The sequence below is a fragment of the Streptomyces hamibioticus genome, assembly GCF_047946815.1.
Classification (GTDB): Bacteria; Actinomycetota; Actinomycetes; order Streptomycetales; family Streptomycetaceae; genus Streptomyces.
The window spans coordinates 7,303,672-7,413,488 of sequence record NZ_JBKKQY010000001.1; the positions used below are offsets into that span (position 1 = coordinate 7,303,672).

Sequence of the window (109,817 nt, forward strand, 5' to 3'; positions counted from 1 at the left end):
ACAAGGGGTTCGGTCTGGGTCTCGCCGTCGAACTGCTGGCAGCCGTGCTGCCCGGAGCGGCCGTCGGACCGGCCCCCGCCGCGTTGGGCGGCGACGGCCTGCCGCACGGCCGCGACGACGACATCGGTTTCCTCGCCCTCGCCATCGCCCCGCAGACCCTGCGCCCGGAGGGGGACTTTCGCGGTGCGGTCCGCTCGCTCTTCGGCACTCTGGCGAGCTGCCCACCCGTCGACGAGAGCCACCCCGTTCGGTACCCGGGCTGGTGGGAGGCCGAGCGCGCGCAGGCACGGCGGCGCGACGGCATCCCCCTCCCGACCGCCCTTCACGAGGAGCTCACCGGTCTCGGACTCGTCCTCCCCGTGAAGGGAGCTTCCTAATGCTGTTGTCAAGCGGCAAGCGTGACGGGTGGTGTGACTTCGTAGCACCGTCGGTCACGGATGAGGGCCCACAGAACGTTGACGCGTCGGCGGGCGAGCGCGAGGACGGCCTGGACGTGGCTCTTGCCCTCGGCTCTCTTGCGGTCGTAGAACCGCTTGGAGTTGGGATCGCTCCAGGAGCTGACCAGCGCGGACGTGTAGAAGACGCGTTGGAGGCGCCGGTGGTAGCGCTGCGGGCGCCGCAGGTTGCCGCTGGTCTTGCCGTCGGCGTCCATGGCGACGCAGTGGTGATGGGTCTTACCGCAGTCGATCCCGGCCCATATCCGGCTCATCGTGCTCCCGAAGTCGTTCCTGCCTTGCGTACCACGGACGACCTCGCCGGCATTGCCCTACACAGCGATCTTGTCGCACTTCCTAATCGGCGGCCGAGTCGTCGTGGGGAGCAGGGCGGCCAAGCCTCCGGAGCCACGAACAACGGCAGCCAGTCTGAGGGCCGCACCCCGCCCCCCTGGGTGCCACAACCTTACGAATGGCTGCGGTTCACCCGTGAGTTGAAAGGTAGGGCCGTCTGATGTCGCACCGCCGCGTGGGCGTCGTAGGGCTCGGCGTCATCTCGAAGTACTACCTGGCCGCGATCGGCCGGCTTCCGCACTGGGACCTGGCGGCCGTGTGCGACGTACGGGCGGCGGCGCTCGACCCGTACCGCGGCCGTGTCCCCTGCTACGGCGACCACCGTTCGATGCTGGCGGATGCGGAGCTCGACGCCGTCGTCGTCACCGTGCCGAACGACGCCCACGCCGAGGTGTGCCGGGACGCCCTGCTGGCCCGCGTGCCGGTCTGCGTCGAGAAGCCGCTCGCCCTCTCCCCGGCCCGAGCGCGCGGCCTCGGCCTACTCGCCGACGAGCGGGGGACCGTGCTCTTCACCGCGTTCCACCGCCGCTACAACGACGACGTGCTCGCCCTGCGACGGCGGCTGCCCGCCGGGGTCCGGATCGCGTCGGTACGGGTCCGCTACCTCGAACGGATCGAGGAGCACGTCGGATCGGACGCCTGGTACCTCAATCCCCGTCGCTGCGGCGGCGGATGCGTGGCCGACAACGGCCCCAACGCCTTCGACCTCGTACGGCGGTTCCTCGGGGACGTCGAGGTGACCGACTCACTGATCCACCGTGATGGCGAAGGTGTCGACCGGCAGGCGGTGATTACGCTGAGGGCCGCGGGAGAGGGCAGTGCCCGGGTCGAACTCGACTGGTCGTACCCCGGCGAGGTCAAGGACATCGAGGTGCGGCTGGAGGACGGCACGGTGCTGTACGCGGACATGCTGGCGCGCCACCCGGGGTTCAAGTCGTCGCTGTGGCACGAGTATGCGGGCATCCTCGATGCCTTCGCAGACTCCCTGAGGGACGGGACGCACGAGGACGGCGGCCTCGCCGCAGCGGAGTTGGTGGCGGCGAGCTACCGCGGGGAACGGGCCGCGACGACCGTTGGGGAGGCGCCGTGACCGGCCAGGACGAGGACGGCGCCAAGCGATCCGTGCGTGGCGTCCTGGTGAAGACGCTGCTCCACCGCAGGACCGACCGCGGTATGTCCCTCGAACCGTACGCGAGCCGATGTGTGCGGCGCGGTGAGGTGCACGAGCTGGTCACCACCGATCACCGGGAGACTGCTCCCGGCTTCCGTATCGACCGCGTGGGATTCCTCGGCTTCGCCGAGATGAGCTGCGCTGGGGTGATCGACCGCGGTGACGGGTTCTGGATCGGCGACACGCGTGTCGGTACGGTGCTGGGGTTCGACGCCTGCCACTTTCCCAACCACTACAACATCCTCATCAGCACCGGCCGGCTCCTCACCGGATGCGATCTGCGACTGCGGCCGGAGCTCCCGGTCCGCTTCACCCCGGCCTCGGCGCCACATCCCCCGAACGGCTCCGGCCTTCGAGAGGCGCCGGCCTGTTGAAAAGACCCCGGGTCCCGAAGAAGGCCCGGAGTCCGGAAGAGAGCTCCAAGGCCCCGGAGAGGACTCCGGGGCCTTGGAGAGGTTCACGTCCCGGCGAAAGTCCGGCCCGGCCACGCGGCCGGAGCAGCGGAGCACGGTACGGCCGGTGGTCTCCGCGGGGCGGGTACCACCGGCCGTGACGCTTTACCGCGTCAACCGGGTCTTCAGCCCAGCAGTTCGACGTCCAGACGACCGAAGTGGTAGTCCCTGACCGCGGCGAGCAGTTCGTTGAGCGACAGTTCACCGTCGCCGTTGGTGTCCACCTGGGTGAACGCCTCCCGGGCCTCCGAGCGGTTCACGCCGATCCCGGCCATCCAGGCCTCGAACTCCTCCGCGTTGATCTTGCCGTCGGCGTTCTTGTCGCAGATGCCGATGATGGCCTTCACCACGGGGCCGAGAGCGCGGTTGAAGTTCGCCTCGCCCCCCTGGTAGATCAGGTTCCCGGTGACGCGCAGGAAGGCGTCCTGGGAGATGGCGCCTCCGCTGGGGACTCCGGCCTCCCGGGCCAGGTAGTTGTACAGGGAGTCGAAGGCGTCCCGCAGTGCCTGCACCTCCCGTGCGTCGGGTGCCTTGCCGAAGGCGTGGGCGATCTTTGCCGCCTCCTCCGTGAAGTCCTCCCGTTCGAGTTGTCCGTCGGCGTCCGCGTCCCACTTCTGGAAACGCTTCAGCAGTCGGTCGTTCGCGAGGGCAGTAGTCATGCGTCTGCACTCCTTTCTTTTCCGATTCACCGGCAGACTCACGACGCCGAATCCCGTTTCGGCGCCGTCTCGCGCGGGCTTCCAGGGACACGGAAGTCCGACGCAAGCTTGTGAGGCCCCGACGCGTCACGGGAAAGCGGGGCCGGAATTGTTTTCAGAGCAGGGTCACGCGGGTCCCCGCCGTTTTTCCCCGTGTGTCCAGCAGGGCACATCCGGAGCGGGCCAGCATGGCCGGGTCATAGGGGGAATGGTCCTGGAGGAGGATGGCCAGATCAGCGTCGGCCAGGGCGTCGGGCAGACAGGTCACCCGCCGCAGAGCCACACCGTCCACGACGAATTCCGGTACGTACGGGTCGTGGTAGACAACCTCCGCCCCCCGGTCCCGCAGGCGCCGTGTGACGGGTGCCGCCGGTGACTCCCTCGTGTCGGCGACATCCGGCTTGTACGCCACCCCGAGCAGCAGGACGCGCGCCTCGCGGCCCGGCGTTCGAAGTCCGTCGAGCAGAGCGGCCGCCCGGTCCGCCACGTGCACGGGCATCCGCGTGTTGACGTGTTGGGCTGCGGACACCATCCGGAGCGGGAAGCCCTCGCTCTCGGCCTTGGCCGCCAGGTAGTGGGGATCGACCGGAATGCAGTGCCCGCCCACCCCGGCGCCCGGGCTGAACGACGCGAATCCGAAGGGTTTGGTCGCGGCGCAGTGCAACACGTCCCAGACGTCGATGCCGACGCGGTCGCAGAACAGCGCAATCTCGTTGACGAGCGCGATGTTCACATACCGGTATGTGTTCTCCAGCAGTTTGGCCATCTCGGCCTCGCGGGTGCCTCGCGAGACCACCAGCGTGTCCACGAACCGGCTGTAGAAGGCGATGGCGTGTTTGGTGCACAGCGCGGTGCAACCACTCACGATCTTCGGGGTGTTGCCAATGCCGTACACCGGGTTCGCCGGGTCGACCCGCTCCGGCGAGTACGAGAGGTGGAAGTCCGCACCGGCCCGCAGGCCGCTGTCCCGCTCCAGGATCGGCCGTACGACCTCCTCGGTCGTACCAGGATGGCTCGTGGATTCCAGGACGACCAGTGTTCCCGGACGCAGCCGGGCCGCGACGCTGCGCGATGCTGCCCGTACGGCGGCGAGGTCGGGCTTGCGGTCCTCAGAGAAGCCGGTGGGCACGCAGATCACGACCGTGCCGGCGTGGCCGATCACCGACGGATCGGTCGTGGCGCGGAACCCTGCCGCCAGCATGTCGGCGACGTCCGAGTCGCGGACGTCGCCGACATGCGAACGCCCTGCGGTCAGCCCAGCCACCACGGATGCGGAGACGTCGTATCCGACGGTCGACAGACCCGCCGCGCACGCCTGCCGCGCCAGCGGCAGCCCAACGTACCCGAGGCCCACCACCACGAGTTCGATGTCCATGCCGGTCGGTGGCTGGGGCATCAGACGGAGAAGCTGCCGCTGCCGGGGGCGACGTGCGACCCGTGTCCCGGCTCCACCGTCAGGCCCGGCGTCAGACAGAACGGATCCGCGTGGATGCGGACGGGCGCGTCGGTGCGGTTGGTGAGCACGTGGGCTGCGACCGGCAGCTTGTAGCAGCCGGGAGCGGGGTCCGGGTACACCGTGAGCGGGACGGTCTCCAACTCGAAGACGACGACTTCACCTGTGGCAGCCTGTGCGGGAACGGCGGTGGCACCCAGGGCGAGAACTGCCGCCGCCAGGGCGATTACCGTTGAACAGATTCGACGCAACTGATTTCCCCTCCCGAGAAATTGCTTCTCTCGTAGCGTCTCCACTCATCGACTCGTCTAATGTCCGCGCCGCGTGAATACACTCGAATCAGCGATTCGCAAGCAGCTAATCGTACAAATAAAATCCCTTTTCGATCACCACTTCCGTTTCCGGCGATTCTCAATTCTCGCCAGCATCACCGGCAACATTCATTTTCCGTCCACACGCCGAGTTTTTCTCGTACTTCATGATCGTCAGCGCTCTCGAGGGCGATGGCGAACTGACAGGGCTTACGCGGACGCCTACCGGGTGGGTTGAGCGTGGGCCAGGAGGAACACGTTCGCCTGTGCGATGGCCTCCGCGGAGATGTTGTGGACGGCCTCGGACTCCACTTCCTGATGGTCCGCGGCGGTGGCGGTGTACCCCCAGGCGCCGGCGTCCGGGGCATCGGGACAACCCTGTTGGGTCCCTGTTCGGAACCTTCGGAGGCACCTAGATCTCACGTGTCCCCGAGGCATACGCCCTCGTCAGCTTTACGTCGAGTTGGATCACGTGATCCCGGTCGCGGAATTCGGGGATAGGTTGCCGAAAATCTGCGTGACCTCTTTCCAACCTGGCTGACAGTGAACGCTTCTCATCCTGAGCGCCAGATGATCTCGATGGCGTGAATGGCAGCGACCGTGCGACCGATGCGGTTGGTGCTGCACCGGGCCTTGCGGAGGATCCGCCATTGCTTGAGGCGGGCGAAGGCGCGTACGCCCGGTGCTCGCAGCCGGGCGTGGTCCCGGTTGTACTGCCGGTAGTGCTCGGGAAGCTCGTGGTGGCGGTAATAGGGAGTGCGGACGGTGGCGCCGGCCCCCTGGTAGGCGCGGTCGGCCAGGACGAGGAGCTGACGGGACAGACAGGCGTGGATCACACCGTGTGCACGGGCGGCTGTCAGGTCGTGGGTGCGGCCGGGCAGAGCACGGGAGAACCACAGGGGTGTTCCGTCCGGAGCGGCCACGGCCTGCACGTTCATTCCGTGGCGGCGGTGCTTCATCGAGTAGTACGGCTGGTCCGCCGCGATGCGGTCGGTGGTGATCAGGGTGCCGTCGAGGATGACGAACCCCTCCGGAGGCGGCTCGCGCAGGGCCTCGTGCAGGCTTGGGGCGCGCTCGGCGAGGAGGTCGATCGTCTCGCTCACGTACCGGCCGGCGGTGGCGGTGGAGACGCCGAACCCCGCGGCGACCTGGGCCAGAGTCTCGTTCTTGCGCAGGTGCACCAGGACGAGCAGGGCCTGCCGGAAGCAGCTCAGCCTGCGCCAGCGGGAGTTCAGCTCACACCTTCGGGCGTAGATCAGCCAGGAAACATGCTCAACGACCTTGAGTGGGACGTCGAGCATGGCACGATACGGGACCAACAGGGCTCCTGCGTCGAGACGTTGGCGAGTGAGATCACCAGCCGAAACGACCAGGAGCCCTGCCACGTCACGGGCCCTGACCGCCAGCCGTCGTCACCCGCGAACCACAGGATGAGAAGCGTTCAGTAGCGGAGACGGGTAAGGGCTGTCCCGTAACTGCTGGTCACGGGTGAGATGATCTTGCTGTGTCTGGTGTGATCAAGGCGTCGGAGCCTTCTTGGATAGCCCCGTTCACCGGGTTGAGCCCGCGTCAGTTCGGCAAGCTGATCACCGCTCTGCGGCGTGAGGGAGCGGACCCGGTGCGCAAGGGCCGGCCCTGGAGCCTGCCGCTGGAGGACCGCGTGCTCCTGGTCGCCGCGTACTGGCGGACGAACCTGACCTTGCGCCAACTGGCACCGCTGTTCGGGGTGTCCAAGTCTGCCGCCGACCGCATCATCGGCCACCTCGGGCCCTCGCTCGCGCTGCAGCAGCGCAAGCGGTTCCGCAAGGACACCGTGCTGATCGTCGACGGAACCCCGGTCCCCACCGCGACCACACCATCGCCGAGCAGTCCAAGAACTACCGGTACTCCACCAACCACCAGGTCGTCATCGACGCCGACACCCGCCTCGTCGTCGCCGTCGGTCGACCGGTCGCCGGCAACCGGAACGACTGCAAGGCGTGGGAGCTGTCCGGCGCGAAAGACGCCGTCGGTAAGACTACGGTCATCGCGGACGGCGGCTACCGGGGTACCGGCCTGGTCATCCCGCACCGCCGCGAGAAAGGCCAGGCCGAGCTCCCGGACTGGAAGGAGGCGCACAACGCCTCCCACCGCAGAGTGCGTGCCCGCGTGGAGCACGTCTTCGCCCGGATGAAGGGCGGCCTGGGTGATCGACGACGTGTCGGTGCCCAAGGACGGAAGAATGTCGGTCGCCGTGGCCCCGCAGTACTGCGGCGCTTTGGGCAAGCAGGCCAACTGCCAGGTCGCGGTCAGCGTGCACGCGGTCTCCGACGCGGCCTCGTGCCCGCTGAACTGGCGGCTGTTCCTGCCCAAGGAGTGGGCCAGAGACACCGTCCGGCGGCGGCGGACCGGCGTTCCGGAAGACGTCGGGCACCGGGAGAAGTTGCGGCTGGCCCTGGACGCCCTGGATGAACTGACCACATGGCATCTGGTGCCGCCGGTCGTGGTGGCGGATGCCGGCTACGGCCAGAACACCGACTTCCGTGCCGCCCTGGCCGAACGGGAGATCCCGTACGTGGTCGGCATCCGCGGCGATCTGACCGTCCAGCCTCATGAAGCGGTCCCCACTTCTCCCGCCTGGTCCGGCACCGGCCGACGGCCGGTTCCCCGTTACCGGCAGCCATCGGTGCCGGTGGCGGAACTGGCAGCAGCCGCCGGACGGGAAGCCTTCACGGAGGCGACCTGGCGGGAAGGCTCACGCGGTCCGATGACCTCGCGCTTCCTCACCATGCAGGTCCGTCCCGCAGGGACACGCCCGCGCCGGCTGGCCCAGGCGGCGGCGGTGGCCGAGCACGGTCGGTGGGACGGCGTGCTGCCCCAGGCACGGCTGCTGGCCGAATGGCCCGACGGCCAGGACGAACCGACCCGGTTCTGGCTGTCCGACCTACCCGACGACACCCCGATCGCCGACCTGGTCCGGCTGGCAAAGATCCGCTGGCGCATCGAGCACGACTACCGCGAACTCAAACACGGCCTGGGCCTGGACCACTTCGAAGGCCGTTCCTGGCCGGGCTGGCACCACCACACCACCCTGGTCACCGCCGCCCGCGCGTTCCTCACCGAGCAGCGGCTGGCCCCAAAAGCCGACACACCGGGCTCACCCTCTACCAGATCCTCGACACCCTCCAGGACCTGCTGAACTGCTGGACCGGCACCTGCACCACCTGCCACCAACCCCTGCCCAGCAGGACCACACCAAGATCAAGACAGACCTAACGGAGTCCTACTAGGGAGCGTCTCCGGTTGTGATCAAGAGCCCTGCGTGACCTGTGAGGGGGCGCAGGGCCGAGGCGAGAAGCACAATCAATCGGAAAAGATCATGTTTTACACTTTTCCGGATTCTGATTGAGTTCTACCCTCATGTACAGATGGCGGGCGATGGCCGGCCAGCCGACCACCGCTGCCAGTAACGAGCGGAGGCGGAGATGAAAGCGTCGATACGGCGGTCCGCGATCTTCGCAAGCGCGGCTGCTCTCGTGATAGCCGTCTGCGGTACGACGGGCACTGCCCAGGCCGAGCCGGGCGATGGTGAGCTCCAGTTCGGCTACGTCCTGCCGGAGACGGGACAGCTGGCCTACCTCGGCCCACCCCAGATCGAGTCGCTGAAGTTCGCGATACAGAAGATCAACGACGCCGGCGGAGTTCTGGGGAAGCCGGTGCCGAATGTGGTCTCCAGTGACGAGGCGGGTCAGGAGGCCGTTGCCGCCCAGTCGGCGGGCCGGGTCCTCGCGGCAGGCGTGGACGCGATCATCGGCGCCGCGGCTTCCGGGATGTCGCTGGCGTTCATCGACCGGGTGACCGGAGCGGGCGTCGTGCAGTGTTCGGGGTCGAACACCGCTCCCACCTTCACCGACTACGAGGACGACGGCTTCTACTTCCGTACCGTCCCGAGTGACGCGTTGCAGGGGCCCATCCTGGCGGACGTCGTTCGCGACGACGGCCACAACCGGGTCGCCCTGGTCGCACGGGCGGACGACTACGGGCGCGGCCTGATGGATGCCACCCGGAAGTCGCTGGAGGACCGCGGCGCGACGGTGACGCTCGCCGAGACCTACGACCCGAAGGCGACCAACTTCGACCAGGTCGTCCAGCAGATAGATAACTCCAGGCCGGACGCCGCCGTGGTCATCGCCTTCGAGGAAGGCACCCAAATCCTCCAGGGCATGCTCGAGTCCGGACTCGGACCCGACCGGATCGGCGTCTACGGCGCCGACGGACTGCGCAGCGAGGAACTGCCGTCGCTGGTGTCCCCGGGCCAGCCGGAGAGGCTCTCCGGGATGAAGGGGACCGCGCCGGCATCGGCGGAGAACGAGCAGTACGTGAAGGATCTCAAGGAATTCGCGCCGGACCTGAAGGAGCTCCAGTTCGCACCGCAGGTGTTCGACTGCGTGACGACGATCGCGCTCGCCGCCGAGAAGGCGCAGTCCGACGATCCTCGCGAGTACGTGAAGGAGATGAACGGGATCACCAGGGACGGCGAGAAGTGCAACTCGTTCGCCGCCTGCAAGGAGCTGCTCGCCGACGGCAGGGACATCGACTACGACGGTGTGAGCGGTCCGCTCGAGTTCACCGACAAGGGCGAACCCCGACAGGCGACGATCGAGGTCTACGGCTACAACGACGAGGCACAGCTGGAGACCCTGCGTACCGAGACCAGCAGGGGCGTGGAGTGACCGGGAGGACCGACAGCGGAAGTCAACGGACGCGGGCGAGCGTGCCGAGGTAGAGCTCGATCACCTTCTCGTCGTGCAGCAGGGCCGTACCCGTACCGGTGTACGCGTTGCGGCCCTGGTCGAGGACGTAGCCGCGGTCGCAGAGCTGAAGGCACCTGCGGGCGTTCTGCTCGACCATGAGCATGGCGACGCCCGCGCTGTTGATCACCTTGCACCGGTCGAAGACGTGGTCCTGATGGACCGGTGACAGGCCGGCCGACGGCTCGTCGAGCAGCAGCAGTTGCGGCTCCATCATCAGCGCGCGGGCCATCGCTAGCATCTGGCGTTCGCCGCCGGACATCGCACCGGCCTTCTGCCTGCGGCGGTCGGCCAGCACGGGGAAGAGCTCCTCGACCGCCGCGACCCGCCGCGCGTGGTCCTTGGGCCGCAGATACACGCCCATCCGCAGGTTCTCCTCGACGGTCAGCGTGGGGAACACGTTCTGCAGCTGCGGTACGTAGCCCACCCCCCGCCGGACCACTTCGTGCGCGGGCCGGCCGGTCACGTCCTCGCCGCGCAGCCGCACCGTCCCGCCGCGCACGCGCAGCAGCCCGAAGACGGCCTTGACCAGCGTCGACTTTCCGGCGCCGTTGGGGCCGATCACGCCGACCACCTCGCCCGGCCGCACCTCGACGCTGCATCCGCGCAGCACGTCGACACCGGGGACGTAACCGGCGACGATGTCGTCGGCCGCCAGCACCGGTGCCTGTTCCTCGGCTGACATCGCTACTCCTCCTTCTCCTCGGTCGCCTCCGGCTCGTCGTGCCGTTTGCCCAGGTACGCGTCCACGACGGCGGCGTTCCGGCCGACCGTGTGCGGTGGGCCCTCGGCCACCAGGCGGCCGTCGGCCATGACGGCCACCCAGTCGCTGATGCCCATCACCACGTCCATGTCGTGCTCGACGAAGCACACCGTGAGCCCCTCGTCGCGCAGCTGCGTGATGTGTCCGAGCAGCGACTGGGTCAGCGCGGGGTTCACCCCGGCCATCGGCTCGTCGAGCAGGAGCATGACGGGCCGGGCCATCAGCGCCCGGGCCAGTTCCAGCAGTTTGCGCTGACCACCGGAGAGCGTGCCGGCATGGTCGTCGCGCAGGGGCCCGAGCCGGAACCGGTCCAGCAGTTCATCGGCCCGGCGCTCGGACTCCCGCTCCTGCCCGCGCCACAGGGGGCGCAGCAGCGCGGGCAGCGCCCGCTCGCCGCGTTGCCCGGGCGCGGCGAGCAGCATGTTCTCCAGCACGGTGAGCCGGGCGAGCGTCCTGGTGAGCTGGAACGTACGGACCATTCCGCGCCGCGCCACCCGGTGCGCCGGGGATCCGGTGAGCGGCTGTCCGTCGAACGACCACCGGCCGCCGTCGGCCCGGTCGAACCCGCTCACCACGTTGAACAACGTGGTTTTGCCCGCGCCATTGGGCCCGATGAGCGCCGTGATGGCCCCGCGCTGCACCTCCAGGTGCTCGACCCGCACGGCGACGAGGCCGCCGAAGGTACGGGTCACCTGGTCCAGGACCAGCAGGGGGTCGGGCTTGCGCACCCCCGGCTCGGGATCGACCGCGGAGAGCCGGCCCGGGTGGGATTCGACAGGTTCAGCGGCCACTGAGCAGCATCTCCTTCCTGCTGCCGAGGATCCCCTGCGGCCTGAACGCGACCAGCAGGATCAGGGTGATCCCGACCAGGGCGAAGCGCACCGCGCCGACCTCCGACGTGCTGATGAGGTCCGGAGAGATGTACTCGGCTTCGATGGCCTGGCGGAGCGCGCTGTCGAGGAAGCTGAGGACGAACCAGAACAGGATCGCGCCGACGACCGGCCCGAGGATCCGTCCGGCACCTCCGAGGACGAGCAGCGTGTACAGGAAGAACGTGACGCCCGGGTCGTAGTTGTCCGGATTCACGGACTGCACCTGAATCGCCTGCACCATGCCCGCGACCGCCCCGATGACGCCGCCGAGCACGAGGCTCTGCATCTTGTACGCGTAGACGTTCTTGCCGAGGCTGCGCGCGGCGACCTCGTCCTCACGGATCGACCGGATGACACGGCCCCAGGGGCTGTGGATCAGCAGGGCCAGCAGACCGCCGATCACCAGCACCAGCGCCCATCCGACGATCATCACCCAGAGGTCGCGGGAGCTGAACCGCACGAGCCACACACCGTAGGTGCCGGGCTCGATGGGGTTGAGCGCGTAGAAGTCGTTCGCGAACCTCTGGAGCCCGAACACCCCACCGGTGACCGGCTCGGCCCAGTTGGAGCGGTAGAACAGCCGTAGTGTCTCCCCCGCCGCGATCGTGGTGATGGCGAGGTAGTCGGCGCGCAGCCGCAGGGTGGGCAGGCCGAGGAGCAGTGCCAGCACGATCGCGCAGGCCATTCCGCCGAGGACGCCGAGCCACATCGGGCCGTCGTACGTCGACACCGTGATGGCGAGCCCGTAGCCGCCGACCAGCATGAAACCGACCTGGCCGAAGTTGAGGAGCCCCGTGTAGCCGAAATGCAGGTTCAGCCCCATCGCGGCGAGCGCGTAGACGGCGGCGATGGGGCCGATTCCCGAGCGCAGGGCGTCGGTGACGATGGCGGAGAAGTCCATGGCGCACCCCCTCACCCGACGCGTTCGGCCCGGCCGAGGATGCCCTGCGGCCGGACGAGGAGGACGAGGATGAGGACGATCAGCGCCCAGGCGTACTGCAGGTCGACCGGGAACCACAGGGTGGACGTCTGGGCGACGATGCCGATGACGAGGCTGCCGACCATGGCACCGTAGGCGGTGCCGAGCCCTCCCAGGATGACCCCGGCGAACATGAGCAGCAGGAGCTTGAAGCCCATGTCCCAGGTGACGATCTCGACCAGGCCGAAGAAGACCCCGCCGAGCGCGGCCAGACCACCGCCGAGCATCCACACGAACAGCACCACCCGCTGTACGTCGATGCCCGACGCCTCCGCGAGGTCACGGTTGGCGGAGACGGCCCGGACAGCCGTGCCGATCCGCGTCTTCTGCAGGAGCGCGGCGACGCCGAGCAGCACCAGCACGGCGAGCAGGGTGACGGTGAGGTCCCGTGGGGTGATGCCGGCCGGCCCCAGGTCGATCGTGCTCTGGATGTCGTACTGCGCGTAGGAGGCGGGCCGGGTTCCGTACAGCACGAGGACGACGTGGCGCAGCACGAGAGAGAGCCCGATGGTGACGATGAACATGTTGATCAGCCCGGTGCCCCGAGCACGCAGCGGGCGCCAGATGCCCCGATCGACGGCCCCGCCCAGCAGGGCTCCGAAGACCACCGCGGCGAGGGCGGCGGGGATCAGGTGCCAGCCCGGGCCGGCCGGGGAGACGTTGAGGAAGAACGCGAAGGTGGCGCCGATCGTCACGAACTCACCGTGCGCGAAGTTGATCAGGTGGATGGTGCCGAAGATCAGCGAGAGCCCGACCGATGTGATCGCGATGATCACCCCGAACTGGATACCGTCGATCAGCGCCTGAAGAGCGCGGGCGGCGAAGGTGGGGCCGCGCGGAACTTCCCCACCCTGTGCCCGGGCGGAGATCGCGGGCACCGTCACGAGGACCAGGGCGAGGGCCGGTACGAGCAGCCGCTGATAGCGCACGACAGTTCCGGTACGTCACGAACGTCCCTTATGGGCTCAGTGTAAGCGCAGGTCCGGGCGGTGACACGGGCGGTGCGCCCAGTCTGTGCCCAAGGAAGCGGAGGATGCGGGATAGACGACAGCGGGGACCTCGCCAGTGCGTACAGCGACGACAGTGTGCTCTTCCGAGTGCTGCGGCACCTCGGCTGGGACAGCCTGGCCAACATCGGCTACTTCACGCCGCCCACCCTGCCGTTCGCGGCCCTGACCGGACCGGTGCCCTTTCAGCGCCGTCTGGTCCGCCGGTCGCTTGCGCTGCTGGTCGCCCGGCCCGGACAGCTCGTCCTGGACGCCGGATGCGGTCGCGGCGACACGACGGCGCGGTTGGGTGCCGCGGGGTGCCGGGCGCTGGGGGTGGACATCCAGGCCGCGCAGATCGACCAGGCACGTCGCCGCTTCGGCGGCCTTTCCGGCGTACGTTTCGCCGTCGCCGACGCCACGGCTCTGCCGCGGCGGGCGGCGGAGATCCCGCTGACGGATGGTTCGTTCGACCGAGTGCACTGCCTGGAGGCCGCCTTCCACTTCGGCCATGGGGTCTTTCCCGAGGTGCTCTGGCCGGACTTCCGGGCCCCCGACTTCCTCGCCTGCCTGCACACCTACGGGCGCCGCGACCGCCGCTTCGGCGGCGTGCCGCCCCGGACGGACGGAGACGCATCATGACCACCGAAACCACGACCACAGCCGCCGAGACGCCTCTGTTCGGCCCGGAGTCCCAGTTCAGCGCCTTCTTCGACGACCCGCGCTGGGCGCTGGCCATGATCCGCGCCACGGTGCTGGAGGCCGCTCATCCGCAGATCGGCGCCGCCCTCGTCGACAACTCCACCTTCATCGCTCACCCCTGGCGCCGGCTGCGCAACACCTTCCTCAGCATGCGGCGCATGTTCGGCACCGACCCCGCGGTACGCGAACGGGAGGCCGCCCGGCTCAACCGGCTGCACGCCCGCATGAGCGGCTCCGACTCCCGCGGCCGCGCCTACGACGCGATGGACCGGGCGACCCGGGCCTGGGTGGTCGTCACCCTCTTCGAGAGCGCGGTCACCATGTGCCGGCTGAGCGGCCAGCCGCTCGACCAGGACACGATGGAGCGGATGTACGCCGAGTACCGCGTGTTCCTCGCCGCGCTCGACCGCGATGCCGCAAAACTTCCCGAGGACCTGAACGACTTCTGGCGGTACTTCGACCGGGTCGTCGAGGACGAGCTGGAGAACACCGAGGCGGCCCGTGTCATCCTCTACCGGCTCTTCGACCACCTGCCCGCCCCGGCGCTGCTCAACGGGGCACCGACACTGTGGGCGGCCGGCCGCGCCGTCGCCGGTCCGCTGCTGGGCGCGATCACCGTCGCCTCGCTCCCCGAGGCGTACCGGCGCCGGGCCGGCCTGCCCGAGATGCCCGGCGCCCCGACCCTCATGCAGGGCGCCTACCTCGCCGCCGGGCTCGCCCGCTTCCTGCCCGAGGGCTGGATCAACGCCGAAAGCATCATCGAGGTCCTCTCCCTCTCGCCCGACAGCGACGACCCCCGCGCCCGGACCGTGGCCGCCCTGAGCTCCCGTATGAAGCGGGCATCGGCCCTGCTCCGCCTCCTCACGCCACTGGGCGGCGACAACACCGACCCGGAGCCGGCACCTTCGCCGGGCGCGGCGGAGGGCCGACGCTCGGCGGGAGATTTCTTCCGCCGAGTACTGGACCAGACCGGCGACGGCCACCTCGACTGGCCCGACCTCGCCGCGATGGCCCGCGAACTCTCCACCTGCCTGGACCTGGACGAACCCGAGGAGACCCGGCTCTATGACGCCTTTGCGGCCTGGTGGCGCGAGCTCCAGGCCGCCCTCGACACCGACGGCGACGGCCGCGTCAGCGCCGACGAATACGCCGCCGCCGTCCCCTCCCTCGCCGGACCCGCGCTCATCCGCGTCGCCGAGGTCCTCTTCGACGCCACCGACAAGGACGGCAGCGGAACCATCGACGCGGACGAGTACCGGGCCCTCTTCCGCACCGCCTTCCACCGCGACCTCACCACCACCGACGGCACCTACGGCAAAAGCGCCTTCGTGGGCGACTTCCTCTCCTTCATGGCGGGACGCCGCACGAGCACCCCTTACGACCCTCTCCTCGCCGACGCCTAAGACCGTGTCCTACGTGGTGAGGCGGATGAGTCGCTTGTAGCAGCAGAGGGCGGCGGCAAGACCGAGGAAGCCCAGGTAGTTGTGGGGATCGCATTCGTAGCGGGGCTGAGGCGGCGGTAGCCGGACAGCCAGGACATCGTCCGCTCGATGACCCATCGACGGCGCCCCAATCTCTCGCCGGACTCGATGCCTTTGCGGGCGATCCGTACGCCGATCCGCTTGCCTCGCAGCCATGTGCGCAGGTCGGCCCGGTCGTAGGCTTTGTCGGCGTGGAGGCGCTGGGGCTTGAAGTGGCGGCCGCGGTGGGGGTCGTGTCTCGTTTGGTGACCCTCCACCATCGGCTTGAGCCCTTCGCTGTCGTGGACGTTGCCGGCGGAGACGCCGACAAGGCGGGGCAGGCCGTTCGCGTCCGACAGGATGTGCATCTTGGAACCCGGCTTGCCCCGGCCCACGGGGCTCGGACCTGTGTGTTCGCCTCCTTTTTGGCCCTGACGTGGGCGGTGTCGAGGATGAGGTGGAACCACCCGCTGGAACAGCTCCCACAACTCATCTGGCACCAGACGTTCAACGATCCCCACAAGGCCAGACTACCCAACAGCCCAAATGAGATGAGGTCTTAGTACTCCAGCAGCGGATCGTGCCCTGAGCTGCGTTTTCGGTAGTGGCAGCTGCGGGCGACGGCCTGGCGGCGTCTTCTCCAGGCCGACCATTTCAGTGGGTGGGTGATGGGATCGTGGTCGGCCCGTGGGCGGGGCAGGAGAGCGTCCAGGAGTCGCCGTATCTCTGCCACGGTGAGCGGGATGAGGGCTGATCCGTTTCTGCAGCCCCCTTTGCGGCCTCGCCGGCCTGGGCGGCGAGTGCGGTCAGGACGGTATGGGTGAGCATCGCCAGGGTGATGTGCCGATACCAGCCGGGATAGCGGCGGACCTCGTACTCGTCCAGGCCGCACTCGTTCTTCGCGGCCTGGAAACACTCCTCGATCGCCCAGCGGGAGCCGGCGATGCGGGCCGGCTCGGCGATCTCGACACCCACGGGCGCGTAGGCCAGATAGTAGGCGAGTTCGCCGGGGTCGGACAGGCTCCGGCGGGCCATGACCCACCGGTGATGGATTGGCGGGTCGGGGTCGAAGACGATGTTGGGGGGCAGCTTGGCCCCGGCCCAGTCGTAGATCCGCGGGCCCTTGGCGCCGTCACCGCAGGACAGCCGCTGCCAGGCAACACCGGGTGCCTCCTCGATGAGCTCATCGATGCGCCAGATGCCTGCCAGGGACTTGATCTGCTGCGACTTGGGCACCGCCACCACATAGCCGACGTCGAGTTGTTCGAGCAGGCGGCGGAAGTGCCAGTCCTGCCCATAGGCCTCGTCCGCGGTGACCCAGGCGGCGGGCAGGCCGGCGGCCAGGCAGCGGCGGACGATGTCCCGGGCCGGCTCTCCCTTGGTCGCGAAGCCGCGTTCGTCGGGGATCTTCGCCGCCCGGCACCGCTGCCGGTCGGACGTCCAGGCTTTGGGCAGGTAGAGCTCCCGGTCCACCAGGGCCCGGCCCGCACTGGTGGCGTAGGCGGCGAACACCCCGATCTGGCAGTTGTCGATCTTTCCCGAGGTGCCGGTGTACTGCCGGCCGACCCCGGCCGAAGTGGTGCCCTTCTTGACGAACCCGGTGTCGTCAATGATCAGCACCCCGCCCGTTCCGAGCCGTTCGGCGACGTAGGCACGGACGTCGTCACGCAGGGCATCCGCGTCCCAGACGCTGCTGTTCAGCAGCCGTTGAAAGCCGTCGGGGGTGCGGTGGCCTGCCCATTCCGCGAGCTGCCAGCCGTTCTTGCGTGTCGCCCGCCCCAGCAGACCGCGGACGTAGTCCCGCATCCGCCACCGCAGATCTGCCCGAGCGAACCGGCCCGCCACCCTGGCAAACACCGACTCCGACTCGTCAGCCCAGCAACCGACTTCAGTCATGCCCTCCATGCCAGGACAGCGACAACCGCCGGCTCAGGGCACGATCCGCTGCTGGAGTACTAAACCAATGCCACCCAGGCCTAGTTGACACACGATACCCTCACGAATGTCACGTCCCGCTCACCTATAGAAGCCCCCTTTCCTCTACGCTTCCCCTCCGTGCCGCGCGCAGAACCCGGCCGTCCGGCACGGAGCACCCGCGCGGCCAGAGCCTGTGGGGGTTATCGGTCATGAGCCGTGTGAAGAGAGCGTTACAGCATGCCACCGTCGTCCTGGCAACGGTCCTCGGCCTGCTGGCCATGCCGTTCGGGCCGGGCGCGTCGCAGGAGGCGCAGGCCGCGACGAGCTCGGGGAAGATCTACGTCGACGACGAGCTCTTCGGCATCGCCAACTTCAACTCCGGCCTGCACTACTTCCATCACCACGCGGACTCCGATCCCGACCGGCACAACTTCTTCCAGATCATGGACATGTGCAACGACGGGGCGAGCCTCTCCCTCAGCTGGTCCGGTGATGACGTGGGGGATGGTGAGTGGCGCCAGGACGACTGCACCGGCTTCCTGCCCTTCCGTACGTATGTCGTCGAGACCGACTACAAGTGGCGGTCGGAAATGGCCGCCATGGCCTGGAGCATGAATGCCTACGCCGCCGACGGTGACCGCCTGGGCGGCACCGGTGTGCAGAGCGACTGGGCCGGCTCCTTCTCACGGGACGGCGACGATCTGTACTGGTACTCCAGCGTCTACGAGGAGGCGTACTCGTCGACCAGGGACTCCGTGGTCCTCACGGTGATCCCGACGGACAAGGCTCTGGGCGTCCACCTCCCCGGCACCGTCGACGCGTACACCGAGCAGATCTGGAACCGCGCCACGGAGAGGACCCCGCTCCCCGCCTCCGTCTCCGCGGACGAGCGGGAGTCGATGTACAAGCAGCTGTGGTGCCACGTGCAGTTCAACGCCAACGGTCTCGCGGGCGGCCACACCTGGGACCTGGAGGCGGCGCACCCGAACGTCAGCTGGGAACGGGTGAGCAACGACATCGTGGACCACGGGTGCAACTGGGGCACCCGAGGTGACGGCGGCTGGTGGAGCATCCCGCCCACCGACCCTGGTGCCCCGGAGGACATGGAGCCCATGGTGGACGCCGGCATCGACGTGTCCGTCGACGAGGGGTCGCCGGTCACCCTCAAGGGCACGGCGGCCGACGACAACGGCACCCCCGCCACCACCTGGAAGTTCGCCCCCGGGGACGACGTGGACGAGGGCGCGACCTGCACCTTCGGCGACGCGTCCGCCCCTCGCACCACCCTCACCTGCACCGACGACGGCACGTACACCGCGACCCTCACTGCCGACGACGGCGTCAACTCCCCTGTCTCCGACTCCGCCACCGTCACGGTCCGCAACGTCGCCCCGACCCTGAAGGTGGCTGCTCCCGCCGACTGGGACGTCCACCGCGTGAACTCCGACGTCGAGGTGAAGGCGTCGTTCACCGACCCCGGCAGCAACGACAGCCACACCTGCAAGGTGACGTGGGACGACGGCACCACCTCCGCCTTCCCCGCCAAGGACGGCGCCTGCGACACCACCCACGTCTACGACCACGCCGGAATGGACACGCTCACCGTCGAGGTGACCGACGACGACGGCGGCAAGGACGACAGCGAGCACATGGTCGTGGTCTACGACCCCCGGGCCGGCCTGGTCAGCGGAATCGGAACGCTCGCCGACGGCGCCGGCTACGGCATCGTCGCGAAGTACCCGACGACCCGCTCCACCGTGCCGGCCGGGACGGTGACCCTGGCCGTCCCCACAGAGGACGGGAAGCGGGCCCTGGTATCCACCCACCTCGACTGGCTGGTGATCACCCCCGAGGGCAAGGTCGCCGTCAAGGGCCGCTCGGCCACCCACGGCTTCGTCGGATACCTGGAGAAGGACGCCTTCCGGGGCGTCGTCTGGCCGCTGTCCGAGGGGCCGAACCCGCCCGGGAAGCCGCTCTACGACAGCACTCCGGGAGCGGACTGGGACGTGGACAAGGCAGCTCCGCAGCCGCTGCGTACCGGCCTCACGGTGATCGACACCGGCTGGATCCCGGGCCTGCCGGTCCTCTCCGGCGGCCTCCTCGGGGGCCTCGGCTCCACGCTCGCCTCAGTCATCGACGGCCTGCCCACGCTCGGGGCGGACGTGTCAACGACGGGCGGCGGCACGGTCTGACCCGTTCCAGACCGGCGACGGGACGGTGTGTCGGTCGGGCTCCGTGCCCCACCGACACACCTCGGCGCCCCTGCTCCGAGTTCGGCGATCCGCATCGTCAAGACGAGAGGAACACCAGCTGCGCCGTCTTCGTCACACAGCCCCGAAAGCGGTGACCTCTCCCCAAATCCGGCACCATGGGGCATGATTCCGCGGCACCCCTCAAGATCTCGTTGCGCGTGGGTGTCCGGCCGGGTGGCCTGCCCCCCCCCGCGTGCGGCCCCAGGGGTACGCGGTTCGGGCGCGAGGCAGGGAACCTGGAGCGGGTTACAGGCCGCGGGCGTCGGCGAGGTGGGCGGCCTGGTCGAGCATGCGGATCGGGACGCGTCCGCTGCCGTGTGCGTCATTGAACGCTTCTCATCCTGTGGTTCGCGGGTGACGACGGCTGGCGGTCAGGGCCCGTGACGTGGCAGGGCTCCTGGTCGTTTCGGCTGGTGATCTCACTCGCCAACGTCTCGACGCAGGAGCCCTGTTGGTCCCGTATCGTGCCATGCTCGACGTCCCACTCAAGGTCGTTGAGCATGTTTCCTGGCTGATCTACGCCCGAAGGTGTGAGCTGAACTCCCGCTGGCGCAGGCTGAGCTGCTTCCGGCAGGCCCTGCTCGTCCTGGTGCACCTGCGCAAGAACGAGACTCTGGCCCAGGTCGCCGCGGGGTTCGGCGTCTCCACCGCCACCGCCGGCCGGTACGTGAGCGAGACGATCGACCTCCTCGCCGAGCGCGCCCCAAGCCTGCACGAGGCCCTGCGCGAGCCGCCTCCGGAGGGGTTCGTCATCCTCGACGGCACCCTGATCACCACCGACCGCATCGCGGCGGACCAGCCGTACTACTCGATGAAGCACCGCCGCCACGGAATGAACGTGCAGGCCGTGGCCGCTCCGGACGGAACACCCCTGTGGTTCTCCCGTGCTCTGCCCGGCCGCACCCACGACCTGACAGCCGCCCGTGCACACGGTGTGATCCACGCCTGTCTGTCCCGTCAGCTCCTCGTCCTGGCCGACCGCGCCTACCAGGGGGCCGGCGCCACCGTCCGCACTCCCTATTACCGCCACCACGAGCTTCCCGAGCACTACCGGCAGTACAACCAGGACCACGCCCGGCTGCGAGCACCGGGCGAACGCGCCTTCGCCCGCCTCAAGCAATGGCGGATCCTCCGCAAGGCCCGGTGCAGCACCAACCGCATCGGTCGCACGGTCGCTGCCATTCACGCCATCGAGATCATCTGGCGCTCAGGATGAGAAGCGTTCATTGAAGGACGGCACGGAGCCCACGTGGTCGCCGAACTTGCGGCGGGTCGCGTCCAGGAGCACGGAGGCGGCGCTGGTCTCCAGGCCGCTGTCGCCGCGGGCCTCGGCTCGGATGGCTCCGAGCATGCAGCGCGCGCCGTCCTCGTCGACCAGGGCGCCGGAGCACCAGCCGCCGGTGAGCAGCCGGTGGTGGGCGCGCTGCAGAAGGGCGGCGACCGGGGTTGGGTAGGAGGCCAGCGGCGGCTGGAGTGTCGGGGTCAGCGGAACGGTGACGACGTCGGCCAGGTTCACCGGCTCGTGGGGATGTGCGCGGTGTTGACCTCGTAAGCGACGGCCGCTTCGTCCAGGCGCGCGGTCATCTCCGCTTTCACGAGGGTGAGGCGTTCCTCGAGGGTCAGTTCCGCCGGCGGCGCGGCGGCCGGGACGGACGGGGTGGGCTGCGTGGTCGGGGCGGGGGGGGGCTATGACGGGGAAGGGCGAGGTCTGGGACATCGGGGCTCCAGGCAGGGGACGCCGAAGGGCGCCGCCAGGATCGTTCTCCGGCGGCGCCCTTCGGCGTCGTGCAGCGGGGGAGGGGAGCGGGCGCTAGTAGTGCTTCGTTGAGTTCTGGGGGCTGGCAGGGGGTAGCCGCAGGTGGTGCAGGTGCCGCTCCAGCACCTCAGCAGGTCTTGGAGGCCGTCGAGGACCTGGTAGAGGGTCAGGCCGGTATGCGGACTTTTGGGTCGAGCCGCCTGAGGGTGAGGAACGCCTGGGCGGCGGCGACGAGGGTGACGTGGCGGTGCCCGGACATGACCTGTGGCCTCTGGCCCCTGAAACGTGAAACGAGGACACTTTCTTCGGTCCGATCGAGGTCTTCCACGACCTGGAAAGCCGGCCCCGCACCCGCCGGTTCCACCGCTGGAACAGCTGCGGGTGGCACCACTCGGAGTTCCACAACGGGCCCGCCCGCATCCTGTACCGGGGCAAGGTCAACGAGCTGCTGCGCGAGGCCGGCATCGAGTACGAGCTGGCTGCCGAAGGCGAGGACCTCGGGCGCCTGGTCGCCGTCACCGACGACGCCCGCAGCGCCCTGGTGCACCGGGCGCTCAACGACAGTGCCGCGGACATCACCACACGGGTCCGCCACGCGATCGCCCTGTTCTGCGGCCGGACGCGACGGTGGGGAGTAAGCGGTCGGCGATCGTCGCCCTCGCGGCCGTCCTCGAGGAACGCCGCGCCCTGCTCAAAGACAAGCTCGGCAAGGACGAGGGGGCACTGTTCGAGATCGCCAATCGCTACGACCTGAGCCACCGCAAGGCAGACCAGCGCGGCGACTACGACGAAGCGTTCCTGGACTGGATCTTCTGGTGGTACCTCGGAACGGTGGAGCTGACCAACCGGCTCCTTGCGTCGCGGACCGCTGGCTGACCCTCGCGCACTATCACCCGAATCCGTGGTCGAAGCCTTTCAAGACCGGGTCAAGCTCGGCGGCGCCGCCGCGCAGCGAGCACAGCCGGACACCCGGCTGCTCGGCTGCGTCCCAGCGCCCGGTCCAGCGGAAGCCCCGGCGCCCCGGCCAGCGCCTCTTCGCAGTCGACGGCGTGCACGACTCCGCCCCGGCCGGCCCCGCGGCCGCCGGCCTTCGCCAGCACTCAGCCGGACGGCCGCCGCGGCCCCGGCGCCTCCTGTACGGGCGAGGGCGGTTTCAGGTACTCGGTGGGCACGGCGTCGTAACACCGTCCCCGGGCCGCACGTGGTTCGGAGCGCGCCCAGACCCGGTACTCGGCAGGCTTCACGGAGTCCCCAAACTGGTGGAGAAGCAGTATTCCGATGGTGCGCTATGCATCGGGTGGGCTCTGACAGGGTCATAGGGAGCCGAATTGACGCCGGGTCTTCGTTCACTTCAAGCAGCAGCGATTATCTGCCCGTGTGGGCAGCAGTCGGCCATCTTGACACTCGTAAATGTTCATGAGAAGTGACATCAAGTCCCCACATTGCCGGGTGCCGGAAATCAGCGCGCAGGCCGACTGCCGTGTCCGGCAGAGGAGGGGGCGCGCTCGGACGGTCATGATGCTGTATGGGGCGCTCCTGGCATCCGGGGCTGCGGGAAATGAAATAGCGAGGCGGGGGACAGTGATCGATGTGTTCGGCAGGGCCGTGGACGTGTTCATGGTGGCCGTGGGGCTGGGGTGCGTGGGGCTGGGATGCTGGGCTGTGCTCCGGCCGCGCCGGCCACCGGAGCCGATCCAGGGGCCTGTGTGGGTGGTCCTTACCTGGGGGCTCGGCTTTGTCCTGCTGGGAATCTCCATCGCCGTTGAGACGGTGACCCTCATGGCAGGCGGGGAGCCGGGCCGGGTGGCGGACGTGACCCGCTGGGTCGCCGGGCCGCTCGTAGTCGGCTCGATCCTGGCTGCCTTCGTCGCCCGGCGGCGGGAGCGGTGCCGGGACCGGGCCGTTCATGAGCGGCGGCCGCAGTGAACCGGTCCGCTTCCTGGAGCGAGGCGACGCTTGTGGCCGCAGCTTGCTGGGCGGTCAGCGGCCTGGGATACGGTGTGCTCGCCGCCCTCGACGAGCCTCACCTGTCCGTTGCGCCATTCATTGGAATGGGGCTCGTCCAGTGGTTCTGGGCGCGCCATCGCTTCTGATCAACAGCGGTCGCAGCCGGCCTCGCAGGGGATGTCGTGCTGTTCGCGCTCGCTGACGTTCTGCGGCCGGAGCTGGGCCGGTATGTCGCGGACGCGCTGGCTACGGGGACCGCGGCGACCGTCTCCGTAGTGCTGTGACCGCATAGGTTCGCGGGGTTGGCGGTCGGAGCGGTTGGATGTGGCGCTGGGCGAGATGGACCACGGTGCGCAGCAAGGAAGTCTCGACCAGGAGGGCGCCGGCTTCATCGACACGGTCGCCGTACACCACACCTGGGGCTCGATGAGCCAGGGCCACGCCGCCTCGGTCTCGAACCCCTGTGCCGCCATGCCGTCGATGCACATCGGCTGGTCCACCTGGTGCGGCACGATGATCGCGGTCTTCGCGGGGCACCGCTGGGCCAAGGTCCTGGGCATCCTCTATCCGGTCGCCACCCTGCTCGTGATCATCTCCACCGCCAACCACTTCTGGACCGACGCGCTCGGTGGTCTGATCTGCCTCGGCTTCGGGTTCGCGTTCAGCTACGTCTGGTTCGGAGCCTTCCCCTGGCAGCTGCCGCAGTACGTCATCCCTGTCCCGAAAGGCCTACGACGTAGCGGAGGCTGTCCGCAGTGACGTGGCCGTGAACTGGCTTCTTGGCGCCGGCCAGGAACACCACGGACGCGAGGAGAAGCGCGCGTACGCCGGCGTCCAGTCCCAGCCGGCGTGGAGCAGCACCGGAACGGCGATGGCCCCGTTGTTGCGGGTGGACGAGGGCGACACCGGACACTTCAGGGTCTTCGTCGGCATGGCGGGCGCTGACCATGCCGTCGAGACGTCAGCTGCCCGTCGTGACAGTCCGCTCCGTCGAGAATGCTCCCCAGGTGCCGTCCGGCCGCCGCGGTCTGATCCTCACGTCATACGTCTTGCCTTCTTCCGTGCCCAGGTTGACGGTGTGCCTCGCCCGTCCCCCGCGCGCGTCGTCACCCCCGGCCAAGGTCGTCACGAACACCTCGTCGAGGTAGACCTCGTACTCGGCCACGAGTCCGTCCGACCTGGGCGGTGTCCACGACAGATCCAGGTAGTACGCCTTGTCCTTCGTGTCCTTGCGCACCGAGACCTGGAAGTCCTCGGGCTCCGCCCCGCCGCCTCCGCCCTGAGCGGTGGTCAGTCGCAGTGGTGCACTGGCAGGGGAGAGGTTGTCCGCCGCGTCCCGGGCGCGCACCGTGAAGACGTAGCCGGTGCCCGGTCGGAGACCGGTGAGGACGGCCCTCGTCTCCGCACCGTCGACCGTGTGAATTTTCGCGTCGCCCTGATAGATGTCGTACGAGACGACTCGCTGGTCGTCCGTCGAGGCAGTCCAGCGCAGGTCGGCGGCTCGCGATCCGTTGGTCTTCCCGCGAAGCCGACCGGGGCGGGTCGGCGGTTGGCCGTCCTCGGCGGGCGCGGCGAGGGTGGTGACGGCGACCTTGCGGCTAGGGGCGGAGTAGTTGCCGACGGTGTCTCGGGTGCGGACGGTGAACACGTAGTCGGCGGACGGTTTCAGGCCGACGATGTCGACCATGGTGCGGTCCGCGTCGACCTCCTTGACCTTCTTCCCGGCCTGCAGGACCTCGTACGCCTGCACAGCCTGGCCGTCCTTGGCGGCCTTCACCCGCTTCCACATGACGTGGACGGTGGTCGCACTGCTGGACTGCGCGGTGACCCCGGTCGGGGGCGCAGGCGGCCGCTCTTCACCGCTGCTGCACGCCGTGAGCGCCAGCAGGGCGACGGACAAGAGAAGGGCAGGCCGACGCCCGGGTGTGCGGGACTCGGGCATGACTTTCCTCCGACGCCGGATTGAGGATGAGATCATGTCAACCTTCGGGACCATGCGATCTGCGGAGATGTCGGAAGAAGGAGCGAAGAGGGCGGATGGGCCCGCCGTTGACGGCACGGCGGGCCCCGGTGCGGACCGTTCAGCGGCCGATTGCGCAGGCGTCCCCGTTGAGCGTGAACCGCGGCGGCGGCGAGGAGTCACCGGTGTGGCCGGCGAGGTAGCCAAGGGTGACGTGTGCGCCGGGTGCGATCGTGGCGTTGTGCGAGGCGTTGCCGGCCGTGATCGTGTTGCTTCCCTGCGTCAGGTCGGTGTTCCAGTCGGAGGTGACGGTCTGGCCGAGAGCCAAAGGGAACTTCAACGTCCAGCCGTTCACCGGGGTGCTGCCGGTGTTGGTGATCGTCAGGTCGACGGTCGTGCCGGTCCCCCAGGTCCGCACGGTGCGATCCACCCGGCAGGTGGGTTCCTCCCGCGCGAACGACACGCGGTGCAGGCCGCCGGGCAGGTCGTTGACGACGTAGAACTCTCCGTCGACGGTCACGCCGATCGACGTCACCTGGGTGGGCATCTCCCCGATCTCTGCCTGCTCGTAGCCGCCTTCACCGTCGGGGCGCAGCGCCCAGACCGTGGACGAGCAGTAGTCGGTGGCGATGTACGTGCCGCCGACGAGGCCGGCGTACTTCTGGCCCCGGTAGACGTGACCGCCGATGATCGAGCAGCCGCCGGTGTACGGGGAGTAGGTGAAGACTGGTTCGGTGTGCTGCTCGCCGGGTACGCAGTGGCCTCCTCGGAACTTCTCCAGACCCTCGTAGCAGGACCAGCCGAGGTTCAGCCCACCCTGACCGGCCGGGAGGTGGTTGACCTCTTCCCATCGGCCCTGTCCGACGTCCCCGATCCACATCGAGCCGTCGGCGTCGTCGAAGGAGAACTTCCACGCGTTGCGCAGCCCGTACAGCCAGATCTCGTCACGGGCGCCGGGGGTGTCCACGAAGGGATTGGCACTGGGCACGCAGTAGCCGAGTTGACCGCAGCTGCGGCTGACGTCGATGCGCATGATCTTGCCGAGGAGGGTGTCCAGGCGCTGCCCGGCGCGCAACGGGTCGGCGGAGCCGCCTCCGTCGCCGATGCTCCAGTACAGGTTGCCGTCGGGGCCGAACGCGATCTGGCCGCCGTTGTGGTTGCTGTACTCGGCGTGTGGCTGGGAGAGCAGGGGTTCCAAGCGGGAGTCGTCGAGCCGGTATCGGGCGAGCGTGACCGCGCCGTCGGGCAGCGCCGTGTACACCAGGTACAGGTGGCGGCTGTCGGCGAAGTCCGGCGGGACGGCTATGCCGAGCAGGCCGCGTTCGTTGCCCGATTCGTCCACGGCGGACCTGATGTCGATGAGCGGGTCCCGGGCCAGACCGGTGCCCGGGTGGTAGACGCGAACGGTGCCCGACTTCTCGGCGATGAGCAACCGGTCCGTGCCGTCGTCGGGGGCGACGAGGGCGATGGGCCGCCGCAGGCCGGAGGCGACCTGGGTGGTGGTCGCCTTCAGCGACGGCAGGGGGACGGCCGAGGGGTCCGCCGCCGTGCGGGCACGCACGGTGTCCGCCGACGCGGGCGGGGCCGACGCGGGCGGGGCCGACGCGGCGGCGGACAGCGGGGTGAGGGTGGTGAACAGGAGGGCCAGCAGGAGCGGTCCGGTCCAGCGGCGTCTTGGCATGTCGGCTCCAGGTATCAAAACGCTCGTCAGGTGGTGGTGTTCGCATACGGGGGACGCGGCCCGGTGGCGTATCCCGTAAGACGCGCACATGGCGGCGAACGCCACCCCTCGGGGCCGGTCAGGCGGCCCTGATGTTCGGGCGGCGCGTGGGTGTGTCCGAGCACCGTGGTAGGGCGGAGAGCGGTGTCCCGCCGGACGCGGGCTCGTCCGGCGGGACAGCTCATGGGCGCCGGCTCAGCGGAAGTTCACGTCGCTGCACAGGAAGTACGTCTGGTCCATGTGCGACGCCTGCCAGATCGTGTAGACGATGTGGCGACCGCTGTACCCGGACGTACTGACCGGGATCGAGTAGTTCTGACTGGGCCCGTAACTGCCGGTGCGGGCCACCAGCTGGAGGTCGCTCCAGCGCAGCGGCTGGGTGGTCGGGTCGAAGCCCTGCCGGCTGACGTAGACCAGGAAATAGTCCGCGCCGTGGCTGGCCTGGTCGTACAGCTTCACGGTGAAGTTGCTGGCGATATCCGTGGTCTTCCAAGCACCCACGGCGTCCAGGGAGTTGTAGCGCCCCCCCTCGGTGCGGCCGCCGCTGCACAGCTGGCCGTCGGGGACTGCTGCCTGGAAGTTGCCGCCGGATCCGTTGCGGTACAGACCGTTCCAGTTCCACATGGCGTTGGGGTTGGCCTGCCACGCCTGCCAGCACATGGGGTCTTGCTGGGCCATGGACGGATCCATGTGGTTGCTGCCCCATCGTTGCCAGCAGCTGTAGTTACGGGTCGCGGGGTCGACGACCGAGCCGTGGGCCACGGCGGTGCCGCTCCAGGGGAGCAGGCTGAGGAGCATCGCCGCGAGGAGGCTCAGAACGAGCGTCGAACGGCGCCGCACCAGACTGCTGTGATCATGACAAGTCACGGTCTCCTTCTTTCCCATGGGGGGATGCCGGGTCTCGGCGTGGGGATGAAGCGATTGGGAGCGCTCCCATAAACTCCAGATTGAGTGTCATGAGACGAAGCGGCAACGTTCATTTGCGCCACTTCCGCGCCAGGTGGCGCGAACCTTCCCCTGCAGAGCGGGAGTCGACGCCCGTCGCGATGCCCTGCGGCAGGAGCGGCGGTCCTGGTCCACTGCGCGCGCCCTCGCGATCCACCGTGCCCGGCCGGCCCTCCCATCCCGACGGCCGTCCCTCCCATCCCGACGGGGTGCCTGGCGTCCCGGACGTGCGCCAGGTGCGTATCAGCAGGCCGGAGCCGGTCGATCACGGACGGCCATGGCCCTAATATTGGGCTTCTTGTGGGTGGGGGGAGAAGTTCATGGGCAAGCAGCGCCCCGGCGCGGGGCCGACCTTGGAGGAGGTGGCCGCGCTCGCCGGTGTGGGGCGGGGCACTGTCTCCCGCGTGATCAACAACGTGGCAGGAGTGAAGGAGTCGACGCGCCGCGTCGTGCAGCATGCCATCGCCGAGCTGGGGTACGTACCCAACCTGGCGGCCCGGTCGCTGGCCGGGCGCCGTACGGACGCGATCGCTCTGGTGATGACGGAGCCCGACTGGCGGAAATTCGCGGAGCCGTTCTTCTCGGAGACCATTCGTTCCGTCGGGGAAGCGTTGACCGACACCACGATGCAACTGCTGCTCACCCAGGTGCGCATGGACCAGGAGCGAAAGCGTTTCGTCGAGTACGCGCGTGGCGGCCGGGTGGACGGCGTGCTGTTGATGTCCGTGCACGCCAACGACCCACTGCCCGACATGCTCGCGGACGCGGGCGTGCCCACCGTGATGCTGGGCCGTCGCTCGGCCGACGAGAGCATCACCTACGTGGACGCGGACAACGCCGGGGGCGCCCGAAGCGCGGTCACCCATCTGCTGAACAGCGGCCGCAGCGCGGTCGCGACCATCACCGGGCCGCTCGACATGTACGTCGCCCAGTGCCGGTTGCGCGGCTACCGCGAGGCGCTGGGGCGCGCGGGCCTCGACGCGAAACCGTCCTGGGTCGCCGAAGGAGACTTCACCGAGGAGAGCGGCCGCGCGGCGATGGCGGAGCTCATCGCGCGGGACCCGGGGATCGACGCCGTGTTCGCCGCATCGGACAGCATGGCCGCCGGAGCGCTGAACGCCCTGCGCGCGGCGGATCGCCGAGTACCGCAGGACGTCGCCGTGGTCGGATTCGACGACTTCCTCCTGGCGCAGCGTACGGAGCCCACATTGACGACAGTGCGCCAACCGCTCCAGGAGATCGGCCGGACCATGGTGCGGCTGCTTCTAGAGGAGATGGAGGATTCGGGGGTGGCCTGGCGGCATGTCAGCCTGCGCACAGAATTGGTGCTCCGCGGCTCCGCCTGACCCGCTCGCCCCACTTCACCACACGTGGCGCCTGTCGGCCCCGGCCCGCCGGGCCGGTCTCCGCGCCCGCCGTGACGCTGTGCGTCGACTTGCCGTCCCATTCCTCGGGTTGGCCCCTCACCGACGCCGTCCGGGAGCGCTCCCAGCGCCCCGGGCGTGGAGCCCCTGACTGCGGCGATGACGAGCAGGCGTTGCGTTCGACCGCCTTGCCGTGGCCGTACTTGAACGTGACGTGTTTCGTCACGTCGGCCGTGTCGTGCAGGAGTGATCCGCCGGTTGACTCGTCCGGGAGCGTCCGCGACCGAGCCCGAGGGTGGAGCGGTCCCTGCGATGGCCCCGTATCGCGCGCGCCGTTCCCAGTCCAGCGTGACCGACGGCGGCCTGCCGGTGGGCGTGTAGGTGGACCTGATCCAGACCGGCAGCGCAACCGCGGCCACGCGTCGGCGTGGGGAAACCGGGCGAGCGCGTCCGCACCTCGGTCTCCGCACAGCAGGGCTTACCTCGCAGAGCATGGCGTTCTCCCCCTGCAGTAAGCGGGGGCTCCAGCACAAGGCTGGAGCCCCCGAGGGAGTCAGCTGGTGGGGAAGGCGTCGGGGGTACTGATGCGGCTCTTGAGCAGCGCCCCCGATTCCGTGAGCACACCGGCGCTGCTGTAGTCGGTGCCATTGCAGGTGCCGGGTTTGAACGCGGCGCTGCCCTCATTGGCGTCGGAGTAGGTCCAGTTGGCGTAGCCGATCTTCAACTGGTCCAGTAGGTCCAGCCAGGCCACGGAGCTGGCGCGGTCGACCGCGCCCCCGCCGGTGTAGGTAACCGTCCCGAACTCGGTGACGAACAACGGCAGTTTCGTGGCCGCACGGCTCACCGTGGCACGGTAGTTGTCCTTGTGGCTGGCGGCGTAGAAGTGAAACGCGTACATGATGTTGGTGGCGTTGACCGGGTTGTTGATGATCTCCGTCTCGTTGGAGCCGTCCGAGACGCCCAGCGAGGACCAGCCGCGGGTGCCGACGATGATGACGGCGTCCGGGTCGGCAGCGCGGATGACCGGGATGACCTGCTCGGCGTAGCTCTTGATGGTCGCCCAGCTCACGCCGTTGGGCTCGTTGGCGATCTCGTAGATCACGTTCTTCTTGTCGGCGTTGCGGGCGGCGACGGACGCGAAGAACGTCTTGGCCCGCTCGAGGTTGAAGTTCGGGTCGCCCGGCGTCAGGGTGTGGAAGTCGATCATGGCGTACATGCCGCGTGCCTCGGCCATGTCGACGAGGCTGTTCACCCGGCTGGTGAAGCCCGCCGGGTCGGTCTCGTAGCCGCCCTCCTGCACGTACATGGCGATGCGGAACAGGTCCGACTTCCAGTCCTTGGCCAGCGCGTCCAGGGAGGCGTTGTTGTAGCACTTGCTGAACCACTGAATGCCGTGCGTGCTCATGCCGCGCAGCTGGATGGGGCGGTTGTACTGGTTGCACAGGTACACGCCGCACACCTTGAGCTGCCCGTTGATGCCGACCGGGGTGCCGGTGGGCGGCTCGGGGTCCGGGTCCGGCGGGGGCTCCTCGCCGCCGATGGTGCCGGTGCAGGCCACGCCGTTGAGCGTGAAGGCGGCGGGCTTCGGATTGGCGCCCGTGAACGTACCCGTGAAGCCCAGGTCGGCGGAGCCGCCGGTGGCCAGGGTGCGGTTCCAGTCGGCGTTGGTGACGCTGACCGCGGAGCCGGACTGCGACCAGGTGCCGTTCCAGCCCTGGTTCACCTTCTGCCCGCCGTCGGCCCAGGTCCACTTCAGGGTCCAGCCACTGACGGGGTCACCCAGGTTGGTGACCTTCACCCCGGCCTGGAAACCACCCGACCACTGGTTCGTGATCGTGTAATCGACCTTGCAGCCCGTGGCGGCCGCCGCCGGTGGGCTGACGAGAACGGTGAGGCCCAGGACCATCGCGCAGGTCGCCAGTAAGGCCAGTAGACGTTTCACAGCTCTTTCTCCTTGTCTGCCGATAGAGCTTGAATTGGGAGCGCTCCCAAAACAGGGCGGGGATATGTTCCGCCCTGTTCGATGTGTGGCGGGTCAGGCCGGGGGCGTGCCCCAGGCCAGGGTCGTGCCGGTGTATGCGGGAACGGCCGGTGCATCGGTGTACGTCGTCGAGGTCGTACGGCTGTAGTCGTTCGCTTCGTTGAAGTTCGACCAGTCCGCCTTGCTCATCCTCAACTGGATGTCACCGCTGTTGGCGCCGGCGGCCAGCGAGCCGCCCGTGAAGCTCACCTCCAGATAGGCGTCCGCGCCCGAGACGGGTGTCGCCAGCGGCACGACCCGCAGCTTGACCTGCGCGCAGCCCACGGCCGCGTAGTCGCACCAGGCGCTCACGGAGGCCGATCCGTCGCGGGTGAAGTAGTAGCGCAGCGCGATGGCGTCGAGTTTCACGGTGGAGCTGCCGGTGTTCACGACCTGGAGCGAGGGCCGGATGGCGTTGTCCGTCGCGGAGCCGTCGTTGTTCTTGTACCGCACCTTCACGGCCCCGGACGAGGTGTCAGAGGACTGCGTGGTCACGTTCAGCGCCGCCGAGGGAGCGGAGACGTTACCTGCCGCGTCCCGGGCCCGCACGGTGTAGCTGTACGCCGTGGAGGGCGAGAGCCCCGTGTCGGTGTAGGTCGTGCCGGTCACCGGCGCCGCGTTCACCTTGGTCGTTCCCCGATAGACGTCATACCCGCTCACCCGGGTGTTGTCGGTCGACGCCGTCCAGGACAGCGCAACGCTGGTGGAAGTCTTGGCGGTACTGGCCAGGCCGGTGGGGGCGGTGGGCGCCTGGGTGTCCTCGGGGTCCGTCGGCCCGTCGTACACGTCGCTCAGGCTGATGCCGGTGGTGCTGCCGGCGCCGCCCAGGGGAACCTCGTGGTCGAGGCTGACGAACTTGCCGCCGTGCTGCCACAGCGCCGGCTTGAGCAGAGCGTATTTCTCCTCGTCCCAGGACTTCCAGTCGCCGAGCAACAGGCCGCCGGTGTCACCGGAGTTGGGGTTGAGGCACCAGAACGTCTGGTGAATCCGGTGCTCGACGATGAGGTCCCGCAGTGCGGTCATCCACTTCTGGTTCGGGCCGCCGTCGAGGAAGCCTCCCCACTCGCCGATCAGGAGCGGGGCTTTGTTCTCCTTGTGCAGGTAGAGCCAGTTGGGGTCCCAGACGTCGCGCTCGAGCGTGGTGCGGTTCCAGTCGCCGGTGAACCAGGGCTGCTGGTGGACCAGCGGCCCGTAGTCGTGCGGGGAGTACACGAGCTGGTCGTTGTGCGCGCCGAGGTCCACGGGATGGTCGCGGACGCCACGCAGGTTGCCGCCCCACCAGTTCGAGTGGTAGTCGGTGGGAGTGGTGGAGGTCCAGCTCGCACCGGCCTTGGGATAGATCTCGATGCCCTCGCAGAGCACCAGCAGGTTGGGGTTGATGGCGAGCATCCGCTTGCCGGCGGTCTCGCACACGTGCTTGAAGTTGTCCTGGTCCGTCGAACCGTCCCACTTGGCGCGCGGGGAGGTGCTCGCCGTGCCGTGCGGCTCGTTCTTGACGTCCATGGCTACGACGGTGTCGTCGTTCTTGTAGCGGGCGGTCACCCACTCCCAGGCGGTGTAGAAGTCCTCGGAGGTGATGGTGCCCTTCCACCACACCGGGTAGATATGGCCGGAGTTGTCGGCCTCGGCGCTGTGTACGTCCAGCATGACCTTGATGCCGTACCGCTCGCACAGGGCGAGCCAGTGGTCGAAGACCTCCAGGGAGGTCTTGCCCGCGATCTCGGGGTTAGCATAGGCGTTGACGCCGCTCGGGACGGCGGCCTTGCCGTCCTTCCACTCCAGGAGGAGCTGGGTGGAGATGGGCACCCGGACGATGTTGATGCCCCTGGATGCCATCGACTTGGTGATGTCGGTGATGTTGCCGGACCACAGTCCGTGGAAGACCCGTTCGCCGGCGTTGAAGCCGAACCAGTTGGTGCCGGTGAGCCAGACCTCGTCGCCGTTCGCGTCAACGATCTTGTTGCCCTTGGTGTGCAGCCAGTCGTCGCCGGGTGCGGCGACGGCCGCCTCGCTGCGCGCGGGAGCCGGGCGCTCCTCTGCCCCCAGCGCTGGGCCGCTCGCGAACAGTAGTCCTGTGGTCAGCGCCGCAGCGAGTACCGCCTGGATGCGCCGCAATGGCCGGCTGCGGCCGCGTCTTGATGACAGTCCCACGATGTCCCTTTCTGTCGCATGGCCAGAACAAGAAGCACGGAACAGCGTTGGGAGCGCTCCCAAAATTGCGCGCTGTTCATGAAGCCAGGCGCCTTGAGGGCTGTCAACCTTTTGAACCAAAGCGGCCGACTCGCGCCGGAGCGTGGGGTGTGGCTGCCGCTTTGAGACGAGCGGCAGGGGCGGCTGGTGACGGCCGGGAGGAACACTGGCGGATCATGACGGAGGCGGGGGCGTTCGCGGTGAGGTCGCCCACGGTTCCGCCGAACCAGAAGTTGACGCCGGTGAAGCCCAGCGAGGGGACGCGCACCCCCTGCTGGTCGTTGCTGTTGGCGAGCACGGTGAGCCAGCCGGTGTCGGCGGCGCGGGCGGCCGTCCGTTCCGCGGTCGCGCCCGGCATCAGGACGTACGCGTACGTCGCCCAGGTCGGGTCCGTGCCGTGGTCGAACCACAGGGTCAGGTAGCGGCGGATGACCGGGTCGGTGACGGCGCCCTTGTTGATGTCCGACCAGGCGCCGGTACGGGCCTCGCGCAGTGCCTTCACCGTCGCCCCGCCGGGGAAGACGTACCCGGCGTGTCCGGCGAGGTGGGCCCAGCGCGCGTCGGTGAGGGTGGCGCTCCAGCCGGGGGTCGCGGACTGCGCCGCGCCGTCGACGGTGAAGCCGTGGACGCCGCGGCGCCCAGGTTGCGGTTGTCGACGACCGACTCGACGCCCGTGCCGTCCCGGCCGTGGATGCCCGCGCCGAGGCAGACCACCGCGTCGTCGAGGAAGAACCACGACTTCTTGGCGAGGAGCGTGGACGACAGACCCTTGAGGTACTGGCCGACGGCGGCGTACGTCCCGTCGGTCGCGCCGCCCACCCAGCGGACGTCGGGGCGGGGCGCGCCCCAGGTGCCGCCCTCTCCGTCCGCGGGCGCTTGCGGGAGGCGGTGGTGCCGGGCAGCCGGTACGGGTCGACGGTGGGCCAGAAGTCGTCGCTGTACTGCCCGTTGGCGAAGTCGTCGCCCCACCAGTAGAGCATTCCGGAACCGGTGTGCCAGCCACGCAGGTTCTCGCCGTTGCCGTTCTCGTAGTGCGTGATGCGGTGCGAGGCCATGGAGACGGCGGCGGCCCAGCCGGGGCGGCGGTGCACGGCCCGGTCCATGCCGGGGAAGAGGCGGTGCCCGGACGGCTCGGGGCTCGCCGGTGCGGCGCTGTCGGCGACGGCCTTCAGCCGGGCGAGCTGGGCGACGCCGAGCGAGGGGCTGGAGAGGACCGGGCGGTAGTAGTCGCGGGCGATCCATCCCTTGACCATGGCGTCCCAGCGCGCCTTCTCGGCGGCCGAGGCGCTCTGTGCGGGCAGTGCGACGCAGGCGATGATGCCGTGACCGCGCAGGTGGTCGTCCTGGTGGATCCGGCGGGTGTCGGACTTCTGCACCCCGCGGCTGATCGCGCGCCCCGAGACGCCGTCCATCGCCAGGCCGTTGAAGAGGAAGGGCGCGTACGCCTTCTCGACCGAGTCGAGGACGATCTGCCGACGGGTGTCGGTGACCTCCCAGGCGGAGCCCTTCAGCAGGGCGAAGAGCAGGGAGAGCCCGCCGAGCATGACCGCCCCGTACGACCCGGCGTAGGGAACGTGGGTGTGCTGGAGGAAGCTGCCGTCGGGGTGGAGGCCGTCGCCCTGGGTGACGTACGGGAAGACGGGGGAGAGCGCGTCGCGGGCCAGGGTGAGCTTGGCGGGGTTCTTGCCGAGGACGCCGCGCAGGGCGAGGACGCGGCACAGGTCGACGCGGTTGGCGCCGGTGGAGGTGCCGGTGTAGGAGGCGACCGCGCTGTCGGGGACGAAGTGGTCGACGGCGGCGCAGTGTTCGCCGACTCGGGCGGCGCCGAGGTGGTCGTACAGCAGGACGTCGATGTCGAGCAGCGCCTGCGGGATGCCGATCTGCCAGTTGTACCAGTTGCCGTAGCGGGTCCGGCCCGCGTGGTACGCCTGGTCGTGGAGGTGGTCGAGGCCGGCGAGGATGTCGGCGCGCAGGCCGGGGTCGCCGGTGAGGCCGGTGCCGGGCTGGGCGTGGGCCTCGGCGAGGGTGCGCAGCCGGTTGAAGCTGGTGCCGAGGTTGCCGGAGTAGGTGTAGGACTCGGCGTCGGTGTCCGGTTCGGGGTCGGCGTAGGGCAGGTCGGGCCAGAGGGAGCCGTCCGCGCGTGTCATGGTGGCGCGCAGGTCGCGGGCGGTGGCGCCGAGGGCGGCGAGCCGGCCGGCGTACGGCTCGGCGGTGGGCGTGAAGCCGGTGCCCAGCAGCAGGTCGCGCCAGCGCAGCCGGAGGGTGTCGTGGGCGTCGGCGGCGCGGACGGGGGAGGCGGTGGACGCGACCGCCGAGGCGGAGCCGGCCAGGGCCGCGGCGGCGCGCAGCAGGGCCCTGCGGGAGAGGAGGGGAGGGGAGCGGCCGGGTGGGCCGCGGGTGTCGCGGAGGGCATGCGAAAGGAACCTCCGGGGGAAGGGGTGCGTCGTCGCACCCGGGAAACCACGAGGGGCGAGCGGTTTCTAACACGAGCGTGCAGAGACCGGCAATGAATCACACACAGTCCCACGGAACTGATTGTTCGCGCAGAAACGTTCATATACGATCGCCGGGCGGTGAGACGTCCGTTCGGACGAGGCAGAGGGAGACCGGGACACATGCATGCCGAAGAGAGGCACCAGGCGATCCTGCGCAGGCTCCGGGAGCACGGCTCCCTGCGGGTCACGGAGTTCGCCGAGGAGTTGCAGGTCTCTCCGGTCACGATCCGTCGGGACGTGGAGGCCCTCGCCGAGCGGGGGCTGGTCACCCGGGTGCACGGCGGGGCGCTCCTGCCGGACGGCCCCACGGCGGCGGTGCCGGACGGCGCCCCGGCCGTCCGGACCCCCGCCCGTGAGCTGGTCGTCGGGCTGATCGTGCCGGCCGCCGACTACTACTACCCGGAAGTGATCAAGGGCGCCCGGGAGGCCGCAGCCGAGCGGGGCGTCCGGCTCGTCCTCGGCATCTCCCAGTACGACCACGGCCAGGAGCGGGAGCAGGCCCGGCGGATGCTCGCCGACGGCATCGACGGCCTGCTGATCACCCCGTGCGGCGGGGCCGGCGAGTCCTGGCTCACCGCGCTCGGCGTGCCGTACGTCCTGGTCGAGCGCCGCCCCGGGGACGAACTGCCCGGCGCCGAGCACGTGGTCACCGACCATGTGTACGGCGCCCGGCTCGCCGTACGCCACCTGGCCGAGGCCGGGCACCGGCGCATCACGCTGCTGCTGCGCGACGACAGCCCGCACGGCGCGCCGGTGCTGGAGGGCTACCGCGGCGGCCTGGCGGCGGCCGGGCTGCGAGAGCCGGAGCCGTCGCCGCTGCGGCTGCCCCCGCCGGCCGGTGACGCCGCCGGACGGGAGCGTGTGCTGGGCGAGTTCACCGGCGCCGTGGCCGACGGCCGGCTGGACGCCGCGCTCGTCCACAACGACCACGACGCGCTCGTGCTGCTCCAGCGGCTGCGGACGCACGGCATCGACGTCCCCGGCGACCTCGCGCTCGTGGCGTACGACGACGAGGTCGCCTCGCTCGCCGACATCCCCCTCACCGCGGTCGCCCCGCCCAAGCACGCCGTCGGCGCCGCCGCGGTCGGCCTGCTGGCGGAACGGATCACCGACCCCGGCCGGGCCCGCCACCGCCTGGCGATCCTGCCGGAGCTGCACGTGCGCGCGTCCAGCTCCTGACCTGACCTGACCTGACCTGCGGTGCGCGCCGCACCCGTACCGACGGAGACCCCTCATGTTCCGCGTATCCCCGAGGGTTTCTCCCTCGACGGCCGCCCCCTGCGCCTGCTCTCCGGTGCCCTGCACTACTTCCGCGTCCTGCCCGAGCAGTGGCCGCACCGGCTGCGGATGCTGCGCGCCATGGGGCTCGACACCGTGGAGACGTACGTCCCGTGGAACCTGCACGAGCCACGCCCGGGCCACTACGACTTCACCGGCCTCGCGGACCTCGACCGCTTCCTGCGCGCCACCCGTGAGGCCGGGCTGCACGCGATCGTCCGGCCCTCCCCGTACATCTGCGCCGAGTGGGAGAACGGCGGCCTGCCGTGGTGGCTGCTCGCCGACCCCGAGGTGCGGGCGCTGCGCTGCCGGGACGCGGCGTACGAACGCCACGTGGACCGCTGGTTCGACCGTCTGGTCCCGGTGATCGCCGCGCACCAGGTCACTCGCGGCGGCAATGTGCTGATGGTGCAGGTGGAGAACGAGTACGGCTCCTACGGCACCGACACCGGCCATCTGGAGCACCTGGCCGCCGGGCTGCGGGCGCGCGGCATCGACGTGCCGCTGTTCACCTCGGACGGCCCCGACGACTTCTTCCTGACCGGCGGCACGCTCCCCGGCCACCTGGCGACCGTGAACTTCGGCAGCCGCGCGCGGGAGGCGTTCGCGGACCTGGCGCGGCTGCGGCCCGGCGACCCGCCCATGTGCATGGAGTTCTGGTGCGGCTGGTTCGACCACTGGGGCACGGAACACGTCGTGCGCGACCCCGGGGACGCGGCGGCGACACTCGCGGAGATCCTGGCGGCCGGGGCCTCGGTCAACATCTACATGGCGCACGGCGGGACGAACTTCTCCACCTGGGCCGGGGCCAACACGGACGACCACGTCACCGGGGAGGGCTATCTGCCGACGGTGACCTCGTACGACTACGACGCCCCGATCGACGAACGCGGCGGTGTGACGGAGAAGTTCCGCGCCTTCCGCGAGGTGCTGCGGCGGTACGCCGACGGGCCGCTGCCCGAGCCGCCGCCGCCCGCCCCGCTGCTGCCGCCGTCCCGGCTGGAGCTGACCGGGTCGGTACGGCTCCTCGACGTCCTGGACATGCTGGCGGGCGAGGAGGTGACGGCCCCGCTGCCGCCGTCCTTCGAGGAACTGGGCATCGGGCACGGGCTGGTGCTGTACGGGACGCGGATCCCCGGCCCGCGCTGCCCGCACCCGCTGAGCGTGCGGGGGCTCGCCGACCGCGCGCACGTCCTCCTCGACGGCGAGCCCGTCGGCGTACTGGAACGGGACCGCGCCGAGACCCTGGACGCCGTCGCCGTGCCCGGCCCGTCAGCGCGGCTGGAAGTGCTCGTCGAGTCGATGGGCCGGATCAACTACGGCACCGGGATCGGCGACCGCAAGGGCGTGCGGCGCGTCCTGCACGCCCGCCAGACGCTGCACGGCTGGACGGCCCGGGCGGTGGAGCTGGGACACGGCACGCCCGACGGACTGCCGTGGGGGACGGCGACCGCGGGGCCCGGGCCGGTGTTTCACCGCGGCTTCCTGGAGGTCGCCGAACCGGCCGACGGGTACCTCGCCCTGCCCGGGCTGCGCAAGGGCTACGTCTGGGTCAACGGCTTCTGCCTGGGGCGGTACTGGGAGGAGCGGGGCCCGCAGCGGACCCTGTACCTGCCGTGGCCGCTGCTGCGCGCCGGGCGCAACGAGATCGTCGTCCTGGAACTGGACGGGGTGCGCGACGGCGACGGTGACGCCGACGGCGGGCGGCCGTTCGTGGAGCTGCGGGGGGCCGCCGACCTCGGCTGACCGGGGCGGGACGGGGCGAGGCGACTGCCGTGTCCGGAGGTGGCCGCCGTGCCGCGCACGGACGCGTCGTTTCCGGATCGATATCACTTTGACGATCGTTTGTTCATTCGCTCTTGACTGCGATCGTTTGTGACCGAAAGATGTGCGTCAACCTCACGGCCTCTGGAAGGCCCCGCCCGTAGGAGCACGCGCACATGAAGCCCACCTCCCGCACGTCCGTCGTCGCCCTCGCCGCCGCCACGGCCTCCCTGGCCCTCCTCGCCACCGCGTGCGGCGGCTCCGGGACCGGCACGGCGGACACGGGTACCGGCACCGCCGCCGAGCCCGTCGAGATCACCTACTGGTCCTGGCAGCCGGGCACCAAGGAGATGACCGAGGAGTTCAACCGGACGCACGAGAACATCAAGGTCGTCCACTCGGAGATCCCCGCCGGTCTCAACGGCGGCTACGACAAGCTCGCCAAGGCCGTCAAGGCGGGCAACGCGCCCGACGTCGTCAACGTCGAGTACCAGGCCATCCCCGACCTGGTCACCCAGGGCCTGCTGCGCGACTCGTCCGCCGAACTGGGCGCGTCCGTGAAGAAGGCCCCGGAGTCCGTGCGCAGCCTGGTGACCCTCGGCGACAAGACCTGGGGGGCGCCCTACGACGTGGGCCCGCAGTCCCTGTACTACCGCACCGACCTCTTCGAGGAGTACGGCATCGAGGTCCCGCGGACCTGGGACGAGTTCAGGACCGCGGCCGAGAAGGTGAAGACCGCCTCCAAGGGCAAGGCCCGCATCCTCGACTTCTGGGGCGACGACGTCGCCACCTGGGCGGGCCTCGCCCAGCAGGCCGGCGCCCACTGGTACGGCACCGAGGGCGACGCCTGGAAGGTGAACATCGCCGACACGTCCACCCGCAAGGTCGCCGACTACTGGAAGGACCTCGTCACGAACGACCTGGTCCTCAACCACAAGGGCTGGAGCCCGGAGGCCACCAAGGCCGTCACCGACGAGAAGGCGATCGCTCTGATCGGCGCCTCCTGGAGCGCGGGCTCCCTGAAGACGACGTACCCCAAGCAGGCGGGCAAGTGGGCCCAGGCCCCGCTGCCGCACTGGGGCACCCCCGCCACCGGCGCGGTCGGCGGTACCTCGTTCGCCCTCACCAAGGACACCGAGAAGGCCAAGGCGGCGGCCGAGTTCGCGCTCTGGGCGACCACCGACGCCGCCGCGGTGAAGGCACGCCTCGCCGTCGGCACCTCCAGCGCGCTGCCCGTCGACGAATCGCTGCGCGCCGCCGCGAAGGAGACCTTCGACACCGAGTACTTCGGCGGCCAGGACATCTACGCGGTGGCCTCCGAGCAGGTGCCCACCATCACCGAGGGCTGGACCTGGAGCCCGGTGCACAACTCCACCTCGCTGTCCCTCCAGAACGACCTGGGCAAGGCCATGAGGACCGGCGAGTTCTGGCCCGCCTTCCAGGCGGCGCAGACCGCGGCCGAGAAGGGGATCACCGACCGGGGCCTCAAGCTCGCCGAGTGACCCGGCGGCGCGCCCGCCGACGCGCGGACGCGTCCCCCGTTCCGCCCGGGGCGCGGGCGTGTTCCCTCCGCCCCGCCCGGGCGGCCGGGGAGGTCCCTGGCACCCCGCCACCTCCCGGCACCCCGCCCGGCCCTTCTACGTCATGGAGTCACCGCCGATGGCATCCCGGCTCGTCCGCGGGCAGCGCAGCACGCCGGCCCTCTTCATCGCGCCGTTCCTCGTCCTCTTCCTCGCCACCCTCGCCGCCCCCATCTGCTACGCGGTCTGGATGAGCCTGTTCCGTGAACAGGCCGCCTCCGGACTCGGCTTCGGCGGTACCAAGACCCTGTTCGTCGGCGCCGACAACTACCTGCGCGCCCTGGACTCCCCGGCGTTCCGCCGCGGCTTCCTGCACATCGCGCTGTACTGCCTGGTCTACATCCCGGTGATGGTGGGCGGCGCCCTGGCACTGGCCCTGCTGGTCGACTCCGCGCTGGCCCGCGCCAAGGCGTTCTTCCGGCTCGCCTACTTCCTGCCGCACGCCGTGCCGGGCCTGATCGCCGCCATCATCTGGGGCTTCCTCTACACCCCCGGCCTCAGCCCGGTCATCGACTTCCTGGAGGTCTTCGGCGCGGACGTCGACCTGCTCGGCCCCAACGCGGTGATCTTCTCGCTCGCCAACGCCACGGCCTGGCAGTGGACCGGCTACAACATGGTGATCTTCTACGCCGCGCTCCAGGCCGTGCCCCGCGAGACCCTGGAGGCGGCCCTGGTGGACGGCGCGGGCCACCTGCGTACGGCCTGGTCCGTGAAGCTGCCGATGATCCGCTCCGCCGTGGTCCTGACGATGCTGTTCACCGCGGTCGGCGCCATCCAGCTGTTCAACGAGCCCGAGGTGCTGCGCAGCAGGACCAGCGCCATCTCCACCGAGTGGAGCCCGGTGATGTTCATCTACCAGGCGGCCGTCAGCCGCAGCGACTACGGCCTCGCGGCGGCGGCCTCGCTCCTGCTGGCGCTCCTCGGCGCCGCGCTGTCCTTCGTGATCACCAAGTTCGGCAACCGCTGGAAGGACGCGTGACCATGACCCTCGACACCGCACCGGCCCCCGCCGCCGCCCCGGCCGGACCGCCGCCACGCCCCGCACCCCCGTCACAGGGCCGGGGGCCGGACACCGCTTCCTCCCGCGCCTCGCGGGTCACCGTCAACACCCTGCTCGCCCTGGTCGCCGTCTACACTCTGATGCCCCTGACCTGGCTGCTGGTCAACGCCACCAAGAACAACGGCGACCTCTTCGGCCGCCCCGGCTTCGCGCTCGGCGACTTCAGCCTCTTCACCAACCTCGCCGACATGTTCACGTACCAAGGCGGCGTCTTCGGCCGCTGGCTGGCCAACAGCCTGCTCTACTCGGTCGTCGGTTCGGTCGGCTCGACGCTCCTGGCGCTGCTCGCGGGCTACGCGTTCGACAAGTACCCCTTCCCCGGCAAGGAGAAGCTCTACGGGCTGGTGCTGCTGGGCATCCTCGTGCCGCACACCGTCGTCTCGCTGCCCATGTACCTGATGGCCTCCGACATCGGCCTGGCCAACACGTACTGGTCGGTGCTCATCCCCTCCCTGGTCAACCCCTTCGGCGTCTACCTGGCCCGGGTCTTCTCCGAGGGGTACGTCCCCGCCGAGACCCTGGAGGCCGCGCGCCTCGACGGGGCGAGCGAGCTGCGGATCTTCCGCTCGGTGGCGCTGCCGATGCTGTCCCCGGCCTTCGTCACGATCTTCCTGTTCTCCTTCACCGCGAGCTGGAACAGCTTCTTCCTGCCGCTGGTGATGCTCAACGACTCCTCGCTCTACCCGGTGGGCCTCGGCCTGTTCAACTGGAACGCGGTGCTCCCCCAGGAGCCGCACTACTACGCGTTCGTCGTGACCGGCTCGCTGGTGTCCGTCCTTCCCCTCGCCGTCGCCTTCCTGGCGCTCCAGCGCCACTGGCGCTCCGGCCTGACCGCGGGAGCCGTCAAGTGACCCGTCCCCCTCACCGTCCCCGGACCGTCCTCGCGATGGACCCGCCGGTCCGCGAGGCGCTGTTCGACGCGGAGACCCTGCAGCGGCTCACCGCGCTGGCCGACACCGATCCGGCGGTGGTGGTGCGGGACTTCACCGACCCCGGGCACGCCGTGGCGCTGCGCGAGGCGGAGGTCCTGTTCACCGGCTGGGGCTGCTCGCCGCTGACCGCGGAGGTGCTGGCCCGGATGCCCCGGCTGCGGGCCGTCGTCCACGCGGCCGGTTCCGTGAAGCACCACATCACCGACGCCTGCTGGGAGCGGGGCGTCGCGGTCGCCTCGGCGGCCGGGGCCAACGCCGTGCCGGTGGCCGAGTACACCGTCGCCGCAGTCCTCTTCTCCGGCAAGGGCGTGCTGCGCGCGGCCCGCGTGTACGGCGAGAAGCGCGCCTGGGTCAGCCCCCTCGATGTGATCGGCGGCGGGAACTTCCGCCGCACCGTCGGCGTGGTGGGCGCCTCCCGCATCGGACGGCGGGTGATCGAGCTGCTGCGCCCCTACGACCTGACGGTGCTGCTGTACGACCCGTACGTCACCGGTGACGACGCCGCGGCCCTCGGCGTACGCACCGTGGACCTGGACACCCTCGTCGCGTCGAGCGACGTGGTGACGATCCACGCGCCCGAACTGCCGGGCACCCGGCACATGTTCGACCGGGCGCTGCTGGCGCTGCTGCGCGACGGCGCCACGCTGGTCAACACCGCGCGGGGCTCCCTCGTCGACACCGAGGCGCTGACCGCGGAGCTGGTCACGGGCCGCCTGCACGCCGTCCTGGACGTCACCGACCCGGAGGTGCTGCCCGCCTCCTCGCCGCTGTACGACCTGCCGAACGTCCTGCTCACCCCGCACGTCGCCGGTTCGCTGGGCAACGAGCTGAGCCGGATGACCCACGCGGCGCTCGACGAGCTGGAGCGGTACGGCCGCGGCCTGCCGTTCGCCGACCCGGTGCGCCGCCGGACACTGGACCGCTCGGCCTGAGAGGCCGCTTTCGCGAGGACTCTTGCGCAATTCCTGTGGATCCTCAATCTTTCGGCTGACGCACCGGTGCGGCACAGCGCTCTCATTGGCATGACCTGCCCATTGAGGGCCGTGTCCCGCACCACTCCCCACCCACGCGCCACCGATTGAGGAGGACCCCTCAGAGGGCAGTGATGCGTACCCCCCTGTTCCACGCCCGCCGAAGACTGGACGCCCTAGTAGGGCTTTGTTAGGTGTTCACGCCGCTGGCGCGTGCGGATCAGCGGGTGAAGGGCGGGCTGTATCTGCGTGGCCTGCTGCTGGACGGGCGTCGGAAGTCGATGCAGCCGATGGCCGGGCGCCTCTAAGTGGATCACCAGCAGTTGCAGCAGTTCATGACGACCTCGACCTGACCAGTGGAAGCGGTCCGGGCACGGCTGGCCCGGCGGGCGGTGGCAGTGGTGCGTCCGCAGGTGTGGGTGGTGGACGACACCGGCTTCCCCAAGGACGGTGTGTCCTCGCCCGGAGTGGCCCGGCAGCACTCCGGCACGCTGGGCAAGGTCGGCAACTGTCAGATCGGTGTCTGTGTCCATGCCGCCTCGGACACCGCTTCGTGTCCGCTGTCGTGGCGGTTGTTTATGCCTCGCAGCTGGGACGGACCCGATGCGGTGGGCCGGCGGGCCCGCTGCCGGATCCCCGACGGTGAGCATCACCGGCCCAAGTGGCAGTTGGCGCTGGAGATGCTCGACGAGCTCGCCGCCCTGGGATTGCGGCCCGCGGTACTGGTCGCGGACACCGGTTACGGCGCGAACGCCGACTTCCGTCACGCTCTGGAAGAACGGGGCCTGGCCTACGCGCTGCAGGTCAGGGGCGAGCTGACCGCCCACCCGGCATCGGCGGAGCTTTACCAGCCGCCTTACGGAGGGCTCGGGCCCAGGCCGCTGCCCCGCTATCGCACCCGGGCGGTGAGCCTGCGCGAACACGTCTTGGCCCGTCGGGCGTGAGGGGGCCGTGGCGGTGACCTGGCGCAAGGGCTCCAAGGCAGCCATGACCTCCTGTTTCGTGTTCTTACGGGTCCGGCTCGCGGGGCGGCGGCCGAAGCCTGCCGCGGACGGTGTCATCGGGCTTGTCCATCTGATCGCCCAGTGGCCCGAGGACGAGGCGGAGCCGGTGAAGTCCTGGATCTCGAACCTGCCCGTCGGTATCCCCGCCCGCGATCTGGTCCGGCTCGCGAAGTCCCGCTGGCGCATCGAGCACGACTACCGGGAGCTGAGATGCTGTGGCAGGAGATGCAGAATTCACCCCGATCGGAGCAGGCAGCGGCCGAGACCCCCGCCGACGTCGCGGAGTTCCTCCACCGTCGCTGGCTGAACACCGTGCCCGAGCAGCTCACTGCCACAGGCCGTCAACCCCTCACGGAGCCGGATCGGGTCGCCGAACTGGCCGCCGTACCGACCCCCAAACTGGTCCTGTCCGGCAGCAGCGACTACGCCTGGCCGGTCCCGTGGCAGGACAGCATGGCCGCCCGTCTCACCGCCGGCCGGACGATCACCGAGGGCGCCGACCACTCTCCCAACGTGGAACGCCCCTTCGAGACGGCCCGCGCTCTGATCGACTTCTGGCAGCGGATCAGCGCGGAGAAGGACACGTCGGCGACTAGCGCCAGGCACCGGCCTCCTGTCAATCGGGCGGCCTGACAAGCTCCTCGGCCTCGTCGCGGAGGACCTTGATCTCTCCCAACGCAGCTTCACGCTCAGCGGTGATCTCGACGTTCTTTGAGTCGGTCACGGACGGTCCGATGACTGTGAGTGCCCATTGCCCTCCCTTCCGCCCCTCTTGCGCCGCTGGAGCGCGAGCGCGGGCCCGAGGTGATCGATGATGCGGTCGTCGGCCGACTTGGTTACCCCGAACAGCGTGGCCAGTTGGCGGAGGGCCAGGTTCGTCGTCAGTACGCGGCGACCAGGAGCCCCGTTCGCTGCCAGGCTTGGCCGGCGACGGTAGTCGTCCTGACGGGCGCCGCCGACGCGGTCGTGCTGCTGCTCGACGCCACCGAGTTAGGCCGCGTCGGCCCGGTCCGCCTCCGCGGTCACGAACGGGTCACCACCCTGGTCTGCGACCAGCGCTTCGACGAGCGGACCCCGTCGCACGGAGCAACCCATGACGATGCGTGATCGCACATCCCTGGCCCGACGCTGCGTGATCGGCGGTACGGTCCTCGCCCTCACGGCGCTGACCGCCTGTGGCGGAGGCGGCGGTGACGACAAGGCCGGCGGCGGGGCCGAGGGTTCCTGCCGGCCGTCCTCGGGCAAGGTCACGCTGGACTACTGGTCCTGGGTCCCGGGTATGCAGAAGGCCGTCGACGTGTGGTACGCGAAGAACCCCGACATCCAGGTCAAGCTGAAGACGACCCCCGCGGGCAACGCCGGCACCTACCAGAACATGTCCAACGTCCTGAAGGCCGGCAAGGCCCCGGACCTCGGCCAGGTCGAGTACGACTCCCTGGCGAGCTTCCGTCTCAAGGAGGGGCCTGACGGACATCTCCTCCTGCCCCGGCGTGGAGGAGGCCGAGAGCAAGTTCGTCGACTGGACCTGGTCGCAGGTGGAGTTCGGCGCCGGTGGCGAGGACGGCGTCTGGGCCCTGCCCCAGGACACCGGCCCGATGGCCCTGTTTACCGCAAGGACGTCTACGACAAGCTCGGCCACAAGGCCCCCACCACGGTTCCTCACGCCGGGCGGCCCCTGGTACCAGTGGATCGACGGGCCGCCCGGCAAAAGGCACCATGAGACCCTGGACCGCTACCGGGAACTCATCGCCCAGTGTCGCGTGTTCGTCGATGGAAGCCCCGTCGGGGCACGGTGACCAAATGGGTCCCCTGCCCCGACGGAGCCCGGTCGGCCGGGCGGCGGGTGCCGCCGCCCGGCCGAGGCCGGTGCCGTGTGCGGCGCTCTCAGGCTCAGCCGAAGTTCACGTCGCTGCACCACATGTAGGCCTGGTCGAGGTGCGAGGCCTGCCAGATCACGAACACGATGTGGTGTCCGGTGTAGCCGGAGGTGTTGACGTTGAACCTGATGTCCTGCGCCGGGGCGAAGCGGCCGGTCTGCGTGATGAAGTCGAGGTTGCCCCAGCCCAGGGTCTGGGTCTTGGGGTTGAAGCCCTGCTTGCTCACATAGACCCGGAAGTAGTCGGCACCGTGGGACGCCTGGTCGTACAGGTGGACCGTGAAGTTGTTGCTGACGTTGGTCGTCTTCCACTGTCCGGGCTTGTTCAGGCTGGCGTTCCTCGAGAGGTTGTTGCTGCAGAGCGTCCCGTCAGGGGTCCGCGCCTGGAACTGGCCACCGAGGCCGTCGCGGAGCGCGCTCATCCAGTTCCACATGGTGTCGGGGTTGGCCTGGAAGGCCTGCCAACACATGGGGTCTTCGGTCTGCATGGCCGGGTTCGTGTGGTTGCTGCCCCACGTCTTCCAGCACTGGTATGCGCGCGAGGCGGGGTTGATGATGGTGCCGTGAGCCTGGGCGGGGGTCGACCAGGCCAGTGCGCCGACAACCACGGCGAACAGCATGACGAGCGCCTGGAGAGGCCGGCGGAGGGACGACCGCGAACGCCCGGTTAACGGACTCTGGTTACGCATGTGGGGGGAACTCCTTCCAGTGTCAAAGCTGTTGTGGGAGCGCTCCCAACGGTAGGTCTTCTGAGTGAAATGTCAATGAAACAGACTGAGTTGATCTCAGAAGCGGGCGACGGCCAGGGAAGCTGCCGTGAGCCGGTAGTCAGGACCGTTCCCAGAACCGGAAAACCAGGATGCGGCCTGGACTGCTGTGCGGGTGCATGGCTACGGGACCCGGTTCTGGCGTGAGGGCTGTCCAGTTCCACCACACGCGAGATCCCAGGTCCCGGTGGTGCGCTTCCGTACACCTGAGCCGGCTCCGTCGGGCAAGTCGCCTGGTAGCAGCGGTGACTGTATGGCGCATCGGGTGGGGAACGCGGCCGATGGCACCAGGGGGAAGGTGCATGCTTCTCGGACCCGAACTGACGGCACAGGAGCATGGATGCCGCAGCGAGGGATGTTGCCAGCAACGAAGATCAGCCTCGGCGCGCTGCACCTCCTCGACCACCGCCGACACCGCCCCGCGCCCCCGCAGCCAGCACTCTCGCCACGTCCGGAGCGGCCAGGGCCCGACGCCTCCCGGTCGATCACCCGACGCTCCCTCACCGCTTCCGTCTCGGCGAGTCGGACCGCGATGCGTTTCGCCGGCGGGCAAAGCTCCTCCGCCCGCACCCGGGCTGCCACCTTCCGCTCCTCCGGCAATCCCAACCATCGACTGCGCCGACCAACTCATCTTCCCTGCGCCAGGTATGAGCTAGCGAACCCTACAACGGCGATACCAGGAACATGCCTGACCAAAGAAGCCCAACCATCACGTACGGAGAGAATCCGGCTTTCCATGACACCGCGTCGATGTGCGGTCTTGCGGATCCGGACCAGCAGGGGAGACTGCCTTCACGACCGGGTCCGCCCGGTTCCTGGCAGGACTACACCAAGCAGGTTGGTCCACCGTCACTCCACCGAGATGAGGTCTCGTGAACCGAAACCGAGCCGCCGTCAGCGCGGTCGCCGTGACCCTGTTCACCGCCGGCTTCGCCGTCGTTCCGGCAGCCACCGCCACCGCCACCGCCACCGAGGCGAAGGCCCGCGTCGGAGCCGACTGGGCAACTCAGTCGATCGTCTTCGCCGCCGCTGCAGGGCAGGCCAACGACCTCAACGTATTCTCCATGTACACCAGCGACGGGATCCGGCGGATCGGCTTCAGCGACGTAGTCCCGCTCGAACCGGGCGACCACTGTGCGTACTCCAGAGCCGAGGACACCACCTCCGTCGTTTGCGAGCTTCCCACCGACAGCCCCCGGCCCGACAGGATCGACGTCTTACTCGGCGACGGCCACGACACGATCGCAGCCTTCACCCCGGGAATCGGCACCGTCAGCGGCGGCCCCGGCAACGACGAATTGCACGCCCACACCGCACGCACGGTGCTGGGCGGCGCGGGGAACGACATGGTCATGGGACCCGCCGCCCTGCACGGCGGCGACGGTATGGACCACCTGATTGGTGACAGCGGCAACCAGCAGATGTGGGGCGGCCGGGGCGACGACATGATCGAGGGCTACGGCGGTGACGACACCGTGCACGCCGGCCCCGGTGGTGACCACGCCATGGGCGGGGACGGCCGCGACATCGTCCTCGGCGGCCCCGGCAACGACACACTGGACGGCGAAGGCGGCGACGACCTCGTCTGCGGTGGCACCGGAGAGGACACCCTCGACGGCGGACCCGGCCGCAACATCGTGCTCCCGTAAGACGACGTCTCATTTGGCTGTTCAACTGAACGTGCGCCGGTAGGTCTGTGGGCTGACGCCGGTGGTGCGTTTGAAGCGGTCACGGAAGGTGGTGGGTGAGCCGAAGCCGACCTGGCTGCCGATGCGCTCCACGGAGTGCTCCGTGGTTTCCAGCAAGTGTTGTGCCTGGCGGATGCGGGCCCGGTGGAGCCACTGGAGCGGAGTGGTGCCGGTCTGGTCGCGGAAGCGCCGGATCAGGGTTCGGGTGCTGGTTCCGGCCCGCTCGGCGATGTCGGCAAGGGTAAGGTCGTGGGCCAGGTTTTCCTGTAGCCAGGTGAGCAGCGTCTCAAGCTCGGAGCCCTGTGGTGTGGGTGCGTGGTCGTAGACGATGAACTGCGCCTGCCCGCCCTCTCGTTCGAGAGGCATCACTGACAGGCGGGCGGCGTCGGCGGCGACGGTCGAGCCGTAGTCACGGCGGATCATGTGCAGACACAGGTCCATGCCCGCCGCGGCGCCGGCCGAGGTGAGCAACTGGCCGTTGTCGACGTAGAGGACGTCCGGGTCGACGTCGAGGTCCGGGTGGGCGGCAGCCAGCAGACCGGCCGCGCGCCAGTGGGTCGTGACGCGCAGTCCGTCGAGGAGCCCGGTGTCAGCCAGGGGGAAGGTGCCCACGCAGATGGAGGCGATCCGGGTGCCGTCGGCAGCGGCCGACCGCAGCGCGTCGTGCACGGCGGGAGGGGGTGAGGCAGCGAGATCGGCGACGCCCGGCACGATGATCGTGTCCGCGCCCTGAAGGCCCTCCAGGCCTCAGGGGGCACGCAGGGTGAAGGCTCCGGCGTCGACCTCGTCGCGCTCGGCGCACACCCGTACCTGGTAGCCGGGCCGCCCGTCGGGCAGGCGGGTCCGGGAGAAGACCTCGATCGGGGTGGACAGGTCGAACGGGATCACCTGATCCAACGCGAGCACGGCAACCGTATGCATGGCCAGAACTTACCTCCCCATCAGCTTGACGGGGCCTGGGCCGCCCTTCCGGAAGGCCCACGTCTCGCGGTCCACACGCTTTAGAAAGTGTTGGCACTATTCCGTTGCAACCTGTCACTAGTGCCACTGGGCGAGCGCCCAGGAAGCCGGTTGACTTCGGAGCGTCCCGATGGAAATCGACGCCGAAGGAACCCCACACCCATGCACACCCAGGTCGTCCTGTTCGATGGCTTCGACCCGCTCGATGCCATTGCCCCCTACGAGGTCCTGTACGCCGGCGGCTCGGCGACGGACGGCGCGGTGACCGTCGAGCTGGTCACCGCAGAGGGCCCTCGTGAGGTCGTCAGCGGCATCGGAGGACTGACGCTGCGCGCCGTCGGCGCCCTCGACCTGGAGCGCGCCGACATGCTTCTGGTACCCGGCGCCTCCGGCCGCGTGGGCGAACCCGGTGAGGCCCCGGAAGAAGAGGTGGGCGTCGGCGAGCGGAAGCAGGACGAGTTCATCCCGGTGCTGCTGGGCCGCACGCTGACCACCGAGCTCCCTGCGCTCCTCAAGCAGGCAATGGACGACCCGGACATCACCGTCGCCACCGTCTGCGGCGGCTCGCTCGTCCTGGCCATGGCCGGCCTGCTGGAGGGACGTCACGCCACCACCCACCACATGGGCCTCGACATGCTGGACGCCACCGGCGCCCACGCGGTCCGCGCCCGCATCGTGGACGACGGCGACCTGATCACCGGCGCCGGCGTGACCTCCGGTCTCGATCTGGGTCTGTACCTACTGGAGCGCGAGGTGGGCCCCCGCGTCGCGCACGCCGTCGAAGAACTCATCTCCCACGAGCGGCGCGGCACCGTCTGGCGCGCGCAGGGTCCAACGCCCACCACTCTCTGAGCGCCCGGGCCTTCGCAGATCAGTCGCTCACCATCCCCCTGCACAAGCAGGAAGAACATCAGCATGTCTGTCGAAGGCACCGTCGCCGTCGACCCGATCACCGTCCCCGCGCGTATGTTTCCCGCAACGACGCGCTGCGCCCTCGCCGACGCCTGACTGATCGCCTCGATCCTGCTGACCGCGACGGCCGCCAGCGTACTGACACTCCTGATCCTGCCCACCCGGGACCGCGCTCTGGCCGAGACGTCGGTGCTCGCGCTGCGACAGCTCGGCCGCGGCGATTCGGTCCGCCCCAGGAGGAAGAAGTCATCTGCTCTTGAACCTTGTGTCACCAGTGATCGTCGGCATCATCTACTGCCTGCTGATGTCCCTGATCAGAGAACCGCACCGACGCCACTTCAACGCGATCATGGTGGGCGGAGCCGGCGCCGCCTATCTGAGCGGGGGCGGCTTCGGCCCGTGGGAGTTCCCATTCGTCGCACTCACGGCCTACGTCGCCTACCGCGGCCTGGACTCCTGGGCCTTCATCGGCGTCGGCTGGCTGCTCCACACGGCCTGGGACATGGCCCACCACCTCAAGGGCAATCCGATCCTGCCGTTCTACCACGACGCATCTCTGGCATGTGCCATCTGTGATCCGGTCATCGCCCTGTGGTGCTTCCGCGGAGGACCTTCCCTGATCGGGCTCCTCCGCCGCCGGTTCCGGCCCGGCCGGACAGCAGACCACGCGCACGATCACGTCTGCGGGACTGCCTTCCTCTCGGCGATCCAGAACGTTGCGAGGCATCGAGCCGGGGTCAGAACCAGTGGCGTGACGCCTCGGCAGGAGCAGTCGGCCAGCTCAAATGCTGCCCCGCCTTACTGATCGTTTCAGCGTGCCACTGGGTCGGTGGCGACGGACGGCGACCTCGGGAATAGCGGCCGGTGCCGACGCCGTTGTGCCGGGCGTGGTCGTGGAGGGGACAGCGTCCCCGGGCCTCACCTATTGCCTGCAGGGACGATCGTTCGGCTGAAGCCCTGCAGAGCCTTTCGCCGCGTAGGCGACCGCCCTTCACGGCCACGCAAGCGATCAGCCCCGTCCGGTCCACCGGACGGGGCCATCTGTTCCCCCGGCCACAGCTCAGCGCCGCGCCGAGGGGGGCGGGGAGGGTGGGGCTCGCTGGAGGACGGAAGCCGGAGCGGCCAGTGGGATGAGGACGACGGTCGCACCGCGGGTCAGGCGCCCTACAGATACTGTCCGGCCAGTGAAGAGGATCAGCGGGCTGCCCGGCCACCTGCCCACACCACGCTCACCGCCGTACATATCCGACATTTGACGCCTCAAGGTGCTTACAGTGTCCGAGGCCGTCGGGGGACGAGGTCTGGTGGCCGCGCGGCAGTCGACGCCGCCAGTTTTCAACGGGAGGTGGGTGTGGATCCGCAGGGAGACCCGCGAGAGGAACGGTATGACGTCCGGTTCGTACCGGTGTCCAGTATCTCCCGCACGCGGATGGTGGTCCGGGTAGTGATCACCCCGCTGTTGTGGACCGCGGCGACGTGGCTGGCGGTGGTGGAGCTCGGGCACGGGCCCTTCCTGCACCACATCGTGCTGGTGGCGGTGGTGTCCTTCGTCGTCGCGACCGTGTTCCTGCTGTGCGGGGTGTGGCTGAGACGGCGGGAGGAGCACCGTGGCACCTGGTGACCTGCTCTTCTACTTCGTGGTGTTCTACCCGGTTGCCACCGGCGCCGTATGGATCGCGGGAGGTCTTCTCTTCCGGTTGCTGGAGGAACGCAGCGTTATCCGCGTCCCGGCGGGCGGCTGGCCCGGGGTGACCGTCCTGGTGCCCGCGTACAACGAGGAGGCGGTGATCGCCCGCTGCGTGGAGGCCCTGCGCCGGGTCGACTACCCGCAGCTGGAGGTGCTCATCCTCAACGACGGCTCCACTGACGGCACCGTACGGGCGGCCGTGGACGCCGCGGCCGGGGACCCTCGCGTGAGAGTGCTGGACGACGGGGTCAATCTCGGCAAAGCCGACCGGCTCAACGACGGCATGCGCAAGGCCCGCCATGAACTGGTCGTGGTGACCGACGCGGACACCCACCTGCATCCGGACGCCATCAAGTACCTGGTCGCACGCATCACCCGGTCGCGCCGGTACGCCGCCGTGGCCGGCGCACCGTTCGTCACCAACCGGCGCAACGTCCTCTCGGCGATGCAAGTGCTGGAGGCGGCCTCGCTGATCGGCCTGATCCGCCGCACCCACGCGCTGGCGGGCCGGGTCGGCACGGTCGCCGGTGTACTCGGTGTCTTCCGCCGCGACGCGGTCCTGGCGGTCGGCGGGTACGACCCTCGCATGGCGACCGAGGACATCGAGTTGACCTGGCGGCTGCTGGAAGCCGGATACCGCACGAGCTTCGAACCCAACGCCCTGGTCGGCATGGAGGTCCCGCTCACCTTGCGGTCCCTGTGGAAGCAGCGGACGCGCTGGGCACGTGGCCAGGGTGAGGTGGTGCGCACCCACGGCCGGAAGGTGTTCAGCCCTCGCAGCGTGGACCTGTGGCCCATCGCCTGGGAGGCACTGCTGTCGTTCGTGTGGGTAATGGTGCTCATGGGCAGCACACTGTGGGAACTCGTCCGGCTGGCCGTGTTCCACAGCACCGGCGAGGTGTCGTGGATGCTGAGCTGGGGAGTCGCCATCGCGATCATCTCCACCGTGCAGCTGACCGTGGCCGCCTCGATCGTCTACACCCGCGATCACACCCTGTCCAGGGCGTACATGCTCGGGCCCGTCTATCCGCTGTGCCACTGGGCGATCAACGCGCTGGCCGCCCTCTTCAGCGAGTCCGTGGGCCTGCTCCGCGGCCCCCGCGGACGCAGGGTGACATGGAACATCCAGCGCGAGGGAGACAGGGGCCCCACACCCTGACCACCTGATGCGTCAGGGATCTCGGAGGGCGGCAGGTCAAGGGTATGACCGACCAACTGATCTCGTTCGCCGGGAAGTCGGGTGCCTCCCCTGTTCCTCGACGCGGCGGTCGGAGAGTCATCCCGTGAGGGTGCGGAGGTCAACGTCCAGCATGCGGATCAGCTCGCCAACCCGTCCGCCGTCGTCTGGCGCCGTCGGGAAGCGTTTGAGCACGTCGACGACGACCGGTGTCGCACGGTGCATCATCCGCTTGAGGTGTTCAGCACTGACGCTCCGATCGTCGTCGGCGACGATCTCGGCCGCTCTGGCTGCGTAAGCGCTGGCTCCGAGAATGTGCTTGACCTGGGGGCCTTGGCCAGCGGATGCCGGTAGGCGGCGCCTGCCGCAGACATCGCTGCCCACGCTGCCTCGCGCGCAGCCGCCGTGTGCGCGCTCTTGGCTGCCTTGAGGGCTGCCGACGCTGTGTCACGCAAGGACTTCCCGCGCTCGCCGCCCCCGCGAATGCCCATGCGGCACTGATGGCGTCCCGAGGCCGCGAGTCCTCCGGCTGATCAGCCTCGAATATTCCCAGGACGGCCTCCGCGCATACCGCGGCGAAGGCGGTGACCTCACGAAGTTCCTGCTTGCTCAGAAAACCCCGCCAACCCCTCCTGACCAGCTAGTCAGCACCTCCCGCACAGCGGGGGAAGCTCAACTCCGCCCCGGCCACGCTTCCAGCGCTGGTGCCTGTCAGTGGCTTCCAGGAACAGAAGACGGCCCCGGGGACCAGAGCCATGACAGCCCCGGGGCCGCTCTCACCGGCCGGTTCCACCAGGGTCGACACCGGCGCCGCGCTGGCCACCGAGATGGGGCAGTCCGGCGCCGGCGGCCGGGCCATGTACGACCCGCGCCCCGGCGACGCGGACCGCTGGGACTGGGCGGCGACACCCCGCTGACCGCTTGCCACTTGGTGACTTCTTCTCGGGGGTTGCTGCTGGCACTTTGCTCGGCGGCTGCTGCGGGGCACTCTCCCCTGATCACGCCGCCCGCGCTGCCGCCGGCAGGCGGCCCTTCGTGGTGCCCCGGCGGTGCCCCAATGCATGCGGGCACCTCCAGCCCATATTGTTTGGGCGGCATGCGTCCGGAGTGCCCCTCCCCATAGGTTTGGGCACTCCGGCTGCTTCGATGCGTCAGCTTCTTCCAGTCCTGCGGATCCGTCGCCCGGCGTCCGTGGCGAATGAGGCGCAACCCACGGCCAGGATGACAGCGAGCGCGGTGCTCTCCTGTGCCGCGAGGGTGATGGCCAGGGCCGCTAAGCGTTGTCCCGTAACTCGGGGCAGAGGCTGATGGATCACCACAGCCGGACCGACTTGATCGGTTCCGCCCCAAGTCGCGACCTTAACGGGATTCCGGCCAAGCAGGTCGAACCGGACACCGGCAAGCGGTCTCCAGAGTTACGGGACAGCCCTTAGGGTGATGACGGCTCCTATCTCAAGGATCAGCGCGCAGCGGCGCTTGAACGCATCAGTCAGTGAACGCTTCTCATCCTGAGCGCCAGATGATCTCGATGGCGTGAATGGCAGCGACCGTGCGACCGATGCGGTTGGTGCTGCACCGGGCCTTGCGGAGGATCCGCCATTGCTTGAGGCGGGCGAAGGCGCGTTCGCCCGGTGCTCGCAGCCGGGCGTGGTCCTGGTTGTACTGCCGGTAGTGCTCGGGAAGCTCGTGGTGGCGGTAATAGGGAGTGCGGACGGTGGCGCCGGCCCCCTGGTAGGCGCGGTCGGCCAGGACGAGGAGCTGACGGGACAGACAGGCGTGGATCACACCGTGTGCACGGGCGGCTGTCAGGTCGTGGGTGCGGCCGGGCAGAGCACGGGAGAACCACAGGGGTGTTCCGTCCGGAGCGGCCACGGCCTGCACGTTCATTCCGTGGCGGCGGTGCTTCATCGAGTAGTACGGCTGGTCCGCCGCGATGCGGTCGGTGGTGATCAGGGTGCCGTCGAGGATGACGAACCCCTCCGGAGGCGGCTCGCGCAGGGCCTCGTGCAGGCTTGGGGCGCGCTCGGCGAGGAGGTCGATCGTCTCGCTCACGTACCGGCCGGCGGTGGCGGTGGAGACGCCGAACCCCGCGGCGACCTGGGCCAGAGTCTCGTTCTTGCGCAGGTGCACCAGGACGAGCAGGGCCTGCCGGAAGCAGCTCAGCCTGCGCCAGCGGGAGTTCAGCTCACACCTTCGGGCGTAGATCAGCCAGGAAACATGCTCAACGACCTTGAGTGGGACGTCGAGCATGGCACGATACGGGACCAACAGGGCTCCTGCGTCGAGACGTTGGCGAGTGAGATCACCAGCCGAAACGACCAGGAGCCCTGCCACGTCACGGGCCCTGACCGCCAGCCGTCGTCACCCGCGAACCACAGGATGAGAAGCGTTCAGTGGGCTGGTTCAGCATCGGCGAGTCCAGATTGTCGGTGGGATGGGAATGAATACGTTGCCTCCCAGCCTGAGGGCTCCGGTGATCACAGAGGTGCACTTCCGGCGAGCTACTGCGTATGCGGCGACTGCGGCTAAGTACCAGAGGTATCCGCGGACTGCCGTGATCGCATGCTTCCAGTTCTTCGGGATCCACTTGATGTCCTTGGCCCAGCTGAGGAACCCGGCTGCGCTCCCAGTGCCAAAGGCCACCCATCTGGTTTCTGCTCGGTTCAGGTCCATCCTGAGCATGTACTTCGGGGACCACCACGGTTTCCACCAGCGGATGCGGACCTTGCCGGTGGTGTCGGTACAAGCGACTGGGTCGCCGCCGCAGTACTCGTATGCGTTCTCGTTTCCCCCGTAGACAGGGTCTACGGACAGGAACCGCCCGGTGTCCGGGTTATAGAGACGAACACCCATGAACATCAGCGAACTCACCGTCTCGGACGAGCGCTGGTGGTTGCCCAGCCAGCCGTATCGGGGGGGTGCTGTCCCGACCTGCTGCGGCCGTACTCATCGCTGTCGAAGGCGATCGGTGGCCTACTGATGTCCAGGGGAAGCTGGAGCGCAACATCCCCGTGTATCGAGGTGAGCTGTAGGACGATGTCGGCCGTCTTGCTGCTGGTGGCGGCCAGGCCGCCGCTCGCAGAGCGGATGTTTCTCGTCAGCAGGTCACCAGGCAGGGTTGCGCAGTCCGGTGCTATGGCCGCAGGCCAGCGGGTGATAGCGGTGGCGACCGCCCGATCTGCGCCATGCCGGGGCACCAGGCGCCATCCGGCTCGCCGGGTCCGTGCTGGTGACCAGGACATTTCGGCCGTTCGGGAGGGCCCAGATCTCTCCGCGCTTCACAGAGGAGCAGAGCGGGCGCTGCCCGCCGACCAACGCGAGTACGACGTCATGGGAGAGGATTCGGCCCGACTCTCCGCTGAGGGCTCCGCAGTCTTGGTCAGACCATGTCCGGCCCTCGCATCAGAACCTGTGCCACGGCGGTGCCCGCCACCACGATGGCCGCCCGGAACGGCCACCGGCTGCGGGCCTGCGAGGGCGAAGCCGTCCCTAGAACGGCGACCGTCCCGGCCGCCGCCGTCAGCGTCCAGCCCGTCGTCCCAACCGGACCGGGCGGTCCCACAGCGAGCACGCCGACGGCCGTCAGTATCACGAACGGGGCCAGCCGCCGGCAGGCCGCCCGGCCCAGTCGCTGCGGCAGGCCGCGCACGCCGGTGGCGAGATCGTCATCGATGTCCGGGAGGACGTTCACCAGGTGCGCGCCCACGCCCAGCAGTGCCCCCGCTGTCACGGCCCACCAGGCCGGCCAGGACGGCGACGGCAGACCGAGGGTGACGAAGGCCGGCAGCGAGCCGAAGCCCACCGCATAGGGCAGCGGGGAGAGCAGGGTGTGCTTCAACCGAAGGTTGTACGCCCAGCCCGCTGCCACCATGCCCCCCAGATGAGCCGCTCCCGCGGCGGCCCCGCTCAGCAGCGACAGCGGTACGCACAGCCCCAGGGCCGCCCCGGCCGCGACGCCCACCGCCCGGGGCGGGAGCTCACCGGTCGCCGCCGGCTTGTCCCGGCGCCCGCAGACCGTGTCGCGGTGTGCGTCGACTGCGTCGTTGCACCAGCCCACCGAGAGCTGGCCGACCAGCACGGCCGCGGCCACCGCCGCCGACCCCGCCGGTCCACGGCCCGCTGCCACGGCCAGCGCGGTGACAAACACTGTCACCGCGAGCGCCGGCTCCGGATGGCAGGAGCGCAGCAGCGCCGGGACACGGTGGGTCGTGTGTGAGGAGACCCCAGACGGGTGGAGAGCCACGTATGCACGGTAATCGGACATCCGTGGTGAGGAAGGTATGAACGACATGCGTGTCCCTGTGATCGTCGACGATGCCCCTTCCTCGCCCGCCGCGCCGCGCCGAAAAGCTGTGCACGCCACGGCGACCACGATCGCTGCCGTCCGCACCGCACTGCCGCCGCACCGCTACGCCCAGGACGACCTCACCGGGCCGATCGGCGACCTGTGCCTGGCCCCGGGAGCCGACCGAACGCTGTTGCACCGCCTGCACGCATCCGCCGCTGTGCACACCCGTCATCTAGCCCTGCCGATCGAGCGGTACGCCGGTCTTGGCGACTTCGGGCGGAGCAACAACGCCTGGCTGGAGGCGGGCCTCGACCTGGGCGAGGAAGCTCTGACCGGCGCGCTGCAGGAGGCGGGGCTCGAGCCGGCCGATGTCGACCTGCTGGTGTGCGCCTCCATCACCGGCATCGCCGCCCCGTCGCTCGATGCACGTCTGGCCGGGCGCGTGGGACTACGGCCCGACGTCAAGAGGCTCCCGGTGTTCGGCCTGGGCTGCGTGGCGGGTGCCGCCGGCCTCGCCCGGCTGCACGACTATCTGCGCGGACACCCCGACGACACGGCTGTGCTGCTCACCGTCGAGCTGTGCTCACTGACCCTTCAGCAGCGCGACGACTCCCACGCCAATCTCGTCGCCGGTGCCCTGTTCGGTGACGGAGCGGCAGCGCTCGTCGCACGCGGCCGCGGTATCACCGGGGCGGCCGGAGCCGGGCCGAGGGTGATCGCCACACGAAGCCATCTCTACCCGGACACCGGCCAACTCCTGGGGTGGGACATCACAGCCGGTGGGTTCCGCGTCGTGATCGGCGCCGGCATTCCCGGCATCGTCCGCAACCATTTCGGTGGAAGTCTGCGTGCCTTCCTGGCCGAGCACGGCCTCACCACCGACGACATCGGGACGTGGGTGTGCCATCCGGGAGGTCCCAAGGTGCTCTCTGCCGTGACCGACACCCTCGGCCTGCCCGACGATACCCTGGACAGCTCATGGCGCTCGCTCGCGGCCGTGGGGAACATGTCGTCCGTCTCCGTCCTGCACATCCTGCAGAGCATTCGGGAATCGCGTCGGCCCGAGCCCGGCACGTGGGGGCTGCTGATGGCGATGGGCCCGGGGTTCTGTTCCGAACTCGTCCTACTGCGCTGGTGAGTGGGCCTCCATGATCTGGTACTCGCTTCTTCTCCTGGCCGTGGCCGCCGAACGTGTCGCCGAGTTGGTCGTGGCGCGGCGGAACGCGGCCTGGACCCTTGCCCGCGCCGGTGTGGAGTACGGCCGCGGTCACTACCCCGTCATGGTCGCCCTGCACACGGGCCTCCTCGTGTGCTGCCTTCTCGAACCCGTGCTCGCCCACCGGCCGTTCCTGCCCGCCCTGGGATGGCCGATGCTGGCGCTGGCCGTGCTGGCCCAGGTGCTGCGCTGGTGGTGCATCACCACGCTCGGGCCGTACTGGAACACCCGGGTCATCGTCGTGCCCGGAGCGCGGCTGGTCGGCGCCGGTCCGTACCGCTTCCTGCGCCATCCCAACTACGTCGCCGTCGTGGTGGAGATCGCCGCACTGCCGCTCGTGCACTCCGCATGGCTTACCGCAGCAGTGTTCACGCTCGCCAACGCGGCGCTGCTCACGGTCCGTGTCCGCTGCGAGAACACGGCCCTCACCCAGGCGCTGCCCGCATGAACGCCGGCCACGACCTGTTGATCGTCGGAGGCGGTCCCGCCGGCCTCGCGACCGCCCTGCACGCCGCGCGCGCCGGTCTCGACACCGTCGTGGCCGAGCCACGCCAGGTGCCGGTCGACAAGGCGTGCGGCGAGGGCCTGATGCCCGGCGCCGTCCGCCACCTGGCTGCCCTCGGCCTGCAGGTCGCCGGCCAACCCCTCACCGGCATCCGCTACGTCCAGGGCCCCCGCCGGGTCCAGGCGGCGTTCCGGCACGGCCCTGGCCTCGGTGCCCGCCGAACCCACCTGCACAGTGCGCTGCACCAGGCCGTGTCGGAGGCGGGGGTTCCCGTCCTGCCCTTGCGGGTGGGAGAGGTACGGCAGGACGCCACGGGTGTGACCGTGCCCGGCACGGGCCTGCGCGCCCGATGGCTGGTGGCCGCGGACGGACTGCACTCACCGGTGCGCCGTTCGCTCGGCCTGGAGGTGAGGAGCCGTGCGGTGCCCCGGTACGGGCTGCGCCGTCACTACGCGGTGCCCCCGTGGTCGTCCTACGTCGAGGTGCACTGGGGACCTCACGGGGAGGCATACGTCACCCCGCTCGGACCCGAACTCGTGGGCATCGCCTTGCTGACCGACCAGCGCGCTCCCTTCGCCACCCAGCTGCGGCGCTTCCCCGATCTGGCGGCCCGCCTCCCCGCGGAAACGGCCGTCACCGCGGTGCGAGGCGCGGGCCCGCTCCGCCAGCAAACAAGAGCCCGACGCCATGGGCGGGTCCTGTTCGTCGGCGACGCTGCCGGATACATCGACGCGCTGACCGGCGAAGGCATCTCCCTGGCCCTCACCGGCGCCCAAGCCCTGGTCGGCAACGTGCGCCGCGGTACACCGGACCACTACGAGACCGACTTGGACCGCGCCACTCGCCGCCACCGGCTTCTGACTGAGCTTCTGGTGCGTGCCCGCCAGAAGCCCGCGCTCGCGCCGCGCATTGTGCCCACGGCCGAACGCCTGCCGCACCTCTTCGCTGCGGCCGTGAACGCCCTGGCCTGAAACCCTGCCACGCAGAAGGGCCATGGCCCGCCTGGTTGCCGACCCACTCCCGAAGTTCGTCCGGATCATCGCCGTCAGTTGGGCCCACCCTGGCCACGTGACTCATACCGCTGAGAGTGCCGGGTGATGGTGCCACGCCGCCGGAACGGAATTGACTTGGCGCGTGGATCAGGGCTTGAGCACACGTTGACGCAGCCGTCCTGCTTCTTCTGGAAAACCCCGTAGCCATGTGGGGCCTGTGCGAGCGGCAGCGGGTGCGAGGTCCTCGGTGCCCAGCGGGTCGCCGTCGCCGGTCCGCGCCGGCATGATTTCGTGACGGTGGTGGGGTCGGGCAGCTGAAGGGTGAGCGGGCCGAAGGCCGCAGTGTGCACGCTGGTGAACAGGGTGTGCTCGGCGAAGTACACAGCGAGGTTGGCGATGACGCCGACGACTACGGCGGTGATGCCGCTCAGGGCGGCGGCGACGTGGCGGTTGCCGCGCAGGCGTTCGATGGACGGGGCGCCGAGGAAGACGAACATGAAGCAGGGCACGAAGGTGACCCAGGTAGTCAGCAAGGCGCCGAGCAGGGCGGCGGCCCAGGGCTGAGGGGGCCGGGGGCGCGGTAGGCGCCGAGAAAGGTGACGAACCGCAAGACCATGATCAGCGGTCCGGGGGTTACAAGTAATTCGGCCAGGGCCAGGCCGCGGACCATCTCGCCGGGGCTGAGCCGGCCGCAGGTCTGTACCGCCTGCTGGGCGACGTAGGTGAGGACGGCGTAGGCGCCGCCGAAGGTGACCAGGGCGGTGCCGGAGAAGAACAGTGACTGGTCGGTAAGGTGCTGTTGGTGCCGAACAGGGTGGCGACGACAGCCAGCGGTTCCGCCCACAGGACCAGGCCGGTCAGGAAGAGGCGCCACGTGCGGCGGCGGGTGGAGTGCTCGTGGTGCAGGGCGTCGTCGGCGATCAGCGGCGCGGGCCCACCGTCGCCGGTGTCCCTGGCATTGACGGTGCGGGTGGCGGGGGTGTAACGGGCGATGAGCCAGCCGAAGTGGCGGGCCAGTGCCCGCCAGTTCTTCAGGTGCGCGATGCCGTGCTCGACGCGGATGCGCCGCGAGGAGTGCGCTTTGCGCTGGCGCTCGTGCATCTCCTCGTACCAGTCCGGGGCGTTCTTCTTGAACTTGCGGTGCGGTGGTGTCACCACGCGCCCGCCGGTCTGGGCTCCCAGGCCCTGGTAGCCGGCATCCGCGAGGATCTCGGCTGCCGGGCCGCTCTCCAAGAGTCTGACCAGCCCTAACTTGCGGACAGGGGTGATGTCCGCGCAGCTGCCGTGCTGAGTCGGGCTGCAGAAGAGCATCCGGTCGTCGCCATCCGTGACGACCGTGGTCTTGACCGCGTTCTGCTTGCTCTTGCCGGAGATGAACTTGTCCCGGTCTTTGCGTCCGGCAGCCGGGCGCCTGACTCGGATCTCGGTGCCATCGATGATGCCGGTCTTCCCGCTGGCGCCGAGATGGTTGACGACCTCGGCGAGGGTCCGGAGCCGCACTCCGCGGCTGATGGTGCAGCCTCGCTCGGCGAGCAGAGGCCGCTCCTCACCGATGGCCCGGATGATGGTGGAGCGGTCGACGCCGAACCAGCAGGCCAGCACGTCGTGCGTGGCGGCGTGACGGAGACGCACGAGCGTGGCCAGGAGACGGTCGACGAACACCAACTGGTGCTTCGCGCCGGCGCCCACCGCCTGCTTCCGTGGCCGGGACGCGAGCTTGGCCTGGTGCCGCTCGTGCCACATCGGGCCTACCTCAGCGATGAGTTCAGCAAGCACGTCGGCCGACAGACCCGTGATCCTCCGGTCGCTGATGATCGCTGCACGAGACACGTTCCCCATCACACGATCATGATCGACGAACGAGAACGGGACTGTGAATCGTTCGGTGTAACTCCCGATCATGGAAGATGCATCGATGACCAGTGAGAACGTGGCCGGGCACGAGGCTGTCGAGTCGGCAGCGGCGGTGTCAGCGAAGGCCGTGGACGACCAGCTGATCGACGAGCTGGTGAGCCGTGCCCAGGCTGAGCGCTTGTAGCTGACAGGTGAGGGCGGATTGCTGCAGCAGCTGACCAAGCGGCTGCAGCAGTCCGCTCTCGAGGGCGAAATCACCGACCACCTCGGCTATGACAAGCACGATCCGGCGGGAAAAAACGGCGGCAACTCCCGCGACGGCAAACGCTCCAAGACCGTGCTGACCGATGTGGGACTGGTGGAGACAGCCGTGCCCCGCGACCGGGACGGCTCTTTTGAACCGAAGATCGTCAAGAAGCGGCAGAAGCGCCTGACCGGCGTTGACGAGATGGTGATCTCGCTGGCCGCCAAGGGCCTGACCACCGGTGAGGTCCAGGCCCATCTCGCGGAGGTCCATGGGGCCGAGGTCTCCCGGCAGACCATCTCCACGATCACGGACAAGGTCCTGGACGGCATGGCCGAGTGGCAGAACCGGCCGCTCGATGTCGTTTATCCGGTGGTCTTCATCGACGCCATCCACGTCAAGATCAGCGACGGCGCGGTGGCCAACCAGCCGATCTATGTGGCCCTGGCCGTCACCACTGAGGGGCGGCGGGAGATTCTGGGGCTGTGGGCCGGCGACGGCGGCCAGGGTGCCAAGCACTGGATGCACATCCTCACTGAGGTCAAGAACCGCGGCGTGAACGATGTGCTGATGCTGGTCTGCGACGGGCTCAGGGGCCTGCCCGAGGCGGTGGAGACGGTCTGGCCCGGCACCATCGTGCAGACCTGCGTGGTGCATCTGCTGCGGAACTCCTTCCGCTATGCCGCCCGCCAGGACTGGGACAAGATCGCCCGCCTCCTCAAGCCCGTCTACACGGCGCCAACCGAGGAAGCCGCCCCGGAGTGGTTCGCCGAGTTCGCCGACGCCTGGGACAGGAAGTACCCGGCGATCGTGAAGCTGTGGGCGTGTCTCTCGGACACTGTGGGACCGGACTTCCACCTCGAACAACGTCAACGGCAGGCTGACCTGCCTGAGCAGCGCGGGGGCGGTTTGAAGCGATGGTTTGGAAGCACTCGCCCCGGCTCCACCTCGTGCGGCGCTACCTTCGCCTGTGCCGTCGGTCTCGGCGTGCCGGTTGCTGTTCACCATCGCCCTGGGCAAGAGCAGCGCGTCTTGCCTTCGCCCGCCGCCGCACCAGATGCGTCCTGCGTATAGGTGGATCTCTGCTTGTGGATGTAGGCATGGCCCAGGTTTCCGCTGTCTGGAGCTTGATGATCTACCAGATACAGGCATCGAATCAGCGGCTTGCACTCCCCACGGCAGCCGAGCAGGTCGCCGGGCAGTGTCCGCCGTCCGTACTCCGAAGCCTCTTAGGTGTTACGTTGGGCAGAGACCGCGGGGGCGTCCGATTTCAGCCAGGGAGCTGAGAGCAATGTGCGACATGATGGGAATGATGGGCCCCTGGATGATGATCCTTTGGGGAGTTGTGGCGGTGATGGTGCTCGGGCTCGGCGTCGCCGGAGCCGTGTGGGGCGTGCGCGCACTCACGAATAGTCCCAGCCGGTCCGAGTTTCCCAGTCGCCACGATCATGCCCAGGAGGAACTGCGCCGGCAGTACGCCGCGGGCGAGATCGGCCGTGAGGAATACCTGCAACGCAAGATCGACCTGGAGCAGTGACCGACTCCTCACACCCAGGCAGGGAGATTTGCCACCGCAGGTGTCGATGCCACCGCCCCAGCACTCAAGTAGGCGATGCGTACTATGGTGCTTAGGTTTTCGTGCAGGGAGGCGGCCGGGATGCGAGGCTTTGGCGAGCTGGAGCAGGCGATCATGGACGTGGTGTGGGCCGCGGAGGCGCCGCTGCCGGTGCGCGAGGTGCTGGATCGGCTCAATGGCGACCGGCCGCAGCCACTGGCGTACAACACGGTGCAGACGGTGATGGAGATCCTGCATCGCAAGGGCTGGCTGTCCCGGGCGAAGGACGGCCGGGCCTTCAACTATCAGGCCACGAAGGACCGTGAAGAGTATGCGGCGTCTCTGATCGACCAGGTGTGGGCGACCGGAGCGGACCGTACCGCGACCCTGGTGCGGCTGTTCGACGGGCTGGACGAGGCCGAGGTCAACGAGTTGCGGGCGGCACTCGCCGCACGCCGTGACGGGAGCCGCTCATGAGGGTCGCACTGCTGCTGCTGGGTTACGCGGCCCTGGTGGGCACCCTTGCCCCGGTCCTGCTGGTCCGTACGGGTTGGGCGGCGCGGGCCCCGCGGCTGGCGATCTGGGCCTGGCAGGCGATCACGGCCACGGTTGTCCTCTCGGTCGCGCTGGCCGGGCTCGTTCTGGCCGTGCCCATGATGCCGATCAGCGGCAGCCTGGCGGACATGCTGCACGCGTGCGTGATGGCACTGCGCGCTCAGTACGCCACGCCGGGCGGTGCAGTGACGGCCGCCACCGGCACGGTCCTGGCCCTGGCCGTGGTGGGCCGCGCCGGCTGGTGTCTGGGGGCATCCTTGTGGCGGGCGCGGCGGGAGCGCCGTCGGCACGCCGACGTGCTGGCGATGGTCGGTCGCGCGCACCCCGATCTGGGGGTGACCGTCCTGCAGGACGACCGTCCGGCGGTGTACTGCCTGCCCGGAACCGGACACCGGATCGTGCTGACCTCGGCGGCATTGGCCGCGCTGGAGCCGTACGCGCTGGATGCGGTGATCGCCCACGAGCGGGCTCACATCCGCCAGCGGCACCACCTGGTCCTTGCCTACGCAGAGGCACTGGAGCGGGCCTTCCCGAAGGTGTCGCTGTTCCGTACCGCGGCGGATCACACCCGGCAGCTGGTGGAGATGGCCGCCGACGACGAGGCCACGGACCGTACCGATTCCCTCACCCTGGCCGGTGCGCTGGTCGAGCTGGCCGGGGCCGGGGTGCCGGCCGCTTCACTGGCGGCGTCCGGTGGCCAGGTCGCCGGCCGGGTGCGACGGCTCCTCGGCCCGCCTCGGCCACTGCGCCGGGCGGCCGTCTCGGCCGGGGCACTGGTGGCGGGTGCGGTGCTGGCACTGCCGCTGGTCCTGGCCGCCCAGCCCGCGGTAGCGGCGACCGGCATGACGACTTGCCCGCTGCCCGACGCCTCGGTGGCCGGCGCTCAGCGTCTCGTGTAAGACCCAGGGCCTGGGTGCGGGCATCTGATACTTTCACTCTTATCACCTATGGAGCTTAGGTAATGGGAGTGGCCCGCATGTCCAAGCCCGCCGCGGCCAGGAATCCGCAGGCGGCCCACCGCCGGGACCGGGTCGTCATGTGGACGGCGCTGTGCGTGGGGGTCGGACTGTTCACCCTCGACCCTGCTCGACAACATGCCGGGCTTCCTGGTGCTGCCTTTCGATCCCCACCACTCCTACGGGCAGGTCGGCGGCATCGTGCTGGCGCTCTTCGGACTGAGCCGGTGGCGATGAGCGCCTCGTCACCTCGCCTGCCGAGCGTTGCCGGCAGGGGTAAGCGGGGGCTGATCGGCAGGCTGCTGGCCGTCGTGCTGACGGGCCTGGCCTTTACCACCCTGATGTGTGGCGCCGCCCTGGCCGACCAGATGCCTGCGGGCATGGCGCAGAGCCATGCTGCCCCGCACGGGAGCATGGTCTCCCACGCCGTCTCCGAGACGGGCATGTCCGATCAGCCCCTTTGTGATGAGTGTGTACGCGAGGACAGCCGTGGGCACTGCGACAGCGGCCTGCCCGAAGGTGTCCGCGACGATTCCGCCCGTTCCGGGCCGTGTTCTGCTCCGGCCGATGAGCAAGTGGCCGTGGCGATCGAGCCTGTTCAGGCAGCCACCGTCGCTGCCCACGGCAACTTGGCATCCCGACCCCCGGATCTCCATCAGTTGCAGGTGCTGCGGGTGTAGCGAGTGAGGCCGGAGCGCGTCGCCTAAGCATGCGCTGCTCCGGTTCCGCGCGTCTGACCATCCCCCAGCACGAGCAACGCCGCCGAGTTCAGGAGCGGCGCGGAGAAGGACACACCCATGGGCTCGAACGCGAAAGCCAAGAGCGCGGAACGCCGCGCCCGTATAGAGCAGATGCGCCGCGCCGAACAGGCCCGCGAACGGCGCAACAGGATCCTCACCATCACCGCCGTCACCTCGGTCGTCGCCGCCACGCTCGGCGGCGGCTGGTACCTGTGGTCCTCGGCAGAGGAATCGCAGCGCGCCAAGGAAGCGGCCAAGGCAGCCCCCGTGAAGGGGGTGAAGACCTGGGAGAACCTCAGCCAGAACCACGTGCAGACCAAGGTCGCCTACCCGATGAGCCCCGCTGCCGGCGGCGACCACCACCCGGTCTGGGCCGCCTGCGACGCCAAGGTGTATACCAAGGAGATCAAGCAGGAGAACGCCGTGCACTCCCTGGAGCACGGTGCCGTCTGGATCACCTACAACGACAAGGCCGCCAAGACGGACATCGAGTCACTCGGCGACCGGGTGTCCAAAACCCCGTACACCTTCCTCAGCCCCTACAAGGACCAGTCCTCGCCGATCACGCTGACCGCCTGGGGCGTCCAGCTGGAGGTGGACAAGGCATCCGACACCAGAGTCGATCAGTTCCTGGACAAGTACGTCCAGGGCGAGCAGACCCCGGAGAAGGGCGCCACCTGCTCCGGCGGGAGCATGCAGTGAGCGCCCCCGCCGTCGGCGCCCGCGCCTCGCGCCGGTGGCTCCTGGCCGGGGGCGGCGCCTTCGTCGGCCTGTGGCTGGTGGTCCTCGCGCTGATCGCGGCGAAGAACCCGCCCGAGTCGGAACCGGCGCCGTCCGCGGCGTCGGCGGACGCGGGCTTCGCCCGGGACATGGCTGTCCACCACCAGCAGGCGGTGGACCTGTCGTTCATCGTCCGCGACCGCACCGACGACGAGGACGTGCGCCGCCTCGCCTTCGACGTCATCAACACCCAGGCCAACCAGCGCGGCATGCTCCTCGGCCGCCTGGAGGTCTGGGGACTTCCGACCGTCTCCGACAAGCCGCCGATGGCCTGGTCGGGCCGCGGCATGGCCTACGAGCCGCACGACGGCTCCCTGATGCCCGGCATGGCCACGAACACCCAGATCGACCAGCTGCGCAAGGCCGAGGGCAGGACCGCCGAGATTCTCTATCTGCGGCTGCTGACCGAGCACCACCGCGCCGGCGTCGACATGGCCCAAAGAGCCGCTGACCTGGCCGACGATGAGCAGATCAAGGACTTGGCCGAAGGCATGGTCCGCGGCCAGCAGTCCGAGATGAAGCTCATGGCCGACATGCTCGCCGAGCGCGGCGCGAGCCCCACGAAGTGACCCCTACCGGGGGTGGCGGCCCAGGCCTGCCGCCACCCCCGGCGGGTGCCGGCGGCACTCCGTACCCCGTCGGGGCGGGGTGCCTGCGGGCCCCCGGACGGGGCCGTCGTAAACTCCACCACCGAACACCTAAAGAGCTTAGTTGTTTCGCGGGTGCCATCCCGCACCGTCCTGTCACCACCCCCTGGGGGTCGTTCGTCATGCGTCATCGCACCCTGCTCGCCGCCGCGGTCATTGCGGCTGCCGCGCTCACCTTGTCCGCCTGCGGCAGCGGCGCCGGATCCGAAGCCGGAGCTGAGGACAAGCCCGTCGTCTCCGTCGACGCCACCGCGGGCACGGACAAGGCCGTGACCGTGCTGGACCAGCCGTTCACCAAGCCGGAACTGGTCCTCACCGACACCCACGGCGAGAAGTTCGACCTGCGGGAGCAGACCAAGGGCAAGCTCACCCTGCTCTACTTCGGCTACACCCACTGTCCGGACGCCTGCCCGCTGGCCGTGAGCAACATGGCCCTCGCGTACAAGGACCTGCCCAAGGCCGACCAGGACAAGCTCCGGTTCGTGTTCGTCACCACCGACCCCGAGCGCGACACACCAGAGGAGCTGGGCAAGTGGCTGCGCAGCGCCGGGAACCCGGACTTCATCGGGCTCAGCGGGGACTACAAGACCGTCGAGGCGGCCGCCCGCAGCGTGGGCGTGGGCATGGCGCCACCCGTGAAGAGCAAGGACGGCAAGGTCAGCGCCACGCACGGCAAGACGGTCCTGGCCTTCTCTCCGAAGGACGACAAAGCGCATGTCATCTACAGCGGCCAGGAGGCCACAGCGGAGGACTACGCCAAGGACCTTCCCAAGCTCATCAAGGGAAAGCTTCCGTGACCGGGCGCCGCGCCGCTCTGTCGGCCGCCCTGGCGCTCATGGCCCCTGTGGCACTCGCCGCCTGCTCCTCCGGCCCGAAGGGGCCCGAACTCACCGTCTCCGGTGCGTTCATGCCGCAGCCGGTCACATCCGATCTCGCGGGCGGCTACCTGACGGTGACCAACAGCGGCGACGCGGCCGACGAGCTCGTCTCGGTCACCAGCGACCTCTCCGACGACATCTCCCTGCACCAGGCCGCCGGCGACGGGATGCGGCAGGTGACGACCCTGGAGACCCCGGCTCACGGAACGCTCGTACTGAAGCGCGGCGGCAGTCACCTGATGTTCATGAGCCTCAGCCGGAAACCGGTCGAAGGTGACCGCGTCTCCGTGCAACTGCACTTCGCGAAAACCGCCCCGGTCACGCTGGATGTCCCGGTCGAGGCGCCCACCTTCAACCCGAAGCAGGACCACGATCATGAGCGGTGACATCTCCAGGTGCCGGCCTTCGGGGCACCGTCGGCGCAGCAGGCTCCGGACGTATGGTGGCCGGCGCAAGCGGCGGCGTCATCGGTGCCCGCGCGGCCCAGGGCGACGCCCGACGGCCGTTACCACGGTCGGCTGGCCCTGACGTTCGTCTTGCTTCCCCTCCTCTCGGTGGCGGACTATGAAGGCTATCTTCGACGGCCATTACCGAGAGACGGGCGCGGGTGACGGGAGTGGCGTGCGCGGCCAGCCGACACCCTCGCCCGTGCTGCTCGCAGCTCCCGGGCGAGTCGGCACCGGCCGGTGCAACGCCGGGGCGCGGTCCCACAACGCCCACGTCCAAGCGACAGCCTGCCCCAGGGAGCACAGGGCGAAGACGAACGTCAGCGTGACGGGCCGCAGCGCCGGGGAGAGCACCACATGCGTGATGGCCAGCTTGTCCGTCGTTGAGGACACCCACAGTGGATTGAGTACTCCCTTGCGGCGCTTGTGCATCACTGTGGCCACGCCCACGCGAGGGTGATGACCGCGATCAGCACGACCCCCCCGCCACATCGAGGGCGGGATAGCAAGCGCCCCGGCAGGGGAGGGTCTTGACGCCTGGCGGATCACGTTCTTCTCCCGTCGCGGGCGGAGAATGACCGACCACGCGCCGCTGAAGGGACGTCAGCAGTAGGTGGCGGGGATGTGGCCTAGGCGAGCGTCGGGGGTCTCCTGCTGGAAGGAGCCCGCCTGCCAGTGGTCGGGGAAGAGGACGAGCGCGGTCTCGTCGCGAACGCGGGTGAGCGTCCCGCCCTTCACTCGGGCCCCGGAGGCCGTCCACTCACCTTGCGGGCTCATCCAACCGCCTCCACGCCCGCGTTGGCAGCTGCGGCCACGGCGGTCACGCCTTCTCCGCAGCGATGTCCTTGATGATGGGGGAGAAGTCCCTGTACGTGAGGGGGCCGATGGACAGTGCGGCCACGCGGCCCTTCTTGTCCATGACGTAGGTGGTGGGGACGGCGCGGGGTGCGAGTTGATTGAAGCCGGTCACGGTGCGGCCGTCGGGATCGTAGATGCTGGGATAGGCGATGTCGTAGGTGCGTTCGAAGGCTTTCGCCGCGGATTTGTTGTCGCGGATGTCGATGCCGAGGAATCTCACCCCCAGCGGCTCGGTCTCCTTGTGCAGCTTGACCAGTTCGGGGGCTTCCTTGCGGCAGGGTGCGCACCAGGAACCCCAGATGTTGATCACGACCACCTGGCCGCGCATACGAGCGATGTCCGCCTGTTCGCCATCCAGGGTGATCCCCTTCAATGCGGGGGTCACGGCACGCTCGCCAGGTTGGAGGTACTGTGAGGAGCTGCCCTTCGCCGGCCCCAGAGCCCCGGCGCTGTTGCCTTCGTCCTGGTCACCGACGCAGGCGGTGAGCGTGCCGGCCGCGAGGGCCAGCAGGCCGGTGACAGCTGTGCGCCGCGACGGTCCCGCCGAGCGGGGGCCGGTGGGGAGCCGTCGCGGGCGTATGTCCGAGATGCTCAGCGAGACTCATCCTTCTGGAACCGGACCGCGTCGGTGGGATGTTCGGCGGCGCGGAGGTCCAGCTCGTGGTGGAGCAGCTGGACTTCTTCACGCAGCCGTTTGATCTCCGCGTCCGTGCTGTCGGGGACGGAGCTCCGCGCGGGCTTCCTGGGGTCCGTGGTGGAGTGGCAGGACGCCTGCCCGTTCTGTGACTGCTGCGGCATCATGTGGCAACCGCGGCCCTGTCGCATGGGCCGGATACAGAAGACGTAGGTCAGTGTGATCGCCGCCGCAGCGAACAGCGGCGGCAGGATGGTGTCGGTCATCGCGTGCGCTCCTGCGCCGGTGCCTCCGGCTGGCCGTCGACTTTGGCGCGCAGGCCGGCGATCTCCTTGCGCAGGGCATCGACCTCCTGTTGGCGCGGGTTCTTGTCGAATCCCGCGAAGCCTGCGGTCTTGTCCTGCGGGGCCTGGGCGCCGCCCTGCTGGCGGGTGCCCTTCATCATGAACCACATCATCGTGCCCATGCCGACGGGGCAGGCCAGCACGGCCAGAAGGTAGAAGAAGTCCATCGTGATCTCCTTGACTCGTTATGGGCTCGGGTTGTTGCGGGTGTGGGTCGTCGCCGCTTTGAGGGTGCGGCGCAGGCGGCGCTCGGAGACGCGGCCGTACGAGAACGGCTCGCCGTCCAGGAGGATGCCGGGGGCGAAGAGCAGTCCGGCCTCGGCGCCGAGGCGCCGGCCTTCTTCGCTGGTCAGGTCGATCTCGGTGATGTCCAGGGGGTGGTCGGCGCCGACCTTGGCCAGGACGGTCTTGGCGTGCTCGCAGAAGGCGCAGTCCGCCTGGGTGAGCAGCGTGATCCGGTGCCGGACGGTCGGGTCGGTCATGTCTGCCGCCCCGCCTTCAGGTCGGCCAGCAGCTTGTCGACCTTGACGTACATGGTGTAGTCGGGGGCGCCGCCGTAGTCCGCGCGCCACTGGATCTTCCCGTCGGGGCCGACCAGGAGGAAACTGTGGCCGTTCGTGGAACCGCCCATCATCCCGTACTCGTTGGTGGTGTACTCCTTGGAGACTTTCAGGTCGGGGTCGGAGAGCACCGGGGACTTGATGCCGTCGTCCTTGACCTTGCGCTTGGTCAGGTCGGCCGCATCGGTGGTGATGGAGAGCATGCTGTCGACGCCGAGGCCCTCGAACTTCTGCCACGCCTTGTCCAGGTCGACGATCTGGTCCCAGCACGGCTGGCAGCCCCCGCCTTCGTGGAAGTACAGCAGCACGGTCTCGCCCCGGTGGTCGGCCAGGGTTTCCTGGCCGCCCGCGCTGGAGGTCAGGGTGAAGTCGGGGGCGGTCTTGCCGATGCCGGGCTTGCCGACGTCGTAGCTGACGTTCTGCGCGGCCTGCTCGGACTGGTCGAACACCAGGTACAGGCCCCCGGTGACGGCGACCACGGCCGCGGTGACCAGGGCGGTACGGCGCAGGCGCCGGTTGCGCTGCTCCCGCTGCTTCTGGGCCTCGCGCAGTTGCTTGGTGTTCTCACGCCGGGCGGCCTTGGTGCCGGGCTTGGGCGTGTGCTGGGTGTCAGCGGCCATCGGTGGGGGCCTCCATGGGGGTGGGGCGGTCGGTGTCGGCGGCGGAAGTCGAGGTGAGTGAGTCCTCTTCGGTTCCGGGCCCGGTGCAGCAGGCGGCAGGTGCGGCCGGATCCGGGGCATCGGCGCCGACGGGCTCGGCCCCGGCCGGCGTGGCGGACCGCAGTGCGCGGCGAATCAGCAGCGCCACAGCCACGGCGGCCGCCAGTGCGACCGCCCAGCCGGGCAGCCAGGACAGGGCGTCGGTGATCCGAGAGGCGAAGTGGTCCAGATCGGCGGCGAGCCGGGCCCGCCAGCCCGAGGGGGCCATGTCCGATCCGGTGAAGGCGAGCGCCGCCGTCAGTACGCCCATGGCCACCAGCAGGCTGCCGGCGAGCAGGTCACCCAGCGGGAGGCGGCGCCGCCAGGCGCCGAGCCGCAGCGGCACCTGGCGGCCCTCAAGGACCTTGGCCGGGCCGCGGTGCCCGCGTTCCCAGGCCAGGGCGATGACCACGAGCGGGGCGACCATGCCCAGGACGTAGGTCAGCGCGACGCCGAGCGCCGCCAGGAAGGAACCGCTGGCGCCGGACAGCACCACGACCCCGGCCAGCACCGGCGCGCAGCACGCGCTGGCGATGCCGGAGAACGCTCCGAGCCCGTAGGCGGCCTTGAAGCCACCGCCCTGCCGCGGGGTGCCCCCGGACGGCATCGGCAGCTTCGGCTTCCACCCGGCCAGCACCGCCAGACCGCCAGCCAGCATGAGCACGCCACCGGTCAGATAGATCCACAGGTGGTACCGCTGGAACACGGCGGACAGGGCGGTGGCACCCAGTCCAATGGGGACGATGACGGTGGCCACGCCGGCGCCGAAGGCCAGAGTGCCCGCCACGACCCGGCCGCGGGAGCGGAAGCCGGTGGCGAAGTAGGCCGGCAGCATCACCGAGATGCAGCACGGCGCCAGCAGCGCCACCATTCCGCCGAGGAACGACGCCAGCAGCGTCGTCCCGAACAACAGCTCGCCCATCCGCAGGCCCTTTCCGGCAGGTCACAGGCCGAGGCGCCCGCGAAAACCTATGCAGCTTCGGACCTAAGCTACCTAGGAGATAGGGTGCTGTCGACCCGCTACCCCGACCGGCCCTGGCGGCGGCATCCCGGCGAGCCCAGGGGCGGCCGGGCCCGCACCTCACCGAAAGGCAGCGTCTTGTCCGTCGATATCAGCCAGGTGGTCGGCTCCGGATCCCTCTTCCTGGCCGCGCCCATCGCGCTCGCCGCGGGTGCGATCACCGTCGCCTCCCCGTGCTGCCTGCCCCTGGTCCCGGGCTACCTCTCGTACACCACCGGCATGGCCGCCGCCGACGCCCACGAAGCGCAGAACGCCCCGGGCGGCAGGGTCCGGGGTCTTGCCCTGCTGGGCACCGCCCTGTTCGTCCTCGGCTTCGCCACCGTCTTCACCGCCTACGGCGCACTCTTCGGGTCCATGAGCACGGTGCTGCTCGCTCATCAGGGCACGGTCATCCGCGTCCTCGGTGTGCTGACCATTCTGCTCGGACTGATGTTCATGGGCGCCCTGGAGCGCATCCCCCTGCTGTCGCGCACCTTCAAGCCGCGCTTCACCCCGCGCGCCGGGCTCGCCAGCGCCCCCTTCATGGGCGTGATGTTCGGTATCGGCTGGACCCCCTGCATCGGCCCCACGCTCGCCGCCGTGCTCTCGCTGTCCCTGACCACCGGCTCGGCGGGACGCGGTGCCTTCCTGGCCTTCCTCTACGCGGTCGGGGTCGGCATACCGTTCCTGCTCTTCACTCTCGCCCTCGGCAAAAGCATGCGCGCCTTCGACTTCGCCCGCCGTCACACCCGCACCGTGCTGCGCATCGGCGGCGCCCTGCTCGTGGCGGTCGGCACCGCCCAGGTCTCGGGCCTGTGGAGCTGGATGATCTACCAAATGCAGACCTGGATCAGCGGCTACGAACTCCCGCTCTGAAGCGAGGCGCTATGCGCTTGGTGCCGCCCCCCATCCGCGCCGAGGCCACGGGGGGCCCATCGCCCTGCCCCTTCGACCGTCGGCGGCTCCAGAGCCGAGTGGAAGAGAGAGGGTCGATCCCGCCTCGCGCTCCGTCGCGTGGGAGCCTCGTCCGGCATACAGACTCGGGGTGTGGTAGAAGCGAGAGTGCTCCTGCCACACCCCGGGCCCTGATCAGCTGTGCTTGTCGCAACATCCCACGCTGCCGTCAACCCGTGCCGGGACGCGATGCGAGGCGGGCGGCCCGGCACAGCAACCGCCCTGCTTGGCGGTCCGGGCCGATGTGCCGTGCGATGCGGCGCAGCACTTCTCGTGCTGGGCGGCCCGGGCTGGTCCCTGCTCGCAGCACGCGCAGCTCCGGCCAAGCGCCGCGTGCACCGTGCAGGCGGCCTTGCACCGGTCCTTCGGGGCAGTCGAGTGGACCGCCGTCGAGTCCATGGGCATCTTCATGTGCATCGCGCGCATGTCCGCCGCGCCGGCGCGCATCTGTGAGGCCATGTCCATGGCGCTCGCGGCGGGCGACGCGGGGGTGTGTGCCTGTGCCAGGCCTGAGAATCCGGCCGAGGAGACCAGGACGGCCCCGGCGAGGGCGCCGGCGCGGGAGAGGAGTCGTGTGGTCATAGGCCACCTTCCGTTCGCGCTGTACTGCGACGGTGCGTCGCAGAGTGCTGACGCTCCGGCACGCTAGCCGATCTCCTAAGAGACTTGGGTGTTGGATGGGGTGATGATCCCCCGTACGGGTGGAGTCCCGGTCTGTCCGGGGAGTGCCGCCGCGCCGGTCAGCCGGTCACCCGGGCCGTTCTGGGCGCCGTGCAGCAGGCCAGGTCGGCAGACCGGGGCCGCATGGGAACGACCCAGCGGTGGAGAGATCCGCAGTTGCGGCCGACCTGAGGTGGGGCCGCTTGCCGCGGTGACCGGTGGGCCCGGCTCGTGGTCGCCGGGGACGGGCTCCGTCCATCTCCGAAAGCGCGTAGGTTGTGGGTGGTGGCGGGCCCAGCCTCCCTCGTGAGCCAGCCGGGCCGTCGTGCCCGCGACAGCATCCGTTCCGCATCCGTACGAGGTTCCCTCCGATGACGTCCCGTTTCCGCCCTGCCCTGACTGCGGCCGCGGCCCTGCTCGCCGCCGCGCTGACCGCCTGCGGTGCAGGCTCCGACACCCCCGCCTCCGAGGAATCACCGGCGTCCGGGGTGGCCGTCAGTCACATCCACGGGCTCGGCATCGACCCGGCCGACGGGCGGCTGTACGTCGCCACCCACGAGGGAGTCATCGCCGTCGAGGCGGACGGCTCCGCGAAGCGGGTCAGCGACACCGCCGACTACATGGGCTTCACCGTGAAAGGCCCCAACACGTTCCTCGGCAGCGGCCACCCCGCACCGGGCAGCGGCGATCATGCCAACCGCGGCCTGATCGAGTCCACCGACTCCGGCAAGACCTGGAACACCCTCTCCCTCGGCGGCGAGGCCGACTTCCACGCCCTGGAGTACGCCCACAACACGATCTACGGATACGACAGCACCAACGGCCTGCTCCGCGTCAGCAAGGACGGCAAGACCTGGGACGACCGCGCAAAGCTCGCAGCCCTCGACATCGCCGTCAGTCCGAACGACCCCGACCTGGTACTGGCCACCACACAGCAGGGCGTCGCGAAGAGCACCGACGGCGGGGAGACGTTCGCCCCCGGCACCGAACCGGTGATGTCGTACGTTTCGTGGGCCGGGCCCGACGCCCTCTACGGCATCGATCCGACCGGCGCCCTGCACCTCAGCGCGGACGGCGGCAAGACCTGGAAGAAGGCGGGAAGCGTGCCCGGCGGGCAGCCCCAGGCGCTCACCGCGGTCAGTGCCGACCGCATACTGGCCGCCACCCAGGACGGCGTGTACGAGACGACCGACGGCGGCAAGACCTTCACCGAACGCGTTCCGGTCACCCGGGCGGCCGGTCACTGAACCACCCGGGCTGGATCCAGTGCGGCCAAGGAGGGGCATCCAGGGGCGCGAAGATGAGCCGGGATGCACGGGTGCGGCGGTACTGGAATCGCGACGCACCCTCGTACGACGGCTGCATGCGCCCGTACGACCGGCTGCTGGTCGGTGACGGCCGGTCGTGGGTGTGCGCGCAGACAACCGGCAAGGTCCTGGAGGTGGCCGTCGGCACCGGCCGGGACCTGCCGCACTACCCGGCGCGGGCCGAGGTGATCGGCATCGACCTGTCCCCGGGAATGCTGGATGGGACCGGCCGCGCGCGGCCGCCTCCCCGGCGGCCGTGACGCTGTGGAGGGGGCCGCCGACGCGCTGCCGTTCCCCGATGCCTCTTTCGACGCGGTGGTGTGCGCACTGGCGCTGTGCTGCATGTCCGACGACCGCGCCGCGGTGCGCGAGATGCACCGGGTGCTGCGGCCGGGTGGCCACCTGCTGATCGACCGCATTCCCAGTACCAGGTTCCCCGTACGCGTCGTCCAGCGGCTCGCCGTACCGGTGCTGAGGCGCCTTTCCCACGCCTACCGCCTGTGCAGGTTGCTGCTCCTGGTGGAGCGGACGGGGTTCACCGTGCTCCGCCGGGAGCGGTACTGCCTGGGTATGGTCGAGCGCCTCACGGCGGTCACCCGTACGCGTGTGACCGGAGTACGGCGTTCATCTCCGCACTCCAGGGGGTGGCGTCATGGCGGTGCATCGCCCGTGCCACACTCTTCCCCATGTCACCTAAGCAGCTTCGGAGTAGTGCGGGGTGGCCAGGCCCCAGGTCCGCGGGCACGCCCCCGCGAAGCCGTCGGCAACTGCTGACGGCCGGCGCGGCGCTGCTGCTCGCCGGGTGTACGTCGGCAGCGGAGGGCGGAGCGAATCGGTCCTCCGGTACCGGCGGGTCTCCTGGCCCCTCGTCGGGGTCTCCTGAGGGCGCCGGGGAGATCACCGCGATTCCGGCCGGGCGGCGCACCGAGGCACCCGACATCTCCGGCAAGAGCCTGGACGGAGAGCCGCTGCGGCTTTCCGACTACCGCGGCAGCGTGGTGTTGCTCAACGTGTGGGGCTCCTGGTGCGAGCCGTGCAAGGCCGAGGCGCCGCATCTGGTGCGCGCCTTCGAGGCGACCCGGGGCCGGGGCGTGCAGTTTCTGGGTATCAACACCCGCGACATGTCGGTCGGCCCCGCGAAGGCGTTCGAGCTGCAGTACGGCATCACGTACCCCAGCTTCTACGATCCCCGGGGGAAGCTGGTGCTGCGCTTCAAGGGGCACCTGCTGCCGCAGGCGATCCCGTCCACGGTGGTGATCGACCGTCAGGGAGGCATCGCTGCACGGGCGCTGAAGGCAGTCAACGAAAAGCAGGTCTTCTCCATGCTGGCCCCCGTCATCGCCGAAGGCCGGTGAATGGCATGCCCACCCCGCACAGCCGGACTCCTACGGACACCGACCACTCTGACAGCGTCCCGAAGAGCCCGTTCGAGACGCCGCACTCGGCAATGTCCAGCGCGCCCCGGGACGATGCCGAAGCCCTCGTCGGCGCCCGGCTCGGCCCTCTGGGGTGGCTGCGGTGGATGTGGCGCACGCTCACCTCGATGCGCACGGCGCTGATCCTGCTCCTGCTGCTGAGCCTGGCAGCAGTCCCCGGTTCCCTGGTCCCGCAGGACTCCGCCCAGCCGGCCGAGGCCGCCGCGTTCCGCGCCGAGAACCCCACGCTGGCACCGGTCTTCGAGAAGCTGGGGCTGTTCGACGTCTACGCCTCCCCCTGGTTTGCTGGACGTCCTCCGCATCGTGACCGAATTGCCCGTCGTAGTGGAGGATGACCACGGAAAGCCTGTGATCGAGAACCATCCCGAGCCACCCTGGGCCAGCACGACCAGGCGTCCAAGGTGGACGGTTCCCTGGCCTCGGTCCTGGCACGCAGGCAGGGCACCGTGGCCGGCGCTTGGAGCCTGACGAGCCGGCAGGAGATCCACCCCGACGACTTCGAGCGCGTCGGGCAACTCCTCAGCTGGCTCGCGACCAAGGCCGACGGTCGACACCGAGGTCCCGACGGCAGGGTCACCTTGGGTTGGACCCGGTTCTACGAAGATCCCCAGCCCGAGCCGTTGGTGGTGCGTGACGGTGCGGTGATCTGGCCGTCGTAGCCGGGTGGTATGCCTGCACGGCCCTTGTTTAGCTACGGACTGCCGGGGGCGGTTGACGGGCGTTGTCGCAACGGCTCACATGCGCGAAAAGAATGTCCATACCGAGGTGACGGTGTACTCGCATGCTCGTTGGTAGGGGCGTGATCGAGTTCCCGCCGGTCCTCGAAGAGTGGCTGAACGTCCTGCGGCCTGTCGCGCAGTTCTACGCGGGCAAGGTCGTTGAACTGCGTCCGGCGCCCGACGGCTGGCAAGGCCCAGTACACGCATGGGACAGCGGCAGGGGGCTCGTCACTCACGTCGACGGGGAGCCGGTCACCGTGACGACACCCGTGAACTCATCGCCACCGTCCGCGGCTACGTCCACGCCGAGGCGGACCCATGCCCCGTCGCGGACGGTGTGCGTCGCGGTCTCGCCCTCCAGGCCGAGGTCGCAGATTCGACGCCACCCGTCGCCGACGGGGTCCTCGAACGCCATGGCGGATCCGACCCAGCTCGGCGGGATGACGACGCCGCCGCCCTTCGGGAACCGGGCGAACACCTTGGCGATCACGTAGGGGTGGTCTTCTCCGTAGGAGCGGATCGTACGGTCGACCCAGTCCTGGTCGGGCATGTGGTCGGCGAGCGAGTGCCGGTCCACTCCCGCCGGGCAGTCCGTGCAGTACGGGGCGCGCTCCCCGGTGATCGCGGGGGAGTCGAGGGAGGAGATCGGGATCGCGACGGTGGTCGGCTCGGCCGGGTCGTCGCCCTCGACGCACAGCTCCTCGAACCACGAGGCCGGATCGTCCATCGCCGGGTTGCCGATGGCCAGCATGGCGGCGTGGCCGCCGGTGAGCAAGTTGTTGGTGCCGTGGCCGATCATCGGGGCGATACCGCCCGCCTCGTCGACGATTACTGAGCTTGTTGGCGTGGTGTCGTTGGGGGCTGACGGCGTGTGATCGTCGCGGTATGCCGTTTGTATGAGGTATCCGCAGGGTGGTGGGCTGACGCCTGAACGGCAGGCGTTTCGTGAGCGGATCCGGATGGAGGCCGCCGAACGGTTCGGCGCCGGCGCCTCCAACACCGAGGTCGCCAAAGGCTTACGGGTGAGCGTGCGCTCCGTTCAGCGGTGGCGCCTGGCCTGGCAGAAAACAGGCCCGGACGGTCTTCGCTCAGTGGGTCCGGTGTCGCTGCCCAAACTGAGCGAGCAGCTGTTCGCGGTACTGGAGCAGGAGCTGGCCAGGGGCCCCGTCGCACACGGCTGGCCGGACCAGACCTGGACGCTGACGCGGATCAAGACGCTGATCGGGCGCCGGTTCCACAAGAGCATGTCGCTCTCGGCCATCGCGAAGATGCTGCGCCGGCACGGCTTCAGCCACCAGGTCCCCGCCCGCCGCGCTCTGGAGCGCAACGAAGAAGCGGTCACCGGCTGGGTGAAGGAGACATGGCCCCACGTGGAAACACCGCGGCGGCGCTCGGGGCCTGGCTGTGCTTCGAAGACGAAGCCGGCTTCTCGATGACGCCGCCCACCACCCGCAGCTGGGCCCGACGCGGACACACACCCTCATCCGGGTGCGGGGACGCTCCCAGCGCCGCTTCTCCATCGCGGCCCTGGCCTGCTACAAGCCGGGCGAACGCTCACGCCTGATCTACCGGCTCAAGCGGCACGTCGATCACAAGCGGGGCGGCAGACGCAGTTTCACCTGGACCGATTACCGCGACCTGCTCGTCGCCGCCCATCAGCAGCTCGGTGCACCCATTGTGCTCGTCTGGGACAACCTGAACGTCCACAAGGACGCCCGGCTGAGAGCGTTCATCGATGCACACGACTGGATCACCTGCTACTTCCTGCCGGCATACGCACCCAACCTCAACCCCGTCGAAGGCCTCTGGTCACTGCTACGACGCAGCAGCCAGGCCAACACCGCCTTCACCGACCCAGACCACCTGATGCGCACCCTCCGGCATGGCCTCCGCCAGATCCAATACCGCAGCAACCTCATCGACGGATGCCTCACCGAAACCAGCCTCACCTTGACGACATCACGGCAACAAGCTCAGTAGCAGCAGGTGCGGCATGTGGATGCCCTGCATCGCCGCCTCATCATTGGCCGGCGCCGAAAAGCCGTAGGCGGCGACCACGTCGTTGCCGTACGGGTCGGGCATCTTGTACTGGACGGTGTCGCAGTAGCCGGGAAGGCCGGCGCGCGGGACAACCTTCCGGATGTGCGGCCAGAGCTGCCGCTGCACCTGCCGGAACCGTGTCGCGGTCGTGATGCACAGCGCAGTCCCGACCGGGTACACGTTGGTGAACCACACGGCCGCGCGGGCGGCGAGGTGCGTCTTGCCGACGCCCAAGCCCGCAGGCACGGCGACCCGCTGGTGGTCGACGATCGCGTCGAGCACCGCCCTCTGCTTCGACCAAAGGCTCTCGCCGAGAACGTCCTCGACGAACCCGGACGGCGAGTCCCGCCACAGGCCGTACAGCGATCCGGTGGCCCGCTCGACCTCCGTCATCACCACCGCCCGCTCCCGGGCCGTCAGGTGGTGCTTGAAGGCGTTGCGGCGCTCGGTGGGCGGCAGGCGCAGGAGGATGTCGGCGACGTTCGCAGCGTCGCGGGAGACGACACCGGGACGTGCGGATCGCAGCGCGGACGCCGGAGGGGCCACGGGGGTGGCTCTCGGCTGCTCGGGCTGCGTGCGGGACATGATCGGGAAGGTGCCGTCCGGCAAGTTCTCACGTCGCGGTCTGGCCGAGGGCCCATGCCCAGACACCCGGCCAGACCGCGCGCTTCCGGCGGTGTTGACTACGAACCGCGCCCTGTACGCGACACCGGAAGTCCTCAGGCCGAGGCCCGCGCCCTCCGGGGGATGAGCTGGGGGCGCGGGGCCTCGGCACTCTCTAGTACGTCGCGCGGCGAATCCTGTTACACCCGCTGGTCTGCGGGTGGGACCCTGCCGCCATGACGACCGACAACGGCGAGGTACCCGCCGACCTCAGCCCCATCGAAGCCGCCCTGGGCCGCATGGTCTGCCGGGCAGGACTGCTGGAAGCGGTAGTTCGCGAGACGGGGCTACGCCTGTCGACGACGGGTGACGAGCGGGCGAAGTTCGACGGCCAGCCCGTCGGACGGCTCGTGAAGGAGATCCGGGCCCGCGCCGAGTCCGCCGCTGCCGCCGGTCGGATACCCGAGACCGCCCTCACCGACCTCGACGACATCCTCGACGCGATCGACGAGCGGCTGGAGAGCCGCAACGCCTACGTCCACGGCATATGGATGGGGCGACCCGACGGCACCCTCATGGTCATGAACATCCCCCGAGGGCACGAGAAGACGTTCCAGGTCAGGACGAGGCCCCTCGCGGTGAAGGAACTCGGCGAACTCTCGGAGGACCTGAACCGCCTGGCGGACGACCTGTACGACTGGGCCGAACGGGCACGTCGACGGGCACCCTCGGCGCGCGCAAGCTGATCGGCAGCGGCGGCTGGAACGCGATGAACGCCCTGGTCGCGCCCGGTGACATGAACGGCGACGGCCGGCCCGACCTGATCGCCCGCGAGGGCTCCACGGGCAAGCTCTGGTTCTACCCGGGCACCAGCACCGGCGGCGTCGGCGCGCGCGTGCTGATCGGCTCCGGCGGCTGGAACGTCATGGAATCGATCGTCGCGGTCGGCGACTTCGACGCCGATGGCCGCAACGACCTCGCCGGCATCACGACCAGCAGCTACGTCGGTGAGGGCTGCCGAGGCGTGGGCTGCCTGGTCCTCTACGCGGGCAAGGGCACGGGCGCGCTGTACGCGGGCGTCCCGGAGGACGCCCGCTGGTCGGACCTGAACGGCGCGTTCTGACCCGGTAGGCGTATGCGAGTGATGTGAGGGCCTCCACCCCGACGGGTGGGGGCCCTCACGGCATCCCATCCCCGTCCCAGCCGACGGGGCATCCGCCCAGCTCAGGCGGCTGAAACCGTCTCGCCGTCCCAGGGAGACGGTGTTCGTTGCGAGGGTCCGGGACGTCCTGCCAGCGTCGTCCCCGTTCGACACCGGCAACATCACCGGACGAAGGGAAAGCACATGCGACCGAGCGTTATGAAGAGGTCGATCGTCAGCGCCACTGCTGTCGTCGGGTTGGCGATCGGGACCCTCGCGGGTGCGGGCACCAGCTTCGCGGCGTCCGTACCGGCGGCCGAGCCGGCGGTGAGCGCGGAGGCTTTCGGCACGCTCGCGACGAACAACCTGGGCCTGACCTACGACCAGGCCAAGGGTATTCAGCGCTGGCTGAAAAGCTCCTGGGGCTACACCGGAAACATCGACGGACTGCTTGGCACCGAGAGCTGGAAGGCGATCCAGCGCTACCTGGCAAGGGACTGGGGCTACACCGACCCCATCGACGGGATCGCCGGCCCCGACACGATCAGGGCGCTGCAGCGGTTCCTGACGCAGCACTCCATCTACACGGGTCCGATCGACGGCATCGCCGGGCCGGGCACCAGGGCCGCGTGGTCGAACTGGGCCAACTACATCGGCTGATCCCTGCTCACGTCACCGAAGGACCGAACGAACATCAGGGGGAAACGCATGCGACCGAGCGTTTTGACGAGGTCGAGCGTCAGCGCCACCGCCGTGGTCGGGTTGGTGATCGGCACCCTCGCGGGTGCGGGCACCAGCTTCGCGGCGTCCGTACCGGCGGCCGAGCCGGCGGTGAGCGCCGCGGCCTTCGGCACGCTCGCGACGAACAACCTCGGCCTGACGGGCACGCAGGCCAAGAACGTCCAGCGTTGGCTGGCTCCGCGCTACGACTACACCGGAGACATCGACGGACTCCTTGGCACTGAGAGCTGGAAGGCGATGCAGCGCTACCTGGCGGCGCACTGGAGGTACACCGACCCTATCGATGGGATCCCCGGCCCCGACACGATCAAGGCGCTACAGCAGTTCCTGAGGGAGAGCTTCGACTACACGGGTCCGATCGACGGCATCGCCGGGCCGGGCACCAGGGCCGCGTTCGCGCGGTTCGCCGACTACCTCGGCTGATCCGTGAGGCAGACCGCTCACGTCACCGAAGGACCGAACGAACGAAGGGAAGAACGCATGCGACCGCGCGTCATGACGAGGTCGATCGTCAGCGCCACCGCCGTGGTCGGGTTGGCGATCGGCACCCTCGCGGGTGCGGGCACCAGCTTCGCGGCGTCCGTACCGGCGGCCGAGCCGGCGGTGAGTGCCGGGGCCTTCAGCACGCTCGCGACGAACAACCTCGGCCTGAACAGCGTTCAGGCCAAGCAGCTCCAGCGTTGGCTGGCCCTGCACTACAGCTACACCGGAGACATCGACGGACTGCTTGGCACCGAGAGCTGGAAGGCGATGCAGCGCCACCTGCGGATGACCTGGGACTACCACCTCGCGGTCGACGGGATCCCCGGCCCCAACACGATCAAGGCGCTGCAGCGCAGCCTGCGGGGCTACGGCTACACGGGTCCGATCGACGGCATCGCCGGGCCGGGCACCAGGGCCGCGTTCGCGCGGTTCGCCGGCGGCCTCGACGCCTGATCCGTACGCGCCTGCCTCACCTCTTCAGGGGGGAGGTGAGGCAGGCGCGCTCGGCTTCAGTGTGAAGCGGACGCGGACGCCGACGCGGACGCGGCCGGTGCGGACGGGGTCTTCTTCAGGGCCCGCTCGCAGTGGGGCCAGTCGCCGAAGTTACGCTCGCGGCTCCACAGCTTCCGGGCGGCCTGTATGTTCCACTCGGGGTCGAGCGCCTGGGCGGGCGTGCCGCCCAGTTCGCCCAGGCGCGCGTCCGAGATCTGGAACAGCCCCCAGTTCCTGCTGCCGTTGGTGTTCGGCAGGATGTGCAGGGGGTCCAGGAAGGACTGGCAGTCGGCGATGGCCACGGCGTCGTCCGGGGCCTCCGTGAACACCTCGCGGATCCGTTGCCGCACCTTCTCGGGCGACCAGGTGTCCATACGGACCTTCGACTCGTGGAGGGCCTTCTTCGTCGGGTCCCCGACGACCCCGTTCGGTACGAGGCCCGCGAAGACCTGGAACGCCGTCACCCGACGCAGGGTCTCCGGCCCGAAGGAACCGTCGACACCGATGCGGGCGCCGTGGTCGCGGAGCCGCTCCTGCACGTCCCGTACGCACGCGTCGTTCTGCCCCATGCTGACCACGGGCCCGCAGGCGTCCGAGAACAGCAGCCGCCCGTCCCGCTCTTCGCCCTCCGTGGGGGAGGAGAGGACGGAGACGCCCCAGGCGGTGAGGGCGAGGACGAGCCCGGTGACGGCGAGGGCGACGACGAGCCGTCGCAAGGACCGGGGCGCCGGGGTGGGGGCGGTCTCCCGGTCCGGCTCCGGGCCGGGTTCTCCGGCCGGGGGATCGGCTGGGTGTTCGGCCGTCGGTTCGGCCGGAGGTTCGACGGGATCGGCGGCTTCGGCCGGTCCGATGACGCCGGCTGGTTCCGCCGGTTCGGTCGGCTCAACGGCTCCTGCCGGTTCGACGGCTTCGGCCCGTTCCGCGTCGGCCAGGGCCCAGAGCCGGTGCAGTTCGCGCAGCTCGGCGGGGGTCGCTCCGCAGGCGACGGCGATGCGGTGGGCGGCGCCGTAGTCCTGCGGTACGGAGGAGCCCGTGCAGTAGCGGTGCAGGCTGGAGCGGCTGGTGCCGGTCTTCTGGGCGAGGGTCTCGTAGCTGTAGTCGGCTCGCTGCCGTAACGCGCGCAGGCGGGACGCGAATCGCTCCGCCTCGGTGAATTGATTCAAAACAAGCTCCTGACGAGAGGCACCCCGAGCCGTCGTCCCAGTGACGCCCGGGGTCGGCGTTGTCCCCGGTCCGGGACGCCCACGACGTCCCAGCGTCCCAATGTGCCAGAACGGCTGGGGTGAGTCCCGCCGTTGGGGTCGGCCTGCATGTCGTCGGCGACCGGCCCGCCACTCACGACAAAGAAGCCACAGAAGCAACAGAAGCCATAGGAGGCACGGATGGGACGAAGGCAGCTCCGCGAGGTACTGACCCTCACGGGGACGGTGATCGCGCTGATGTTCGCGTCGTCGACGACGACAGCCGGTGCGGCCGAGCGCCCGGCGCCGGAAGGGGCGACGGTCGCCGCGTGCGGATACTCCGACGCCCGGCCGACCCTGCGGCGCGGTGCGACCGGGGTCGACGTCAAGGAGGCCCAGTGCCGGCTCAACCTGACGATGGATCCCGGCCATTACCCGCCGCTCGTGGTCGACGGCGACTTCGGCGGAGGGACCGAGAGCCGGGTCGCCCAGTTCCAGTCGTGCGCCGGTCTGGGCAAGGACGGGATCGTCGGCCCGAACACCTGGGCCGCCCTGGCCGACTGGTCCGCCCGGGGCACCTACTGTGAACCGCCCCGCCCGGCGGGCTACGCCGTCGACGGCGTCGACACCTCCGTGTACCAGCATCCCGGAGGCGCGGCGATCGACTGGAACGGACTGCGCGCCGAAGGCGTCGAGTTCGCGACGGTCAAGGCGACGCGGGGCCTCAACGTCACGGACCCGTACCTCGCCACGGACCTTGAAGGGGCCCGGAAGGCGGGGCTCGCGGTCGCCCCGTACCACTTCTACACGGCCGCGACGGCTCCGACGGGGCCCGCGCAGGCGGACCGCTTCATCGCCGCCGTCCGTGCGACCGGCTACACCGGCCACCGCCCCGGGGACCTGCCGCCCGTCCTGGACCTGGAGCGCATGGACGACGGCACGGGCCGCTGTCCGGTCTACGGCTCGGTCGCCGACGTGACAGCATGGCTGAACAAGGTGGAGACCGCGTTCGGCCGGAAGCCGGTCATCTACACCCAGAAGTCGTTCCTGGACGACTGCATGGGATCGACGACCGCCTTCGCCGGGTACGGCCTCCAGCTCGCGGACTACCGCCAGTCGATCACCCGGCCCCCGCTGCCGGACGGCTCGGCGAGCTGGCTGATGTGGCAGTACACGGAGTCCGCGCTCTACGACGCCATCAAGGCCCCGGTGAACGCGGACGTCTTCAACGGCACCCAGACCGACCTGAACCGCCTCGCGAACCGCTGAGGCCAGGGGCCGGCCGCCGTCAGGCTGCCGCATCCCATCCCGGGGGCTGAACCCCGGCAGCGCCTTCAGTCCGTGTCCGTGGCCGCCAGGACCGCGATGCGGCGCCGGTCGGGGGAGAGGGCGGCGATCCCGTAGTCGTGGATCTCGTTGTGGAACCAGTCCGGGGTAGCGCCGAGGTAAGCCTAAAAAGGGTCACGGGATGATCTTTGGCCTTAGAGGGCTTCTCGAAACCGAGTGTGGGGGCTGGGTTTGTGCTGGTGAGGCATGGTGTCGGGGCGGGTGAGGTAGGTCCGGTGCGTCCGTGGAGATGGCGTGCTGGAGGTGTGTGATGGCGTCGGTGCTGGGGCGGCTGGAGGAGCGGGAGCGGGCGGCCCGGAAGCGGGTGGAGGATTTGCAGGCCGAGTTGGAGGCGGCGCAGTCGGAGTGGGACGACTGGCTGATCGCCCGCAGGCGGGTCGGTGAGGTGTGGGACGCGGGTGAGACCGCAGGCCAGGAGGCTGTGGCGGGGAAGACGGCGGAGGGGAACAAGGCCGGAACGCCGTCGGCGGCGCGGCCCGGGTCGGTGGTTCCCATCTGGCGGGAGGGGGTACCGGCCGAGGTGCTGGCGCCGGAGTATCAGCAGGTCATGGGCCTGCTGGTCGAACGCCGCGCCGCCGGCGGCCAGCCGCTGAACTGCCGTGAGATCACTGCCTTGGTGGGGCTGGAGGTGGTTCCGGCGAAGATTGAGGGTGTGCGGTGCAAGCTCAAGCGGCTCGTTGCGCGGGGATGGGCGCACGAGCCGGTGCCGGGCCGGTTCGCCTGCGGTGACGGCCGAGACGGCGGGTCATGACCATGGTCATCGACCACAGGATCATCGCCTCCGAGGACGTGGGCAGCCGCTCGTAGTCACGGGCGAGGCGCCGGGATCGGGTGAGCCAGGCGAACGTCCGCTCGACGAGCCACCGTTTGGGCAGCACGACGAAGCCTGCCTGGCTGTCGCTGCGGCGGATGACGGTCAGCATCAGGTTCAGGGCGGTCGCGCACCAGCCCACCAGCATGCCGGTGTATCCGCTGTCCGCCCACACGCGCCGAGCCGGTGATGCCGCCGTGCGGCCTGGCAGAGGAGGTCCTGGGCGGCGTGGCGGTCGCCCGTCGAGGCGGGGGTGACCATGACCGCCAGGGTCAGGCCGAGGGTGTCCACCACGATGTGCCGCTTGCGCCCTTTGATTTTCTTCCCGCCGTCATAGCCGCTGGTCGCGGCTGGACGTGCCTTTCGCGGACTGCGAGTCGACCGCCCCGGCCGTCGGCTCCGCATCCCGGCTCTGCGCTTGGCGGGTCGCGGCGCGGAGCCGGTCGTGGAACTCGCCGATCAGTCCCTGCTCGCGCCAGCGGGTGAAGAACCGGTGCACCGCCTTCCACGGCGGGTAATCGGCGGGCAGCGCGGGCCACTTCACGCCGTTGTCGACCACGTACCTGATCGCGTCGAGTATGTCCGTTGGCAGTACTTCTCCGGCCGGCCGCCCCGGCCCTCGGCCCACGCGGGCTTCGGGATCATGTCGCGGACCGCGGCCCACTCCGTGTCCCTCATGTCGGTCGGATAGCAGTGCCCGCCGGACGGATTGTCCGCGGCGTTGCCGTACGTGTGGGCGAAGCAGTCACACTCCCGCGTGTCCGGAATGGACTCCTTCACAGCAGACCGATACAACTGCGGCAACAGGGCCTCCCGGTGAGCAGTGGCGTAGACACCCTCTGTGCTACCGAGAGGCCCTGCCTTCATGCCCCCGCGCGGCCACCATCACCCGAACAGCACACCCGTACGGAACCCCCAGCCCCACACTCGGTTTCGAAAAGCCCTCTAAGTCCGGCGCCCCAGCCAAAACTGTCCTCGCAGGCGTGGACTAACTTCCTCGCGATTGGTTACGCATTGTCGGTCCTGGTGAGCCGGGTGCTTCCGCCTTGCAGATGGTGCTACGTCGAAGGATTTTGATGGCGACTCATACGACAGAACCCACGTCCCGGGTCCCGGCGGCGGAGGGGCGCCGCGGCCCGGGCAAGGTGATTGTCTCGTGGCTGACGACCACGGATCATAAGAAGATCGGTCACCTGTACCTGATCACGTCGTTCGGCTTCTTCCTCATCGGGGGGATCCTGGCGATGGCGATCCGGGCGGAGCTGGCCCGCCCGGGGATGCAGTTGATGTCCCCGGAGCAGTACAACCAGGCGTTCACCATGCACGGCACGATCATGCTGCTGCTGTTCGCCACCCCGACGTTCGCGGGTTTCGCCAACGCGATCATGCCGCTGCAGATCGGCTCGCCGGACGTGGCGTTCCCGCGGCTGAACATGCTGTCGTACTGGCTGTTCCTGTTCGGCGGGCTGATCGTGCTGGGCAGCTTCCTCACCCCGCAGGGCGCCGCCGACTTCGGCTGGACGGCCTACACCCCTCTGAGTAGCGACCGGCGTACGCCGTTTGTCGGCGGCGACCTGTGGATCATGGGGCTGGCACTGTCCGGGTTCGGCACCATCACCCGCTGATCCGGACACCTGGGTACCCGGTACACCTTGATCACGCCACCGGGCCTGGACCGTACGAGGGAACCGCGCGGTGCGCGGGTTCGAGCGGTGGCTGGAAAGTACCCAAGGTGAACAGACTGAGGACCACGTCTGTGCTCGTCGCCTGGAACGGGGTACCCCAGCGGCGCGCGAGTCCCCCCTCGTCCTCAGGAGGCACCCCCCATGACGTTCAACCCCCTGGAGCAGCGGGGTATCCCGCTGGACCGCCAGCTGCGGAGCTGGCGTGAGCTGAACGTGGATCCGATCGACCCGGACCACTGCGACCCGTACACCCGGTGCCGGATCATCACGATGAACGGGATCGAGGTGGAGGCGATCCTGTTCAGCCACCAGCTCGCCCGCAACACGGTCGACCCCGAGGTCAAGCGGCAGCTGGCGCGGGTGCGGTACATCGAGGCGCAGCAGCAGAAGGTCGTGAACTGGCTGCTTCCGGGTGTGTCGTCGGTGCTGGAGACGACGATCGCCTACGAGCAGGTCGCGGTGGACCTGACGGCGTGGGTGGCCCGCATGGAGCCCGACCCGTACCTGAAGCAGGCCTACCAGTTCGGAGTGCTGGAGGACTTCGACCACCTGTACCGGTACGCGAACCTGTACGAGATGATCGAGCACCGCAAGGCGGAGTCGATCGTCGACGGCCTGACCGAGGTCATGCCCGGCCGGCCCACCAGGCTCCACCACCGCAACCCGGTCGACAACGTCCGCGACCCCTACGCCAAGGACCAGACCGACCCGCTGTCGAAGCTGCACGCACTGACGATCATGTCGGCGGAGCAGCAGACCATGAACTTCTACATGAACACCGGCCCCACCTACATGGAGCCGATCGCCCGTCAGCTCTACCAGGAGATCGGGCTCATCGAGGAGGAGCACGTCACCCACTACGAGTCCCTCGTGGACCCGGGTGAGACGTGGTGGGAGCAGCTGGTCAACCACGAGTACAACGAGTGCTACCTCTACTACTCCTTCATGGAGCAGGAGAGCGACCCCAAGGTCAAGGCCATCTGGGAGCTGCACCTGAACATGGAGCTGGAGCACCTGCACGCCGCCTGTGACCTCATGCGCCGGCACGACGGCCGCGACCCCGCCTCCGTGCTCGCGCCCGAGCTGCCCAACGTGCTGACCTTCGAGCCGAACAAGGGCTATCTGCGCGAGCTGCTCGACACCCAGATGGACCTCACGACACTGGGCGCCGGCTACGTGCGTGAGGCGCACGAGCGATTCGAGCAGATGCAGGAGCAGATCCACGGCGGCGAGGCACCCCCCAGCGATCGGGTGATCCACGAGCACCAGGACATGTTCGGCCGTGAGTACCGTGTCCAGACCGAGGGCGAGCACCCCGACCCCGCGCAGCGCGAGAAGTAGGGAGGCCGGGATGTCCGAGCTGAAGACCCCGCACGCCGGGGACGACATGGCCAAGGACGACGACGTCGTCTCCCTGCTGATGCGCCAGCACGGCGACATCCGCAACCTCTTCGACGAGGTCGAGGCCGCCACGGGTGAGGAACGCCGGGACGCCTTCCGCCGCCTGGTGCGCCTGCTGGCCGTCCACGAGACCGCCGAGGAAGAGGTCGTCCACCCCTTCGCCCGCAAGGGCTTCCCCGGCGGCGAGCAGGTGGTGAAGGACCGTCTCGCCGAGGAGAAGGCGGCCAAGGAGACCTTGTCCGCGCTCGACGAACTGGACACCGACGACCCGAAGTTCATGCCCCGACTGCTGAAGCTGCGCAAGGACGTGCAGGCACACGCCCGGGCCGAGGAACGCTACGAGTTCACCCACATCCGCCGCAGCACCGACGTCACCGACCTCGCCGCGATGGCCAAGGCCGTCAAGGCCGCCGAGGCCATGGCACCCACCCGCCCCCGCCCGGGCGTCGAGACGGGGGCGAAGAACATGGCCCTGGGCCCCGTCGCCGCCCTCATGGACCGCACCAAGGACACCGTCCGCAAAGCCATGGGCAAGGGCTGACTCCGCGACGTCCTGACTGGCCGGGCTGCTCGACCGGCCGGTCAGGCACGGAAAGTCAGGGTCCTGAAACGGCTGTATGCGCCCTGCCCACCAGGGGACCCATCGCCCATGAGCAAAAGCCCAGGTCGCCGCCGTGTGGGCCAGGACCGGATGCTGTGGCTGCTCAACGCCCTGGAGCGTGATCCCAGGGCGGACGCGGTGACCGACAAGCTGACCAGGACGTGCGGACCCTCCCGTTGGGCCGCGCACGGGATGGCCTGCACGGCAGGTGGCTTGGCCACCCCGTGCATCCCTTGACGGTGCAGGTGCCGATCGGCTGCTGGATGTCCGCCGCCGTACTCGACCTGTGGCCCGGCCGTACCCGGGAGGCCGACCTCCTCGTGGGCGTCGGACTGGCCGCGGCGGGCCCCGCCGCGGTGGCGGGCGCTGTCGACTGGTCCCAACTCCACCGGCAGCAGACCCGGATGGGTCTGCTGCACGCCGTGGCCAACACGGCGGTCGTGGGACTGTACGGCGCCTCGCTCCTGTGCCGCCTCACCGGACGGTCCGGCGCAGACCGCGCGTACGGCTTCCTCGGACTGACGGCGATCGGTCTCGGAGGCATGCTGGGCAGACACCTTGCCTACCGTCAGGCTTCCGGCGCCAACCACGCCGAGGAGGTGCCGCACGTCGTCCGCGAAAGCTGGCACCGAATCGGCACCGTGGCGAGTTCCCCGCCGGCCGGCCCGTGCGGCGCGCCGTGGATGACGTACCGGTCCTGGTGGTATGCGAAAACCGGCGGGACCTTCCACGCACTCACCGAGCGGTGCAGCCACCTGGCGGGCCCGCTGCCCGAGGAGGCGGTCGCCGACGGATGTGTCCGCTGCCCCTGGCACGGCAGTGCCTTCCGGCTCTCGGACGGCTGGAACGTCCGCGGCCCCGCCACCGCACCCCAGCCGGCCTTCGACACCCGCGTCCTCGACGGACACCTGGAGATCAGGCTGCGCCGTGAGGACAGGACGGAGAGCCCGGCCGAGCGCCAAGCGGACGCGGTGTAGACAGGGACGGGGCCCGAAGCCGGATGACCAGTGAGTGGTCACTTGCCCGTGAGCGAGCCCCTGCGCAGGGTGATGATCCGGGCCGGTCACCGTCCCCGGGGCAGGGGGGCCACGTCGGCGTGGCGGCCGGGGCGCATGGCGGCGTGCTGTTGCCCGGGCCCCGGGCCCGACCGGGCGGCCAGTGCATCGGCCACGGCGCCGGTGGCGAAGGCGTACACCGCCTTGTGCAGCAGGTCGACGACGAGTTCGCGGCGTGGCCAGGTCTGGGGCGGGGCGCCGGCGCCGGTGGCGTTCTCCAGGATCTGGTCGCTGGTGACCCGGACGACGGCGAACTTCCCAGACGACCAGGGCCCGCGCAGCCCGGCGTGCGCCATCACCGACCGCAGAATCCCGAGGAGGGCGCCCTGGCCGATGTGCATGGCAAGGTTCACCGGCACGGGCTGGCGGCCGGGATACTCCCGCATGCCGGCCAGGCGTTCCAAGGTGCGGGCAGGCACGTGGGAGCCACGGCGGCCGGTCAGCCGCTGCTCCGCCTTCTCGCCCAGCGTCATCACCAGCACCCCGGCTGTGCCAGCCACCAGTCCCTGCCACAGCGCGCGCTTCGTCATGCCGCGGCGAGTACCCAGGGCCACGCGGTCCACCTGCGCCTCGCGGCCGTGACCGTTTCGTTCGGGGGCTGCGGAAGCCCGGCGTCGGACGGTGGCCGCCGGACACCAGAGCGGAGGGCGTTCGATGAAGAAGCTGTGGTGGGCGGTTTCGGTCGTGGCCGCCGGTGGGGTGGCCGTGCGGCGGTCCCGGCCGGCGCGCCGTACCGATGAGCGCGCGGGTGACCGCTGGCTCACCGTGACGGTCAACCGGCCGCCCACGGACGTGGGGTCTGAGGGGAAGCTGCCGCCGCCGCTGGACGAGTTGGCGGAGCGGATCGACGTGCAGATCCGGCCGGCACCGGGCGATCGCGGCACGGAACTGCCGCAGCACCACCTGCGGCTCCGACCTGCACCTCATCGGCGGCTACATCCCGGCGATGCGCGCCGGTGACGTAATCGGCCACGAGTTCGTCGGCGAGGTCGTGGGACCCGGTCCGCCGTGCGCAAGCACAAGGTCGGCGACCGAGTCGTCGTCTGCTCGTTCATCGGGTGCGGACGCTGCTGGTACTGCGCCAACGAATGTTCGCTCAAGGCGCGATTAGGGGGTCCGGCCGCGGGCTCGCCCACCTGGCCGTCTTCGACACGATGGGCCATGACACGGCCGCCGGCCTCACCGCCAGCCTCGCCAGGGCCACCTGTCGCGCCAAGCGCCGCCAGGGCGTCACGCTAGCTGAGGCTGCGAGGCGATCGAGACGATGATCGGCCAGCAGTTCGCCGAACCCTCCTACGCCGCGGCCGTCCTCGCTGACCTTGGACATGGCCACCGGCATGCTCACCAGGGTCAATTGCGGGTACCTGCCGCGGGTCCTCATCCGCCGCGGACGCTAGATCACCGACCTGCACTGCCCCTGCCACCCCCTGGGCACCGGCCTGGGCCTTCGCTTCACCCTGTGCCGCGACAGCTGGAGCCCGGAGACCGGCTGGTGCTGTACACCGGCGGCCTCACGGAGGCCAGCAACGTCGACGGCCACGAGTTCGGACGTGGCTGTAGTCGCTCACCCCACGGTGCCCGGGTGCTGCTCGGCACACCCGCCGTGTTGCGGTCCTGCGCCCGCGCCAACGACGATGATCGAGGGGACGCTGCGGCAGCACACGGCTGCCGCCCGTTGTCCAGACGAAGGAGACAGGGGCATGGCCACCGGCACGGTGAAGTGGTTCAACGCGGAAAAAGGGTTCGGTTTCATCGAGCAGGACGGCGGTGGCCCGGACGTGTTCGTCCACTACTCGGCCATCGCGGGCGGCGGTTATCGGGAGCTGAGCGAGGCCAAAAGGTCCGCTTCGACGTGACCCAGGGCAACAAGGGGCCGCAGGCCGAGAACGTCACCCCGGCCTGATGAACACCGCCGAAAGCCCCCGGTCTGGCGTCACGGCACGAGATTTGCGGGCCCGGCGAGAGGTACCTCGTCAGATCCCCCAAGGCCGGACCGAGCCTGCTTCCGTCCCAGAGATCATGACCCCGCGCTGTACGGCGTGCCACTCTTCCTAGCGGAAGGTGGCGGGCGAGGGCGTTCGGCGCTGGGTCAGTCCACCAGGTGCCCGTCCGGGCATACGGTGCTGTCGCACGACGTCGTTCCTGGTTGCTGCGGGTGCCGATGCTGGGCGCTCCCACGTCGTCTCGGCCCCGTGCCCCAACCGGTCGGTAATGGCGCCGTCGGGCCGGTGATTGTGCGACGTGCCGCGATCATGTGCCGCCGGTCAGGAGGCGGCTTTGCCGAGAGCCTTGACGAGCTGGTCTTTGTTCATCTTGGACCGGCCGGTGATGTCGCGCTTGCTCGCCTGCTCATACAGCTCTTCTTTGCTGAGCTGCGCAAGCTGGTCCTGCCCGCGCTGTGCTGCCTTCTTCTTGTCGTTCTTCTTCCCGCCAGCCGGCAGCCGCTTGACCTGTGCCGGATCAGCGGAGGGCTGCTCGCGGCCCTTGCGGGACTGCTCGACGCTGCGCTGGAGGGCTTCCATCAGGTCGATGACGTTGGTGGCCTGGGGCGGGGCCTCTTCGCTGACTGACGATCTGCTGACCCTGGGCCTTAGCGCCGACCAGTTCCTTGACCCGTTCTTCGTAGGTGTCGTGGTAGTCCTCGGGGTTCCAGTCGATGGACAGGGCGTCGATCAGCTGGCGGGCGGTGTCCAGTTCCTTGCCCGTGGCCTTGCTCTGCTCGGGCAGTACCGGAAGCTCCTCGTGGGGGCCGCGGACCTCGTCGGCCCAGTGCAGGGTGTGCAGCACCAGCACCACTTCCTGCGCGCGCAGCGCCACCAGGTTCTGCTTGCCACGCATTACGAACGTGGCGATGCCGGTCTTGTTCTCCTTCTCCAGGGCGGTCCGCAGCAGCTGGTAGATCTTGGTGTACTCCTCGCCTTTGGGGGCGAGGTAGTAGGTGCGGTCGAAGTACACCGGCTCGACCTGCTCCAGGTCGACGAAGCCGGTGATCTCCACGACCTGGGACTTTCCGGGGGCGATCTCGTCGAGTTCGTCCGGGTCGATGATCACGTAGTCGCCGCCTCCGAGGTCGTAGCCCTTGACGATGTCGTCGTAGTCCACTTCCTTGCCGGTTCCTTCGTTCACTCGCTTGTAGCGGATGCGGTCGGAGGTGCCGCGCTGCAGCTGGCGGAAGTGGACGGTGTGGTCCTCCGTCGCGGTGAACAGCTGCACCGGCACGGTGACCAGCCCGAAGGTCAGCACTCCGCTCCAGATTGCTCTGGCCATCGTTCATCCCTGCCCTTCTCTGTCCGTCACGTCTTGTGCTGGGGCTGTCCGGCGATCTTTTGGGCGTGTGCGGCGGCGTCCTTGGCCCGGCGCCGCGCTTCGCGCACACCCCGGTCGACCCGCCGGCTGTGATCGCGTGCCTTGCGGGCCGCTTCCCGTGCCCGCTGCTTGTCCCCTTCGGCGTCCTTCAGCTGCCGGGACAGCTCGGTGACGCGCTGCTCGGCCTGCTGCCGCTCCTGCTCCGCCCGGCTCTGCTCCTCCTGGGCTTCGGCCAGCTCCCCCTCCCGCTCATGGAACTCACGCTCTGCATCCGCGGCCTGCTGCCGGGCCCGTTCCAGGCGCTCTTGCTGCTCGCGGCGCCGGGTGCGGGCGGCATCCAGATCGGCTACCTCCCCCGCGCCCCGGGCGGCGCGGCGGGAGACCGGTTGCGGCGCCGGCTGCCCGGAGGACGGGGCGGGGAAGTCGGCCGGGGCGCTGAGCGGCTTGGTCAGCCGGCCCTTCGCCCACTCCCCGGCCGCCTCGGAGTCGGCCAGCACCGCATGCAGGGTCTCCTGGACCTCCTGGCGGGCATCCTCGCTGATGCGCCGCCCTGCCTCTGCGGTGAGCTGGCCCGCCTGCCGGGTCAGAGCGAAGGCGAGCTGGTGCTGCTGCGCCGACAGCTCCCGCAGCTGCTCGTTGTCCAGATTCTGGTGAGCCTGCCGCAGCGCCTGACCGAGCTGCAGCAGCCGTTCTCGTCGGGCTGCTGGCGCACCAGCAGGTTGCCGGCCCAGGCCGCCAGAGTGGGGCGGCGCAGCCGGCGGATCTGTTCGGCCAGCTCCCGGTCGCCTGCCGAGCGGGCAGCCTTGGCTCGCTCGTTGCGGGCGGCAGTGAAGTCACCTGGCCGCAGGCCGTACAGCTCGTCACTGACCGTTTCCAGATCCACTGCTCCCTCCCGCCCACCACCTGATGATGCTTTGCTACCTTTTGTTTGGGTATCCAATGGGTGTGGGGCTTACTCCGCCGCTCGAGCCGATGCTCGCCCGCGCCGTCGACGTGCTGCCGGCGCCGACCGCGTTGCCCGGGGGAGTGGTGTACGAACCCAAGTACGACGGCTACCGCCTGCTGTCTTCACGAACGGCGGCCGGGTGTTCGTGCAGTCACGCAACCGCAAAGATTTCACCGCCGCCTTCCCCGAGCTCGCGGACGCGGCCCGGTCCCTGGGTGAAGACGTCGTGCTGGACGGCGAGGCCGTGATCTACCGGCAGGGCCGACTGCAGTTCGCGGCCCTGCAGCAGCGCATCAACCGCAGACCCTCCACCACCGCCCGCCTCGCCCGCGAGCAGCCGGCCCACCTGATCGCCTTCGACCTGCTCCACCGCGACGGCACCGACCTGATCACCCGCCCCTACACAGAGCGCCGCGCCGCCCTGGAATCCCTCTTCCGCGATCACTCCCTCGGCGCCCCGTGGACGCTCACCCCCGTTCCCCGGGAAACCGGCCAGGCCCAGGCCTGGATGCGCCAGTGGGCTCCCGCCGGCGTCGAGGGCGTCGTCGCCAAGGGCCAGACCCAGCCGTACCGGCCCGGGCACCGCGGCTGGCTCAAATACCGGCACCGGGTCACCGCCGAGGGCATCGTCGGCGCGGTCACCGGCAGCCTGAACCGCCCTGAGACCGCGCTCCTCGGCCGCTACACCCCCGATGGGGACTTCCAGCCCATCGCCCGCAGCACGCCCCTGCCGGCCCCGCTCGCCCGGGAACTCACCAGCCTGCTCACCCCGGCCGGAACCGGCCACCCCTGGCACGGGATGCGCGTCTCCACTCGCCGGGGCAGCCGCGACCCGCTCACCTTCACTCCCACGGCCCCTGAGCTCGTCATGGAGTTCTACGGCGACGCCGCCGCCGACCGGGGCCGCTGGCGCCACCCCGTCCGCGCCCACCGGATCCGCCGAGACCTCACATCCAGTGATGTACCCGTCCGGGCCGCAGAGCCCGACAACGGCCACCCCGTCCCTCACGAAAGGTTCTGAAATGGCAGCCAAGCAGCCGAAACGCACGGTGTACCACGTCACTCCGGCCGGCGGCGGAGCACCTGAAGCCAAATGGCAGGTCGAGCACAAGGAAGGCCGCCGCCCGGTCCGCGAAGCGCACCGCACCCAGAAGGAGGCGATCAGCGCCGCCCGGGAGAAGGCCAAGGAACGCGAACCCGCACAGGTGGTCGTCCACGGCCGCGACGGACGCATCCGCACCGAGTACACCTACGGCAACGACCCCCGCCGCACTCCCGGCTGACACCGAGCACGCCGGGCGCTTCCTGGCCGACGGCCACGGCCCCGGCTGCTTGGCCACCGCGGAGCACCCGGCACCGTCCAGGGGGCAAGGGCAACCGCATCAGTTCTGCGTCTCTGTCCGCATCGGGCCGTGCGGCCCCGGGCCCGCCCGGGCGTGCCCCGCGTCACGGCTGCTCGCGTGCCCGGCCCGGTCCTATGAGACGCCGACGCGACCGGAGCGCCCTCTGTTGCTGTGTTGGGAAGCCTCTACCAGGATGTCTCATGCGTCCGATGCTAGGCATTCAACACGGGTCATGATCACACCCGGGCCATGTCTATGATCGGCCGGGTCTCCAGGGCTCGGGTGAGCTGCTTGTGTTCTCGTCGCAGACGCTCCAGCCGCTCGTTCTTCTTTCGATGGACCGTGCGCGGCGTTGGCGTGCCGGCGCGGGGGGCGAGCTCCACCACCTGGTCCTCGACGAGCTCGGTGCCCGCGGCGAGCTGGACTGGTCTCGCTGCGCGATCGACTCTGTGAACATGCGTGCCCTGAAAAGGGGGACCTGACAGGTCCGAATCCTGTGGACCGGGGCAAATTCGGCTCGAAGGTCCATTTGGTTACTGAGCGGACCGGTCTGCCCCTGTCCGTCGGCATCTCCGGCGCGAACACGCACGACAGCCAGGCCCTCATCCCGCTGGTACGGGGCATACCGCCGATCCGGGCCCGTCGCGGCCGACGGCGACGCAGGCCCGGCAAGCTCCACGGCGACAAGGGCTACGACTACAACCACTTGAACGGCGCTGAGTGCCGAAGGCACCGCGGGCAGGCCGTCGGCGTCGGCACGCATCTCCTGATCGGGAGGCATCATGTCCGTGTGGTCATGGAGCCGCGAACACCTGGGAGGTCGCACGACCGAGCCCTCTGCAGAGGTCCACTCGGGTCGCTCGGAGGACACTGGCGGTAAGCCGGATAGCGAGGCGGCGGACCGGCACAGCACAACGGGGACGACGCCCAACGACGTCTTCGTGGGCCGGGTCGCGGGCGACGACCCCGGCTACTTGGAGACCGGTGCGGACAAGCGCGCCGAACCGGACTCCGGAGAGGACGACGAGACCACGACATCGACGTAGAGAAGACACCGCAAGGCATCGGTGATCGCACGCTCACATGCTGGCGGCACGGTTCATGTTCACCTTCGCCGTGTGCCAGCTCGATCCGGTGCGCCGTCGCTGAAACGTCGCCGTACGCAGCGCCACCTTGCCGGCGCCGGCGCCGCGCACCGCCAAGACCCGTGCGTATCGCGCCTGTCAGCAGCGACCTGAGGGTTGGCCGGCGCAGCCGGGGCACTCGGTGACCGTCGGCAGCTTCGAGACCCCGAGGGACATGATGAGTGGGACGGCACCAGGGACCGGCGACAGTCGGATGCGGCAGAGAAGGCTGGACATCTTTCTCAATGATCACCTGGCCGGTGGGACGGCCGGTGCGGAGCTTGCCCGGCGCATGGTTCGTGAGCACGGAGATTCGCCCTACGGCGACGAACTGAGGACGCTGGCGGCGGAGATCTCGCGGGATCGGCAGGCTTTGCTGCGGCTTCTCGCGGCCCTCGGCGTATCCGTCAAGCGCTACAAGCTCTACGGGGCATGGCTGGGCGAGAAGGCCGGGCGGGTGAAGCCCAACGGCCGCCTGCTACGCCGCTCCGGCCTCTCCTTGTTGGTCGAGCTGGAGGCGCTGCGGCTGGGGACGCAGGGCAAGGCGTTGCTCTGGCGTGCTCTGCTCGCCGCGGCGCCGCAGGACGCCCGTCTGGACTCGGGGCGGCTGGACCAGCTGCTGCACAGGGCCCAGCAGCAGAGCGAGACGCTGGATTCTCTGCATGACAGGGCCGCGGCAGGGCTGCTCATCCCGCCCCATCCCGGGGAGCGACAGCAGTGACCACCACCAGGAAGGAGACACCCTCATGATCCGTGCCGAGCACATCGAGGCGCTGCTCGGATCCGACGCCGATGACGCCACGCTGATCGTCACCGCTGGCACCGCCGTGGTTGTTCCAGCGTCGGCGCTGGACAGCGAACAATACCGAGGGGCCCTGGAGATCGTCTCCCGGCACGATCTCGTCACCCGGCTCCACGCCGGCGCACCGTCCCGGCGTGACCTCGAGGAGATCGCCGCTCGTCTGGACACCGCTGTCACACGGCTCGGCGCCTGAGAAGGCCGTCGGGGGTTGGCCCCCGGGACGGTGGGGTACCCGGCGCCAGCCCGTCTCGGCCGTCAGCCGAGGAGACCCCTCATGGGCTTCAACCCTCTCGAGCACCGAGGCATCCCTCTCGACCGCCAGCTGTGCAACTGGCGGGAGCTGGGCGTCGAGCCCGTCGACCCCGACAAGAGCGACCCGTACACCCGCTGCCGGATCATCACGATGAACGGCATCCGAGGCGATCCTCTTCAGCCACCAGTTCGCCCGCCGCTGCCCCGACCCGGAGGTCAAACGGCAGTTGGCGGAGGTCCGCTACGCCGAGCACCAGCAGCAGAAAGCGGACAACTGGCTGCTGCCCGGCCTCGCCTCCGTGCTGGAGACGACCATCGCCTATGAGCAGGTGGCCGTCGATCTCACCGGCTGGGTTGCCCGCCACGAGCCCGACCCGTATCTGCGGCAGGCCTACGAGTTCGGGGTCCTGGAGGACTTCGATCATCTGTACCGGTACGCCAACCTGTACGAGATGATCGAGCACCGCAAGGCGGAGTCGATCGTCGACGGACTCACCGAGGTGATGCCGGGCCGGCCGACGAAGTTCCACCACCGCCACCCGTACGACAACGTGCGTGAGCCCTACGACCGTACAACGGTCGGCCCGATCTCCCGGCTGCACGCGCTGACGATCATGTCGGCGGAGCAGCAGACCATGAACTTTTACATGAACGTAGGCCCCCCAGTACGTCGGAGCCGATCGCACGGCAGCTCTACCAGGAGATCGACCTGATCGAGGAGGAGCACGTCACCCACTGCGAGTCCTTGGTCGACCCGGGGGAGTCGTGGTGGGAGCAGCTCGTCAACCACGAGTACAACGAGTGCTACCTGTAACTCTTTCGGGCCCCACCTGCTGGCAAGCTCGTCGTTCCGCCGCATCTGCTGCTGCGGCAGCCGTCGGAGCGGCGGCCGAAACGCACGGCTGCCGGATCGCACCCTGCGGGACGCCTTCGCTACGCCACGGTCACCCGTGGCCGTCACCGACAGCTGGTCAACGGCATGCACGTCCACGCGGCCGTGCCCAGCCGGGAGACGGGCGTGCAGGTCCTGAAACCGGACCTTGGTGACGTTCCGAGGGAACAGTGTCCCCGGGCCTCACCTACCGCCCGTGGGGACGATCGTTCGGCTGAAGCCCCACGGAGTTCACTCGCCGAGAGGCGACCGTCCTTCGCCCCGCCGCTTGCTGCCACGGTCGGCCCTCCCTCGAGTCCACCGGGGCTTTCTCATGTGCCGTTCGTGGCTTGCACGCGGCGACACGCCTGCTGTACTAGTGCCGGAACCATGGCCAGGTTCAAGTCGGCCTTCGCGTCGCCCGTGCCGCCGTTGCCGTCCACGTTCTCGATGCAGTTGAAGCCCCAGGTCTGCTGGAAGCCAGCCACGCTGATGATGCGGGGCGGCTTCTTTGCCGGCTCACAGCTTCGCCTCGTCACGGGCGGTGAAGTAGAACAACACCGAGACGATCAGCGGCGGGACCACGGTGTACAGCGCTTCGATGGGCATCGTTCTATCAGGTCTGCGGGGGGCTCGACCTTGGGAGAAGGCGCCCAACGCGCCGTTCACCGACGCCTCGGCTCGCGCCAGGACGGGGCTACTCACGCCGACATGCGCTTCGGACCGGAGTCGTCACCGAACGGCGCGTCGGGAGCAGCCCCCCGGGCGGTGAGAACGGGAGCCGCTCGTTCACCGTCGGGCGCTCCTGACGCCCCGCGTACTCCGCGCGGGCGACGAACGCAGCCAGGCGGCGATCCATCCGGTCTGCATCGCGGCATCGAGGAGGTACGTCGGGCGGATCCGCCCCTTGGGTACGTAGAGCAGATCGACGGCCAACAGGGTCAGGGCGGTGCCGAGCCCGATGCGGGGTGCGTGGGCTGGGGCCCTGCGCGTCCCCGGCCGCCGCGAGCTGGGCGACGCCGGCGGAGGCGAGCAGTCCGCCCGTCGTCATCTGCAGCCACACGTCGGTCTTCGGGCCGAAGACCCACTCAAAGCTGCGCAGGTGCAGCAGGGGCCACAGTCCACCCACAATGTTGAAGGCACCGTGCGCGACCGCGAGCGTGTGGGCGGGCCCCTGCACTCCGGTTCTGTCCAAGGGACATCCATCCGTAGGTTCCGGCCGGGTACCCCTGCTCAGGCGCCCTCACTCCGGGCCGAGTTCGACCGTCGTCGTGACCCGGGTGACGGAGGGGTTCCTCGGCGCCGAACCGAACCCGAAGCGCACGGGCGGTTCGACCGGCGCCATCGCCCCGAGGTCCGCGCCCTCGTAGTCGGCCGAGACTGCACGGATCGGCAGCAGGTCCCGGGCGCCGTACCACTCCCGGCGGCCCTGCCCGGCGCTGCCGCGGGTGCGCACGCCCGGCAGCAGCAGGCGGGCGGGCCGGTCCGTCAGCGCGCTCCATGCCGGACGGCGGGTGAGCGCGCCGGGTACGGTCCGCAGCGCCAAGCCCAGAAGCCCTCGCCGGCCGGTGGTGAAACGCAGGTCGAGTGGCCCGGCGGTGACGGTCCAGGCGTGGTCCGTGACGCTCACCTCGACCGGGACGACACGGACCGTGTCGAAGACGTAGGTGCCGCTGATGAAGTCCGCTGTTTTCCGCGTGGGGGCCAGCAGCAATCTGTCCCCGTCGGCCTGCTCCAGCATCACGTCACTGAACGGTCCGAAGGGTGACCCCTGCCAGTGTCCGAGCACGATCCGTGTGCCGGAGGAGGTGCCCATGCCCGCGATCCAGCCGTCGAAGCGCACGCGCGGGCGTCGCGTGACGGCGCCGGAATTCCGGCGAGGGGTGTCAGGAAGGCTGGGAGACGCGCTCCGGGACGCACGGCCTGGAGGGCCCGAGCCGTACATGCCTGACTCCTTCCGAGAAGTGCACCAGGGGCTCCCCGAGGGGGGCTTCCCGGAGGCCCGCCGCGGCGGTCAGCGTCTCCTCCAGTACATCGACGCCGGCGTCGGCCAGCGGCCACGGCTCGTGCTCGACGGGCGTCTCCCAGAGCATGCCGAGCCTGCGGGTGTACGCCCGCCAGCGCGAGGTCAGCCATACGTTCCGCTCCGTCGGCTCGATCGGGTCGCCAGGCCGGACGACCAGGCGGTAGGAGGCGTCACCGATCCATCGGGAACCGGAGTACGAGACGGTGCCCCCGTCCGTGGACACGCGGAGGGTGCCCGGATTGTACGGTGCGCCGATGGCCCGGGCCGCCACCATCGGAGGGAAGGCGACCTCGATGGACAGGAACCAGAGCCCGTCCCGGCCGTCATGGTGCCGTACGTACGTGCGCAGGTTGGTCTCCGCGAACGTCGGCAGGCAGGGCAGCGAGGCGGGAACACCGGGTGGTCGCACGTCCGCCATGACAAAGGGGGTGAGCCCCACCCAGGCGGCCCCCTCGTACTCGTCCACGACCAGTCCCCCGGGCAGGAGCGCCTGGACCGCGTCAGGCGGGAACGGCCAGTGGACGAACGTCTGCGTCAGCCAGCCCGCCCGCAGCGCTGGCAGGCGCACCCGCTGTTCTGCTCCGTATGCCACCACGGGCGCCGGGTCCCCCGCACGCGATCGAAGGAAACCCGCGGCGCCCGGCACGGTGGGCGGAACGGCGCCGGCCAGATCATGAAGAGGGTGGCTTCGTTCATCTCTAACTAAGGGTTGTCCCGTAAATGATCTTTGATGTGCCTGGTGACCTGGTGGTTTCTGGGTCATCCGGCCAGCGTGAGGTTGTGCAGGCGGGCGATGCCGAGCATGGCGTGGTGGACGCCGTCGCCTTTGAGGCGGCAGTCGCGGAGGATCTTCCAGGTCTTCATCCGGGCGAAGGCGTGCTCGACGCGGGCGCGGACCTTGCGGTGTGAGCGGTTGTGCTCTTCCTTCCAGTCCGGGAGTTCGCTCTGGCCGGGGTCACGGCGGTGCGGGATGACCAGGCCGGTGCCCCGGTAGCCGCCGTCCGCGAGCACTGTGGTGTGGCCGACGGCCTCCTTGGCTCCGGACAGCTCCCATGCCTTGCAGTCGTTGCGGTTGCCGGTGACCGGCCGGCCGACGGCGACGACGAGGCGGGTGTCGGCGTCGATGACGACCTGGTGGTTGGTGGAGTACCGGTAGTTCTTGGACTGCTCGGCCATGGTGTGGTCGCGGGTGGGGACCAGGGTGCCGTCCACGATCAGCACGGTGTCCTTGCGGAACCGCTTGCGCTGCTGGAGCGCGAGCGTGGGCCCGAGGTGGCCGATAATGCGGTCGGCCGCCGACTTCGACACCCCGAACAGCGGCGCCAACTGCCGCAGCGTCAGGTTGGTCCGCCAGTACGCGGCGACCAGGAGCACACGGTCCTCCAGTGGCAAACTCCAGGGCCGGCCCTTGCGCACCGGATCCGCACCCTCACGCCGGAGCGCGGTGATCAGCTTGCCGAACTGACGCGGGCTCAGCCCGGTGAACGGGTTATCCAGGAGGGCTCCGACGCCGTGATCACACCAGACACGGCAAGATCACGCGGCGGCCGAGGTGGCGGGCACAGCGCAAGGCACACTCCTCACGGCGTATCCGGGACGAGCACGGCATCGCCCATCTCAAGAACTGGCGGGCACTGGCCCGCCACCTCGGCCGCCGCGAGCACATGAGCGACACCATCCAAGCCATCGCCGGTTTGCTGTCCCACCGGCAGACAGCGGACCTGAACCTGGCACGACAGACGTGACCACGGGCTACACCGGAGTCCGCGACGTCTCACCGCCTACTGTGCACCAGCTCGTTAGGGTCCGTCTTCGAACTGATCTTGCCCAGAGCAGGAACGAGGCGAGTGTGACGGCTGCTTCATAGGAGGTGACGGTCTTCTCGTATCTCGGGGCGATGCCGCGAAAGCCCTTGAGCCTGTTGAAGCAGCGTTCGACGGTGTTGCGTCGGCGGTAGGTCTCCCGGTCGAAGACCGGCGGCCGTCCGCCGCGGCTTCCGCGGTTGTGACGGTGTCTTTGCTGGTCGGTCTTCTCGGGGATGGTCTGGGCGATGCCGCGTTTGCGCAGGTAGGCGCGGAGGCCACGGGAGCTGTAGGCCTTGTCTGCGATGACCTGATCGGCCCGGCAGCGTGGACGGCCAAGACCTGTGCGAGGTACCCGGATCCGTTCCAGCAGGGTGCGGGCGCAGACGCTGTCGTGACGTTGGCCAGGTGTCAAGAGGATCGCCATGGGACGTCCGCGGCCGTCGCAGGTGAGGTGGATCTTGGTTGTCAGTCCTCCTCGGGATCGGCTGAGGGCGTGATCGTCCGGTTCGTCCTGCCGGTGCCTCCCCCTTTTCGGCCGGTGGCGGCGGCATGCTGGTGAGCACGGACGACGGTGGAATCGATCTGCACCAGCCAGTCGATGTCGCCGGCGGCATCAGTCCGAGCCTGGATCTGCTGAACAGCGCGGGTGAACACGCCGTCGAGCGTGGGGCGGAAGCGGCGGCTATACATCGTCTTCCAGGGACCGTAGCGTTCCGGCAGGTCACGCCACGAGACCCGGTCCGGATCTTGTAGACCATCCCGTTGATGACCTGCCGGTCCGATGCGTGTGGCCGGCCCGTCGCGGCCTGTGGTATCAGCGGAACGAGTAACTTCCACCCCCTGTCGGTGAGTTCATGACGGGATATCACCCCACCATGATCCACCATCCGGTGATCTGTGAAGACGGACCCTAGCCGGGCCCCATCGGGTGCCCATGTGGCGCCCCTCGTCACCCACTTCGAAGAGCGCACGATGTCCGCCTTTCCCATCCCCCGCCATGACCAGCTCACGGCCGCAACGTCCGGGCCCGGCCTGGTGCTGCTCGACTTCTGGCAGCCCCGGGGAGGCCGGGCGGGATCCGCCCGAGGAATTTGGAGGTGCTGTGCGCGGCGAGGAACAGGCCGGCCCGCCGTGCGGCGGGCGGGAGTTCTTGACCGGCTTGGCGGGTAGGGCCCGCCTGGTCCATCCGGACACGCGCCAGCGCATGAGCTTCCCGGAGGGCAGGCCGTGATCCGTCTCGCGGCCAGGTCGGGAACGGTGACGGGGACCGGCGGCGCGGCAGGATCGCCTTCGAAGACCGCATCTTCCATCTGCCAGTCCAGAGAGCGAAAGGCATCAACGGCTTCGCGTGGATCGCCCAGCCGCAGAGCAGACAGGTCCGCACCGGTGAGGTTGCCGACGCCGCCGCGCGCGGCCCTGATGGCCACCACGACGGCCAGAAGCTGCGGGTCGGGCCTCGGGCAGTGGCAGTGAGGGCACGTAGCTCAGCAGCATGCAAGCCGCTTCGCCTTGCTGGACGGTCAGCAGGAGCGGCTGGGCCTTCCCGGCAGGGGCGGCGGTTGTGGCCTTGCTGGAGCTGGACGCGGGCTGTGGCACGGCACCCCCAACGCCTCGCACGGGCCGGAGTTACTGCCGAGTCCCGTCTGGAGCAACCCGCCGAGCGTGGGCGCGACGCTGCTGGCGGCGCGCTGCCTCCGCAGCTGCTTCACTGCGGATGCGGGCTGGTTCGAGCCGTGGGTCAATGGGACGGCCACAGCAGAACAGGGGGTTCTCGCCATGCGGGGCGGCCGGGATGGCTGGACATCTCGGTTGGGTTTCGAATTGGGCTCCGGTGTGCAACTTCTCCGTCGCATTACCACATGCTGTCAATGGAAGTCATCCCTCCGTTTCTTCGGTGTGGCTGGTTATCATCGACACCCCCACGCCCTGCCGAAGCCGAAACCGGACTTCCCCCAATCCGCACCCCAGGACTGCGTCTGGTCTCGGCTGTTGAGCCGTACCCGCTGTTTCACCGCTCCCGAGGACTGATGGCTCCCATAGAACCCGAAGGCCCGCGAGGGCAGTCGACGACTCGTCGGCGCCGTACCGTGCGCCTGCGCACGCTGCTCATTTGGCTGGCAATCGTCCCCATTCTGGCGATGAGTGCCCAAGTTGTCCTGACCGCACAGCCGTTGCTGGAGGAATCGGAACACCTGCGCACCGACGTGGCGGTCGGTGAGCGGGTCGGCGTACCCCTGTCCAGGCTGATGGTCGAAGTGCAGGCCGAGCGGACCGCGACCGCCGCACGGTGGACGGGCGGCTCCGTGTCCAAGGAGGAGCTGCGCGACCATCGCGCGGCCACGGACCAGGCCGTGGACGAACTGCTCCGGTCGGCGGACGGAGTCCCGGCGGAGCGGCGCGAGGACCAGAGTCTCCTCGCGAAGCTGAAGCGCGACCTCGCGAACCTGGCCGTGTACCGCGAACGCGCGGACGCCCGCAGCGGAGGCGCGGAACGGACGATCGGCTACTACTCCGGCCTGATCGACCACATCATCCATCTGTATCAGGACGATTTCAGCCACGCGCAGGACGCCGAGTTCATCCAGGAGAGCGGCCTGGTCGTCACGATGTTCTCGGTGTCCGAGATGGTGTCGCGCGAGACCGCCGTCCTCATGTTGGCCGGGCCGTCCAGGCAGATAAGCCCCTCCGCGTTCACCGAATTCGTCAACTCGGTCGGATCCCAGCGGTACCAGTACTCCGAGTGGGTCGAGCCGTATCTGACGGCTGAGGACAGAGTGGCCTACAACGAGGTCCTCGGCTCGGACGCCTGGAAGACGAAGGTCCGCATCGAGAACGCGGTCATCTCCGACCACCAGAACGTCGAGTCCGGCGTCAAGCTGCCCAAGGAGATCGACGACTGGCAGGCCGCGCACGAACAGTTCGTGGGGCGCCTTGACGCGCTCAACGTGAAGCAGGCGCGCGCCGTGATCGCACGCGCCGACGCCAAGGCCACGGACCTGGAGACCGAGGCCACCTGGCTGATCGTCGGAAACGGCGCAGCCGTGCTCGCCGTCGTGGCCGTCATCGTGCTCACCACCCGCTCCGTGCTCCACCGCCTGCGCGCTCTGCACCGGCGTACGGTGGCCATCGCCGAGGACACGCTGCCGGGTGTCGTGGCCCGGCTCCAGCGCGGGCAGCCCGTCGACGACGATGCGCTGCCCGCGGTGAGCGGTGACCAGGACGAGGTCGGACGTATCAGCGACGCGTTCGCCCGGGTCGTCTCCGTATCCGTGGACGGACACGCACAGCTCGCGGCCGAGCGGCATGGCTTCGGTATGTTCGCCGCGGGCATCGCCTCGCGGACCGGAAACCTGGTCAGCCGCCAGCTGACCCTCACCGACCAACTGCAGGACGCCTTCGGTCACGACGAGGAGCTGCTCGCCCGGTTGATGCAATCCGACCAGTTGACGGTGGGTATGCGGCGGCAGATCGAGAACCTGCTCATCCTGGCGGGCGGCGAGATCCCCGATCCGCACACAGAGCCCATGCGCGTCGCCGACCTGCTGCGTGAAGCCGCCGCGGAAGTCGAGGACTTCCGGCGGATCGAGCGCCAGTGCCTGGACGAGATCAGCGTGACACCCCGGGTGATCAGCGAGATCAGCCACCTCCTGGCAGAACTCCTGGACAACGCCACCCGGTTCTCCCCGCCGAGGTCGAAGGTGGTCGTACGCGCCGAACTGGTGACGGACGGTCTGTCGGTGGAGATCGAGGACCGCGGGCCCCGGGTGACCGCCGCGACCTACGAGGAAATGAACGGGCGTCTGCACTCGGCCCCGCCGTACTCCGTCCTGGCGGAGAACGCGCACCGGCTCGGACTCTTCGTGGTCGGCCACCTCGCCGAACAGCTCGGCGCCACGGTGACGCTGCGCCGCTCGGTGTACGGGGGGACGTCGGCCGTGGTGGTCTTCCCCGAGCGACTGCTGGTGCCGACCGAACCGGTCGGGGCAGAAGCCCGGGTGGGCACAGAAGAGCGGCGCGCGTCGGCGCCGTCCGCTCCGGCACCGGCCCTTCCCGACGAGCGCAAGGACGAGCGCAAGCCCGAGTTGGTCCTGCACACGGAGACCGGGCTGCCCAGTCGTGGGACGCCGGCGCGCTCGCCCGACCGGCCGGTGGAGAGCGAGCCTCCGGCCCTGTCCGTGACACGGGACGGAGACACGAAGCCCGCCCTCCCCGAGCGGGTCCCGCAGGCCCACATCGCCAAGCAGCTCCGCACGCCGAGCGCAGCGGAAACCGACGTCGGTCAGGACGCGGCGACGCCCGAAGAGGTGGCCGACGCCTGGGCGGATTACGAACACGGCACCCAGACAGTGGAACAAGAGCTCCGACAGGATCAGCCATGACGACGACAACGAACGACATGATCTACAGCGTCCTGGACAACAACCTGAGCAGGATTGCCGGCGTCCAGGGAGCCGTACTCCTGTCCAACGACGGGATCAAACTCAGCTCGTACCAGCTGGAACGGGACCGGGCGGAGCGCATAGCTGCCGCCGCCTCCGGCATCGCGGCCACCATGAAGGCGCTGTCCAGGGAGGTCGACGGCGGCCGGGTGATCCGCCAGCTGGTCGAGATGGATGACAGCTATCTCTGCATCGTCGGGTGCGGGGAGGGCAGCACACTCATCGTGGTGACCTCCCGCAAGGCGCGGCTCGGGGAGCTGGGCGGTGAAGCCGTGCGGACTGCCCAGGCGCTCGGTGAGTGGCTGAGCACGCCTGCGCGCAGCGGGACGCAGCCGTCGTAATGGCGGACGAGCCCGAGCCGCGACAGGGTGGCCGCCGCCGGACGCGGTTGTATGCGCTGACCGATGGACGCACGGCGGCTACCCACACCGGCCTCACCATGGAGACCACGATCACGGCGGTGGCCGGCGCGGACGGCCACGCCGGTCTGCCCACCGAGTGGCAGGCCGTCCTCGCCATGTGTCCGCCGCCGGGAGGCCTGGCGGTCGCCGAGATCGCGGCGCGCATGCACATGCGCCTCACTCCGACGACGCTTCTTCTCGGCGAACTCGCGGACCGGGGGCTGATCGCACACCGGTCGCCCCTGGAGGGGGCCGAGACCAGCAATGTCCACCTGCTCATGAGAATCAGGGACAACCTTGCCCGGATATGACGACCCTGCCCAGGAAGCGAACCCCGTCAAGATCCTCATCGCTGGGGGATTCGGAGTCGGCAAGACGACCCTGGTCGAGACGGTCTCCGAGATCGAGCCGTTGCGCACCGAGGAGCGGCTGACGAGCGCGGGCGTCG

Annotated in this window: 104 protein-coding genes and 25 pseudogenes (2 of these 129 only partly in view); 76 read left to right on the forward strand and 53 right to left on the reverse strand. The window is 69.5% G+C overall.

What is annotated here, in order from left to right:
- Positions 1–377, forward strand: the final stretch of a protein-coding gene (locus ACLGIH_RS33465; RefSeq protein WP_416529012.1) for an Ldh family oxidoreductase. The gene continues 745 nt to the left of window position 1, outside the view; 377 of the gene's 1,122 nt are visible here — the last part of the coding sequence; its start codon lies off the left edge, out of view; the stop codon is at positions 375–377.
- A gap of 8 nt (positions 378–385) precedes the next feature.
- On the opposite strand, the pseudogene ACLGIH_RS33470 reads toward ACLGIH_RS33465, so the two are convergent.
- Positions 386–640 (reverse strand): annotated as a pseudogene (locus tag ACLGIH_RS33470) (IS110 family transposase); the annotation flags it as partial.
- Between the two features lie 308 nt (positions 641–948).
- Here ACLGIH_RS33470 and ACLGIH_RS33475 point away from each other — a divergent pair.
- Together ACLGIH_RS33475 and ACLGIH_RS33480 are read left to right on the forward strand one after the other, a co-directional pair.
- Positions 949–1,878, forward strand: coding sequence for a Gfo/Idh/MocA family protein (locus ACLGIH_RS33475; RefSeq protein ID WP_416529013.1), 930 nt, complete (start codon positions 949–951; stop codon positions 1,876–1,878).
- A complete protein-coding gene (locus ACLGIH_RS33480; protein ID WP_416529014.1) occupies positions 1,875–2,333 on the forward strand; it encodes a DUF6917 domain-containing protein in 459 nt (152 codons plus the stop codon). The genes ACLGIH_RS33475 and ACLGIH_RS33480 overlap by 4 nt, the downstream gene beginning before the upstream one ends.
- Before the next feature lie 203 nt (positions 2,334–2,536).
- On the opposite strand, the gene ACLGIH_RS33485 is transcribed toward ACLGIH_RS33480, so the two are convergent.
- From ACLGIH_RS33485 to ACLGIH_RS33500, 4 genes are all read right to left on the reverse strand, one after another.
- On the reverse strand, positions 2,537–3,070 hold the full coding sequence (locus ACLGIH_RS33485) for an EF-hand domain-containing protein (protein WP_416529015.1): 534 nt from the start codon (positions 3,068–3,070) through the stop codon (positions 2,537–2,539).
- 154 nt (positions 3,071–3,224) lie between these two features.
- Positions 3,225–4,484 carry a nucleotide sugar dehydrogenase gene (locus ACLGIH_RS33490; protein ID WP_416529555.1) on the reverse strand — a complete coding sequence of 420 codons (1,260 nt, stop codon included), beginning with the start codon at positions 4,482–4,484 and terminating at the stop codon, positions 3,225–3,227.
- A gap of 20 nt (positions 4,485–4,504) precedes the next feature.
- Entirely contained in the window at positions 4,505–4,705 is a 201-nt protein-coding gene (locus ACLGIH_RS33495; RefSeq protein WP_416529016.1) for a hypothetical protein, read from the reverse strand.
- A gap of 722 nt (positions 4,706–5,427) precedes the next feature.
- Positions 5,428–6,174 carry a transposase family protein gene (locus tag ACLGIH_RS33500; protein WP_416529017.1) on the reverse strand — a complete coding sequence of 249 codons (747 nt, stop codon included), beginning with the start codon at positions 6,172–6,174 and terminating at the stop codon, positions 5,428–5,430.
- A 203-nt stretch (positions 6,175–6,377) separates the two neighbouring features.
- On the opposite strand from ACLGIH_RS33500, the pseudogene ACLGIH_RS33505 reads away from it, so the two are divergent.
- From ACLGIH_RS33505 to ACLGIH_RS33515, 3 genes and pseudogenes are all read left to right on the forward strand, one after another.
- Positions 6,378–7,048 (forward strand): annotated as a pseudogene (locus tag ACLGIH_RS33505) (transposase); the annotation flags it as partial.
- A 4-nt stretch (positions 7,049–7,052) separates the two neighbouring features.
- Positions 7,053–8,051, forward strand: a pseudogene (locus ACLGIH_RS33510) (IS701 family transposase); the annotation flags it as partial.
- A 286-nt stretch (positions 8,052–8,337) separates the two neighbouring features.
- A complete protein-coding gene (locus ACLGIH_RS33515; protein WP_416529018.1) occupies positions 8,338–9,585 on the forward strand; it encodes an ABC transporter substrate-binding protein in 1,248 nt (415 codons plus the stop codon).
- 22 nt (positions 9,586–9,607) lie between these two features.
- Here the strand turns inward: ACLGIH_RS33515 and ACLGIH_RS33520 are convergent, their stop codons facing one another.
- From ACLGIH_RS33520 to ACLGIH_RS33535, 4 genes are read right to left on the reverse strand one after another with little or no spacing between them, the layout of a single operon-like run.
- Positions 9,608–10,348: an ABC transporter ATP-binding protein gene (locus ACLGIH_RS33520; RefSeq protein ID WP_416529019.1), complete on the reverse strand. Its 741-nt coding sequence runs from the start codon at positions 10,346–10,348 to the stop codon at positions 9,608–9,610.
- Positions 10,349–10,350: 2 nt separating this feature from the next.
- Entirely contained in the window at positions 10,351–11,217 is an 867-nt protein-coding gene (locus ACLGIH_RS33525) for an ABC transporter ATP-binding protein (RefSeq protein ID WP_416529020.1), read from the reverse strand.
- Positions 11,207–12,199 (reverse strand): branched-chain amino acid ABC transporter permease, encoded by a 993-nt coding sequence (locus ACLGIH_RS33530; RefSeq protein ID WP_416529021.1) that lies wholly within the window; start codon positions 12,197–12,199, stop codon positions 11,207–11,209. The genes ACLGIH_RS33525 and ACLGIH_RS33530 overlap by 11 nt, the downstream gene beginning before the upstream one ends.
- 11 nt (positions 12,200–12,210) lie before the next feature.
- Positions 12,211–13,206 carry a branched-chain amino acid ABC transporter permease gene (locus tag ACLGIH_RS33535; protein WP_416529022.1) on the reverse strand — a complete coding sequence of 332 codons (996 nt, stop codon included), beginning with the start codon at positions 13,204–13,206 and terminating at the stop codon, positions 12,211–12,213.
- A gap of 255 nt (positions 13,207–13,461) precedes the next feature.
- Between ACLGIH_RS33535 and ACLGIH_RS33540 the strand changes: the two are divergent.
- From ACLGIH_RS33540 to ACLGIH_RS33550, 3 genes and pseudogenes are all read left to right on the forward strand, one after another.
- A pseudogene (locus tag ACLGIH_RS33540) lies at positions 13,462–13,758 on the forward strand (class I SAM-dependent methyltransferase); the annotation flags it as partial.
- Positions 13,759–13,767: 9 nt separating this feature from the next.
- Positions 13,768–13,905, forward strand: a pseudogene (locus ACLGIH_RS33545) (undecaprenyl diphosphate synthase family protein); the annotation flags it as partial.
- Positions 13,902–15,368 (forward strand): oxygenase MpaB family protein, encoded by a 1,467-nt coding sequence (locus ACLGIH_RS33550; RefSeq protein ID WP_416529023.1) that lies wholly within the window; start codon positions 13,902–13,904, stop codon positions 15,366–15,368. The pseudogene ACLGIH_RS33545 and the gene ACLGIH_RS33550, both read left to right, overlap by 4 nt.
- Positions 15,369–15,377: 9 nt before the next feature.
- On the opposite strand, the pseudogene ACLGIH_RS33555 reads toward ACLGIH_RS33550, so the two are convergent.
- Together ACLGIH_RS33555 and ACLGIH_RS33560 are read right to left on the reverse strand one after the other, a co-directional pair.
- Positions 15,378–15,882: pseudogene (locus ACLGIH_RS33555) on the reverse strand (IS5 family transposase); the annotation flags it as partial.
- A gap of 197 nt (positions 15,883–16,079) precedes the next feature.
- Positions 16,080–17,330 (reverse strand): IS701 family transposase, encoded by a 1,251-nt coding sequence (locus tag ACLGIH_RS33560; RefSeq protein WP_416529024.1) that lies wholly within the window; start codon positions 17,328–17,330, stop codon positions 16,080–16,082.
- Positions 17,331–17,560: 230 nt separating this feature from the next.
- On the opposite strand from ACLGIH_RS33560, the gene ACLGIH_RS33565 reads away from it, so the two are divergent.
- Positions 17,561–19,534 (forward strand): DUF2599 domain-containing protein, encoded by a 1,974-nt coding sequence (locus ACLGIH_RS33565; RefSeq protein ID WP_416529025.1) that lies wholly within the window; start codon positions 17,561–17,563, stop codon positions 19,532–19,534.
- A gap of 529 nt (positions 19,535–20,063) precedes the next feature.
- Positions 20,064–20,810: a transposase family protein gene (locus tag ACLGIH_RS33570; protein WP_416529026.1), complete on the forward strand. Its 747-nt coding sequence runs from the start codon at positions 20,064–20,066 to the stop codon at positions 20,808–20,810.
- Here the strand turns inward: ACLGIH_RS33570 and ACLGIH_RS33575 are convergent.
- Positions 20,802–21,110, reverse strand: coding sequence for a DUF6197 family protein (locus tag ACLGIH_RS33575; RefSeq protein WP_416529027.1), 309 nt, complete (start codon positions 21,108–21,110; stop codon positions 20,802–20,804). The two genes, ACLGIH_RS33570 and ACLGIH_RS33575, sit on opposite strands and share 9 nt — an antisense overlap.
- A 499-nt stretch (positions 21,111–21,609) precedes the next feature.
- Between ACLGIH_RS33575 and ACLGIH_RS33580 the strand changes: the two are divergent.
- From ACLGIH_RS33580 to ACLGIH_RS33590, 3 genes and pseudogenes are all read left to right on the forward strand, one after another.
- Positions 21,610–22,226: pseudogene (locus ACLGIH_RS33580) on the forward strand (hypothetical protein); the annotation flags it as partial.
- A gap of 705 nt (positions 22,227–22,931) precedes the next feature.
- Entirely contained in the window at positions 22,932–23,276 is a 345-nt protein-coding gene (locus ACLGIH_RS33585) for a hypothetical protein (protein ID WP_416529028.1), read from the forward strand.
- 345 nt (positions 23,277–23,621) lie between these two features.
- Positions 23,622–24,056 carry a phosphatase PAP2 family protein gene (locus ACLGIH_RS33590; RefSeq protein WP_416529029.1) on the forward strand — a complete coding sequence of 145 codons (435 nt, stop codon included), beginning with the start codon at positions 23,622–23,624 and terminating at the stop codon, positions 24,054–24,056.
- A gap of 202 nt (positions 24,057–24,258) precedes the next feature.
- On the opposite strand, the gene ACLGIH_RS33595 is transcribed toward ACLGIH_RS33590, so the two are convergent.
- From ACLGIH_RS33595 to ACLGIH_RS33605, 3 genes are all read right to left on the reverse strand, one after another.
- A complete protein-coding gene (locus tag ACLGIH_RS33595; RefSeq protein ID WP_416529030.1) occupies positions 24,259–25,197 on the reverse strand; it encodes a fibronectin type III domain-containing protein in 939 nt (312 codons plus the stop codon).
- Between the two features lie 181 nt (positions 25,198–25,378).
- Complete coding sequence (locus ACLGIH_RS33600; RefSeq protein ID WP_416529031.1) at positions 25,379–26,938, reverse strand: PQQ-dependent sugar dehydrogenase; 1,560 nt, start codon at positions 26,936–26,938, stop codon at positions 25,379–25,381.
- Between the two features lie 234 nt (positions 26,939–27,172).
- Positions 27,173–27,844: a lytic polysaccharide monooxygenase auxiliary activity family 9 protein gene (locus ACLGIH_RS33605; protein WP_416529032.1), complete on the reverse strand. Its 672-nt coding sequence runs from the start codon at positions 27,842–27,844 to the stop codon at positions 27,173–27,175.
- A gap of 398 nt (positions 27,845–28,242) precedes the next feature.
- Here ACLGIH_RS33605 and ACLGIH_RS33610 point away from each other — a divergent pair, with 398 nt between their 5' ends.
- Positions 28,243–29,268, forward strand: a complete 1,026-nt coding sequence (locus tag ACLGIH_RS33610) for a LacI family DNA-binding transcriptional regulator (protein ID WP_416529033.1) — start codon at positions 28,243–28,245, stop codon at positions 29,266–29,268.
- A gap of 571 nt (positions 29,269–29,839) precedes the next feature.
- Here ACLGIH_RS33610 and ACLGIH_RS33615 read toward each other — a convergent pair.
- The 3 genes and pseudogenes from ACLGIH_RS33615 to ACLGIH_RS33630 all read right to left on the reverse strand — a co-directional run.
- Positions 29,840–31,228 carry a cellulase family glycosylhydrolase gene (locus ACLGIH_RS33615; RefSeq protein WP_416529034.1) on the reverse strand — a complete coding sequence of 463 codons (1,389 nt, stop codon included), beginning with the start codon at positions 31,226–31,228 and terminating at the stop codon, positions 29,840–29,842.
- 93 nt (positions 31,229–31,321) lie between these two features.
- A complete protein-coding gene (locus ACLGIH_RS33620; RefSeq protein WP_416529556.1) occupies positions 31,322–33,421 on the reverse strand; it encodes a cellulase family glycosylhydrolase in 2,100 nt (699 codons plus the stop codon).
- Positions 33,422–33,662: 241 nt separating this feature from the next.
- Positions 33,663–35,847: pseudogene (locus ACLGIH_RS33630) on the reverse strand (polysaccharide lyase 8 family protein); the annotation flags it as partial.
- A 264-nt stretch (positions 35,848–36,111) separates the two neighbouring features.
- On the opposite strand from ACLGIH_RS33630, the gene ACLGIH_RS33635 reads away from it, so the two are divergent.
- The 8 genes and pseudogenes from ACLGIH_RS33635 to ACLGIH_RS33670 all read left to right on the forward strand — a co-directional run bounded on the left by ACLGIH_RS33635 (position 36,112) and on the right by ACLGIH_RS33670 (position 45,213).
- On the forward strand, positions 36,112–37,170 hold the full coding sequence (locus ACLGIH_RS33635; RefSeq protein ID WP_416529036.1) for a substrate-binding domain-containing protein: 1,059 nt from the start codon (positions 36,112–36,114) through the stop codon (positions 37,168–37,170).
- 21 nt (positions 37,171–37,191) lie between these two features.
- A complete protein-coding gene (locus ACLGIH_RS33640; RefSeq protein ID WP_416529037.1) occupies positions 37,192–39,015 on the forward strand; it encodes a glycoside hydrolase family 35 protein in 1,824 nt (607 codons plus the stop codon).
- Positions 39,016–39,209: 194 nt separating this feature from the next.
- Positions 39,210–40,535, forward strand: coding sequence for an ABC transporter substrate-binding protein (locus ACLGIH_RS33645; RefSeq protein WP_416529038.1), 1,326 nt, complete (start codon positions 39,210–39,212; stop codon positions 40,533–40,535).
- A gap of 157 nt (positions 40,536–40,692) precedes the next feature.
- Positions 40,693–41,592, forward strand: coding sequence for a carbohydrate ABC transporter permease (locus ACLGIH_RS33650; protein ID WP_416529039.1), 900 nt, complete (start codon positions 40,693–40,695; stop codon positions 41,590–41,592).
- 2 nt (positions 41,593–41,594) lie between these two features.
- Positions 41,595–42,524, forward strand: a complete 930-nt coding sequence (locus ACLGIH_RS33655) for a carbohydrate ABC transporter permease (RefSeq protein WP_416529040.1) — start codon at positions 41,595–41,597, stop codon at positions 42,522–42,524.
- 35 nt (positions 42,525–42,559) lie between these two features.
- Entirely contained in the window at positions 42,560–43,537 is a 978-nt protein-coding gene (locus ACLGIH_RS33660; protein WP_416529557.1) for a hydroxyacid dehydrogenase, read from the forward strand.
- A gap of 233 nt (positions 43,538–43,770) precedes the next feature.
- Positions 43,771–44,791: pseudogene (locus tag ACLGIH_RS33665) on the forward strand (IS701 family transposase); the annotation flags it as partial.
- Entirely contained in the window at positions 44,758–45,213 is a 456-nt protein-coding gene (locus ACLGIH_RS33670) for an alpha/beta fold hydrolase (RefSeq protein ID WP_473246770.1), read from the forward strand. The pseudogene ACLGIH_RS33665 and the gene ACLGIH_RS33670, both read left to right, overlap by 34 nt.
- A gap of 123 nt (positions 45,214–45,336) precedes the next feature.
- Here the strand turns inward: ACLGIH_RS33670 and ACLGIH_RS33675 are convergent.
- Positions 45,337–45,485: pseudogene (locus ACLGIH_RS33675) on the reverse strand (helix-turn-helix domain-containing protein); the annotation flags it as partial.
- Between the two features lie 188 nt (positions 45,486–45,673).
- On the opposite strand from ACLGIH_RS33675, the gene ACLGIH_RS33680 reads away from it, so the two are divergent.
- Positions 45,674–46,300 carry a hypothetical protein gene (locus ACLGIH_RS33680; protein WP_416529042.1) on the forward strand — a complete coding sequence of 209 codons (627 nt, stop codon included), beginning with the start codon at positions 45,674–45,676 and terminating at the stop codon, positions 46,298–46,300.
- 170 nt (positions 46,301–46,470) lie between these two features.
- Here the strand turns inward: ACLGIH_RS33680 and ACLGIH_RS33685 are convergent, their stop codons facing one another.
- Positions 46,471–47,145: a lytic polysaccharide monooxygenase auxiliary activity family 9 protein gene (locus ACLGIH_RS33685; RefSeq protein ID WP_473246764.1), complete on the reverse strand. Its 675-nt coding sequence runs from the start codon at positions 47,143–47,145 to the stop codon at positions 46,471–46,473.
- Positions 47,146–48,095: 950 nt separating this feature from the next.
- Between ACLGIH_RS33685 and ACLGIH_RS33690 the strand changes: the two genes are divergently transcribed.
- On the forward strand, positions 48,096–48,872 hold the full coding sequence (locus ACLGIH_RS33690; protein ID WP_416529044.1) for a calcium-binding protein: 777 nt from the start codon (positions 48,096–48,098) through the stop codon (positions 48,870–48,872).
- A gap of 21 nt (positions 48,873–48,893) precedes the next feature.
- Here the strand turns inward: ACLGIH_RS33690 and ACLGIH_RS33695 are convergent.
- Positions 48,894–49,832, reverse strand: a pseudogene (locus ACLGIH_RS33695) (GlxA family transcriptional regulator).
- Between the two features lie 201 nt (positions 49,833–50,033).
- Between ACLGIH_RS33695 and ACLGIH_RS33700 the strand changes: the two are divergent.
- The 4 genes and pseudogenes from ACLGIH_RS33700 (at position 50,034) to ACLGIH_RS33715 (ending at position 53,629) form a co-directional block, all read left to right on the forward strand.
- Complete coding sequence (locus ACLGIH_RS33700) at positions 50,034–50,723, forward strand: DJ-1/PfpI family protein (protein WP_416529045.1); 690 nt, start codon at positions 50,034–50,036, stop codon at positions 50,721–50,723.
- 316 nt (positions 50,724–51,039) lie between these two features.
- A pseudogene (locus tag ACLGIH_RS33705) lies at positions 51,040–51,444 on the forward strand (DUF6010 family protein); the annotation flags it as partial.
- 744 nt (positions 51,445–52,188) lie between these two features.
- Positions 52,189–52,404 carry a hypothetical protein gene (locus ACLGIH_RS33710; protein ID WP_416529046.1) on the forward strand — a complete coding sequence of 72 codons (216 nt, stop codon included), beginning with the start codon at positions 52,189–52,191 and terminating at the stop codon, positions 52,402–52,404.
- Complete coding sequence (locus ACLGIH_RS33715) at positions 52,391–53,629, forward strand: glycosyltransferase (protein WP_416529047.1); 1,239 nt, start codon at positions 52,391–52,393, stop codon at positions 53,627–53,629. The genes ACLGIH_RS33710 and ACLGIH_RS33715 overlap by 14 nt, the downstream gene beginning before the upstream one ends.
- Positions 53,630–53,746: 117 nt before the next feature.
- Here the strand turns inward: ACLGIH_RS33715 and ACLGIH_RS33720 are convergent, their stop codons facing one another.
- Together ACLGIH_RS33720 and ACLGIH_RS33725 are read right to left on the reverse strand one after the other, a co-directional pair.
- Positions 53,747–54,031: a hypothetical protein gene (locus ACLGIH_RS33720; RefSeq protein WP_416529048.1), complete on the reverse strand. Its 285-nt coding sequence runs from the start codon at positions 54,029–54,031 to the stop codon at positions 53,747–53,749.
- 154 nt (positions 54,032–54,185) lie between these two features.
- A pseudogene (locus ACLGIH_RS33725) lies at positions 54,186–54,287 on the reverse strand (hypothetical protein); the annotation flags it as partial.
- Positions 54,288–54,402: 115 nt separating this feature from the next.
- On the opposite strand from ACLGIH_RS33725, the gene ACLGIH_RS33730 reads away from it, so the two are divergent.
- Positions 54,403–54,564: a hypothetical protein gene (locus ACLGIH_RS33730; protein WP_416529049.1), complete on the forward strand. Its 162-nt coding sequence runs from the start codon at positions 54,403–54,405 to the stop codon at positions 54,562–54,564.
- Positions 54,565–55,150: 586 nt separating this feature from the next.
- On the opposite strand, the gene ACLGIH_RS33735 is transcribed toward ACLGIH_RS33730, so the two are convergent.
- The 3 genes from ACLGIH_RS33735 to ACLGIH_RS33745 form a co-directional block, all read right to left on the reverse strand.
- Positions 55,151–55,897 (reverse strand): transposase family protein, encoded by a 747-nt coding sequence (locus tag ACLGIH_RS33735; RefSeq protein ID WP_416529026.1) that lies wholly within the window; start codon positions 55,895–55,897, stop codon positions 55,151–55,153.
- A 153-nt stretch (positions 55,898–56,050) separates the two neighbouring features.
- On the reverse strand, positions 56,051–56,500 hold the full coding sequence (locus tag ACLGIH_RS33740) for an RHS repeat-associated core domain-containing protein (protein ID WP_416529050.1): 450 nt from the start codon (positions 56,498–56,500) through the stop codon (positions 56,051–56,053).
- A 526-nt stretch (positions 56,501–57,026) separates the two neighbouring features.
- Complete coding sequence (locus tag ACLGIH_RS33745; protein WP_416529051.1) at positions 57,027–57,890, reverse strand: UbiA family prenyltransferase; 864 nt, start codon at positions 57,888–57,890, stop codon at positions 57,027–57,029.
- Between the two features lie 46 nt (positions 57,891–57,936).
- Between ACLGIH_RS33745 and ACLGIH_RS33750 the strand changes: the two genes are divergently transcribed.
- The 3 genes from ACLGIH_RS33750 to ACLGIH_RS33760 are packed head-to-tail and all read left to right on the forward strand — an operon-like array spanning position 57,937 to position 60,627.
- Positions 57,937–59,073: a type III polyketide synthase gene (locus tag ACLGIH_RS33750; RefSeq protein WP_416529052.1), complete on the forward strand. Its 1,137-nt coding sequence runs from the start codon at positions 57,937–57,939 to the stop codon at positions 59,071–59,073.
- A gap of 10 nt (positions 59,074–59,083) precedes the next feature.
- Positions 59,084–59,599 carry an isoprenylcysteine carboxyl methyltransferase family protein gene (locus tag ACLGIH_RS33755; protein WP_416529053.1) on the forward strand — a complete coding sequence of 172 codons (516 nt, stop codon included), beginning with the start codon at positions 59,084–59,086 and terminating at the stop codon, positions 59,597–59,599.
- Positions 59,596–60,627: an NAD(P)/FAD-dependent oxidoreductase gene (locus ACLGIH_RS33760; RefSeq protein ID WP_416529054.1), complete on the forward strand. Its 1,032-nt coding sequence runs from the start codon at positions 59,596–59,598 to the stop codon at positions 60,625–60,627. The genes ACLGIH_RS33755 and ACLGIH_RS33760 overlap by 4 nt, the downstream gene beginning before the upstream one ends.
- A 74-nt stretch (positions 60,628–60,701) precedes the next feature.
- Here the strand turns inward: ACLGIH_RS33760 and ACLGIH_RS33765 are convergent, their stop codons facing one another.
- From ACLGIH_RS33765 to ACLGIH_RS33775, 3 genes and pseudogenes are all read right to left on the reverse strand, one after another.
- A complete protein-coding gene (locus ACLGIH_RS33765; protein WP_416529055.1) occupies positions 60,702–61,181 on the reverse strand; it encodes a chromate transporter in 480 nt (159 codons plus the stop codon).
- Positions 61,175–61,522 carry a chromate transporter gene (locus ACLGIH_RS33770; RefSeq protein WP_416529056.1) on the reverse strand — a complete coding sequence of 116 codons (348 nt, stop codon included), beginning with the start codon at positions 61,520–61,522 and terminating at the stop codon, positions 61,175–61,177. The genes ACLGIH_RS33765 and ACLGIH_RS33770 overlap by 7 nt, the downstream gene beginning before the upstream one ends.
- A 143-nt stretch (positions 61,523–61,665) precedes the next feature.
- Positions 61,666–62,550, reverse strand: a pseudogene (locus tag ACLGIH_RS33775) (transposase family protein); the annotation flags it as partial.
- 13 nt (positions 62,551–62,563) lie between these two features.
- On the opposite strand from ACLGIH_RS33775, the gene ACLGIH_RS33780 reads away from it, so the two are divergent.
- The 10 genes and pseudogenes from ACLGIH_RS33780 (at position 62,564) to ACLGIH_RS33825 (ending at position 69,243) form a co-directional block, all read left to right on the forward strand.
- Positions 62,564–62,686: a hypothetical protein gene (locus ACLGIH_RS33780; RefSeq protein WP_416529057.1), complete on the forward strand. Its 123-nt coding sequence runs from the start codon at positions 62,564–62,566 to the stop codon at positions 62,684–62,686.
- Positions 62,687–63,619: pseudogene (locus ACLGIH_RS33785) on the forward strand (IS256 family transposase); the annotation flags it as partial. It abuts the gene before it with no gap.
- A gap of 418 nt (positions 63,620–64,037) precedes the next feature.
- Entirely contained in the window at positions 64,038–64,283 is a 246-nt protein-coding gene (locus tag ACLGIH_RS33790) for an SHOCT domain-containing protein (protein ID WP_416529058.1), read from the forward strand.
- A 120-nt stretch (positions 64,284–64,403) separates the two neighbouring features.
- Positions 64,404–64,778: a BlaI/MecI/CopY family transcriptional regulator gene (locus ACLGIH_RS33795; protein WP_416529059.1), complete on the forward strand. Its 375-nt coding sequence runs from the start codon at positions 64,404–64,406 to the stop codon at positions 64,776–64,778.
- A complete protein-coding gene (locus tag ACLGIH_RS33800; protein WP_416529060.1) occupies positions 64,775–65,755 on the forward strand; it encodes a M56 family metallopeptidase in 981 nt (326 codons plus the stop codon). Before ACLGIH_RS33795 ends, ACLGIH_RS33800 begins: the two co-directional genes overlap by 4 nt.
- Positions 65,756–66,039: 284 nt before the next feature.
- Positions 66,040–66,492, forward strand: a complete 453-nt coding sequence (locus ACLGIH_RS33805) for a hypothetical protein (protein ID WP_416529061.1) — start codon at positions 66,040–66,042, stop codon at positions 66,490–66,492.
- Positions 66,493–66,609: 117 nt separating this feature from the next.
- A complete protein-coding gene (locus tag ACLGIH_RS33810; protein WP_416529062.1) occupies positions 66,610–67,254 on the forward strand; it encodes a DUF3105 domain-containing protein in 645 nt (214 codons plus the stop codon).
- On the forward strand, positions 67,251–67,901 hold the full coding sequence (locus tag ACLGIH_RS33815) for a DUF305 domain-containing protein (RefSeq protein ID WP_416529063.1): 651 nt from the start codon (positions 67,251–67,253) through the stop codon (positions 67,899–67,901). Before ACLGIH_RS33810 ends, ACLGIH_RS33815 begins: the two co-directional genes overlap by 4 nt.
- Before the next feature lie 200 nt (positions 67,902–68,101).
- Positions 68,102–68,776, forward strand: coding sequence for an SCO family protein (locus ACLGIH_RS33820; protein WP_416529064.1), 675 nt, complete (start codon positions 68,102–68,104; stop codon positions 68,774–68,776).
- On the forward strand, positions 68,773–69,243 hold the full coding sequence (locus ACLGIH_RS33825) for a copper chaperone PCu(A)C (RefSeq protein ID WP_416529065.1): 471 nt from the start codon (positions 68,773–68,775) through the stop codon (positions 69,241–69,243). Before ACLGIH_RS33820 ends, ACLGIH_RS33825 begins: the two co-directional genes overlap by 4 nt.
- A gap of 663 nt (positions 69,244–69,906) precedes the next feature.
- On the opposite strand, the gene ACLGIH_RS33830 is transcribed toward ACLGIH_RS33825, so the two are convergent.
- The 7 genes from ACLGIH_RS33830 to ACLGIH_RS33860 form a co-directional block, all read right to left on the reverse strand.
- The gene (locus ACLGIH_RS33830) at positions 69,907–70,080 is read right to left on the reverse strand and encodes a hypothetical protein (RefSeq protein WP_416529066.1); all 174 of its coding nucleotides are present in this window, start codon (positions 70,078–70,080) and stop codon (positions 69,907–69,909) included.
- A 43-nt stretch (positions 70,081–70,123) separates the two neighbouring features.
- On the reverse strand, positions 70,124–70,546 hold the full coding sequence (locus tag ACLGIH_RS33835; RefSeq protein WP_416529067.1) for a TlpA family protein disulfide reductase: 423 nt from the start codon (positions 70,544–70,546) through the stop codon (positions 70,124–70,126).
- 206 nt (positions 70,547–70,752) lie between these two features.
- Positions 70,753–71,061 (reverse strand): hypothetical protein, encoded by a 309-nt coding sequence (locus ACLGIH_RS33840; RefSeq protein WP_416529068.1) that lies wholly within the window; start codon positions 71,059–71,061, stop codon positions 70,753–70,755.
- Positions 71,058–71,306 carry a hypothetical protein gene (locus ACLGIH_RS33845; protein WP_416529069.1) on the reverse strand — a complete coding sequence of 83 codons (249 nt, stop codon included), beginning with the start codon at positions 71,304–71,306 and terminating at the stop codon, positions 71,058–71,060. Before ACLGIH_RS33845 ends, ACLGIH_RS33840 begins: the two co-directional genes overlap by 4 nt.
- A gap of 18 nt (positions 71,307–71,324) precedes the next feature.
- A complete protein-coding gene (locus ACLGIH_RS33850; RefSeq protein ID WP_416529070.1) occupies positions 71,325–71,621 on the reverse strand; it encodes a glutaredoxin family protein in 297 nt (98 codons plus the stop codon).
- Complete coding sequence (locus ACLGIH_RS33855) at positions 71,618–72,319, reverse strand: peroxiredoxin family protein (RefSeq protein WP_416529071.1); 702 nt, start codon at positions 72,317–72,319, stop codon at positions 71,618–71,620. Before ACLGIH_RS33855 ends, ACLGIH_RS33850 begins: the two co-directional genes overlap by 4 nt.
- Positions 72,309–73,319 (reverse strand): cytochrome c biogenesis CcdA family protein, encoded by a 1,011-nt coding sequence (locus ACLGIH_RS33860; protein WP_416529072.1) that lies wholly within the window; start codon positions 73,317–73,319, stop codon positions 72,309–72,311. Before ACLGIH_RS33860 ends, ACLGIH_RS33855 begins: the two co-directional genes overlap by 11 nt.
- Positions 73,320–73,403: 84 nt before the next feature.
- On the opposite strand from ACLGIH_RS33860, the gene ACLGIH_RS33865 reads away from it, so the two are divergent.
- The 7 genes from ACLGIH_RS33865 to ACLGIH_RS33895 all read left to right on the forward strand — a co-directional run bounded on the left by ACLGIH_RS33865 (position 73,404) and on the right by ACLGIH_RS33895 (position 78,413).
- Complete coding sequence (locus tag ACLGIH_RS33865; protein WP_416529073.1) at positions 73,404–74,273, forward strand: cytochrome c biogenesis CcdA family protein; 870 nt, start codon at positions 73,404–73,406, stop codon at positions 74,271–74,273.
- Between the two features lie 1,109 nt (positions 74,274–75,382).
- Positions 75,383–76,258 (forward strand): F510_1955 family glycosylhydrolase, encoded by an 876-nt coding sequence (locus ACLGIH_RS33870; protein WP_416529074.1) that lies wholly within the window; start codon positions 75,383–75,385, stop codon positions 76,256–76,258.
- Between the two features lie 53 nt (positions 76,259–76,311).
- Positions 76,312–76,578 (forward strand): class I SAM-dependent methyltransferase, encoded by a 267-nt coding sequence (locus ACLGIH_RS33875; RefSeq protein WP_416529075.1) that lies wholly within the window; start codon positions 76,312–76,314, stop codon positions 76,576–76,578.
- Positions 76,538–77,092 carry a class I SAM-dependent methyltransferase gene (locus tag ACLGIH_RS33880; RefSeq protein ID WP_416529076.1) on the forward strand — a complete coding sequence of 185 codons (555 nt, stop codon included), beginning with the start codon at positions 76,538–76,540 and terminating at the stop codon, positions 77,090–77,092. Before ACLGIH_RS33875 ends, ACLGIH_RS33880 begins: the two co-directional genes overlap by 41 nt.
- A complete protein-coding gene (locus ACLGIH_RS33885) occupies positions 77,005–77,673 on the forward strand; it encodes a TlpA disulfide reductase family protein (RefSeq protein WP_416529077.1) in 669 nt (222 codons plus the stop codon). Before ACLGIH_RS33880 ends, ACLGIH_RS33885 begins: the two co-directional genes overlap by 88 nt.
- A gap of 92 nt (positions 77,674–77,765) precedes the next feature.
- Positions 77,766–78,089 (forward strand): cytochrome c biogenesis ResB family protein, encoded by a 324-nt coding sequence (locus ACLGIH_RS33890; protein ID WP_416529078.1) that lies wholly within the window; start codon positions 77,766–77,768, stop codon positions 78,087–78,089.
- A 66-nt stretch (positions 78,090–78,155) separates the two neighbouring features.
- On the forward strand, positions 78,156–78,413 hold the full coding sequence (locus tag ACLGIH_RS33895; protein WP_416529079.1) for a hypothetical protein: 258 nt from the start codon (positions 78,156–78,158) through the stop codon (positions 78,411–78,413).
- 292 nt (positions 78,414–78,705) lie between these two features.
- Here ACLGIH_RS33895 and ACLGIH_RS33900 read toward each other — a convergent pair whose 3' ends face one another.
- On the reverse strand, positions 78,706–79,272 hold the full coding sequence (locus ACLGIH_RS33900; RefSeq protein ID WP_416529080.1) for a hypothetical protein: 567 nt from the start codon (positions 79,270–79,272) through the stop codon (positions 78,706–78,708).
- Positions 79,273–79,369: 97 nt separating this feature from the next.
- Between ACLGIH_RS33900 and ACLGIH_RS35070 the strand changes: the two genes are divergently transcribed.
- Positions 79,370–80,453, forward strand: a protein-coding gene (locus ACLGIH_RS35070) for an IS630 family transposase (protein WP_473246765.1) whose coding sequence is annotated in 2 segments (ribosomal slippage) — positions 79,370–79,843 and positions 79,845–80,453 — 1,083 coding nt in all. Because the reading frame shifts where the segments join, the coding sequence is not laid out codon by codon here.
- On the opposite strand, the gene ACLGIH_RS33915 is transcribed toward ACLGIH_RS35070, so the two are convergent.
- Positions 80,433–81,098 carry a hypothetical protein gene (locus tag ACLGIH_RS33915; protein WP_416529081.1) on the reverse strand — a complete coding sequence of 222 codons (666 nt, stop codon included), beginning with the start codon at positions 81,096–81,098 and terminating at the stop codon, positions 80,433–80,435. The genes ACLGIH_RS35070 and ACLGIH_RS33915 overlap by 21 nt on opposite strands.
- 254 nt (positions 81,099–81,352) lie before the next feature.
- On the opposite strand from ACLGIH_RS33915, the gene ACLGIH_RS33920 reads away from it, so the two are divergent.
- The 5 genes and pseudogenes from ACLGIH_RS33920 (at position 81,353) to ACLGIH_RS33940 (ending at position 83,934) form a co-directional block, all read left to right on the forward strand.
- Positions 81,353–81,862 (forward strand): hypothetical protein, encoded by a 510-nt coding sequence (locus tag ACLGIH_RS33920; protein WP_416529082.1) that lies wholly within the window; start codon positions 81,353–81,355, stop codon positions 81,860–81,862.
- A pseudogene (locus ACLGIH_RS33925) lies at positions 81,826–82,239 on the forward strand (FG-GAP repeat domain-containing protein); the annotation flags it as partial. The gene ACLGIH_RS33920 and the pseudogene ACLGIH_RS33925, both read left to right, overlap by 37 nt.
- Before the next feature lie 222 nt (positions 82,240–82,461).
- Positions 82,462–82,917 (forward strand): peptidoglycan-binding domain-containing protein, encoded by a 456-nt coding sequence (locus tag ACLGIH_RS33930; RefSeq protein ID WP_416529084.1) that lies wholly within the window; start codon positions 82,462–82,464, stop codon positions 82,915–82,917.
- Between the two features lie 48 nt (positions 82,918–82,965).
- A complete protein-coding gene (locus ACLGIH_RS33935; RefSeq protein WP_416529085.1) occupies positions 82,966–83,421 on the forward strand; it encodes a peptidoglycan-binding domain-containing protein in 456 nt (151 codons plus the stop codon).
- 57 nt (positions 83,422–83,478) lie between these two features.
- A complete protein-coding gene (locus ACLGIH_RS33940) occupies positions 83,479–83,934 on the forward strand; it encodes a peptidoglycan-binding domain-containing protein (protein WP_416529086.1) in 456 nt (151 codons plus the stop codon).
- Positions 83,935–83,990: 56 nt separating this feature from the next.
- Here the strand turns inward: ACLGIH_RS33940 and ACLGIH_RS33945 are convergent, their stop codons facing one another.
- On the reverse strand, positions 83,991–85,136 hold the full coding sequence (locus ACLGIH_RS33945) for a helix-turn-helix domain-containing protein (RefSeq protein WP_416529087.1): 1,146 nt from the start codon (positions 85,134–85,136) through the stop codon (positions 83,991–83,993).
- A 219-nt stretch (positions 85,137–85,355) separates the two neighbouring features.
- Between ACLGIH_RS33945 and ACLGIH_RS33950 the strand changes: the two genes are divergently transcribed.
- Positions 85,356–86,423 carry a GH25 family lysozyme gene (locus ACLGIH_RS33950; RefSeq protein WP_416529088.1) on the forward strand — a complete coding sequence of 356 codons (1,068 nt, stop codon included), beginning with the start codon at positions 85,356–85,358 and terminating at the stop codon, positions 86,421–86,423.
- 65 nt (positions 86,424–86,488) lie between these two features.
- Here ACLGIH_RS33950 and ACLGIH_RS33955 read toward each other — a convergent pair.
- A pseudogene (locus tag ACLGIH_RS33955) lies at positions 86,489–86,584 on the reverse strand (DUF6183 family protein); the annotation flags it as partial.
- Positions 86,585–86,751: 167 nt separating this feature from the next.
- Between ACLGIH_RS33955 and ACLGIH_RS33960 the strand changes: the two are divergent.
- Complete coding sequence (locus ACLGIH_RS33960; RefSeq protein WP_416529089.1) at positions 86,752–87,252, forward strand: hypothetical protein; 501 nt, start codon at positions 86,752–86,754, stop codon at positions 87,250–87,252.
- Here ACLGIH_RS33960 and ACLGIH_RS33965 read toward each other — a convergent pair.
- From ACLGIH_RS33965 to ACLGIH_RS33975, 3 genes are read right to left on the reverse strand one after another with little or no spacing between them, the layout of a single operon-like run.
- Positions 87,167–87,460, reverse strand: a complete 294-nt coding sequence (locus ACLGIH_RS33965; protein ID WP_416529090.1) for a transposase — start codon at positions 87,458–87,460, stop codon at positions 87,167–87,169. The two genes, ACLGIH_RS33960 and ACLGIH_RS33965, sit on opposite strands and share 86 nt — an antisense overlap.
- Positions 87,430–87,717 (reverse strand): transposase, encoded by a 288-nt coding sequence (locus ACLGIH_RS33970; RefSeq protein WP_416529091.1) that lies wholly within the window; start codon positions 87,715–87,717, stop codon positions 87,430–87,432. Before ACLGIH_RS33970 ends, ACLGIH_RS33965 begins: the two co-directional genes overlap by 31 nt.
- The gene (locus ACLGIH_RS33975; RefSeq protein ID WP_416529092.1) at positions 87,644–87,871 is read right to left on the reverse strand and encodes a transposase; all 228 of its coding nucleotides are present in this window, start codon (positions 87,869–87,871) and stop codon (positions 87,644–87,646) included. Before ACLGIH_RS33975 ends, ACLGIH_RS33970 begins: the two co-directional genes overlap by 74 nt.
- Before the next feature lie 517 nt (positions 87,872–88,388).
- On the opposite strand from ACLGIH_RS33975, the pseudogene ACLGIH_RS33980 reads away from it, so the two are divergent.
- From ACLGIH_RS33980 to ACLGIH_RS33995, 4 genes and pseudogenes are all read left to right on the forward strand, one after another.
- Positions 88,389–88,928, forward strand: a pseudogene (locus ACLGIH_RS33980) (cbb3-type cytochrome c oxidase subunit I); the annotation flags it as partial.
- Between the two features lie 210 nt (positions 88,929–89,138).
- Complete coding sequence (locus ACLGIH_RS33985; protein ID WP_416529093.1) at positions 89,139–90,338, forward strand: hypothetical protein; 1,200 nt, start codon at positions 89,139–89,141, stop codon at positions 90,336–90,338.
- Positions 90,339–90,348: 10 nt separating this feature from the next.
- Entirely contained in the window at positions 90,349–90,939 is a 591-nt protein-coding gene (locus tag ACLGIH_RS33990; RefSeq protein WP_416529094.1) for a hemerythrin domain-containing protein, read from the forward strand.
- A 284-nt stretch (positions 90,940–91,223) separates the two neighbouring features.
- On the forward strand, positions 91,224–91,976 hold the full coding sequence (locus tag ACLGIH_RS33995) for a Rieske (2Fe-2S) protein (protein ID WP_416529095.1): 753 nt from the start codon (positions 91,224–91,226) through the stop codon (positions 91,974–91,976).
- A gap of 86 nt (positions 91,977–92,062) precedes the next feature.
- On the opposite strand, the gene ACLGIH_RS34000 is transcribed toward ACLGIH_RS33995, so the two are convergent.
- On the reverse strand, positions 92,063–92,584 hold the full coding sequence (locus ACLGIH_RS34000; RefSeq protein WP_416529096.1) for a hypothetical protein: 522 nt from the start codon (positions 92,582–92,584) through the stop codon (positions 92,063–92,065).
- A gap of 124 nt (positions 92,585–92,708) precedes the next feature.
- On the opposite strand from ACLGIH_RS34000, the gene ACLGIH_RS34005 reads away from it, so the two are divergent.
- From ACLGIH_RS34005 to ACLGIH_RS34015, 3 genes and pseudogenes are all read left to right on the forward strand, one after another.
- Positions 92,709–93,014 (forward strand): hypothetical protein, encoded by a 306-nt coding sequence (locus tag ACLGIH_RS34005; protein WP_416529097.1) that lies wholly within the window; start codon positions 92,709–92,711, stop codon positions 93,012–93,014.
- 304 nt (positions 93,015–93,318) lie between these two features.
- Positions 93,319–93,543, forward strand: a pseudogene (locus ACLGIH_RS34010) (hypothetical protein); the annotation flags it as partial.
- Between the two features lie 211 nt (positions 93,544–93,754).
- A pseudogene (locus tag ACLGIH_RS34015) lies at positions 93,755–93,957 on the forward strand (cold-shock protein).
- Between the two features lie 361 nt (positions 93,958–94,318).
- Here ACLGIH_RS34015 and ACLGIH_RS34020 read toward each other — a convergent pair.
- From ACLGIH_RS34020 to ACLGIH_RS34035, 4 genes are all read right to left on the reverse strand, one after another.
- On the reverse strand, positions 94,319–94,576 hold the full coding sequence (locus tag ACLGIH_RS34020; RefSeq protein WP_416529098.1) for a hypothetical protein: 258 nt from the start codon (positions 94,574–94,576) through the stop codon (positions 94,319–94,321).
- Positions 94,515–95,321 (reverse strand): non-homologous end joining protein Ku, encoded by an 807-nt coding sequence (gene ku / locus ACLGIH_RS34025; RefSeq protein ID WP_416529099.1) that lies wholly within the window; start codon positions 95,319–95,321, stop codon positions 94,515–94,517. The genes ACLGIH_RS34020 and ku overlap by 62 nt, the downstream gene beginning before the upstream one ends.
- 26 nt (positions 95,322–95,347) lie before the next feature.
- A complete protein-coding gene (locus ACLGIH_RS34030; protein ID WP_416529100.1) occupies positions 95,348–95,857 on the reverse strand; it encodes a hypothetical protein in 510 nt (169 codons plus the stop codon).
- Positions 95,858–95,943: 86 nt separating this feature from the next.
- Positions 95,944–96,243 carry a hypothetical protein gene (locus ACLGIH_RS34035; RefSeq protein ID WP_416529101.1) on the reverse strand — a complete coding sequence of 100 codons (300 nt, stop codon included), beginning with the start codon at positions 96,241–96,243 and terminating at the stop codon, positions 95,944–95,946.
- A 208-nt stretch (positions 96,244–96,451) separates the two neighbouring features.
- On the opposite strand from ACLGIH_RS34035, the gene ACLGIH_RS34040 reads away from it, so the two are divergent.
- The 7 genes and pseudogenes from ACLGIH_RS34040 to ACLGIH_RS34070 form a co-directional block, all read left to right on the forward strand.
- Positions 96,452–97,327 carry an ATP-dependent DNA ligase gene (locus ACLGIH_RS34040; protein ID WP_416529102.1) on the forward strand — a complete coding sequence of 292 codons (876 nt, stop codon included), beginning with the start codon at positions 96,452–96,454 and terminating at the stop codon, positions 97,325–97,327.
- A gap of 1 nt (position 97,328) precedes the next feature.
- Positions 97,329–97,589 carry a DUF2188 domain-containing protein gene (locus tag ACLGIH_RS34045; RefSeq protein ID WP_416529103.1) on the forward strand — a complete coding sequence of 87 codons (261 nt, stop codon included), beginning with the start codon at positions 97,329–97,331 and terminating at the stop codon, positions 97,587–97,589.
- 404 nt (positions 97,590–97,993) lie between these two features.
- Positions 97,994–98,430 (forward strand): annotated as a pseudogene (locus ACLGIH_RS34050) (transposase); the annotation flags it as partial.
- Position 98,431: 1 nt separating this feature from the next.
- Positions 98,432–98,695, forward strand: a complete 264-nt coding sequence (locus ACLGIH_RS34055) for a hypothetical protein (RefSeq protein WP_416529583.1) — start codon at positions 98,432–98,434, stop codon at positions 98,693–98,695.
- A 292-nt stretch (positions 98,696–98,987) separates the two neighbouring features.
- Positions 98,988–99,494: a hypothetical protein gene (locus ACLGIH_RS34060; RefSeq protein ID WP_416529104.1), complete on the forward strand. Its 507-nt coding sequence runs from the start codon at positions 98,988–98,990 to the stop codon at positions 99,492–99,494.
- 25 nt (positions 99,495–99,519) lie between these two features.
- A complete protein-coding gene (locus tag ACLGIH_RS34065; protein ID WP_416529105.1) occupies positions 99,520–99,768 on the forward strand; it encodes a hypothetical protein in 249 nt (82 codons plus the stop codon).
- Positions 99,769–99,849: 81 nt separating this feature from the next.
- Positions 99,850–100,638 (forward strand): annotated as a pseudogene (locus ACLGIH_RS34070) (hypothetical protein); the annotation flags it as partial.
- Positions 100,639–101,081: 443 nt separating this feature from the next.
- Here the strand turns inward: ACLGIH_RS34070 and ACLGIH_RS34075 are convergent.
- From ACLGIH_RS34075 to ACLGIH_RS34095, 5 genes and pseudogenes are all read right to left on the reverse strand, one after another.
- Positions 101,082–101,310: pseudogene (locus ACLGIH_RS34075) on the reverse strand (aa3-type cytochrome oxidase subunit II); the annotation flags it as partial.
- Positions 101,311–101,941: 631 nt separating this feature from the next.
- Complete coding sequence (locus tag ACLGIH_RS34080; protein ID WP_416529558.1) at positions 101,942–102,514, reverse strand: hypothetical protein; 573 nt, start codon at positions 102,512–102,514, stop codon at positions 101,942–101,944.
- Positions 102,515–102,584: 70 nt separating this feature from the next.
- The gene (locus tag ACLGIH_RS34085) at positions 102,585–103,292 is read right to left on the reverse strand and encodes a YqjF family protein (RefSeq protein WP_416529106.1); all 708 of its coding nucleotides are present in this window, start codon (positions 103,290–103,292) and stop codon (positions 102,585–102,587) included.
- A 191-nt stretch (positions 103,293–103,483) separates the two neighbouring features.
- Positions 103,484–104,253, reverse strand: a pseudogene (locus ACLGIH_RS34090) (transposase).
- Between the two features lie 223 nt (positions 104,254–104,476).
- Positions 104,477–105,398, reverse strand: a pseudogene (locus ACLGIH_RS34095) (IS5 family transposase).
- 1,269 nt (positions 105,399–106,667) lie between these two features.
- Here ACLGIH_RS34095 and ACLGIH_RS34100 point away from each other — a divergent pair.
- The 4 genes in view from ACLGIH_RS34100 to ACLGIH_RS34115 are tightly spaced (each overlapping or abutting the next) and all read left to right on the forward strand, a layout consistent with a single transcriptional unit that may run on beyond the window.
- Complete coding sequence (locus tag ACLGIH_RS34100; RefSeq protein ID WP_416529107.1) at positions 106,668–108,908, forward strand: sensor histidine kinase; 2,241 nt, start codon at positions 106,668–106,670, stop codon at positions 108,906–108,908.
- Positions 108,905–109,309, forward strand: coding sequence for a roadblock/LC7 domain-containing protein (locus ACLGIH_RS34105; protein ID WP_416529108.1), 405 nt, complete (start codon positions 108,905–108,907; stop codon positions 109,307–109,309). Before ACLGIH_RS34100 ends, ACLGIH_RS34105 begins: the two co-directional genes overlap by 4 nt.
- Positions 109,309–109,680, forward strand: coding sequence for a DUF742 domain-containing protein (locus ACLGIH_RS34110; RefSeq protein WP_416529559.1), 372 nt, complete (start codon positions 109,309–109,311; stop codon positions 109,678–109,680). The genes ACLGIH_RS34105 and ACLGIH_RS34110 overlap by 1 nt, the downstream gene beginning before the upstream one ends.
- A protein-coding gene (locus ACLGIH_RS34115; protein ID WP_416529109.1) for a GTP-binding protein crosses the window boundary here: on the forward strand, positions 109,667–109,817 show its 5' portion. It continues 440 nt past the right edge of the window; the window shows 151 of its 591 coding nt (coding positions 1–151); the start codon lies at positions 109,667–109,669; its stop codon lies off the right edge, out of view. The genes ACLGIH_RS34110 and ACLGIH_RS34115 overlap by 14 nt, the downstream gene beginning before the upstream one ends.

Bases quoted from the DNA above. Each gene is read 5' to 3' on its own strand.
- ku (WP_416529099.1), bottom strand. From the start codon at position 95,321: ATGGCCAGAGCAATCTGGAGCGGAGTGCTGACCTTCGGGCTGGTCACC.
- ACLGIH_RS33660 (WP_416529557.1), top strand. From the start codon at position 42,560: ATGGACCCGCCGGTCCGCGAGGCGCTGTTCGACGCGGAGACCCTGCAG.
- ACLGIH_RS33930 (WP_416529084.1), top strand. From the start codon at position 82,462: ATGCGACCGAGCGTTATGAAGAGGTCGATCGTCAGCGCCACTGCTGTC.
- ACLGIH_RS33880 (WP_416529076.1), top strand. From the start codon at position 76,538: ATGGGACCGGCCGCGCGCGGCCGCCTCCCCGGCGGCCGTGACGCTGTG.
- ACLGIH_RS33635 (WP_416529036.1), top strand. From the start codon at position 36,112: ATGCATGCCGAAGAGAGGCACCAGGCGATCCTGCGCAGGCTCCGGGAG.
- ACLGIH_RS33820 (WP_416529064.1), top strand. From the start codon at position 68,102: ATGCGTCATCGCACCCTGCTCGCCGCCGCGGTCATTGCGGCTGCCGCG.
- ACLGIH_RS33935 (WP_416529085.1), top strand. From the start codon at position 82,966: ATGCGACCGAGCGTTTTGACGAGGTCGAGCGTCAGCGCCACCGCCGTG.
- ACLGIH_RS33845 (WP_416529069.1), bottom strand. From the start codon at position 71,306: ATGGACTTCTTCTACCTTCTGGCCGTGCTGGCCTGCCCCGTCGGCATG.
- ACLGIH_RS34105 (WP_416529108.1), top strand. From the start codon at position 108,905: ATGACGACGACAACGAACGACATGATCTACAGCGTCCTGGACAACAAC.
- ACLGIH_RS33870 (WP_416529074.1), top strand. From the start codon at position 75,383: ATGACGTCCCGTTTCCGCCCTGCCCTGACTGCGGCCGCGGCCCTGCTC.
- ACLGIH_RS33885 (WP_416529077.1), top strand. From the start codon at position 77,005: ATGTCACCTAAGCAGCTTCGGAGTAGTGCGGGGTGGCCAGGCCCCAGG.
- ACLGIH_RS33950 (WP_416529088.1), top strand. From the start codon at position 85,356: ATGGGACGAAGGCAGCTCCGCGAGGTACTGACCCTCACGGGGACGGTG.
- ACLGIH_RS33985 (WP_416529093.1), top strand. From the start codon at position 89,139: ATGACGTTCAACCCCCTGGAGCAGCGGGGTATCCCGCTGGACCGCCAG.
- ACLGIH_RS33550 (WP_416529023.1), top strand. From the start codon at position 13,902: ATGACCACCGAAACCACGACCACAGCCGCCGAGACGCCTCTGTTCGGC.
- ACLGIH_RS33795 (WP_416529059.1), top strand. From the start codon at position 64,404: ATGCGAGGCTTTGGCGAGCTGGAGCAGGCGATCATGGACGTGGTGTGG.
- ACLGIH_RS34045 (WP_416529103.1), top strand. From the start codon at position 97,329: ATGGCAGCCAAGCAGCCGAAACGCACGGTGTACCACGTCACTCCGGCC.
- ACLGIH_RS33915 (WP_416529081.1), bottom strand. From the start codon at position 81,098: ATGTCCCGCACGCAGCCCGAGCAGCCGAGAGCCACCCCCGTGGCCCCT.
- ACLGIH_RS33750 (WP_416529052.1), top strand. From the start codon at position 57,937: ATGCGTGTCCCTGTGATCGTCGACGATGCCCCTTCCTCGCCCGCCGCG.
- ACLGIH_RS33990 (WP_416529094.1), top strand. From the start codon at position 90,349: ATGTCCGAGCTGAAGACCCCGCACGCCGGGGACGACATGGCCAAGGAC.
- ACLGIH_RS34000 (WP_416529096.1), bottom strand. From the start codon at position 92,584: ATGACGAAGCGCGCGCTGTGGCAGGGACTGGTGGCTGGCACAGCCGGG.
- ACLGIH_RS33850 (WP_416529070.1), bottom strand. From the start codon at position 71,621: ATGACCGACCCGACCGTCCGGCACCGGATCACGCTGCTCACCCAGGCG.
- ACLGIH_RS33475 (WP_416529013.1), top strand. From the start codon at position 949: ATGTCGCACCGCCGCGTGGGCGTCGTAGGGCTCGGCGTCATCTCGAAG.
- ACLGIH_RS33600 (WP_416529031.1), bottom strand. From the start codon at position 26,938: ATGCCAAGACGCCGCTGGACCGGACCGCTCCTGCTGGCCCTCCTGTTC.
- ACLGIH_RS33810 (WP_416529062.1), top strand. From the start codon at position 66,610: ATGGGCTCGAACGCGAAAGCCAAGAGCGCGGAACGCCGCGCCCGTATA.
- ACLGIH_RS33490 (WP_416529555.1), bottom strand. From the start codon at position 4,484: ATGGACATCGAACTCGTGGTGGTGGGCCTCGGGTACGTTGGGCTGCCG.
- ACLGIH_RS33530 (WP_416529021.1), bottom strand. From the start codon at position 12,199: ATGGACTTCTCCGCCATCGTCACCGACGCCCTGCGCTCGGGAATCGGC.
- ACLGIH_RS33900 (WP_416529080.1), bottom strand. From the start codon at position 79,272: ATGATCGGCCACGGCACCAACAACTTGCTCACCGGCGGCCACGCCGCC.
- ACLGIH_RS33500 (WP_416529017.1), bottom strand. From the start codon at position 6,174: ATGCTCGACGTCCCACTCAAGGTCGTTGAGCATGTTTCCTGGCTGATC.
- ACLGIH_RS33740 (WP_416529050.1), bottom strand. From the start codon at position 56,500: ATGGGTGTTCGTCTCTATAACCCGGACACCGGGCGGTTCCTGTCCGTA.
- ACLGIH_RS34060 (WP_416529104.1), top strand. From the start codon at position 98,988: ATGCGGCAGAGAAGGCTGGACATCTTTCTCAATGATCACCTGGCCGGT.
- ACLGIH_RS34080 (WP_416529558.1), bottom strand. From the start codon at position 102,514: ATGGGCACCTCCTCCGGCACACGGATCGTGCTCGGACACTGGCAGGGG.
- ACLGIH_RS33800 (WP_416529060.1), top strand. From the start codon at position 64,775: ATGAGGGTCGCACTGCTGCTGCTGGGTTACGCGGCCCTGGTGGGCACC.
- ACLGIH_RS33680 (WP_416529042.1), top strand. From the start codon at position 45,674: ATGACGATGCGTGATCGCACATCCCTGGCCCGACGCTGCGTGATCGGC.
- ACLGIH_RS33840 (WP_416529068.1), bottom strand. From the start codon at position 71,061: ATGACCGACACCATCCTGCCGCCGCTGTTCGCTGCGGCGGCGATCACA.
- ACLGIH_RS33730 (WP_416529049.1), top strand. From the start codon at position 54,403: ATGACAGCCCCGGGGCCGCTCTCACCGGCCGGTTCCACCAGGGTCGAC.
- ACLGIH_RS33920 (WP_416529082.1), top strand. From the start codon at position 81,353: ATGACGACCGACAACGGCGAGGTACCCGCCGACCTCAGCCCCATCGAA.
- ACLGIH_RS33515 (WP_416529018.1), top strand. From the start codon at position 8,338: ATGAAAGCGTCGATACGGCGGTCCGCGATCTTCGCAAGCGCGGCTGCT.
- ACLGIH_RS33610 (WP_416529033.1), top strand. From the start codon at position 28,243: ATGGGCAAGCAGCGCCCCGGCGCGGGGCCGACCTTGGAGGAGGTGGCC.
- ACLGIH_RS33860 (WP_416529072.1), bottom strand. From the start codon at position 73,319: ATGGGCGAGCTGTTGTTCGGGACGACGCTGCTGGCGTCGTTCCTCGGC.
- ACLGIH_RS33560 (WP_416529024.1), bottom strand. From the start codon at position 17,330: ATGGAGGGCATGACTGAAGTCGGTTGCTGGGCTGACGAGTCGGAGTCG.
- ACLGIH_RS33485 (WP_416529015.1), bottom strand. From the start codon at position 3,070: ATGACTACTGCCCTCGCGAACGACCGACTGCTGAAGCGTTTCCAGAAG.
- ACLGIH_RS33735 (WP_416529026.1), bottom strand. From the start codon at position 55,897: ATGCTCGACGTCCCACTCAAGGTCGTTGAGCATGTTTCCTGGCTGATC.
- ACLGIH_RS33655 (WP_416529040.1), top strand. From the start codon at position 41,595: ATGACCCTCGACACCGCACCGGCCCCCGCCGCCGCCCCGGCCGGACCG.
- ACLGIH_RS34055 (WP_416529583.1), top strand. From the start codon at position 98,432: ATGTCCGTGTGGTCATGGAGCCGCGAACACCTGGGAGGTCGCACGACC.
- ACLGIH_RS33645 (WP_416529038.1), top strand. From the start codon at position 39,210: ATGAAGCCCACCTCCCGCACGTCCGTCGTCGCCCTCGCCGCCGCCACG.
- ACLGIH_RS33830 (WP_416529066.1), bottom strand. From the start codon at position 70,080: ATGAGCCCGCAAGGTGAGTGGACGGCCTCCGGGGCCCGAGTGAAGGGC.
- ACLGIH_RS33790 (WP_416529058.1), top strand. From the start codon at position 64,038: ATGTGCGACATGATGGGAATGATGGGCCCCTGGATGATGATCCTTTGG.
- ACLGIH_RS33875 (WP_416529075.1), top strand. From the start codon at position 76,312: ATGAGCCGGGATGCACGGGTGCGGCGGTACTGGAATCGCGACGCACCC.
- ACLGIH_RS34110 (WP_416529559.1), top strand. From the start codon at position 109,309: ATGGCGGACGAGCCCGAGCCGCGACAGGGTGGCCGCCGCCGGACGCGG.
- ACLGIH_RS33960 (WP_416529089.1), top strand. From the start codon at position 86,752: ATGGCGTCGGTGCTGGGGCGGCTGGAGGAGCGGGAGCGGGCGGCCCGG.
- ACLGIH_RS33965 (WP_416529090.1), bottom strand. From the start codon at position 87,460: ATGCTGGTGGGCTGGTGCGCGACCGCCCTGAACCTGATGCTGACCGTC.
- ACLGIH_RS33760 (WP_416529054.1), top strand. From the start codon at position 59,596: ATGAACGCCGGCCACGACCTGTTGATCGTCGGAGGCGGTCCCGCCGGC.
- ACLGIH_RS33970 (WP_416529091.1), bottom strand. From the start codon at position 87,717: ATGCGGAGCCGACGGCCGGGGCGGTCGACTCGCAGTCCGCGAAAGGCA.
- ACLGIH_RS34100 (WP_416529107.1), top strand. From the start codon at position 106,668: ATGAGTGCCCAAGTTGTCCTGACCGCACAGCCGTTGCTGGAGGAATCG.
- ACLGIH_RS33855 (WP_416529071.1), bottom strand. From the start codon at position 72,319: ATGGCCGCTGACACCCAGCACACGCCCAAGCCCGGCACCAAGGCCGCC.
- ACLGIH_RS34005 (WP_416529097.1), top strand. From the start codon at position 92,709: ATGAAGAAGCTGTGGTGGGCGGTTTCGGTCGTGGCCGCCGGTGGGGTG.
- ACLGIH_RS33940 (WP_416529086.1), top strand. From the start codon at position 83,479: ATGCGACCGCGCGTCATGACGAGGTCGATCGTCAGCGCCACCGCCGTG.
- ACLGIH_RS34020 (WP_416529098.1), bottom strand. From the start codon at position 94,576: ATGGAAGCCCTCCAGCGCAGCGTCGAGCAGTCCCGCAAGGGCCGCGAG.
- ACLGIH_RS33570 (WP_416529026.1), top strand. From the start codon at position 20,064: ATGCTCGACGTCCCACTCAAGGTCGTTGAGCATGTTTCCTGGCTGATC.
- ACLGIH_RS33890 (WP_416529078.1), top strand. From the start codon at position 77,766: ATGTCCAGCGCGCCCCGGGACGATGCCGAAGCCCTCGTCGGCGCCCGG.
- ACLGIH_RS33700 (WP_416529045.1), top strand. From the start codon at position 50,034: ATGCACACCCAGGTCGTCCTGTTCGATGGCTTCGACCCGCTCGATGCC.
- ACLGIH_RS33780 (WP_416529057.1), top strand. From the start codon at position 62,564: ATGACCAGTGAGAACGTGGCCGGGCACGAGGCTGTCGAGTCGGCAGCG.
- ACLGIH_RS33520 (WP_416529019.1), bottom strand. From the start codon at position 10,348: ATGTCAGCCGAGGAACAGGCACCGGTGCTGGCGGCCGACGACATCGTC.
- ACLGIH_RS34065 (WP_416529105.1), top strand. From the start codon at position 99,520: ATGATCCGTGCCGAGCACATCGAGGCGCTGCTCGGATCCGACGCCGAT.
- ACLGIH_RS33650 (WP_416529039.1), top strand. From the start codon at position 40,693: ATGGCATCCCGGCTCGTCCGCGGGCAGCGCAGCACGCCGGCCCTCTTC.
- ACLGIH_RS33755 (WP_416529053.1), top strand. From the start codon at position 59,084: ATGATCTGGTACTCGCTTCTTCTCCTGGCCGTGGCCGCCGAACGTGTC.
- ACLGIH_RS33685 (WP_473246764.1), bottom strand. From the start codon at position 47,145: ATGCGTAACCAGAGTCCGTTAACCGGGCGTTCGCGGTCGTCCCTCCGC.